We start from the raw sequence: 111,776 nt of genomic DNA, 5'->3' as shown, positions 1-111,776 counted from the left end.
CCTCTCCAGCCTCCCCGCTGCCAACAAACCTCGAAACAGCCCTAGCCAGCCCCCTAGCAGCCGCAGGGTAAGCCCGCTCCCTAACAAACCCACCAACATCATTGACGCCAACAATCCTCTCACGAGAAGTCACAGCAGAAAGCGTGGCAGCCAGCGTACCAACAAACAAGTCCACTCCCGAACGACCAGCCCTAAGCAACTCGAGAGCTCTCTCCTCAGCGGCCACCAAAGCATCCCTATAAACCTCGTCCCACAAAGCCTCACCCTTAACGCCAGGCCTCCAAACAACCACAATCGACGTGTCAAGAGCCGCCTTCCCCCTCGCAGTCACACGCTGAGCAGACTCCGTTGATACAGGAAAAGCTGTAGTTACACGGAAGCCAGCCCTCCACCCAGCAGATATCAGCTCCTCCCAAGCCTCAGGATCCGTATGAGCATAATAGGTAACCAATATGCCATCATCCTTTAGGACACGCCTGATCGACAAAAAGGACTTACTCAAAAGATCAATAAAATAACTACGTGCCTCATCCTCGGAAGCTTCACTGTCCTTAAAATATTTCAGTCTTCCGACGTTAAGCCCAACCTCCCTAGTCGCAAATTCCTCCCACTGAGTCCTGATCTCCCTGTAGGCAACGCCAACACGCTTGAAAAAAGCTTCGCCCATGAATCGTGGCACAAGTCTTCCCTCGCTAATGTCGCTGAGAGCCCGCTTAAGCCATACATAATAGAAGTCACTAAGCTCTACGTAAGGCACATCGTCCCTGTAAGGTGGGTCAGTAACTATAGCATCAAATTTTTCATTCCCGAGACTGCTTAGTATTGCAGAATCATCTATGGAAACAAATACCTTATTAAGTTTGATCGAAATTGATGAAATAATATAGGTTAAACCATTGGTTATCTTATCTATGTTTTTTATCCATGAGCCTTGTACCTGGAAAAATGGTAAACTTTTAGCGAATAAATTCGTTTCACCAAAATTCCATTGCATAGCTATCCCACGCATTGCCAAGCTATGTGCTATTTTCACCCCCCAGGGGTTTGCCGAGTCAACAACTGTCACAGCGCTGTTATAGCTAGCACACCTTGCTAGAGCTATCGATAGATATACCGTTACCACTTCCGCGTACTTGAACGCGTCCTCCTCACTCCACCCCTCTCTCAGCTTCTCCTCTTCAATCTTTTTGCCAGCCTCCCTGATCAGCTTAACCAGCTTGACGAGGGTCAAGAGCTGGCGCGGGTTGAAAAGTTTGAACCATTTATCGAAACCCCAAAGTGTTATTCGGAAAGCCCCGGCAGTTCCCATTTGGTAAGGCGCGAATAATTCTATCGGTATATCTGGGTCACCCCACATCCTCCTTAGTTTCTCTAGGGCTTTCCACAGCTTCTCCGTGTCCTGCTTGGTCGCAGGCTCGAACTCGAGGTCTCCCTCTCTCACCTTCACTTTTACGAGGAGGGTTGGCCTGGCGGGGCTTTCGATGAGCTTCTCGAGCTCGATTCTCCCGCTTAGGTACTCCTCGAGCAGCCGGTTCCACTCTCTGATCGCGTGCTTGACGTACCACTCTGTTTCTTCGCCTTTTGGCTTCTCGATGCTGTGTTTCCCGGTTTTCAGTGAGATGTATCTAATCTGGTTTCCGCAGTGGAGGCATGTACCTGTTTCGCGTCTCGCGTATATATTTGGCTTCCTGACCGTCCTCTTGGTGCCGTTGACCTCGACGTAGCCCTGCTTGCTGTTGACCTTGGCCTCGATCTCGCTTGTTTTTAGCTCCTTGTTGAGGTCTACTATCTTTATTGCCCCGTTTTCCCAGTCCATCCATGCAAGCCTGCTAAAGATCTTCTTTTTGGCTCCCTCCTCTTCTCCCTCCTCTGTCTCCTCTGATGAGCCCTTGGATACTCTTGCTAGCCACCAGTTGCCTATGAGGGGCGTGTATTTGCCGCAGTGGGGGCACTTTACTTCCCATGTGCCTATGTAGACAGCAACGTCGGGGTCGTATAGCTCCTTGATGTCTGGGTCGCCGGCGAGCTGTTCTGTTATCCATTTTCCCCACTTCTCAACGTCTCTGACTAGCTGTTCTCCTAGGCCTCTCTCTGCGGCCCACTTTGGATACTCGAGTACAGCCTTAAGGAAAACATAAGTTGTCGGGAGCAGTTCTACCGCAACTACTTCGCCGAAGCCGAGCCTCATCGCCTCTAGTGGTATAGAGCCGAAGCCCGCGAAGGGGTCTAGCACTTTCATCTTGGCGAAGCGCTCCCTCCACTCGGGTGGCGGCGACGGGTTCTCCCTGTGCGGGACGTTTTCGACTTGCCCCTTAAGGTTTACTTTTGCCTTGAGGACCTGCGTGACAAAAGTGTGTACATCTATGTCTGGGGGGAGTGCGGCCGCCGCGAGCACTGCGCGGGCGCTTGCTAGGGGTTTTCTCGTCCACCAGAAGACCATTTCCCAGTGTTCTGGGCGTCCTCCGCCCTTTTTCTCTTTTTCTGCGGCCTGGTTTACAATGTCTACGGGGAATTTGGGGGATTCGAGGAATGAAGACATCACAATATAGAGCGGTATATGAATAAATCTTTTTTCATTATCTTTTTAAAGTAGAAATTATAGAAGTAAGAATAACATTAAAAACTATCCATAAAGATAATCTGAATCTTGATGGGCTTCAAGGTAAGGATCCGCAGGGAGAAGGATGTATATTCTGTAGTAATAGATAATGGTTCATCATTTACTGTAGATGAAGTGAAATTGGACGGAACTTCTTTAGACGATATTGAGAGCATTTTTGATTTGGAACAACTCAAGGAGTGTCTTCTTGAAGTTAAAGAAATTTATCTTTCTGAAAAGTCACACAAGAAAAAGACGATTCTCTTCTTATATCGGGAAGAAATAAGCTAATTTTTCCTTTTTTATTAAGAAAAAATGTTTTGAAAAAGTTCTAAAAAATAAAAATAAATAGATGTCCAACGTGAAAACTTTGAAGTTGTATGAATTACTGGACTCTTGTCGGTACGCTTGACAACTGGATGATTGGAATCGAGAGGGGCGTCTGGGGCGTCAGGGAGAGGGCTAGGCCGCTCTGGGGCAAGGTACAGCCGGGCGACAAGGTCGTCTTCTACGCCGTCAAGACAGGCGTCCTTGGCTATGGGACCGTGGAGGGCAAGTTCGAGAGCAGGGAGCCTCTCTGGCCCAAGGAAAAGGAGAGAGGCGAGCCCATCTGGCCCCTAAGGCTCAAAATAAGGGTCGAAAAGGTCTTTGGGGAGCCAAAAAAGAAGCCAGCCAAGATGCTGGTAGGCTTCGCAATAAACAAGCTGGACCCAGAAACATTTAGAGAGATAGCGCGCTAGGTTTATTGGAGCAAATTTGCAAACTCTAGGATGACCGCTTATGGCTGTTGGCAGAATAGAGGATGCCCGAGCGAGGCTTTACGCAGCAGAGAACCATCTCAAAGAGCATGATTACTCCGGTGCAATGCTCGAAGCCCAAATGTGCATGGAGCTCTCGATTAAGGCTCTTCTCGACAAGCTGGGCATAAGCTATAAGACTAGGGAGGGGAGGATACCACACGATGTCAGTGATAAAATCCCCGAAGCTTATGAGAAGCTGAAGCAATGCCCGCAGGACTTGAAGGAATACGAAGTTAAGTCGATAAGAGTGGAGTTAGCTAGATCCGCTGTGCTCTTGCGGCTCTTAACTTCGATCAGAGAGTATCTGGAGTATGGCGTGAATGGGTTAGCGGGTTCTAAGGAAGTATTCGAATTCACATTCGCTGAGAAGCTAGCAGCTACTATTGTTGAACAGGTGAGGAACTCCTATTGGAGAATCTATGATTTGATTAACAGACTAGAGAAAGGCGCAACGATAGCCTAAGCTTTGCTGTTAGCGCGCTATCTGAAGATTATGACATGATGCTAGATGTCAGTTATTGTGGCGAACTGGTTCTCGGCGTGCTCGTTAGCTTGGCGCACGCCCAAAAGTTTCTTAGAATCTGTTTTCCCTAATCTAGCAGGCTCCTTTCTGAGTGCTCTTCGATTTCTTCAGAGAATATAGTACGCTATCATCACTACGCTAGCAACCTGTGGCTTCTCAGGAAGAATGTAGAGCTCCGCCTCAGCAACGTGTACGAGAAAGAATTAATTTTTAGGAGATGCTAAGCAATCTACGCGCCCATTGGGAGTATATATTCGTTCTTCAACAACGTCTAGTCAAGCTCGAGACCTGAGTAATAACACTTCAGCTGCTAGTAATCCCGCTCCACCCCCCAACACCTTTCCCACTTCTTTTAGCGAAGGTCGCACTTTCACCTGCATTCAGCTCGCGTAATAGGTTCCCCGCCTACCACCCCGTAATCCCTTTTACTAGCGAGGAGATTCTCAGCTCGCTCGCTACGTCGTCAAGCACACGTAGCGTCTTGCTATAAATGTCTAGGATGAAGAACTTGACTTCCTACCCCCAGCTCCGCGCTTCTGCGGCTGAATTTTTCGACTAAGCCGGCGGGAGGGGGCCAGAGTGAAACTGCGAAAGCGCACTACGCTCAACTCCCAACTCAGCTTAACGAGGTAAGTTATCGAGCACTTGGAGCGCGCTTTCTAGCTTTCACTGCAAATACGGCTACTGCTACAACGGCTAACAGTAGCCCGAGCAACAGGTAGGCGCGCGTGTAGTCCTCCCTCCAAACGGCAACCAGGCTCCTAGGCCGGTTTACAAGCACCCTCACGGTGCCGCGCTCCACAACCACGTCTCCTGCCTCTAAGCCCTCCCACCTTTCGAAGCGGTACGTCACGAGCCCTGCATCAACGTCAGTCGCGGTAAGCTTCACCGTAGCGTAGCTCCCATCGTCGTACCAACCTTCCCCCTCCGCTGAGCCGCGGTCTGTAATCACCCCAACGTAGTGCTGAATCCTCCACCTCGCCTCCAGCTTCACCGACTCGTTCACGGGTAGAATGACGATTGATGGGTTGTTCGAAAACAGTTTGCCGTCCTTGTACCAACCTTCGAACGAAGCTCTGCTGCAGCCCCAGGTGCAGTATCCTTGCGTCACGTTACCGGAGAAGTACACTTCGGCATTCCTGATGCTCAGCGTAGCCATTGTGCTTTCATCGTACCAGCCCTCCCCGCGCACCAGGTTGCGCAAGAGCATGTTAGGCGATACAACCTCGACCATATACTGCCTCGTGTACACAGCTGTTAAGTTGACTGGCGCATCGACGATAAGCTCGAGCGAGGGGTTCGCCTGTGATGCGCTCCCAGTAGGCTTTTCGACCTTCCACATTCTAAACACGTAGCGAACACCGGGAAGCTCTTCGACCGTTAGAGGTGCGGTAATCCTAACAGTCTCCCTAGGCGAGTACCATCCAGCTCCAGCCAGCTGCGTAGGCGCGTTTGACGTCACGTTTACAGGGAAAGCTGGGCGCAACGCGTAAACCACCCACCGGCAATCGTACTTGGCCCCCTCTCTCCCTTGCTTAGCGCAATCGCTGCCGGCAACGTACAAGTTGAGACCGTCGGTCACCGCTAGGCCGGTAGGGAACTCGTAATCTCTTTCGGCTTCCCCTCCCAACGTGAAACTGAATATGTTTTTAAGATTTTCATCATAAACATATAATGCATGGTTAGAACGGTTATCAACGAGCTCCCCGCTGAAGAGGTAAAAGTACCCTTGAAGCGTTATCCCGCATCCAAGGGGGAAATCTGCACGGTTAGTAAAATTGTATAGGTCATCATCATTGAAGAAAGAGTAAGAAACCTCTGCGAGATTCCTGAAGAGGATATAGTTGAAAAAGCGCTCAGGTTGCAGAAGCCAGCCTGGGCGAAGTCCTTCGCTGCTGGCTACCTGCACCTCTCCAGCTTTGCTCAGTTTCAATATGTCACCGGCAGTTAGAATGTACGCTGAACCATTTTCGTCGAACGCTACGGCTAACGCTGCCTCACCACCTATTTTTAGCTCCCTTTGGAGCTCAAGCTCGCGGTTTAGGATCAGCGCGCGCCCCTCACGAGTTGCAAGCCGTTTCGACGACGCATTATAGAGCTCCCCGACAACCCAAAGCTCCCCCGTAGCAGGGTTCACACCCACACCCCAAGCCCACTCGTCCCCGATTGAGGGGTTGTAGAGGTACCTTTTCACTAGCTTCAGGGCGGGATCCCTCTTCTCGATAACCCAAGCGGTATCGTTTCCCCGTAAACGCTTCCACCCAGCTATGTAGAGGTACTCGCCGTCCGTCGCCACCTGCATGACAGCGTAGTCCAGCTTAACCCGCCCTTTCTCGTACAATTCAAGGCTGAAAGTTGCTAGCACGTTGCCTCCGCCAACGTAAAGCGTACCACCAGTAACGGTGCAAGTGTAAAACTCTCCTTTACCCCTCCAAACTTTAATTAGATTTCCAGTATTTTTGTCTCTAACTTCAATCCTACCAGTCGAACCGTTTTCAACACCAATTACATAGACGTTGTCACCGGAAAGACAAGTGCACAAAGCCTTATCAATGCTGGGCGAAGGATCACTAAAAACCCTCCAAACAACCGGCTGGGCTTGAACCAAAAAGCTGGAAGCGAGAACGATCGTCGCCAGTGCAACTAGCCAATGTAGCTTCACATGCTAAATAAAGACTTCTTCGGTATATTAACGTTTAGCCGTCTATTCAACGTTCACCCCCTTTGCGATCCCGCTTTTTTCTTGGCTGCTAATGTTCTCATCAAACCCTCCCCGGCTATTATTGCCGCGATGATCATGATCGCTATTAAACCCGTTGCTCGCCACGCGGTAAGCTTGCTCTCAAGCCACTAGTAGGAGCTCTGCAGGTCAGAGTAATTGGTTTGGAGCTCCTCGTAGTTACCCCTCAGTTGATTGTCATTGGTTTCAGTTGCTTGTAGTTGCTCTCTAGGCATGTGAAGTTTTCCAACGCTTCGTTGTAATTCTGTTGGCACGCGCTCGTTTTTAAATAAGCGAAACATGTTTTCTCTCTCCCTAGTCCTTTTTATTTATTGCTTTGAAAAATATATTACTGGATTTATGATGCATTCTTTTTTCATAGGCAACACAGTAAACTTAATCTATTAGTGATACGTTGAAACTTGAAAACTATTAATACCATCTCCTTTAAGGGGTACGTATTGATGCCTTCCCATAAGGTTCATCAGAAATGCGGGAGCATGATTGGCCTGCCCATAGATGTTGTGAGATACGTAGATGTTTTGATCGATACTGGCAAGTGTGGCAAGCATGACATCGGCTTGGAGATTTATACTGAGAAGCTGAGCGAGGAGCTTAACTTGGAGGTTGCTCTGGAGCTTGGAGTTAGGAGGCTATTTGAGTGCCTTGGCGCTGGGGGGAGACTCGGCGAGGATTATTTGAGGGCCGCAGCTCTGCACTTCTTGCTTGACTGCGTGGACCGGAGGATGAAGAGCCTGGGGACGTTGGTTTTCGAGGGGAAGGCGAGGAAGGCTCTTGAGAACTGTGTCGAGTGGATCGATGCGAAGCTTAGGACTCAGAGCTATAGGTATTTCTTTGGCGAGGGTCTAGAGGAGATAAAGGTGCTTGTGGGCTATATGCGGCGCTTATTAGACGAGCATGGCGCTGTGCTGGAGCGCTGTGTAGACTACATTGTGGAAGAAAACAAGTCTAAGCAGACTCCGGAGATTGGTTCGGGAACAATTGCAGGGCTACTCTCGGAGGTCTGTAGAAGGTATGGGATAAAGTGCCTCTTTTATGTGAACGGGAAACTCTTACCTCCAGCCTCTGCGGCAAGGAAAGCATTGAGTCTTCTCGAGAGGGGCGAAAAAGTAGAACTTGTAAGCATAGATGGGAAAATCCGGATAACTGCTAATAACAGCGAAGAGTTTTTCACTAAAATAATGGAGGTTCTTGGCCAATGAACGAGAAGCATTTTTAGCACGGCTTCGAGAGGAAAAATTAATATTGCTATTCTTGTATAATTTTGCGATGAGTTTAGAGAACTTTGTTTCCGAGCTTGAGTCGATGGGTTTTTCTGAAGAAGTCATACAAGAGGTCTTGCAGGCTTTATCAGATTTGTATATAGGAGTCCGAATACCCTATAAGATTATACCAAAGGGATCTGGTGGCATTTACTATTCTCCGATTAGAACGAAGTATTGGCCTTACAGCGATATAATTGAGAAGATCTTGTTACAGAGCGGCTTCGTTGATACAAGTAGTGCTTTTACCGTTTATATGCCTGAAGCCAATTGGTATTTCTTAGCCTTAACAGAGAAAGGTGTAGCAGTTGCCCAGGAAGCTTATATGAGTAAACTCGAAAAAAGCCTCGACTTTGTTAAAGATCACTTGCAGAGATACAAAAGATTGGCGCCGATACTTTACTATGGGGCTATTTATGATGAGAGTCTTGGAAGAATTTATTTTAATAGTAAGCCTATAGAGAGCATTGACCGGGTTCTAGGATTTGAAACAACTTCGATCATTGATGCTAAAATTGGTAAGGCTCCTGAGCCGCCCCAGAAGAGAAGGACGTATCATACCGCGGAGGAGCTGTGGGGTAAGGTTAAGGACATATATGGGATGCAACCTCTAGACATGGTTAGGGTAGCATTTCAGGCTACCGCGCAGACACAGACTGTTACAAATGTTGTCAACGAGTTCTTTTCGCCACTATATGAGAGACGCCTAGTACTTCTTATTCCATCTTATAGCAAAAGAAACGTATATACAGACTGGGAGAAGTGGTATGTTACAAGCGAATTTATGGATGTAGTCAAGGAATCCAATGTTGGGATCGGCCAAGAAAAGCTTAAAGAGTTCGTAACAGAATTTGTCTCCCTCTTTTTGCTTTATCTAGGCTCAAAGCATTACACAAAGGGCGAAATCCTAAAGGCCTTAGAGGTTATTCTAGACGAGAACAAAGAGCTCGGCCTCTCATACGATGAAGTTCTCGAGCGTCTACGAGACCTTATACAAGAAATTAGCTCGTCTACTGGTAGTATCTCCGGCTTCAACGAGTACGGTGAACCAGAGAGCCCACCTTTCATGGTGATGGATTGGGAGAGGCTGGACAAAGCAATGATGGAGTATCTCGAGCTTCTTGGCTCTAGGGCATTTTCATTGGTCTAGACTACGGCAACTCTAACCATTTCCTAGGGCTAGTTAAGGAGTATTTTCGCCTAAGAATACGAGTTCTTTTACTAGATCTTCTTCTCTTAGGGGATCTTGTTGGAGTCTCCACTTGTAGTTTTTGATGAGGTCGCTCACGGAGACTTTTTTAACTTTTATATCGTCAAAAAGCCATTTGATTCTTGATGTCCCCCTTGTAATTATCCACACTTGTTTTGTACATCTAGAGATATTTTTCGTGAGATTTAGATTATCTCTTTGATAGTCTATATAATCCTTTCTTAGCATATTGACGTAATTCTCGATCTGTTGATTTTTAGTTTATTCAAATTTTGTGTCAAGTGTTGCGTCATATATAACGGCGAGATTGTTGACTATGAAAAATCCGTCTGGGCGACCTTTTTGTTCCGTTTTATCATACCTAAATATCTCATTGATTCCTATCAATTTCAACAGATAGGATACCCCGTCTTCAAACTCCTCCCAGTTATTAGTTGCTAGTAGCTCGGAAAAGAATGGTGGAACGAGAGAACTAGCGTGAGATGTTTCAATGGGTAATACTTTTTCTTTAAGATACCATCCAGATTTTCGTAGTGCTTGAATTTCCGGTGGAAGTTGATGCAGAGGAATTTCTCTCTCAATTTTGACTTTAAAATAAATCTTGTTTTTCTCCCTCTTTGTATCATAACCATATACTAGACCTATCCACGCTTTTTCAGCTGTTGCGTGCTCATCAGAAAGCTTAATGAAGAGGGTTTTCGCATATTCTATAAGCTCATTGGGTTGCACACCTTTTAGAAGCCTCCTAGTGTAAGATGTTTCGTTGTTTGGTAAGTTATTCCAGTGATTTGGATAGTATGTTACCATGATGTATTTTATATCTTTCATGAAATCTTCGGACACGTTTTTAAATTAACTTAAAAGTTACTAAAATTTTTCTGTATAAAACTTTTGCACAGCGCTTATCAGTCTTTTATGTCTTCGCATTGGTCTTTGCATGGGGCCATGACTCGTGGTGTGGAGTTTTGGCTTTTTATGAATGCGATGTAGCCGTCTTGGGACTGGAGTAGTTCTGTTATTTTTTGTGGTTGGACTGCCTTGATGGTCTTGGTGCTTGTTATCTCGATGAGTTCGTACCATTGGACGTCCCACTCTGGTGGGAGGGATGTCTTGTATTCTACGAGTTTGAGGGTGAAGTCTCTTATCCTTTTTGGGATTCTTTCGATAAGATAGACGTTTCCAAGAATTGGGTCGACATATTCGATGAAGGTCCAGTCGTCGACGTAGCCTAGTGTAGCTTTGTCTTCTGATGATGAGAGCCAGTATAGGTTTTGGAAGGGGCGTAGTTCTATGAAGTCTTTGCGTGTGCCCTCGTAGCCGAGGTAGACGTCGCCCTTCTCGTCTGTTTTGGTGAACCACTTGTTGCCGGTGCCTGTGAGAAAGATGAGTTTTTCTTCGTCGTACTCGATCTTGGCTTTCTGGGTGTTGTCTTCCTTGAGGGCGAGCTTGAATTCTCCCTGTATGAGGTCGAACAGGTCCTTTATGCCAGATTTAAAGACTACTCTCATGTTTTGTGACCCTCTCTCTGGGCAACAATAGGTGTGCGGGGCCTGCATAAAAATCCAGCTTGTGTCCTATTCATCTGGAAAAAGAAGCCCTTCATACAGTACAACCGTCAATACGGGTATTTATTCCAGAGATTAGCGCGCGACGATCAGCATTAAGGCGTACCGCATGTCTTTACTTACCAAGAGTATCGGGTGTATCTTCACGCGTCCAAACTGGTTTGGCGAAGTAACATCCCTAAGCAGTGCCGGCAATACGTTGTCATAGCTCAACGTGGGGTCGATCATCACGTTTTTGGTGTTGTCTTTTTTTTCTGTGGCTGGGCCGAGTGTTGTGCTGTTGGTTTTCTGCCTCTTCTTTTTTCGCCTCGTAATATGCGTATGCGCCGGCGAAGTATGCCTCTGTGAGGGGGTCTAGGCTTTTCCACATGTCCTTGAAGGCTTGTCTGCCTTGGGTGGTTACGAGGTATTTGTCTCCGCTTTTCTGGATGTAGCCTTGAGAGATGAACACCTCTAGGATCCTTTTTATTGAGTCTAATTTTACGGATACATGTTTCTTTTCGTCCATCAATTTGTATGCGTTCTCTATGATGCCTCTTATGGTTTCGGCGTCGAAGTCGTCCCTGTCTTCTGTGTACAGGGCAATTACGGCCCCGACGGTTTCCGGCTTAAGCATTCTGTGTAGTCACCTCGATGCGGGCTGTGTCTTGGATATTGGTTGATAGCATTAGAACCATTTATCTTTAGCGCTCGTTGCCTATAAATTTTTTGAATTGTATGCTTCGGTCTTTTTAAAGAATCTGTTGCTTTCAACTATGTAATAGTCACAAGGGATCTTCTCGTGATGGGGGGCCAGCTCTCTTGTAATGCTAGGTCTCCCTTCTCTTAAGGAATAGTAGCTTTATGGGAATATTCCTGCCAGAAGAAATGCTTCACTATAAAAGAGCCTTCGCGATACCTTAAAGTGTACCTTGGGAGGGTTATAAAAGAGCAGTTCGGCTACAGGGATGCTTTGGGAGTGGGATGTTTTCTCTAAGACACATATATTTGAGACATAAAAAATGGACAAATGTCTTTGAGAAAGCATGGGCGTGAGAGGCTAGCTCGTATCTGGTTTGGAGGGGAATGCTTTTATCCAGTTTTTTCCAGGTTATACCTGGTTGTGGCTGGTGGCCCGGATTGTTGTGAGGGTGGGTAGGAACTACGCGGTATACCTCCCCAGAAGAGTAGTGGAGGAGCTGAAGCTCAAGGAAGGGGAGAAGCTGGTTCTGACAGTGGAGGGTGAGAGCATAGTGTTGCGTAGGCCTCTTGATTTCTTCGAGGAGGCTAGGAGGAGTCCTAAGAGGTTGCGCCTGGCGCCTGAGGAGTTCGAGAAAACTAGCGTGGAGGCTCAGGAAGAGTTACTGGGTGTCCGCGATGCTCATGGTGTTACTTGACACGTCTTTCCTCCTCCCAGCCTTCGGCACGCGCTATTCTCAAATCTTTTTCATCTCCCTTTACAAGGGACTTAGCTATGCCGAAGAATGTCTAAAACCGCTCAGAGTTGTTAAGCAAAGCGTAGCGGCCGAGGTCTAGTTAGCCGGCTGGCGTAGGTGTGGAGGAGGAATTTGGTGACAAGATTTGTATTGGTAAAGTCTGCATAACTTTGTTATTATTTGTAATAACTTTGTTATTCTTGTTATTTTGAACAGAGAAATCCAAAAATAACTATATTATGCTTAATAATAACAATGTTATTATTGAATGTTTTAGCGAGGCTACCATCGGGATTGAGGGTTAGATGAGCCCTTTTTCTCTTAGCTCCTGCAACATTCCTTCCTTTATTTTTTCTCCTAGTTCTAGAGCCTCTTTCTCGGTTAGTCTGCTTTTTGTTGCCAATGCTTCTAGTACGAGTCTCTGGATTGTCTTTGAGCGGAGGCATCTTTGCCTCAGGATTTTTAGGTTAATGAGTTTTAGTACGACGTGGGCTAGCATCTTTTTTGCTGTTTCCATGATGTTCATGGCTAGCCTTTGAGTTTTTCCATAAATTTTTAGCTATAGCTTGCCTGGAATCGGTTAAGCTAAGATTTTTATAGAACTGGAGGAGGGACAACTTTGGTTTTTGTGGAGTATATTAGGGTTTTGGATAGGAAGGGTAGGCTACTGTTGCCCAAGGAGTGGAGAGAGAAGTATGCGAGGTACAGGCTTGTCCGTGTGAGGATCGAGGGGGAGAGGATCATTATTGAGCCTATTAGGCTGGAGGACTTTTCTGATGAGACTGTTTTCATGGATTCACGATTAAAAAGCGACGGTAAGGGAGAGACGCGGCCTAGGCTTGTTGGGGGCGATTTTTAGGCTAGGTTATCCAGACTCTTGCTTTTCTTAGGGTTTCGATGAAGTCTTCTAGGTCTAGGCCTGAGAGTTTTTGGCTTAGTCTTAGGTCGCCCTTTTCTATGAATAGGATTACTGCCGCCTTTACTCTGGGCGGGAGCCTGTTTATGTAGTTCCAGTCTGCGTTTTGTCTCCTCATTTCGACTACTTCTTTTTCCCGCTCTTCGAGCTCACGTAATATGTCGCTCATAGGCCCAGCCTTTCGAGGTCTTTTGCCGGGAACCTAGCGCGCGCTTTAGTTGACATGTGGGATCCTCGCTTTTATGCGTTGCTCGTTGAATTCTTCCACTGTTATGCCGGCAATCTTTGCAGAGACGTAGAGGTCGCCTGTCTCGATGTAGTGGACGAGTGCTAGCTTTAGCTTGGTTGGCTGGTTGTTGATATAGTTCCAGTCTGCTTGTTTTCTCCTGATTTGTCTAGCTTCTTCCCTCTTTTTGAGCTCTTCTATAATGTTGTTTTCTCCACTGCTCTGTATCCCAATGTCCCTACTTATAAAACGGCACAGGTATGCTTAAATTTTTGTGTCAAGGCGGCGCAGACAGGATTAAGGTTAGTGGAGCCACGTGTTACGATGTTGAGAGGTACTTGTTTCTGATTTCTCTTAGGATATCTTTGTTTGTGTGGAGCTTTTCTGCTAGCTTTATGAGTGTCTGGGCTGTTTCCTCGTCTTGTAGGAGTTTTGCTAGGAGTTTTTGGATCTGGTCGAGGTCTGGGTAGAACATTTTTGTTGTTACTCCTCCGTCTATTGTGATGTTTGTCCCTGTCATCCACTGTGCGTCGTCTGATGCCAGGAATGCTACTAGGGCGGCTATGTCTTCTGGCTTTCCTACGCGTCCGGCGGGGTGCCACTCGTGGTCTAGGGGTGTTAGCTGTGGCTGTCTGGGTGGTACTTGCCAGTGGCTCGTGTCTACCCATCCGGGGGATATCGATATGACTCTTATGTGGTACTTTGCTAGGGAGACTGCTAGTGCGTGGCTAAGCGCTATTATTCCTCCCTTTGACGCTGAGTAGGGCTCTGTGTTTGGCTCCGATTGGAAGGCCCTTGTCGACGCGATGTTTATTATGACTCCGCCGGTCTTCTTCATATATGTGACGACGTGTTTTGTGCAGAGCCATGTGCCTGTCAGGTTTGTGTCTATGATTCTTCTCCATTCTTCTAGGGTCTGCTCCTCGATGCTTTTGCCGGAGAACCCTATGCCGGCGTTGTTTACGAGTATATCTATTCTCCCGTGCTTGGCATAGAAGTCTTCAACTGCTTGTCTAACCATTTCTTCGCTTGCTACGTCTACCTTGTAGAAGACTGCCTTTATGTCGTTTTTCTCGAGTTCGCGTTGCCTGTATTTTCCTGCTTGCTCGTCTATGTCGAATATTGCAACGGTGCACCCCTCGGTGCCAAGCCTAGTGGCTATGGCGGCTCCTATGCCGCGGGCTCCGCCTGTAACTATGCATGTCTTTTCCCGAAATCTATCCATGAGAAAAAAGGTTTGTTTGATAATTATATTCCTGTTGTTTATAAAAGGGGAATGAGTCTTTCTTTATCCGTAGGGATATGATTCTAAGGACAGCTTGCTTTATACATTCTTGTTTTTCGCCAAGCTTTTCTTATTGTTTCAAATATCCTATTGATTTTTTCTTCTTCCGTATCTTTCCAGATGCCTGCAAACTCCGAAAATTCTAACTTCTTCTTGAGCCTTTGCCGCATCATCCCAAAAATCGTTTAGTGGTTTATATATTTCAAAGGTAAACCTGCTTCTAGGAACTAGCTGTAAGAATTGCCTAGGGCTCCTACATCTTGCTTAGAAGTGTTAAAGCTAGGTGTTTTACTTTGTTTTCTTCGCTTTTTCTCAGGAAGTATTCCTCGTTAAAGTCTCCCCTCGCCTTTGAGTATGCGACTATGTCTTTTGCCTTTACAAGGTCTTTGACCCCTCTGTCGAGGGACGAGACTAGGTAAAGCACGGCTAGGTCTTCTGGGGAGAGGATGGCTACTTCACCAATTTGGCCGATTTTTACGTGTCTTCTCCTTGCTACTACCTCTGGGTCGTAGTTGTAGCCCTTGGGCTTTACGAGGTCGAATCGGAAGCTCTTTATGTAGAGCTTGTACTGCCAGTGTCCAATATCCATAGGCGATACTTGAAAGCGGGCGGACGCATATTCGAGGAACTCTGCTAGTCTCTCATGGTCGTCTAGGTTTACCAGGAAGTCTACGTCTAGTGTTGTTTCGGGAGGGGCGTAAAAGTTTCTTGCGAACCTGCCTATCAGGGCGTATTCTGGAAACCACTTCTTGACTAGCCTGACCGCTAGCCTTAGCGCGCTGTAGAATCTGTACTCTGTTGCCATGCCTTAGCGCCCAGTACAAGTGCGAGTACGACGAGATCTGTCCTCGTGAGACGGGTAGCCGGGTCCATTTGTCTTTCAAGGTAGTCTCTTATCTCTTCTGGGTCGACACGTAGCTGTTCGGCTGCATTGAGGAGTTCTGCGAGCTTGTTGTTGGTGGATTTTCCCAGGTAGAATCTCCTTGGTCTTTTGTACTGTTTGTCCCATAGCGTCACGTAGAGGTAGTCATTGACCCTTTGAAACTTCACAGTATATACTATGAAACCATAGTATATAAAAATTACCGTCCCTAGGGTACCGTGTCATTTGTGCAAAGCTCATGTAGGCTCTCTTCAATAGGAAAATGATATATGTATGTGAATATACACCTTATTTGTGTCTAGGCAAGGTTCTAGTTTGAGTGGTTGCAGAGAGCAACTTGTCTGGGTGCCTAGCGCTGGTGTGGGTCTTTCGGGTGTCCTCCATCTTCCCGCTGGTGTCTCTAGGCCGGTGCTTTTTCTGCATGGGTTTACTGGCAACAAGACTGAGAGTGGTAGGCTTTATACGGACATGGCTCGGGTTCTCTGTAGCGTTGGCTATGCGGCTCTAAGGTTTGACTTCAGGTGCCACGGAGACAGCCCGTTGCCGTTTGAGGAGTTCAGGATATCTCTTGCCGTGGAGGATGCGCGCAACGCTGCTGGATTCTTGAAGAATGTTCCTGAGGTGGACGGGACCAGGTTTGGCGTTGTGGGGCTAAGCATGGGCGGAGGAGTCGCTGTTAGCCTGGCGGCTGGGCGTGAAGATGTAGGCGCCCTGGTTCTTCTTTCCCCTGCATTGGACTGGCCCGAGCTTTTCCAGCGTGCACGGGGCTTTTTCAGGGCTGAGGAGGGATATGTTTACTGGGGACCCAACAGGATGAGGGACGTCTATGCCATGGAGACGATGAATTTCTCTGTTATGGGGCTTGCCGAGGAAATCAAGGCACCCACTCTAATCATCCACTCTGTAGACGACATGGTGGTCCCAATTAGCCAGGCGAAGAGGTTCTATGAGAAGCTGAAGGTAGAGAAAAAGTTCATAGAGATAGAGCACGGCGGCCACGTCTTCGATGACTACAACGTTAGACGCAGAATCGAGCAGGAAGTCCTAGAATGGGTAAAAAGGCACCTTTAAGAAGACACTGAACACTCTATTAAGTATCCTGTGTTAAAGGTTTGTAAGGTGCTTGAACTCTTATGTGATTTTAAAGAAATACGAGAACTGTCTCTGCCTCTTCTATTTCTGCTAGAGTAGTATCAGAGGTTACAATTTTTGCTCTTAGTTGTTTTGCTAGGGCGACTAAATACGCGTCCGCAAGAGAAAGCTTGTTCCAGTATTTGTGCTTTAGGCGGGCAGATTCTAGTGTGAGTTCCTCGTCCAGTGTTACAATTTTAATTGGACTATTACGGAGGACGGAGTGCCTTATGATAGCAGTTTCCCAACCAAGAACCTTAGCCGTGTTGTAGAGGAATTCGGCAACGTTAATTTCACACATGTAGAGCTGGTTTCTACCTCTGTAGGCATCTTCTATGAAGCGTTCAACCTCTTTCCTTCCAGCAAAATATAGTGAGACCGCGCTAGAGTCGAGCACGAATCTCGGTGTCACGTTCTCTCTTCCTCTCCTCCAATATAAGTCTAGTAACCTCAAGTGCCTTTTCGCCATCAGCTCCAAATAGGCTTTTGAGATCCTTAGGAACAACAATGCGGATAGAGTCCTCTTCTATGTAAAGCTGAAGTTTTGAGCCAGGCGTTATGCCAAACTTCTTTCTGACCTCTGCAGGTATGACTATTAATCCTTTCCCGTGAACTTTTACCGTGTATTTTTCGGTCACAAATTAATATGTTAAACTTTTCCTAATAAGTTTAACGTTAAACAAGTATTATTGTAGCTAAAGTCAGCCGCAAATCGCATGAAACCTTGAGCTTTTCTCAGTGACCAGAAACCTCATCACCAGTTCATACGGGGAGTTCAATCATCATCGCTGTGAGTAACTACATAAAAGGGGGCAATATAACTTTTTTCTCGTAGAGACAAGTTAAACTATTTCTTTGTATTCCTTTATGAGTTGTTTGAATATTTCTGCGTCTTTCTTGGTTAGTACGTGGATCTCTATTCTTGTGTTTGGTGCAAGCTTTCTGGCCTCGTGTAGCACGCTGAGTCTGTCGAGGTTGTCTGGTATCTCGATGAGAACGTCTATATCGCTTGCGGCTATGTTTTCTCCCCGAAGGTAGGAGCCGAAGATGTATGCTTTGCCGCCATGTTTCTCTGCAAGGCTTTTGAGGTCTGAGAGATATTTCTCGAGGTTTTCTTCTAGGTCTTTTCTTGTCTTCTTCAAATACTCGATATGCCTATACATTGAAAGACTCCCTCTACGAACCTTTTCGCCTCTACGTATTCTTTCTCGCCATAACTACGTAAAAAGTACCTTGCCCCTGTGTACGCGTCTTCAAGTATGTCGATGATGTACCATTTCTCGTCGGAAAGATTCGTTTCCGCTCAGCTCAACTAAGTCTTTTATCGAGTGAGTCCTTGGAAAGTCTCCTATTGTTCTTAGAAGGTATGCCTTTAATGCTAGCTGGACAGCCTGCTCGAGGTGGAAAAGCGCGATGTCGTATCGTCCTGTAGACGCGTCGTTGTCGCTAATCCGGTAGAAGTGTTTTGCTCTCTCCACCATCTCGTTGTAGAACCTAATGCTCAGCGCGACCATCTGTCCTTGAAAAGATAATCCTTTGCTATGTTAATAAATCCTTTGTATTCTAGAGGTCTATAAGCGAAAGCACTGATACATACTCATATCTTCTTTGCTCTTTTCCAATCGTTTTCTTTTACATATATTCTCGAGGGAAAACTCCTAAGGAGCCTTTCTAAAGGCTGGGTCTCTGAGCCCTCCGGCCTAGATTTGAGGAAATCTACAACGTCGTCGAGGATTTGGGGGTCTCCTGGGACGAATTTTTGCTTGACAGTGTAGTACCCGTCTTGCTCTGAGAAATAGACAAGGAATAGGGGTCCAAGAAGAGAGAATACCCCCGCCTGTACCTGGACGTGTTTCTTCGGCTCTTTTTCTATGTCGAAGCTTTTTACCTCGTAGAACTGTCCTACGTTGTCTTCGAAGTCTGGCTGTGCGTATAGTGCTCCGATGAAGTCACCGCTCCTCATTATTATTACGTGGGTCTTGGGCCTGAGGTATCTCACGTAGGGGCTCTTGTACCACGCGGCCAGCATGCGCCACATCTTCCTAGCCTGTTCTTTTAGCTCTTCTCCTGAAACTTCTACTTCCATGTTTTTTAGCTCGTTCCTAAGCACTGCCATTGCGCATCTCTGGGCTTTCCCGAGTAGCGACCTGGTTGTATGCATGGAATAGTAGTTGTACTTTGAGATTGCCCTGTCAAGTGCTTTTCCAAATGCAAGTCTTATGGGTGGATCGTTTTCTGGGGCCCGGCTCCTTACGTAGAGGTATGTTGGGGCAACGACAACGTTTATAGCCATGAGTCATCCTTTCGGCTTAAGAAAACCGTTTTAATTTAAGTGTTGCTTTACGAGGCAACGTCCCTAGTGGTAAGCATGTCTCCAATTATGTCGGCTCCGATAAAGTAGATGATGAGTGAGATGGGGAGGCTCACAGCAGTCAAGAGAATTAGCTGGCTGGGATAGCTGGACACCATCTGGAAAAGGGCGACGCTTAGGCTTGAAAGAGACATAGAAATAGCCAGGGTGATGAGGGCAAGCACGTCTTCAACTAGGTAGAAGCCCCTAGAAGAGAACCTGACAATTCTCCTCCTAGTCATGACTAGTGCTACCGAGCCAAGTGTGAAAACCGCGTTGAGAACGGTCATTGGGAGCGAGAACAATGGCAAAAATAGTGACACATATTCGCCAGTTACGCTGAAGAGGAAGAGCCCGCCTGCAAGGAAAGATACTAGTGTGTAGAGGGAGATCTTTGCTACAGCCACCCTTGCCAGCGGCTTGAGGTTTGGCATGCTTACCCTGTAGAGCCATATGGGGGAGAGGTCTTCCTGTATAGATAGCTGGAGCTCGATAATGATAACCATTAAAATGAATATTACAGCAAAAGTTACGAGTGAGTACGGGTCAAGCAGGGGGAAAAGCCTCTTCACAACTATCCCAGCAACATAAGAAACAATGAGTCCCGCAAACAGTATGAGCCCCTGGATACCGAGGAGGGGTCTAAGCAGGGACACTTTCAAGATGCTTACCTCGGGTCTTTCAGAGTAAAAGCCTAGGTCTAGTAGCCGTATCCCTAAACGGATAGTAAGTGTCCTCGCTGAGAATGGTTTTACTTTTTCTGGATAAATGTAGGAGGACACGAGGTACTGGAGAGTTATTAGAGTTAGGACAAAAATTCCGAGAAGCATGGTCTCAAGCAAGACTAGGCTTGCAGGCTCTTTGATGGTGAAGCAGTGGACAAGCGGCTGTACAGCTAGCAGTGTTGGGGCCTTTAAAAGTATAGGAGTCTTCCCTGTGAACAAATATTCGGCTCCCGCTGTTAATAAATACAGAAGTGCAAAGAGCCTAATTTCTTTCTCTCTTTGCGTCGCAACTTTGACGTAGCTGATTAGGCCTTCGAACGCCTCTGAGAAAGTGATCCAGAGGACAAGCGCTAGAGGGAAAAGTAAAACTTTGACTGTGTTTCCAGCCGAAAAAGCCGCCGCATAGAAGGCTCCCGGCACTAGGAACACTGACTGTACAAGGACTGACTGTGTGATTAGGTGGAGTGAGCGCCCGAGCATGTATTCCTGCATGGTTACAGGCATTGTTAGTAGGACCTCGTACTCGGCCTGCTCTGAGACTGTTATGTCACGCCTGGGGAGCATGGCTATAGCAATGAATGTGAGGGTCTGGAAGACTGCAAGGGTCTCTGTAACGTTTTCCTTGTTGAGTCCAGGAAGGGCTACGCTTTTTCTCGCGTTTTGCCAGACGTAGGGGTTGACAATTGTGAGGGAAACAACGAAAAGGTATAAAGAGATTATCAAGGCTCCTAAAAATATTAGCGCTATTTTAGCTTTACCGGCCCGCAGAATGCTCAGAGTATTTAGGGTGAGATACTTGGATATTGCTAGAGCTTTTATCACTCTAGACCCCCTTAAGGACTCTCAAGAATACCTGTTCAAGTGTAATGTCCCCGCGGGCCTCCACTTTCCGTTTCAGCTCTTCTAGTGTCCCTTCTGCAATTATCTTGCCATCAGCTATGATGCCGACCCTAGTTGCAAATCTTTCCACAGTGTCTAGCATGTGGCTGGATATGAGGACTGTACCACCCTTAACCGCATGCTCCCTCAAGACCTCCTTAAATGCTATTTGGGACTCTGGGTCCATGCCTGACATAGGTTCATCGAGGACTAGAACTTTGGGCTCATGTAGAAGGGCTGATACAACTAGGACTTTTTGGAGATTTCCCTTGGAAAGCTCTCCCATAAAGGAGTCTTCAAACTTTTCAAGCTGGAAAAGCTGGAGATACTTTTCTGTCCTCTCACTCAAAACGTCTCTGGGTATACCTCTCAAGGATGCCACAAACTCGAAGAACTCTCGGACCCTGAGGTAGTCGAAGCCAACGGGGTTTTCGGGGACATATCCAATGTTGCGTAGAGCCCTGGCCCGGTCAGCGTGGACATTTACCCCGTCGATAAGGACGTAGCCAGAGTCGGGTCTAAGTAAACCCACTATGGTCTTCAGTGTCGTTGTCTTGCCGGCCCCGTTAGGGCCTAGAAGCGCATATATTTCTCCTGGTTCCACTCTCAGAGAAACACCATTGATCGCTGTCTTGCCGCCATACCTTTTTACTAGTCCCTCGACAATTATCCCAGTTGTAGACACACGGATAGGGACATACAAAGAATAAATAGTTTGCTTGGTACCTGGCGAAGAGTTTTCCTGAGCCACTGGAGAAAAAAGGGCCTAAATGCCTTCGGCCAGCTTTTTCAACCTATTTAGCCCTTCCAATATTTTTTCGCGTGGAAGCGAGAATGAGAACCTTAAGTAATATGCTCCTAAACTTTCTGAGTAGGCGTCCCCAGGCAATGCAATCACTCCTGCACGTTCCAGTAACATAATGGCCAGCTCCCGGGAATTCCTCGCCCCCAGCCGCTTTGCCAGCTCTCTTATGCGTGGAAAAACGTAAAAGGCTCCCCCAGGCCTATACGCTTCGACGCCTGGAATCCTAGACAAGCCCTCAACTAGGAGATCCCTATTAGCCTTATACATTTCTCTCACCTTTTCAAACCATCCAAGACCGTAATCCAGGGCCTTCAGTGCAAGTAGCTGTGAATAGGTCGGTGGCGAACCATACATGCTTATTGCAACGTTTTCAAGCTTTTCTATGAGCTCTGCGCTAGCAACCATGTAGCCTAGCCTGTATCCGGCGAGACCCCACGTCTTAGAGAAGCTTCCAATATATACGGCTCCTTCTAGCAACTCAGGAAACTCCAGCACTGAAAAGTGTCTATTCTCATATACGAAGTCCTCGTAAACCTCGTCACTTACAATGAAGAATCTTTTCCTGCGGGACGCCTCAGACAAGCATTCCAACATTTCCCTCGATGCAGCTGTCCCAGTTGGATTATTTGGAAAATTAATGACAACGACTCCGCCTTCGCTATTAATAGCCTCCAGTTGGCAATCCCACTTGAAGTCATCATTGAAGTTTGCCCTCCAATATGTAACTCTTCCCCCAAAGAATGAGGCTACGTCCCTATACATCGGGAATCCCGGGTCTGGAATGTAAACATTGGTCTCGTCCTTGACCAATAGAAGCATAGACATGAATAGGGCAGATGTGGCCCCAACAGTTACAGCCACGTTTCCAGCCTTCAAGTCTGCCTTGTATTTTTGGCCTAGAAAATCAGCTATTCTTTCTCGGAGCTCCGGAAGGCCCAGGGCAGGAGAGTAGCTTGACACATCTTTCTGGGACGGTTTTATGCCAGAGAATATCTCTCCTGGTGGAAGATGGAATGGCTGGCCGATGCCGAAACTCACAGTATCCTTGTACCTGTTTGCCAGGTTGAGGAACTCGTATGATGGATCCTTCCTGAAGGCTTCGGTCTTATCCATATAAGTCCAAGTCACAAAACACAGTGAGACACAGAAATATATAAATAATTCAGAAGTTCAGATTTAAATAAAATTAGATAGGGTTGGCTTTTACCCTTTATAATGCTTTAAGATTTCTTGTAGAGCCTCTTCAACTGTCAGAGCGTTTATATCTACGCCCTTCTTTCTCAGCTCGCTTGCTAGCTGGACTATTTGGGGCGGCTTTATCGCCGCCTTCTTAAGTATGTCAAAGGCATTTAGGACTTCTCTTGTAGATCCATCCATGAGTATCTCGCCGTTAGAGACGAGGACTACTCTGTTTACAGTCTCAGCTACGAACCTCATGTCGTGGGTTATTATCACGACCGTGAAGCCTTCTCTGTTCAGCTTTTTTGAGAGGTTGGATAGCAGGTGGCGTCCAGCATGGTCCTGTCCAGTTGTGGGCTCGTCTAGTATGAGTACCTGTGGCTTCATTGCGAGGACTGATGCAACTGTTAGTAGCTTCATTTTTCCATAGTCTAGGTCGTATGGGTTGTATTGCTCGTATCCCTGCAGTCCCACTTCGCTTATAGCCCACTCCACCCTCTGCTTTACCTCTTCCTGTGATAGCCCGAGGTTTGTAGGTCCATAGGCTACTTCTTTCCACACAGTGCTCTCAAATATCTGGTGAGAGGGGTTTTGAAACACGTATCCAACTCTCTTGACAATCTCGTAGGTTGGTGTGGTCTTTGTGTCTAGCCCATCAACCATGACTCTGCCCTTTGTGGGCTTTAAGAGACCGTTTAGGTTCTTGGCGAGTGTGGTTTTTCCGCCGCCGTTCTGGCCGATTATTGCGAGTAATTCTCCTTTCTTTATTGTTAGAGATACTCCCTTTAGGGCCCAGAAGTCTGCCCCTTCATATCTGAACCATACGTCTTCTACACGTATTATTTCACTCATTTCTTTCACCTCAAAAGCTCGGAGTATATCTTTACAGCTTCCTCCAATGTGACGGGGAGAGCCACATCGACACCTGTCTTCTCTTTCAAGAGGCTTGTCAGCTCTGTGACGGACGGCGGGTCTACGCCGCGCCTCTTAAGCTCCTCAACCATGGTAACAACTTTTCTGGTGTCCCCGTAGGCTACGGCTTCACCCTTGTCTAGCAGAAGCATCTTGTCTGCAAAGTATACGACTTCCTCTATTTCGTGCTCTGCAAGGACAATAGTTGAGCCAGACTCGGTCAGCTTCTCGATTACGCTTAAAACCTCGTATTTGCCAAGTGGGTCGAGCTGGGCGGTAGGCTCATCCATCACTATGACTTCTGGGCGAAGGGCTAGGACAGTCGCAATTGCTAGTCTCTGCATCTGTCCTCCTGAAAGCTCAAATGGAGACCTCTTCTCGAGACCAGTAAGTCCAACGTAGTCTATTGCTTCTTTAACCCTCTTGTCTATTTCTTCTCGTGGGTATCCAAGCATCATCAATCCAAAGGCGACCTCTTCCCAAACGGTTAGCGCGAGTCCAGAGATCTGGTCTTCTGGGTCCTGGAAGACAAAGCCGACCTTTGTCGACATCTTTGAGATAGGTGTGTTTAAAACCTCGAAACCTGATACGATAACCCTGCCGCCGTATTTTCCACCGTAAAAGTGTGGCACGAGGCCGTTTAGAGCCTTTAGTAGAGTGGATTTTCCAGCCCCGTTTGGACCGATGACCGCGAGTACTTCTCCCTTGTTGACTGTGAAAGAGATATTTTTGAGAACAAAGTCTTTGCTTGTTGGATATGCATATGTTAAGTTTTCGACCTTAATTATTGGTTCCATGTTCTTCACCCAGACCATATCCATGGGAGATGGGCCAAGGGGGAGAAGCCTATATACACATAGACCCAGGCAAGGAAAACTGTGACGAGGAGCATTGTCATGAGGAAGGCATAGTCGAGCTTTGTGAAGCTCGCCTCGTAGAGGAGGGTCTTCTTAACGGGGGCACTGAAGCCTCTCGACTCAAGGGCTATTGCTCTTATCTGTACCTTGTTCAGTGCGCTGAGCGTTAGCGGAATAACGACTGCCAGGTAATTTTTTATTTTCTGCACGAAGCCGACGTCTGTCCTCAGCCCCCTCGCGATCTGCGCCTGCATTATAGTGTTGGCTTCCGAAGCTAGGAGAGGAATAAACTGGAAAGTAGCTATCACCATGTAGATGAGCTTGAAGGGAAACTTCATTTTGAACATTGTGGCGACAAGTTTGGCCTGGTTAGTTGTCAAGAAGAACAATAACGCAGTAGAAATTGCTACTGAGACGCGGAGGGGCCAGGTGACGCCCCACCCCAAGCCCTCAAGGTAGACAGGGTAGTTCTTTCCAAGTATGTTGATGTAGCCTATTATTGTTTTGTTCCATGGGAATCCAAGCGGCAAAGCCAATATTGGAACCGCGAATAGTATCCATGGTACTACGATAATGAGTAGTGTCAGAGCGATGGGTTTCCAGCATTTTGCGTAGACTGCTAGAGCCATTGTGACGGCTAGGAATATCAGGTTGAGTATGGGGTCGAAGAAAATATAGACTATTATAGTTGCCCAGAGGAAATACAAGAATTTGACGCGCCCGTCAAGCCTCTGGACAAAGGTTTCTGCCTCTACTGCGGTCTTCTTTAGAAGTGATACTCCTACCGACATTGAAGTCTAGCACCCATACATACATTTATAGTTTTAGACTACAAAAAAGAACCATTTTAATGAAGTGTCCCCTATTGTTTATTTGGCAAGGACGAATCTCTTCGGTATGCGTTGCGCGATAATCACAGAGATTATGAAGCTGATGGGCTTGTCAATTATTTCGGTGAATGCATTCTGGACATAGTTTGCCAGCCAGAAGTTTCCAGTCGAGGACAGCACACCAGCATAGACAGCTGCTGCTAGTGGCTTATAAAGGGGTCCCCCGCCAAAGACAAGGATGCTTATAGCTGTCGTGAATAGGGGATATACAAGCCCGTAGAGGATAATCATCATGACCCATGTCATCGGCTTCTTTAAATCGGTCCATCCCATCTTCATCATGAACCAAGCGATTGCTGCTATAGCTACGTTTGCAAAGCCCCATACCCAGCTTGGAAGACCCCAAACCGTGAGAGCCATTATTATGTTGTAGAGGAATCCTCCAGCCGCTCCTACCCAGAAGCCACCTATAAATGTGCCAAGTATTGTTGCCCAGGTATCTCCCCATATTGGAGCCTTTAGGGCTTCAACAATGACTCCGCCCACGTAATTTAGGGCAGCAATTGTGGGTATAAGGACGACGGCGATTATTGCTTTTCCTGTTGGAGAAACTTCTTTTATTTCTTGGCTCATGGTTTGTCGAAATATGTTTCGACAAAGCTCTATTTATAATTTTTTGTGTACAGTTTTTAACGGGTTATTAATAGTCTAAATGCTGTGAGCCTGCAATACCACATTAGATGCAAACCGGGAGACGTTGCAAAGTATGTAATCCTGCCAGGCGACCCCGGAAGGGTGCCTCTCATAGCTAGCTACCTAGACAGCGCTAGGAAGATAGCCGAGAACAGGGAATACGTCACATATACTGGGACATGGAAAGGCATCGGTATATCTGTGACATCGACGGGTATCGGTTGCCCCGCGGCAACCATAGCTGTCGAGGAGCTCGCAAATATTGGTGCAGAGGTCTTTATTAGGCTGGGAACATGTGGGGGAATAGACCCATCGGTGCATGCAGGCGATATCATCGTTGCCGAAGCGGCGGTGAGGGGTGACGGCGCTACAAAAGAGTATTTGCCTGTCGAGTATCCAGCTATGGGAGACCACTACGTTATACGTGCACTGTTGGACTCTGCAAGGTCGCTCGGCATAGGCGTTAAGAGAGGGATAGTGTGGACCCATGACGCGTATTATAGGGGGACATGGATAGGAGAAATGCCCCCCTCAAAACGAAGCGTATATGACCCGTGGCTTGAGGGGGGCGTCCTATGTGTAGAAAACGAGGTGAGCGGAATATACATAGTCAGCAGGGTGAGGAGGAAAAGGGCGGGAGCCATCCTTCTCTGTATGGGAAACAACCTCGTGGCTGAGCCTGAAGCTTTTTCACAGGAAGACTACATAAAGGGCGTCGAGAAAATGGTTAAAATTGTCTTGAATGCCGTAAAGTTGATGGAGGAGAACAAGGATGAATATACTCATTGAAAATGCAGGCATAGTCTTCACACAGAACGATAAAAGAGAGGTACTCAGAGACACTTCTATCTACATATCTGGAGGTATTATAAAGGAAATAGGTAAGTCTTCTCTCTTGAAAGAAAAGTATACGCCGGACCTTGTTCTAGACGCTAGTAAAATGGCGGTTCTACCGGGCCTAGTTAACCTCCACACGCACTCTGTGCAGGTACTCCTACGTGGGCGATTCGATGAGCCGCTGATGAATTGGCTACGCCTAGTTGACTTGGAATACGAGAAGCTGGACGATGTGGACGTAAGGGCGGCGGCTAGGCTTACATTTATCGAGGGACTTCTCTGCGGGACGACTACCTTCCTTGACATGGAGGGAAACGTTGAGCCAATCGTCAGCGCCGCGAGGGAAGTTGGGATAAGGCTCTACGAAGCCATTGCACTTGTGGACACAGCTGAAACAGGGGTTAGTGGGTTTACACGGGTGGCAGACCCAGAAGAAGAGGTTAAAAAAGCCTCAAAGGTGGCTAGGGAGAAAATGGCAACGGGGCAATTAAATTTTCTTTTGGGGCCAGTAGGGTTCCCAAGTAGTAGCCCTGAATTGCTAAGGATAGCCTCCGAGGAGGCGAGAAAAAATGGGCTAAAGCTACACGCCCACCTATCTGAGAGCATGGTAAACGAGGAGCTTTCTAGGAAGATGTTTGGCGTAAGTGAGACGGGCATGCTTGAGAAGATAGGCTTTCTGGGGCCCGACGTTATCGTTGCCCACGGCGTAAACCTCGACCCCATCGATATACAGGTCTTAGCAAAACATGGCGTGAACGTGGCTCATTGTCCCACGAGCAACGCCAAGCTTGGAAATGGCATAGCGCCTGCCTTGAAAATGATTAATCAGGGCTTGAATGTTGGGCTGGGAACCGATGGAGCGGCGAGCAATGATTCTCTAGATCTTTTTTCCGAGATGAAGACCTTTATCCTAATGCAGAGGGCCAGAGAGGGCTTCGACAGGCGTGTAAATGCACAGCTCGCCCTTGACATGGCTACCAGGAACGGCGGCCTGGCTCTCGATTCAAGCGGCAAGCTTGGAGTAATATCTCCAGGGGCATACGCGGATCTCGTCTTAGTTGACTTGACCCTTCCCTCTATGTTGCCTTCGGAAAATGTTCTCGATAACCTTGTTTTCTCTGGTGGGTGTAGAGCTGTTAGACACGTGATAGTAAATGGTGAACTCTTGGTCTACGATGGTAGGCTAAGAAACGAGGAACTTTATATTAGGGCTCTGGAAGAGTTCAATGAGGTTGCTAAAAGGGTGAGCTATAAATGAACGGGAAAATGATCCTGTATCTTTCCTCCTTCATTTTTATGCTGGGGGTTGGAAGCGTTGTTGGAACAATTCCGGCACTAGCAGAATCGATCGGCCTTGGACAGCATACAGGGCTAATTATTAGTGCATGGGGCTTCACCTACCTATTATGCAATATCCCGGGTGGCGCAATTGTAGACAGGTTTGGCTTCAAGAGAATTGTGCCACTAGCCATGTTGCTGAATGTTTTTCCTGGTTTGCTCTTCCTAGTGGGTCGAAGCATAGGCCTGCTAGTCCTTGGAAGGATAATTGAGGGAATACTCGAAGCTTTCATTTGGTCTGGCATAATCGGCGAGGTTTCCAGGTCTTCGGGTGAAAGGAGAATTGTAGACATAGGCCGTCTTTTCATAGCTACTTCCCTAGGCTTCACAATTGGCCCCTTCATAGCTTCCCTCCTCCAAAAGCTTGCTGTTGCTCTTCCATTCCTATTCTATATGTTAGCGTCTGTTTTTGGTGGTGGCCTGCTTCTCCTAACGGGTGACAATTATTTGAGACAGCCATCTCCTGGTCCAAGAAGGGAAGTTCTCCGCTTTAAGTTTTCTCCAGAGTTGTTTCTAGCCCTAACCGTGGGGCTAGTTGAGAGTGCATTGCCAGCTCTGTCAGTCCCCATAGCTTTTGAGGTGGGGCTTTCAGCCACGGATTCAGGGCTTCTGTTGACTCTCTACTATTTTTTCAGGCTTTATTGGACTGTATACTCTTAAGTATGCTTCACGAGAGGTCGAGGGGAGCCTTTACCCATATGTAGCACTATTCCTGGGGCTTGTTCTATTCTTTTCTCTGGGAGGCTTCCTCGAGTTGATTGGAGTATTTGCTTTAGGAGTAATTAACGCTACACTCATTAGTAGGGCTCAAAGCCTCGTTACGAGGACATATGAGGGCAACGAGTCTCTAGGATCGGGGACAGTTAATTTCTCTTGGTCTCTTGGCTATTCGCTGGGAGGATTAATTGTAGAAGCTATTAGCGCCCCAGCTAGCGCAAGGATCGCTATGATTCTAGCCCTAGGGCTGCTACTTTATCTCGTGGGGAAGAATCTTAATTGGGAAAAGTTAAACTAGCCGAAGCATAAGCATTAAGCATAGAGACATCATTTTATCCTTAAGCGTTCTATGCCAAATATAAGGGAAGCCAGGAGAGTGGCTATCAAGACTGCTATTCTGTCGGGATTTATCGATTGAGACTGTATGACAAGTATTGCCTCACCGATGGCAAAGCCTAGGAAGAACAAAGAATAAAGGGTAAATCTATGGATGACCCTGCTACCAATAACAATGTAGTCTCTCAGCTTTAGCCGCTGTGCAACTTTGTAGCCGTCTGTGGTTTTCTCAACGTAGCCCAGCTCTTCTAGACGCTTTAGATGGTAGTGAACCGTGCTTACCGGGAGGCCTAGATCTCGGGCTATTTCTCTTACCCCTGCATCTTCGTTAGACTCTAGGAGGTAGATGTATATTTTGAGAGCTGTGCCTTCTAGTTCGCCCTTTACACTCATCTATTCATTAGACAATTGTTCCATTATATTAATCAATGGGTTGTTCAAATGTTGAACGAAAGTGTTCAAGACATACAGTGATAAGCACCCTGCGCAAATACTTCTTGATGCAAATGGAAAGAAAATATATGGCACTTGCTGTCCTGCTACTCGTTCTAGGCGTAGCCACGCCCATAATGCTAAATCTTTTCTGGTCGACAAGTCCAGCAAGCCTCCAAAGCCCCAAAATCCAAACTAAAACTGCCACTACGCATTCTCTCTTAGAGTTCTACCCGATAGGCATGAACAGCTTCCAGTCTATAGAGGAGATTCTTAGATTCGTTGAGGAGAGAACCTCAAGCAAAGGCTACATGGGTCCCCCCTCCTACCTGGTTAGAGGCGAGACACAAACAGTACCTGCAACAACATCGCCCGTTACGCCCGAAAGAACTTCCCAAAGCCCGAGCACTCCCTCAAAAACAAATGTGCAAGTGGTAGGTATTGATGAGCCAGACATTGTCAAGGCCGATCGCGATATTCTTGCAGTGGCAAGCTGCTCAAAGGTAAACATCCTAAGCATGCGGGAAAAGAAAGCGTTAAGCGTTATAGACCTAGCGGAAAGCAACGTTTACGGCTTATACCTCCAAGGAGACAAACTAGTCATTATTTCTGTCTATTACACGGCCAGCCCGATAAGCATCCAGGGCTCAATGGGACCAGAAGTCCCCATATCAGCTGGCACATCCAACACGTCTATCTACGTATACTCCCTTACTACACCGGCCAAACCCGAGTTGCTTTACTCAACATACATTTATGGGATGCCCATGGGATCTAGGCTTCTAAACAATACCATATATCTAGTCGCCACGCTTCCACTAGAAGTCAAGCTTCCAGTAATAGATGGGCAGCCCCTCCCGCCAAGCTCCATAGCAAAAATAGACCCATACGCCAATAGCTACATAGTCATAGTTGCAATGGACATAGACACCGGTAAGAGAACAGCATTCGCCTTTACCTCTAGCCCCTCAACATGGATGTATATGAGCAGGGAAAGGCTTTACCTCGCAGTGCAGAGAAACATTGGTGAAGATTCCTATCGCTACTTCCTAAACGTCTCTCTAAACTATCTACCCTCTGAAGTAAAAGCCAACATATCAAGTCTCATAAGCAAGGGACAATACATGCAGGCCCTAACCGAGCTACAAAAGTATCTGGCAACATTGAGCTACGAGAAGGCAGAGGAAATAGTGAAACAAGTCATGGAACAGCTAAAGCCAATGACCGACAAGACGTATTTCTATGTCTTCGGCATAGACGGGCTCCGTTTATCCAGCCTTGGAAAATTCGAAGTAGACGGCAACGTGCTGGACCAGTTCTCGATGGAAGAAGTAGGAGATAGCTTTATTGTAGCTACAACAATATCTAGGTGGCAGGTCTACGCCCAGATGGGACGGGTAATCGAGATTGTTTACAGGCCATACAATACGACCATGGAAATAGAGATACAGACAGATGGTCAGACTAAAATACAAGTCATCAGGTTCAACGAGACCCAAGTCACACCTGCACCGTCTACACACCTCGTTGTATACACTGTCAGGATAGGTGAGCCAGAAAACGCCTTATTCATTGTAGATGTCAAAAACCTCAGGATAAGAAGCTCGTTGACTGGCATCGCTAAGGGGGAAAGAATTTACTCAGCTAGACTCGTGGGCAAAACATTCTACCTTGTAACGTATAGACAAGTGGATCCCCTTTTCGCTATAGACGTTTCAGACCCCTCTAAGCCTAGGGTTCTTGGCTACGTTAAGGCTCCCGGCTTCAGTGAGTACCTGCATCCCATAGACGATAAGACTCTTCTAGGAGTAGGCCTCATAGACGACAGGAAACTGAAAATCTCACTATTTGACGTGAGCGACCCCACAAGCATAAAGGAAAAGTCGACTGTAACACTCGATGCATGGTCCAACATACTATCAGACCACCACGCATTTACATTCGACCCGTCAACTGGGGAAGTATTCATACCGATACAATCTTGGAAGGCAAATTCGGGCGGAGTCCTAGTTTTAAAGATAAAGGGCGACAGCCTGGAATACGTCAAACTCCTAGAACACAACCAGGCACTTAGAACAGTATACACGGAGACAGAGCTATACACGGTCTCCACAAGCCAAGTCAGAGCATACGAAAGACAAGCCTACACTTTGACAGCAAAAATAGACCTGTCTGCCGGATAGAGTTCAAGGGTCACATTAAATCTTAACTATTTCTCCTGGATCAATGAATCTGAGATACCATCTTTCAAACATTTTTCTGTCCGTAACATGTAGCTCGATAGGAGCATCGAGCCTCTGATACACGGCTACTATCATGTCATATTTGTGTTCGAGCCGCTGTGTTACAACGAGGATGTCTATATCGCTGGAGGCCGTCATTTTCCCCTTTACTACCGAGCCGAATAAATAAACCTCGGCCTCGGGGTCGAAGCCCTGAACTATCTCCTTGACCTGTCTAGCGAGGTCGAGGTATTTGCCGATACTTGAAAGACTAAGGCTATATTGGCTCGACAAGCGGCTTAAACACCTCCTCTATAAACTTATAAACATCCTTAGCTTCCTCGACCTCATACTGAATAGGCGCGTAGCGGGAGGATATATAGGCTTCCTCTAGTTTTGCAATATAATGTAGGTTCTTGACGTCGTTTACGAGTTTAAGAACCTCTGGACGAACTTCTCCAAGTGTCCTTATTAGGCGCCGGAGTGAGTGTGTTTTTGGGTAAAAACCCCTGAGTAACAACAATTTATATTTAAGGATTAGCTGGCAGTACTGCTCCATGCTAAACATTGCTAGATCTGCTTCTCCCTCTTCCAGCAATCTTTTAGAATTTCTGAGAAAAGCCTCTGCTCTTCTCCGCAATATGTCCAATTCCTCATAACTCATATCTCTCATGATGTAACTGGAAGTTATACCTATTTAAGGTTTCCAAGCATTGCATAACCACTGAGGCTTTTGAACAAGCATGCTTTAAAGGGAAATCCCAAAGGCGATAGCTATTTCTTTTATTTTCTTGTATTCCTGGAGAAAAGACAAACCCTTGCTAGTGGGTTTTATTTTTACTTCTAAACTTTGTCTCTCGATGACAACTAGGTTATTTGCCTCCAGTTCGCTCAGATATTTTGATAGCCTGTCATAGGAGAGGTTTGCAGCTGTAAGTAGCTGGCTTATGTTCATTTCTCCGCTTTGTGCCAGTGCCTCTAATATGTCTGCAAGTATCTGTAGCTTTGACCGTCGCTCCTTCATGGGGTTTTTCCCACCTTTAACGCTAACCAGAGGAACACGTAGAGGCCGGCAATGTATACTAGCCGCGAGAACAGAACGATTAGCTCGTCCCTTAGTAAGAATGCCAAAATGCTCAGAATGTTTGAGAGTAGAAAGAGGATGAAAGCTAATAGTGGTGCAAGGGTCAAGCTCTGTTTGTTCTTGGTGTATATGGCAAAGGCGTTCAGGCTTATATATACCAGGATTGAGGCTGAAAAAATGTTAACCATGGGAAATGTCAAGGGTAATCTTCTCACCTGGAAAACTATTATCGATGCCAGAGCTTTCTCTTTCCCAAAAAGCTCCATAGTGTATCCCAGTGCGATAACTAGGAAGCCAAGTATTTCCAGGACTTGGGACAGAAGGGCTACAGAGTGGTTTAGAAAGAAGAAGAAAAAGCTAGGTCTCGGCGTAAAAATTATTGTCAAGAATAGGAAAAAGCGTCCAAACTCTCCTAGGCCCAGAATAGTAAAACCCGTGAAAAAATATAGGAAGAGGCTATTCCCCGAGATCCTGTAGGCTCGATAAAGCAGAACGCTGAGCGCCGCCAAGGAAAGGATCCCCACGAAATCAAGTATTGGCAAGGCTAGGTGGAATGGCTCGAACGGCATCACTTTTCACTGTCGAGCTAATAATCAACTTCAAGATAAGTCTTTCCAAAGTTGTAGCCAAGCTTCATATCGAAAAGTTAATGTGTACATAGACAATCTCAATATGTGTGTGACACTCTTGTTGCCTTAAAAGGCTATACAAAAGGAAACGTCACCATTTTTGCTAAGAACAGCGATCGAGAACCCAACGAGGCACAGGTCCTAGAGTACATTCCCCCCGCACAGCACACAGAGGAAAAAGTCATAACAACCTACCTATACGTCGAACAAGTAGACAAAACCTATGGCGTCCTTATTTCACGCCCCTTCTGGATGTGGGGGGCAGAAATGGGCGTAAACGAGCATGGGGTAGCAATAGGGAACGAGGCTGTTTTTACTCGCGAGAAATATGCCGATAAGGGTCTAACTGGTATGGATCTGCTTAGGCTGGCGCTCGAAAGATCCAGGACTGCAAAAGAAGCGCTGGAATGGATTACAGGATTGCTCGAGGAATATGGTCAGGGAGGCAACTGTAGCTATTTTGGCAAGATGTTTTACCACAACTCTTTCATTATAGCTGACCCAAGGGAAGCATGGGTTCTGGAAACAGTCGGCAAGCACTGGGTAGCAGAGAGGGTTAAAGATGTTAGAACAATTTCCAACGCTCTCTCCATAGGTGAAAAATGGGACCTGTCCTCTGACGGCCTAGAAGAATACATGAAGCAGAAAAACTGCGGAAAAAGCTTCAAAGACTGTTTCTCAGACAGGGTCTACACGTGGGTTTCCAAGGGTAGGGAAAGACAACAATACACACAAAAACAGCTAGAAAACAATCTTGGAAAAATAGACTTTTTCCTCGTAGCAAAAATTATGAGGAGCCACAGCCACGAACCCTACGATCCCTCTAGAGGCTCAAACAGGGACATATGTATGCATGCTGGCGGCTTTACGAGGCCCTCCCAGACAGCCTCCTCAATGATAGCTTTGCTATTTGAGGACGCTCCACTCGTATTTGCTACTGGAACCAGCCTCCCATGCATAAGCATGTACAAGCCAGTATTCCTAAATGCAGGGCTCCCAGATCTTGGTCCTAAGCCCGCAAGTGCCTACGATGAGGGACAAAGTATATGGTGGAGGCACGAGATGCTTGCAAGAAAACTTGTCTATAATTATCCCAGATATGCCCCAAGGATAGCTAGTGAGTTGCAGAGCTTGGAGAGAGATTACTACGAAAAAGCACTAGAGGCGCGCGAGGGATACCTACAGGGAAAAATCGACGCTGAGGCATTAAAGAAACTTACAGCTGAAGCATTTGAAAAGGCGTCTACCATTGAGGAAAAATACATAAGGGAAATAGACAAGGGAAGAAGCTTTAACGTACCCTACATGCTGTACTGGAGAAAAACAAACAAAAAAGCCAATATTTGAAAAAAATTATTTGTTTTCTTGTCTACGTACGAAGAACATGTAGGACAATACAACGAAGACTACAATGTATATTGTGGGAACCAGTATCGCGGTCCAGTTCTGAGCTATTACAGCACCTATATCTAAGTTGCTTTGTTGCCTCTGGACAGTAAAGATTGCGTTGGCTAATGTATTAAACTGTGCGTTGGGCGATATAAGCTGGACTGTTCCCGTTATCTGTCTATAGTTTCGCTCGTACTGCTGGAGCCGGGGTGGAAGCTGTGCTGGTCTTGTAGCATTTATGCCGGTTGGGAGGGCGGGCGGCTAGCCGAGTATGCTACTGGCTACGAATGCAGAGATTAAGGGCATTACGAATGTGAAAAATATCCAGACTACTACCGCCACTACGAGTGCATAGCCTGACCGGTTTGTGTTTACCGAGACAAAGAGTGAAATTGCGTAATATGTAAGTGCTAGTAGAATTGCCGGCACCAATAGGAAAAGCAGTCTAGCTAGGCCGTCTCCCGTCAAATTAGCTTTTTGTAGGACTAGGGTTATGGGGATTCCAATTACGAATGATATGCCGATAGCCAAAAGTATGAGTATTGTCCCAGCCAATATCTTGCCATTTAACAAGTCGTCCCGATAGATTGGCCTAGAAAGTATGAGTCTCAATGTTCCTTTTCTTGCGCGCTAAGCCCACGTCTTCGGGCCTTGGCCCCTTGTTGGTATTTGTGAATGGGAAGCTTATGTAGGTCAAGATTGGTATAGTTATGTTCCTCACGGGCAGGGAGTACTGGACAGCGTAGTCGAGGGTTATGTTTCCAAGGAAGACCGGGTAGCCTGTCTTGCCGTAAGTGAACTGTATTGTCTTGTCCACGTAGCCAGCCTTGGAGACCCTAAGCGTATATGTGCCCGGCAGCAAGGCTACCTGGAAGAACCCATTGGGACCAGTAGTTGTCATAGCTACAACGCCGCTGTTAGAGTCTAGCACTGTGACCACTTCGCCTCCAACAGGATTGCCATTGGGATCAACAATATAGCCATAGGCTCCTGAGTCTGCGTAGAGCATGGGAGCAAACAGCATTAACATGGCCAAAGTTAGTGCCATTAGTAGTGTGTATTTCGTCATAGCAGGTGTGTTAACTGGGCATATATTTTAAGTAGTATGTACGAAAAATCCATTCATAGATATTCTTGTTTCTTAAAACAAAGATTTATGCCTTTGCTTGTTACTGGCTGAGGGAATATTATGCCTAATACTTGTTTAAAAAAGTAACCCAGCAACTACCAAGGAGAAAAACATGGATAGGCATATATAGATTAGCCGTTTCTCATATACATGATGAATCTGCCAGATGCCTTATTATTAGCCGTGCTGGGCTTTATAACGGCTGTATGGGGCTACAAGCTTGCACGTCTATGGGTATCACTCTTGTCTGGAATAGCGCTTGGATATGTTTTTTACCAGTACTCTTCCCACGAGCTCCAAGCTGTTTTAACACCGCTTGTTCTCTTCGTTATAGGCTTAATAGTGGGCGCGATGATAGGCTTCGCGATTTTTAGGCTTGCCATTTCCCTTGTAGCAGGCTTCGCTATAGCCCAGTCATTGATAAGTGCGGGCCTCTTTGTGGCGAACGAGACAGTTCTGATTGTCCTCACAATAGTATTTGCAATGATCCTCTATGCAATAGTTGACAAGCTCCTAGCCTTAGTGTTCATAATTGGGGGAGCTGCACTCTTCTTCATAGGTCTCCTAGCAGTACATCTACCCATGATAATTGTTGCTATACTCACATTGCTAATAATCGTTCTAGGCATCTACAAAAACATTAGTAGATAGCTCTTCTTTTTCTCATAAAACAAATAGTGAACCTGAGGACGGTAAAGCTTAATAGCTACTAGAGTCTAGACTAGCACATGCCGGTAGACACGGGTTTTCCAGCTCCAGACTTCGAGGCAGAAAGCACGAAGGGTAAGATAAAGTTATCTAGTCTGAGAGGAAAAAGAGTCGTCTTATACTTCTATCCCAAGGCCTTCACACCGGGATGCTCGAGAGAGACGCAGAGATTCTCGGAGATGTATGAAAAATTCAGAGAGCTAAACGCGGAAGTGATAGGGGTAAGCGCCGACAAGCTCCCCACACAGGAAAAATTCGCCCAAAAGTACAATGTGAGCTTTCCACTCGTGGCCGACCCAGAGCTAAACATCATTCGTGCCTACGGCGTCCTCTGCGAGTCTGGCAAAAGCGCCTCAAGGGTTACCTTTATCATAGACGAGAACGGAGTGATAAAAGCCGTAATAAAAGGACTCAAGAAGCCAGAGGAACATGCCGACAAAGCTCTTAATCTATTAACGGCTTTTTAAAGTGAGATGAGATTTCAAATAATTCAATTGGAAAATTAGATAATGTCATCAGCTAGTATCATTAGTTTCAAAGCTGAATATGGAAATATTTAAATACATGGATATAGAATATGATGTAGTGTAAATTGATGTACACTAGAGTTGTTTTAGGCATATTGTTAACTATAGTGATTTTTGGCATATTTTCAAGTGTAAAGCTGGTATCTGCTGACGGAAATATTCAGAGCGAAATTGAGGAAGGAAAGAAATTAGTAGAGAGTGGGATTAGTTGTGATAAATTAAGCGATGAGCAACTCGAAGCAATTGGAGAATATATAATGGAGCTAATGCATCCAGGTGGAGCCCACGAAATCGTGCATAAAATGATGGGCATTGAAGAAGGGACAGAATATCATAAACAATTTCACATAAATTTGGCAAGAAGGATGTATTGCGGCGAAGTAGCAACGATGGGACCTGGATATATGATGGTATGGAGGTCTCCTCCACGAGGAATAAACGAAAATTGGTGTCCTGGATGTGGATGGAATTGGTGGTATCCTGGATTGGGATGGATCGTTTGGATCATGTTCTCCATTGTGTTGATTGTTGCTCTTATAATTCTAATTTATTTAGGATTCATAAAACATGAGAAAGTGGATCCAGGAAAAAAGGGTAATATTCTAGTGATTGTTTTAGTTTTACTAATCCTGCCATTTCTTTTTACTTTTGGCTGGGGATTTGGATTCATGAGTGGTATGATGTTTTTTGCTCTCATCTTCATGGTACTTGTATTTGTTCTTATAGTCTGGTTAATAGTATCTTTAACTCAAGCCATTGGAGGAGCTAGAAATCAATGAAAGATAAGCTCTACAAAAATTTATTTATCCCCTCGGTATAACCTTATTACTGATGGCTTTAATTACTTTTTTTGGTCACGCGGCTTTCGAACTGGTGCTTAAAGGACTAGATGGACAAGAAAAGAGGGTTCTCGTAGACCCTTGGCTCGAAAACTCACTAAGCCCCGTAAAGCCCTCCGCATATAGGGGTACAAGAGTCGACTATATCATTGTTACGCATGACCATGGGGACCACCTGGGGAACAGCTTTGAGATCGCAAAAATGACGGGCGCCAAGTTTGTAGCCATATATGAGCTGGCAGAGGAAGCATCCAGCCAGGGCATAGAGGCTATAGGCGCCAACATTGGCGGCCCCCTCAGCGTGCAAGACCTTAAGATTATATTTACGCCCGCGGTGCACAGCTCCTCTAAAGGCACCCCGACAGGGGTCGTAGTTTCTGGTAAAGATGCAACGATATATCATGCCGGCGACACGGGTCTCTTCGGGGACATGGCTCTCATAGGGGAGCTCTACAAGCCAGACGTGGCCTTTCTACCAATAGGCGGGCACTTCACTATGGGCATCAACGAGGCAGCGAAGGCCGTCCAGCTGATAAAGCCAAGGATAGCTATCCCGATGCACTACAATACTTTCCCAGTTATAAGGGCGGATCCAGAAGAATTCAAGCAGTTGGTCGAGAAAACCACCAGCACAAGAGTTGTTGTCTTGAAGCCTGGAGAAAAATATTCGCTCTAAGGGAAGCATTTTTTATGAGTTTACACAAAATTTAGGCACATCCTTAAGCTACTATATAATTGCGATTTTTCTAGGAAAATATAGCAACTAGATATAAAGCATATCTGTAGCATTAAAGGAGGCGTATTTTTCGGATAACCTACACGGTTGTCTTTTGTCAAGCCTTCAGCAATCGATCCCCCTCTTCTCTAGTTCTTCAACAACCTTGGTTGCGAGGCGCGCAACTTCCCTATATTTCTTATTGGTTATAATGTCCAAAACAATGCTAGAGTCAACATCACTATATTCGTGTACAACCACGTTCCGGAAACCTACTATTCGGCGATAGAGATCCAAATCCATGTCAGTAATTATGTCTTTAGCCCTCAACTTAAGTCCAGCATCAATATATCCGTCCACCCCAAGGCCTAGAGTAGAAGAGGCTCTAGCAAATATATCCATCAAAACTTGGGCCTGGGTCTGCAACAAGTGTAGAGCCGCATAATACTTATACTCATCTTCTAGGTCTTCAGGCTTGAGCCCGTCGAGCAAGCTTGTGTAGTATAGCAAATTATCGAGCAAGCGCTTTAGGACTCCCAACGCTTGGTCACCGCTTCGACCTGTACCTCTAACAGTCTCAGTTTTTTGGCGTCTATCATAAAGTCAAAGCAGGGAAACAAAATCCTCATCTGCAATTCGAGAAAGCTCTCGAAGTCTTTGACGTAGATAGGTTTACCCTTCCCGAGTATCTCAATGAGTAGCGTGCACGGCAACTTCTCGTATCGGTTTAACACGACGATGTCAACGGCTTCCTCGGGCACGCCTAGCCGCTTGGACAGCGAGTACTGGAGGTCGGCGACTCTGGCAAACAGCTCGTCAAAGCCTTTTAACTCCTCTAGCCAAACAGCGATATCCCAATCGCCTCTGAAAACTTTGCCACTCACTCTAGAGCCAAAGAGAACCGCGAAAGCAACTCCAAAGTCCTTCCAGTTGAAACTTTTCAGCGTATCTAAAGATTGTTCCATAAAAATAATGATCAAGGCTGGGAATTTAAACCTACTCTAAAATAAGGTCACTGGCCATGAGCAACATCTCTGCCAGTATTACATCCTTTATTGGAAAAGCTACGCGCTTAAAACAAACATGTTTTATTGAACTTCTACCCAGCCGTCTGCGTGGACTCTCACATTTTCCCCAGTAAAATTTTTTCTGGGACTTCTTCTCCAAGCCACTCGACAAGGACTATTCTTGCGTTGAACCAGTTATTTGCCAGTAAAACTCCGCTTAACGTAAGGGTATCAACGGTATGGGGCAGCGCGCGGGAGAACAGGATAGAAAGTGAAACGTGTCTATTTTTTGCCCATGTTTAATATTTCTCTGATTCCCTCCTCTAGGCTTACTGAAGGATTATAGCCCAGTTCCTTTTTTGCGCGGTTTATGTTTGCCTGTGAGTGCTTTATGTCCCCTGGCCGGGGAGGTCCATGTACTGGCTCGACGTTTTCCTTTCCTGCGAGTTTTAGAATCAAGTGTGCAAGATCGTTTATGGTTACAGCTACGCCACTCCCAACATTGTATATCCCGGATGCATTGTCTGATTCGAGCGCCTTGATTATGGCTTCTGCGACGTCTTTTACGTGGACAAAGTCTCTCGTCTGCTTCCCGTCCCCAAATATTATGGGCGGCTCGCCACTTGCAGCCCTCTTGACGAATTCTGTGATTACTCCAGCATAAGCCTTGGACTGCCGTGGCCCATACACGTTGAAGAACCTAAGGATGACCGGCCTGTAGCCGTAGAGGTTTCCATATGCCTGTACAAATGCCTCGCCAGCTATCTTTGTGGCGGCGTAGGGAGACTTGGGGCTTAAGGGGTGGTCTTCCCCAATGGGGATCCTGACGGGTTCACCATATACTGCGCACGTGGATGCAAATATGAATGCCGAGACTTTTCTAGAGGCTCTTGTCACGTTAAATGTCCCGTTTACATTGACGTCGAGGTATAGCTCAGGCTTTTCTACAGATTCTGCCACGTCTATTAGGGCGGCTAGGTGAACCACAGCATCTACCCCTTTGAGAGCCCCCTCCATGACATTTTTGTCCCTTATGTCTCCCTTAATGAACTCTATAGAGCCGAGGACCTCTCTGATATTTTCTAGGGATCCGTTTGACAGGTTATCAAGTACCCGTACGCTGTATCCCGACTTGACGAGTTCTTTTACGAGGTGGCTCCCGATGAAGCCAGCGCCTCCAGTTACCAGTATCGTTTCTGGCATTTATCTTCTCAAGGCTAAACAAATTTAAAATTTTTAAAAATAGTGTTGCCTGTATATGCGTGTCTAGCGAGGTACGCAGGCTTGCCTACCCCATGCTTGTGGGCGTTATAGCAGACTCTATCCTCAGCCTTATATCGCTACTCGCAGTCTCCAGGCTCTCCAAGACAGCTGTAGCCGCAACAGGCCTAGCGTCGTACCTCTTCCTCATAATCAATGCTGGTTCGATGATCTTTACAGGCGGAGTGATGGTTGTATGCTCCCAGGCTATAGGGAGTGGTCGACGCGACATACTTGAAAAGGCAGTGGGAGAGACACTTACAATAGCCCTGATAGTTACATTTGTCGTTTTCGCGAGCCTGCCTCTTTGGCTAAAAGGCTATCTATATCTTGTATCTCAGGGTAACCCCGAAGTTGTTGAGGCCGGCTATGAATACACGTATGCAAGACTGCTTGGCTTGCCAGCTATACTCATCAATTCGGTTCTTGGCGCCGTGTATAGGAGCCTTGACAGGCCATGGCCGCCAAGCATCTATTCGTTAGTAAGCCTAGTTGTGGGAGCAATACTTATACCGTCCCTAACTCTCGGGCTTTTTGGTCTACAGCCCCTCGGAGTGTATGGGGCGGGCCTAGCATCCGGCGTTGCAAGTCTATCTGGTCTCTTTGCGTACCTGTTTTTCCCTCTTAATGTCTCTCTGAGGCCCCGCCTCCCATCAACTACTGGGTTGCGCGTCCTATATGTTGGGTTGCCAATCGCGTCTGAGAGGATTGTCGCTAGCCTAGCCCAGAACATATACATAAATGCTGTAGCCAGGAGTGGGACAAACGCCCTCGCTGCTCACAACATTGGGATAACTATTGAGAACCTAATTATTCAGCCTAGCTTTGCAGTCAGCACGGCGACTCTGATAAAAACAGGTCAAGGCACGGGAAGGCTCGACGAAAATATGACAAACAACGTGTTGCGGGAAGGTGTGAAGCTAGCTACCACTTGGATGGGAATAGCTACCATGATCCTCATAGCTATATCGCCTTTTGCTGGAAACTTTTTCACAGCCGACGCCGACGTGGCCCGTCTAACCACTATCTACCTGGTGCTCGCAGCGATAAGCGAGATAGGTTTCGGGATAAGCCAGGCATACTTTGGGGCGATCAGGGGGATGGGAAGCGTGTGGATACCATTCATACTTAGTAGCTTCTCGGTAATCTTCCTGCGTGCTTTGCCTGCACAGCTTCTGTCCATCTATTTTGGAGCTGTCGGTGCATGGGTCACACAGAACACGGACATGTATGGGAGAGCCTTTTTGTCCTATGTTGTCTGGAAGAAGCTTGGCGCCAAAAAACTGATGAAAAGAGTTTACTAAAGCTTTTTAGGGCTCAGCGGGAGTTTTGCCCTGGGTTTTTATTATTGGCTTTGCCCATTTTCCTAGGCTAACCCAGACAAGCATGATAAGACCACCAACGACATTGCTAAGCATTATGCCTATCCACAGGCCCCTGGGACCCATACCCATTAGGAATGCAAGTAGATATGAAAGAGCTATTCTGAGAGCCCACAGCCTAAACATCCCGAGGACTGTGGGGATAAGCGTGCTGCCAGAGCCCCTCCCAATATTCATCCCGGCAATAAACATTGCGAAGAAGGGAAGCCCAACAAGTATAGTGTCTAGAAACTCCATCGAAAGCGATTGTACCTGTGGGTTGGAGGTGAATACACTTATTATGGAGAGCCTGAAGGGGTAGATAACTGTCACTCCTAGGGCAACAATAGACGCTACGAAGAGTGTTCCCTTAATTGCCGCCTCCCTTGCACGTTTTATGTTTCCGGCTCCAAGGCTTTGTCCAACGATTATGGCTATTGACCCCAGCAGGCCCCACATTATCCCGTCGGCCAAGTCTAGAACTATCATGCCTATAGAATATGCCGTGGTCACTAGGACACCGAACTCATTCACCATTCTCTGCTGGATGATAAATGCAAGGCTATTTGTAGACATTGAAAGCGTGACGGGCCCCCCGATCCGGAGAACTTTTACAAGCCATTCCCTTGGAAAATCAAGAACCAGCGAAGGCATAGCCTCGGGTATCCTCCTTTTAATCAATGTGTAAAGGCCGATTATCGACAAGGATAAGCCGATAGTGTCAGTAAGAGCGGCTCCCATTGCCCCGAATCTAGGAACAAAGCCAATACCAAGGATAAAAACGGGGTCCAGAACCGTGTTCACAGTTACAGAGGCGATGTTAATCAAGGAGGGAAGCCTAGTTTCACCAATACTGTTTATAACAAGGCTGAGAGACATTGAGATGCTAGATAAAATAATGTTAAACCCTGAGACAAGCGTGTAGCGCATAACTTCATCCCTTATCTCGGGCGGGGTAGCCACGATATAAGTGAAAATGTAGTCCCGCAAAGCCAAGAATAACGTAGCAACTGAGACCCCAATTATTAATGACGCTGTCAAAATCCTAGAGGATTCCCTCTTCACTTCACGATACATGCCTGCACCCATATACTGCGAGACAAAAGCCGCCCCAGCAGTTGAAACAAGAGAGTTCAATGCTCCGAAAAGCATCTGAACAGGAAAAACCTGCCTTGGAACAGCTACAGTCAACTGGTCATAGAGAACAAGCCAAAAAGAATTCAAGACACTATACATGACGTTAACCAGCTGTGCAACCATCGGGCCAGCTCCTAGGCTCAGCAAAGTAACTATGACAGACCCTTCAAGCACTTTTTCCCTGTAATTCTCGAGATTGTGACGGCTCATATGCTATACCCTTTAGGTTAGGAATTCTTCTTCCCTCGAAGACAATTCAGCTAAAGGAATTAACGGTGGAATTAAAACTTTTTTATCTATACTTGAGAGCTATCTTTAGACTGCTATATAGATAGGTCAAAATCTATTGGAATAAAAACTTATTTGTAAATATGGTAATTGACTTCACAAATCCAAATGTGTCTAAGAGCCTTTGCTAGATACTTTTTTGAACCTGTAGCGAAAGCAAAGAATAGCCGTCATCTCCGACCCTGTATGCAGCCATAGTGAGGCTCGAGGGGGAGTAGCCCACTATGAGCCATACTTCTCCTGGACACTCGAGCATCCTGTGCCTGTCGGACGGCGAGGGAAGGGGCTCCGCGTCTGGGTGGCTGTGGTACAGGCCGATGTATTCTAGGCCCTGTTTCTGTGCTTCGAGTATTTTTCCTATCCATTCTTTTTCGTCTATCCAGAACTCTGTCCTTGATTCTTTTATGTTTCTGAGGGGGAGTATCCTCGTAACTATCGCTATACCGTTTTCTATTCTTCCAAGGAGTATTCCGCAAGCCTCTAGTGGGTACTTTTCTGATATGTGGTGGTATAGGTCCAGGTATGCTTCTCTAGAGAGCCTCAGAACGTATATCTTAACGATTGGGACGACTGAGTGATCTATTTGCAAGTTCATCCCCGTGTCTCGTCTTGAGTGAGATATATTCTCTTTGCAGGAGGATAAGGCGGTAGGGAGTCATTTTTGTCCCTAGTAGATCTTCACGTAGTCTACTTCTATACATGTTGTGTTCCTGTTTTCCTGTGTAAGGTGCCTATAGACTCTTCCAGCGTCCCTCGGGTTATAGCCAAATACAGCATTGTCTATCCAGATGTCTGCTCTGGCTTTTGTCCCCTGGGCTGGCGGAGGTAGCCTTGCAACTTGGTTGCCGTCTATGTGGAAGTTTACGCCTGTTTTTCTCCACTCAACCTTGTAGATGTGCCACTCAGTGAGGTCGAGCGTCTGGAGTGACGGTTTAGCGGAGTGTATGAGGACACCTAGCTTTCCAAGTGTCAAGCGTGATGCATAGCTGAGAAGTGCAATGTTGCCCCTATAGACCTTTATGGGATAGAGGTGTTTTCCTACCTGTGCAAAGAAGCCCTGAAACATGTATGGGCCCCTGCTCTGCAGGTGGATAAACCACATACACATGTTTTTGTCGAACTGCATCGTGTGGTTCCAGAAGCCCCAGCCAGCGCTACCATAATGGTTCCCAGTCATCCTTAGCTTTGCCTCAAATGTTTTCTCGACCCAGGGAAGGTCATCGAATAGCCCGTCCGAGAGCTCTGCGTTTGAATAGTAAAGTGCCTCTGTAGGGCCACTGCAGAGTCTTAGGATGCTTTTTTCCTGGCTAATCGATGCATAGTTATCTGTCCTATAGTTCCAGTGGTCACTTTCTCCATTAAAATCGTCAAAAAATTCGACAGGGCTTGTTTCTCCCATCAGGATATAGAGTCACGGGAACATTTTAATTTTTTGTCTAAGCTTTATGGCTTCCTATAGGATAGGTATAGCCTTTGCCTTTCCAAGATAATCCCATATCGCTCAATGTTAAGATTTTTTAATAGGTTCTTGATATAGGTAAATGTGAGATTCCCAGGTTTAATTGAGAAGGAGTCCCTAGAGGATCCTCTACGTCTACTTGCAACGTTCTGCAGTGAGGAGCACCTAGATAGGCTCAAAGAGATCAAGAACCCGAGGCTCTGGAGAGACATAGCAGAGGTGGCGCTGGTAGCTAGGCCTGCAAGCATATATGTAAATACGGGGAGCGACGAGGACAAGGACTATATCCGTAAGAGGGCACTTGAGAACAGGGAGGAATATCCTACAGTGCATCCCATGCATACAGTGCACTTTGATGGGCCAAAGGATCTTGCACGTGACAAGGGGAATACGAGGATACTTTATCCTGGAGGCAGGCAGGTCCCCCTCATCAACACCTTTGACCGTGACGCTGGGCTAACCGAGATAGGAAAGCTGTTTAGGGGAGTAATGAGTGGAAAAGAAATGTTTGTGTCCTTCTACCTCTATGGTCCTAGATACTCCAAGCTGTCTCTTTACGGTGTCCAGATAACTGACTCTGCCTATGTGGCTCACAGCGAGGAAATTCTCTACAGGAACGGCTACAGGGACTTTGTAGAGAAAGGTGAAGAACTGGAATATATGCTCTTTATCCATTCTGCCGGCGAGCGAGACGAGAACGGCTGGAGCAAGAACGTTGAAAACAGGAGGATATTCATTGACTTAGAGGGAAACTCTGTATACAGTGTCAACACGCAGTACGCCGGCAACACTGTTGGCCTGAAAAAGCTTGCGCTTAGGCTTGCTGTCTACAAGGGCTATAGGGAAGTCTGGCTTGCAGAGCACATGTTCATTGTTGGCGTGAAGGGGAGGGGTGGAAGAATCTCTTACTTCACGGGAGCCTATCCCGCAGGATGCGGTAAAACCTCTACAGCTATGATTGCCGACACTGTCGTTGGAGACGACCTGGCAATAATACATGCGGTGAATGGTGAGGCTAGGGCTGTAAACCCAGAAGTTGGCATGTTCGGAATCATAGATGATGTGAATCCGCGGGACGACCCAGAAATTTACAGCATACTTGTAAACCCCTCTGCAGAAGTAATATTTAGCAACGTCCTGCTGATGGAGGACGGCAATGTCTGGTGGCGCGGGAAACCAGGAGAGCCGAAAAAAGGCATCAACTATGCTGGGGAATGGTGGCCGGGAAAAAAGGACGAAAACGGAAAAGAAATACTTCCCTCCCATCCAAACGCGAGGTTCACTGTCAGCATAAGGCACTTGTCGAAGCTTGACCCAAGGATAGACGACCCGGAAGGCGTCCCCGTGTCTGGCTTCATTTTTGGAGGCAGAGACCCCTCGACTCTGCCGCCCGTCCTGGAGGCCTTCGACTGGAAGCACGGAATAGTAACAATGGGCGCATCGCTTGAAAGCGAAAGGACAGCCGCTGTCCTTGGCCAGGTAGGTGTAATGGAGCTAAACCCCTACGCCATTCTTGACTTCTTGCCAATCTCTGTTGGAGCCTTTACAGCTCTTCACTTTGAATTTGAGAAGAAGCTTGCTAGGTCTCCGAAGATATTCAGCGTGAACTATTTCCTACGTGAAGATGGAAAGTTCCTAGCCGAGAAAAGGGACAAGATTGTCTGGCTAAAATGGATGGAGCAGAGAGTCCACGGCGAGGCTCAGGCCATAGAGACGCCTGTAGGCTATATCCCGACATACGAGGATCTAAGGGAAATCTTCGCAAGGGAGCTGGGGAAAGAATTCAAAGAAGACCTCTACGAGAAAATGTTCACAATACGTGTCAAAGGCTTCCTCGAAAAAATCGAGAGAGTTACAAAGATATATTCCACTATCCCAGACACTCCCAGAGAATTTTTTGAGATAATGGACAAGCAAACCCAGGGGCTCAAAGCTCTAGAGGCAATGCACGGGCAAAAGGTCAGTCCTTTCAAGTTTGACAAAAAATAGCATCCCTTTTATTTGTACAAAGCAGAAAGCCCAAACGTTTTCCTGTCTAGCCTAGTGCATGCTTTATAACGTAGTCTGTTATCCTGTCTATTTCCGCCTTAACAGATGGAGGTATGCCTTTTACCTCGAGGGTGAGGTATCCCCTTAGGAGTATGCTCCTGGCCTCTTCCTCGGTAAAGCCCCTAGCCATAAGATACTCGAGCTTCTCGCCTGACAACATTCCAATAGCGGCCTCATGCGTGAGTTCAACCTCCTGAACGCTGGTCTTAAGTATCGGTATAGTCTCTGTCGTCGACCTGTCATCGAGCATTACTCCGAGGCACTCTATGTGCCCCTTTGTGCCGCCTGCGAGGGCCTCAATGCTACTCCTAGAAATTATGCGGGATCCCTTGCTGGAAATTGTTCTAGAGACCAGCTCTGCCGAGCTACCCTCGCCTTCAAGGATTGCTCCTCCTCCAATGTCATATACTCCTGGGCCAGAGCCAGCAATGACTGAGACCAGTTTTGCGCTGGCTTTCTTCTCAAGGTGAACCATTGGGTACGTCTGTATAGATGCGACGGGGCTATAGACAGAATAATAGCTGACATATTCTCCCCCCTCCTTTACTCTCACAACTGTTCTAGGCCTGACGTGGGTCCCTTCGCCCCACGAATGAATCATTGTATATATGAGCCTCGCCTTTTCAGCGACGTAGAACTCGCTTAGCCCCACATGTAGCCCGCCTTTGACGCCATGCGGGACTAGGCATCCCGTAGTAATTATGGCTTCCGAGCCCTCGTCAAGGTAGACAATGTTGTGTGTTGTCTGGACCTGGTTCTCGGTAAAAAGGCTTAGACAAGTATATATCGGTAAGGGAACCTTGGTTCCTGGCGGCACATAGACGTAGTAGCCTGCTTCTTTCCCGTACAGGTAAGCGTACGCGGTGTACTTGTCTTGGTCGGGCCTCAAGAGGGTCCACGCAAGTTTCTCTGCGAGCTTGTCTTCCTTAAGGGCTTTAAAGAGGGGCTTGACTACCACATTGTATTCTTTGAAAAGCTTTTCCGCCATAGCCCTTGCAAAAACGGTTTCTCCCACTTGCAGATAAGTTGCCTGCTCAACGCTGATGCCTACCTTCTCTCTTGCAGACTCAGTAATCTCCTGTGAAGGCTCCCTGTAAATTATACCTCCCTCGTCTATCTTGTACCTAGACAAGTCAATGTCTGGACCATAAGGTGAGGGCTTCTCTAAAGCCCTTTTAACCTCCTCTAAATCAATCATTTTCCTCACCCTCGCCGCAGAGACCCTTATACCCTGTCTTTTCTACCACTTCCAGCACTCTACGCGGTGACGACGCTAAAACAATCCCCCCATTGCAGAGAACATGTGCCTTCTGGGCTTCCACTTTCTCCATGAGTAGCCTCGTGTGTGTAACGATGAGAATAGAGGACCCGAACTCCTTATTAATGAATCTGATCGCCTCTGCAATTAGGTTTAGGCTGTCGATGTCTACACCGCTGTCTGGCTCGTCTAGGAGGGCGAGCCTGGGACGCATGAGAGATATGAGGAAGAGCTCGGCCCTTTTGCGCTCCCCGCCACTAAACCCCCTGAAGGATTCCCTGTCGAGCAAGCGTTCTAGGTCAAGCATTTTTGCTAGCTTCTCGACATATTCGGCTGTATTGAATCTATCTGAGAGTAGTCTAGCTAGGCTTCGGAGCGATACGCCTACAAGCTCTGGAGGCAACTGGTATGCAAGAGCTATTCCTAGCCTTGCCCTCTCGTCGAGAGGCGTGAATGTCACATCTTTCCCGTCGAACAATATTTTTCCCCTTCTTATAGAGACCCTCGGGACACCCGCTATAGCTGAAAGCAGGGTAGTTTTGCCAGCGGCGTTTGGCCCCAGCAAGAAATGTATCTCCGATTCTCCCATTGAAAGATTGACGCCTCTAAGCACCTCGCGGCCGCCAACATCTACCTCTAGATCCCTTACATCTAGCAACATCACGCTCAACTCTACATAGAAAACCCAGAGCATATTAATTATTATGTGTAGCTCTCCTTAAAACAGAGACCTATTTTTCCAGCAACAAGTTAGCCGCTACGGTGCCAGCTACAGCCGCCAAGGCCGAGAGGAGGAAAAGGGTCCTAGGCGCAAACTGGTCAGCCAAGTAGCCCGCAAAGATGCCAACAAGAGAACCAAATATCGTGGAAAGGGTTCCCTCAAATGCATAGAACGTTGCACGCTCAGACTCGTCGCTAAGATCCATGAGCGCCTTCGAATAGGCGAGCCAGAAGGCCGGCCACACGGGTATAACGAAGAACACAGAGAACCACAAATAGTTAGGAGACAGGTAGTAGCCGAGATAGAGCAGGGTCCAACCAAGCCCAGCCATCGTAAACATTTTCCTCGTAGACAGCCTGTCTGCCAGCTTACCGTAGGGTATAGAAGCTAGCCCAAAAAGGGTAGTTACGGCTATCAAGACGGACCATGCCTCTGGCGGACCAGCGAGAAACTTTACAAAGTAGATTGCAAATATGCCGCCGCTGAAGGCGCCTGGGAGCGTTAGAATTATCCTGGCTAGGTAAAGCTTCCAGAATCTTCTGGGTATTCTTGGAAGTCTCAAGAAGCCTTTTAGGCTAGCCTTGTTGTTGCCGTTCTGGTCCTCATCGATAAGTCCAATCAAGAAAAGGGGGATGATGCTTAGTAGAGCATTTAGCCTCAGAAGCCACCTGAATCCAAGAGTGTTATACAGTAAACCTGAGACAAGGCTCCCCGTGAAGCCTCCAATTACGCCTGCCGCGTTGTATATTCCGAGCCTCGCTCCGCGTTGGTCGCGGAGCTTCTCGGCCATAAGGGCAGAAAAGGCTGCACCACTAGCACTGCCAGTGAACGCTCCCAATACTTGGACAAGTATAGCAGTCTCAATGTTGTCTACAAAGCTCAGTGCAATAGACGAGAGAATGCCAGTCAATATGCCGAGCTGTATATACCTCTTCCTATGGCCCTTAACGTCTGAAAGCCTTGCCCAGAATAGGCCCATTACCACTGAGATTATTACTGACGACTGGCTCGCGATGCTCGTCTGGAAAAACTTGTTTCCGGCCAGCTGGTAGAAAAAGATAGAAAGGAACGGTGCCACAAGGTTTCCAGCAAAACTACTAGTCAAATTGTACCATGACAGCAGGGCAATAGTTCTTTTATCACTGCTACTCGACACAACGAGTAGAAGAAGCCCTCAAGCTATAAATATTTCCTATCAAAGGCAATTGTTAAAAGCTAAAGATTTTAGTCAAAAATGCTCCTAATAGCTAGGCGATCGACCTGGTTGAAGAATTGCAAAAAAGGGTTATAGAGCTTTATGAAAAGGTAAAAGACAGCGTTGTAAGCATAACCGCTGTCAAAATCCTAGATTTCCTGTTTATAAGGGAGCCTGTTTCAGGTCTCGGCTCGGGATTCATAGTAGACGAAAGAGGCATAGTGGTTACAAACGCCCACGTGGTCGAGGGCTATGAACATATAACCGTGACACTTTCAAGCGGAGAAAACGTAGAAGCAACAATTATAGACATAGACCCCCACTACGACATAGCTTTCCTCAAAATCCCACGCGACAACCTTAAACCCCTACCGCTGGGAGACTCTGACGAGCTAAAGGTTGGACAATTCGTTATAGCCATCGGCAACCCATTTGGACAAGTATTGGGAGGCCCCAGCCTGACATTCGGCGTGATAAGCGGGCTTGGAAGAAACCTGAGGACAGAGGGAAAAATCTACGAGAACCTCATACAGACAGACGCGCCAGTAAACCCTGGAAACAGTGGGGGACCCTTAATAGACCTAGAGGGAAAAGCTATAGGAATAACAACGGCAATGATTCCGTTCGCGCAGGGCATAGGCTTCGCTATTCCCATAAACGAGGTAAAATACTCCCTGAGCCAGATAGAAAAATATGGCAGAATACTCAGACCCTGGATAGGAATATACGGGCTAGACGTAAACCCAGTAATAGCATACCAGCTTGGCCTATCAAAACCAGCCGGCGTACTAATAATAAGAGTGGTTCCGGGAAGCCCCGCAGCCAGAGCAGGCATTCGGCCCGGACACGTAGTCATAGGCACAGACGGAAAAGAAATACAGGGAATAGGCGACCTGGTAGCGAAGCTCAGAGAAAAGGGAATAGGACAGGAAATAACCCTAAACCTATACGCCCAAGGAGGAATACGGAACGTAAGGGTCAGGATAGAAGAGGCACCATAACAACCGTAAAGAAGTTTCATTCCTTCAAAAGTTTCCCCTAGATTTTAATTTCTCAAATGAATGAGCAAGGTAACCCTTAAATATAGTTTTCCAAATATATGATTAGGGATATTTAGTGGCCGAGAATCCCTTCCTCGTCGAAGTTGCAAGCCTAATACTGACTGTTGGAGCATCTGCTCTCTCCCTTGCATACTGGCTAGGAAGAAAATTCGCAAGAATAGAGGCAAGGTTCACACTAATCGACGAGAAATTTGCCCAAGTAGACAAGCGATTTGACCAAGTCGAGAATAGGTTTGTCCAAATCGAGAAGCATCTAGCCCAGCATGACGAAAAGTTTCACAAAATTGAAGAAAAAATGACACTTATGGACGAGAAGCTTACACAAATGGAAACAAGTCTCACCTACGTGAAAGAAAAAATAACCCAGCACGATGCTAAACTCCACCAAATCGAGACAAGCCTTGCCCAAGCTAACCAGAAACTGGCGCAGTTCGATGAACAATTTCGCACGGTCAAAGGCATTCTCGCTCAGATGGACGAGAAGTTCAGCAACATAGATAAACAGTTTGCCCAGAGCAACGAAAGGCTAAACCGAATAGAGGAACGCATAAACCTCATAGCCAGAAACATGAACGAGATAGCCGTCTCGACAAGAAACCAGACAGAATTCTTCGCAGAGTTCCTGGGATTCAAAAAGATACTCGAACCAAGAGACGTCGCATTCATCAAAAACGAGTTACTAAGGCTCTCCGCCAGAACCTTCACCAACCCCCTCACAAAGGAGGAAGCCGAAAGAATGAAAGAGCTAATCCAAAAGGAAAAACTAACACTCGAAGAAGCAGACGAGCTCAGAGAAATCGCAAGAAAACTTGTAAGCGAATACGGAGCCACAGTCCCAGAAGTATGGAAACTACTAATCTACGCCTCCATCATGCGTGGCATAGCAATGAGCGAGCTAAAAGAAGAAAACCAGCAAACCTAGCAAAAAGTTACTCCTTCGGCGCCACAGTAATTTTCCCAATAATAACCTCGACTCCGTTTTCCCTAGCAACCCTCCTAATCTCCCTTGCCACCTTCCTGGGAGCCGTCAATACAACCAACACCTTTCGCGAAGCCTTACCATACTTCTCCTCTACGAGCCTCGCTCTCCTAAGCAACTTAAACACCTCATCAACGCCCCCAGCATAGCTAGTTATCTCACCCACAATCAAGGGCTCGTCAAGAAACATGTCAATCTCCTCACCATCTATCCTCGCACTTACCAGCATTTTTCCTTTCCCAATGATCCCCCTCCGTCTAAGATCCCGGTAAAAAGCTTCCTAACAAACTCCTCAAAACTTATACCAGCAAACTTAGCCACATGGCTAAACCCATACAGCATGCCACCCCACACGGAACCCAACTTTTCCCGCAGTTTCTCCTAGCACTCATTTAGCCTCTTGCGCACGCTAAAATAAAATGAAGAAGGAGAAAATACTTTGCAAAAACTATATTTTAACTAGCCTCTACAGGCAACACATGTAGCATTGTCTTGGCGAGTGTGAAGTGTAGATGTGAGGCTCAAGGAGCTTGCTGGGGCACTCCCTGCAACGTCTAGGGATGGATCCTGGCTTGCAGAAATGCAGTCAAAGTACGCGACCACGTATACTTCGTCTATGTATAGCCAGCTCCTGTAATATTGGTCGCTATACGTGTGCAGTAAGAAACTGAGAGTTATCGTGGAGCCTGCAACCCCACTGAAAAACGTGCTATTCCTCTGCCAGCCAGTGTCCCTGAATGGGCCATAATTGTTTCCCGAGTTGGGGTTGTATCCGTTCTTCCAGTAGAAGGTTGTTGTGCCCTTGCTAAGAGAAAGAGTAATATAGTCGTAGTTTGCAGAGTCCCACGTCAAGAAGCGCCACCAGAAAGTCGCATTTACATATTTCACTTCGACGCCGTCAATGCTCGACGGCACACTAATGGAACGCCTGAGATAATCGTCCCTCGCTGGAACTGGTTCACAGGTCACCTGGTTCCCGAAGCCTATCCATGCCAGCCATGACCCCGCCACGGGTCTAGTTGTATCTGTAATCGTTCGGGGAGTTGGTGTTCTTGTGTAGCATGTCTCAGTGACTGTTACATCATAGTTTTTCTGTTCTACATATGCATAGGTTGTACTTGTCCAGCCCGCCAATGTTCCACTTTCGAACCCGTCGTAGAAGAGGACTACTCTGGGCGGAGTGGGGAGGGTCTTGACTATCCATACTATTTTTTGGCGTGCCTTTGCCGTGGAGTAGTTGAAGTATAGCCACGTATATATCCGGGCCACCTCGACGCCTAGCGGTGCTCCAGAGCCGACAGCCACCTGTAGGCTTAGGCTTGTTTGTCCGCTTATGGTGACGGGTGTCCCTGTCTGCTGGGTTATTGTGCCCCTGGACACTACTACCTGTAGGTTGGCTCCGAGGGTTATAGAGGCATTTAGCTGGCCAGCATAGCTACCGGAAACACTCTCAGCGAAAAGCTTAGCAGAAACACCAGAACCACTAACGTTAAGCACAGGGCTAAAAGTTGCCCTGTGACACCTTGGAACTGACACCTCAACGTATGTAACATTTAAGCCGTCCTCGATACTCGAATATACTCTACCAGACTTAACGCCGTAGGCTGGGTTCCCAAGGTCCCTACCGGCAATTTTCTTTACGGGCGGCTGGGTCGCCTGGACGTGCCACTCATTTACATTCGTTATAGTGATTGCCGCTAAAGCGCCTACACATAAAAGCACAGCAAGCAGGAGCGCCTCAATCCTCCTCACGCCTAGCCACCCGGGAAGCTCGAAAAGCTCGCGGCCATGCTCCTTATTTCTGCTAGTGGAGCCTTGACTAGCGCGATATGGAAGTAGCCGTACCGTGCGCCTCCAGGCGTAAAGAAGTCCCGGCAAAGCTGGACCCTTGTCTCGTTGCCCGGCAACACCTTTACTGGAAGCGAGCTACACGTGGTTCCACAGTCGAAGCTCATTGTCCAGCCCTTGCCCATGTATATTATTGGCGAGACCCACTCCAAAACAATGCCCCTAAAGTCGACACTGGGCCAGACATACATCTGTGTAGCGTTTACCCCCCTACCCCAGAAGGCTACCGCGGACTCTATCCTGTAGTCTGAGAAGCCAGAAGTATTAAACCAGGAAATAGTCCGGACAGGCCCACTAACCAGCTGTCTCCACGTGCCAGCGTCGCTGTACCCTATACGCCTGGCCTGGTACGGGTAGACAATGTAGCCCGAGAGGTTGACACCCCAGCCCTCGCTGAAAAAGCCCCACTCGTTAAGCGTGGCGCGCTCAGAGCCGAAGACAACTGTGTCGCCCCTAACCTCTACGCCTCCAGTAAAGTTTGCTGTCAGGCGTCCTCCAAGATAGATCTCTATGCGTGAACCATTTGTTAGGTACGCGGAGAAGACGAGCCTATCATATCCCCACATCTGCTCACGTCCACTCTTAATTCTGGCCGGATATAGGACGCCGTCAGGTCTTTTTGCCCAAGACTCGACCTGGAATGGGACAAGGTAACGGGCCCCACCGCTCTTCAAGACAACAGCCAGCCCATTAGCCTCGACACCCTCCAGGCTCGAAACCTTCCTCACAGGCTTCCCGTTCACGTACACGGTGCCATCCGCAGTAATCTCGAAGAGTGCCAAGCCTTCCCTAGAAACAGTAGGGGCCAGAGTTATCCGCCTCGTGAAAGAGTTGTTCCACCAGTCGACAAGAACATAGGAAAAAGTGACCACGCTCATCGTAGCACGCTCATACCTCGGGTCCACAAATGTCAGCATGAAGGAGCCTTGCCTGCCGGCCCTTAGACATAGATCTAGCTTTACACTGGACCCCGGATCAAGCCTCAGACTACCAGAATAGTTTAGGCCAGGGCCAAAACCTAGCACCATGCTACCATTAGCCCTAACCTCGAGAAACTCGAGGCCGGAACTTGGCCTAAGAGACACGCCTAGCGTGTAGGGCAGGCCAGCTATGCCGCTATTCCTCAGCTCGACAATTCCGGGAAAACAGTAAACAGTCTCATTAGAAGCGTAGACCTGGACAGCCCCGCTAACCGGCTTCCCGTCGGAGTATGCCCAGACGTCTTTTGTGCCTCCAAGGATGACAGCCTGGATGCCGAGAGGATAAACTGCTAGAAGCGTGAGGAAGCTAGCCAAAACGATAACAGCTATTATTGCTAGAACCCTGCTTTTCCTGAACCTGGCAGGCTGGCTATCCACAAAGCAACACCTAAAAATTATAGAAAAAAATATTATTTAAAGATTTTAGTTCAATTGCCCTACTCAGCTTATCCAGTAGAGACTACGTCGACTTCTATGGTTATCAAGTCCGTGTTCCACTGAGATGAAGGAGTATTCGCGTGGACTAGTACTTCGGCTGGAACAGAGACGCATTGTCCCGGATTCAGTGTGACCGAACCAAGAGTTGTACCCACGCTTGTTGAGCTGTCAATAGTGAGTGGGCCAAGCGTGCCAAGCCAGAGCTTCAAGTACTTTACGTATGTCCAGTTTCCACTTAGTACTCCATTGTATTTTAGACTTACTGTGAATGAGCTTGTTCCATACGTGTTGCATATCTTGATGGCTTCGCTGTAGTATGTGGGGTCTCCCGTGTAGCCCTTGATTGTTATTACCGTCCTGTTGGTTCCATCACTAGCAGTATACGTAGAAACGCTGAGGAGGCTTCCCGTCGCGTCTGCGCCTTTCACCTTGACGACTGGCGGTGTTCCAGGGGTCTGTACGTGCCACTCGGTTATGTTGGTGAGTGTTATTGCTGCGGTGGCGAAGGAGAGCGTTGCTAGTACTATCAGTAGAGCTGTTAGTGTTGTCCTTTTCAGTTGCATTTTTTCACCTTTTGGTAAGTTGTCAAACTGGGGTTTATAAATTTTTTAGTTCAGTTATTCCTCTGGTTGCAGGGGTAAACTTTCAAGTTTGATAATTTCCTAGCAAGATGATTTGCTTCTCAAACTTTTTATTTGGAGATTGCTTCCCTAATTAGGCTCGTCGGTATCGTGCCTGTTGATAGGTATGGCTCTAGCCTGGCCGCTAGGGTGGCGGCTGTTTGTGGCGTGATTTTTTCGCCTAGCTCGTCCGATATGAAGTTTTCAAGCCATTTCTCTGCTGGGGTGCCTGTTGGGTAGTAGACTGTCCATTTTCCTATCCTTGCTCTTCGTACGTATCCCAGCCTTTCGAGGATCGAGAGGTGCCACTGGACCTCGCCGAAGCTTATGCCTGTGTCGCGTGATATGCGCCGCATGCTTGCGCCGGGCTCTTTTTTGAGGTATTCTAGTATTTCGACCCTCTTTTTGATTCTGAGGACGTCTTCGTGGCGTGCGACGTAGTAGCCTACTGGTATGGATATTGCCTTGAAGAGTTTGTCTCTCCCGCTCTCTGTCTGGGTCAGGTAGCTTGCCGCCGCTATGCCTGCTATTGCCCCTATTAGGAGTATTGGTGGCTCGCCTTTTTCCTGTGAAGGTATTGTGGCGGCGACGAGCACTGTTGCCTCGGCTTCTCGTATGGAGGGGTTGTCGATTGTGAAAAAGATACATGCAGAGTCTGGGTTTTTCTCGAGAGTTGCTTTTCCAGCCGACGTGTTGAGTGCCGTGACTTTGGCGCCGTATATGCAGGCAATCTTTTCGGCTTGGAGGCTTGATAGGGGGTTAACGTGAACCTGCAGGGTATAGATGTGCGTGTTGTTCCTTGTCTCAGTTTTTATCAGGCTTGTCGTGGGGCTTGTAACGATGAGGCCTGTCGGTGTAGCTGTTGCTTTTTGGGTGAGGGTCTGGAGGCTGAGAAGTGTGGCCGTGGTTGCCAAAGCGAGGAGGAGTATGGCTGTAATGTATTCTTTCATCCTAACTGTGAGTTTTTCGGTCTTTTAAATAAACTTTGCGTCTATAAGGGTGGGTTTTGAACTAAATAATTTAAATACCCGTTTTAGCAAAAATTTATCTATGATTGTCCAGACGCTTGTGGGACTGGTCTTGGTGTTTGCTTCTGCGACGCTTAGGCTTTTCCAGGGCAGGCCTAAGGGCGAGGATGAGTGGAGCGCGTTCGCGGTTGGCATTGTTCTTTCCTTTATAGATGGCTTCACTGTGGCGTATCTTGTCCAGTTTTTCCCAGTGTTTGTTGGGAAGTTCCTATTCCACTTATTCCTCTATACCCTGCTTGCTAGCATATCCATAGTGTTCTACGCGATGTATAGAAACATTACAGACATAAGGGTGTTCGCGGTCGCCTCTACGCCATGGTTTCTCATAATAGTAATTATCATAATTGCAAGGATGCTTGGGCTTCCTAGCGTCTTTATTTTCTAGCTGGGTTGAAACATGGGATGTTAATGTTTTTGTTGCTTATTGTTCTTCATGTTGTGTATTTATTTTTTAAGTCTTTGCCACCACAACAAAGATTGATGAGTGGCATGTCCAGGCAACTAAGTCGCCGGTAAAGAAAATAGCTGGTAGAGACTGATTTTCGTGCTGTAAATACGCCAACCTATATACCGCTGTGAAAGACAGCTTAAACGTTACATCTGTAGAACTCTCGGTTCCTCCTAGCCGTTTCCTATACATTTTTTGCGCGTGCCAAGGCACAGCTAACCGATAACAAGGTGGTAAGGAAAAAATCTCTATTCTCGGAGGATTCTATGGAATAAAGTAGAAATGTTTTTATAGAAGTAATTTTTAAAGAGTTACTGTGAAGAGAAGTAAAATAACGAGGAGTTTTCAAGTAACGATTCCAAAAGAGATACGTGAAGCATTGGGACTGCAGATCGGCGACTACCTGGACATGTATGTGGATGAAAAGGGGAGAATCATTATGGAGAAAAAAGTTCTGAAGAGGAAGACTTTTAGAGCTGGAAGACCCCTTACTCCGGAAGAAATTGATGGGATAATCGCTAAAGGGCTGGGTGAAAACATTGCCGGAGGCGGTGATTGACACAAATATCCTTGTCTACGATACCTTTGAGGATTCTCTCTACCACAAGGAGGCTTCCCATATACTTGACAGTTTAAACCGGTGGATAATCCCCCTAATAGTCATCTACGAGTATGCTTGGTTCCTGAAGGGGTTAAAAATGAGTACAGCTGATGCTCGGGACAAGGTACTCGAGTATATTACCTCCGAGAAGTCCGTATTGGTGAGGGAGGGCTTAGATGAGATCCGCTGGGCTATCTCTACACTTGTAGATGAGGGCCTGTCTCTCTCATGCTTCAACGACAAAATCTTTCTTTCAGTAGCTCTGCGAAGAAATGTTCCACTAGCGACCTTCGATGAAAAGCTGAGGAGGCAAGCATCCAATATAGGTGTGGCATTAGTTCCCGAGACATTGTAGGGGAGTAAAAGATCTAAGCAAAGAGAAATACACATAGCGAGCTAGCACTAAAGCTTTCTGATAGCCTCCTCGCTTTTAAGTCGTGCTCTCGTTTATTGGCATTTCTTGTCTACATGAGATTCTGCGCGCGTCATGTAAAAGGAACGGTTATCGAAATGACGAAATTAAAAATACTATCTGTAGTGTTTTTTCATTTCTTCGTTTCCGGGGATGGAGAGTATTTCTTGCCATGCTTGTTCGGCTTGTTTCTCGCTTTTTGTTCTTGGGTCGAGCATTAGCCAGTCGACTAGGACCTGGAATCCGCCCTCTAGGAAGCCCTCTATGGCCATTTCTGCCCTGAGCATTCTTGGCCAGAGTACGAGCTTCATTATTCTTCCCGGTAGCCTTAGCCCCTGTGGGCGCTTCACCCCTTTCCCGTCTACGGTAGCTGGTATCTCTACGGCGATGTTGTCTGGCAACCCCTCGATTGCCCCCATGTTTAGCACATTAACCTGGTATGTACCTGGCTCGTCGTGTATGAGTGAATTTATGAGGGGAACTATTGTTTCGCCCGTCAATCCCTTGGGGAACATCGGCGCCAATGGGCTGTTGTTTTTGAGAGCCTCTTCTAGCTCTTCTAGCCAGGCCTCGCCGTGGGTCAGGTATATTTCCCAGCCTATCTCGCTGTCTGGGCCGCCGGTCGGCCCAAACCACTGCTTCTTTGTCTCTAGGTTCCAGTGGTACATCCACGTGCCTCCCCTCACAGTGTCTCCAACTGGGAACAAGCCGTACCGCCTATACATGTCTACTGCCGCCGGCGACATCTGGATGTCGAAGGGGTTTACCTGTGTCTTTCTCCACTCCTGCCAGTACTCTTCAGCCTTCTCCTCTATCCACTTGTCTATGAGTGGGTAAGCGTCCTCCCCGTTGTACCTGAACCTAGTAAGCCATATGACGTGGTTGAACCCTATGGCCTCGAAGTCCACCTTGTCTGGGTCCAGGCCAATAGTGTGGGCTATCTCCCTGTATCCCATGTGTCCGTGGCACAGCCCTATCACCCTAGCCTTTGTTTCACGGGCAATTAGGGTCGTCAGCTCGAATACTGGGTTCGCTAGCTGTATTAGCCAGGCGTTTGGCGCGTATTCCTCTGTCTCCCCCGCTATGTCCATTGCTAGCTTCCACTGGTAGTAGCCCCAGATAGTGTGGTAGTCGCTGACCATGTTCCACTCTGTACTGTTTACTCCACGATAATAGCCGTGCTTCTCGCTTATCCTGCGCATCTCCTCATAATACTGGTGGCCGCCATACATCGCAGTGTTTATTACTATGTCCGCGTCCCTAATAGCCTCCAATCTGTCTGTGGTAGTTATGAACTCGTAGTTTCCACCTATCTCGGACATATATCTCTCGGCGAAGCCCTTTAGAAGCCTGAGCCTCTCCTCGTTTATGTCCATCAGGTATACCTTGCTCCCGTAAAGAGTAGGCATGTGTAGAAGGTCGTGTATCAGTTTTGAGCTCCAGGCAACGCTTCCCGCGCCTATTACTCCTATTTTTATCCTTGCCACGTGTATCTTTTGTGGCTACTTTAATAAATCTTTATTTGATTAATGTTTTATACTCTTTCTATTGAGCTTCTAAGCCTGAGAGCTGTCTCTATTAGTTCTCTAAGCTTCCTTGCATGTATCCTGTCCTCTGGCGACGGTGGGCTTTTCTCTATCTCGCTGAAGACCCTGAGAAGGTTGAGGTATAGTTGCTCGTCGAAAGCTATCCTCTGCCTCGGCCTTGTTACCAGGGTGTCGTGGATTTTCCAGGCTACGTCTGGCATGAATCTCTGTAGGACCCTAGTGAATACGCCTGAAATAAAGAAGGAATAGTTGACCCTGTATGTCCACGTGCCAACTGTTTCCTCTGCTCTCTTGGCGCACTCTTCCCTAGAAAGTGTTTCAGAACACTTGTCTACATAGTCTTTGACTGCTTTTACGCACCACTGGACTGCCATTATACAATAAATATATGAATTGATTTTAATAAATGTGACGTTGTATATGAAAAGTTTTTTCAAATGATTTGCTCCCCTAAAAATACACATTTTTCTATGAGTATTTGAAAAACATAAGTATATATCTGCGCACATTGGAATTCCCATGTGTCAAACCAGGTAGACACTCCACTAAAAAGAGAGCTCGGTCTCATAGACGCTCTTTCGGTAGGGCTAGGCGCAATTATTGGTGCAGGGATCTTCGTACTCATAGGTATCGCTGCTGGCCTAGCAGGCCCAGCCGTCGTCCTGTCAGTCGTAATTGCCGGCATAAGCGCGTCCTTTACTGCTTTGAGCTTCTGTGAACTGGGCTCTGCCCTCCCGAAGTCTGGCGGCGTCTACGAGTATGGCCACACCTTGATACATCCACTGGTCGGCTTCCTTATGGGCTGGATGTGGGTAGCAGGAAACATTGTGCTTGGCGCCACGGCGAGCCAGGGCTTCGCTTTCTACTTGTCTTTTTTCATACATGGACTTGACTTCCACATTGTTGCAGCTTTGCTAGTCGTCTTTGTTACTCTGATCAATATTTTAGGGGCAAAGCTATCTGCATGGGTAAACAATGTCTTTGTAGCTATCAAGGTCTTGGTCTTGATCCTGCTTGTCGCAGTAGGCTTGCTCGCTGTTCAGGCAGAAAACTTCACTCCATTTATGCCGAGAGGCTTTATGCCCGTCTTAGAGGCTGCGTCCCTATTCTACTTTGCCTATATAGGTTTCCCTAGGATCGCGACAATGGCAGAAGAAGTGAGGGATCCCGAGAAAAATATCCCGCGAGCAATCCTCTTAGCTCTAGGCATTTCTGCCCTCCTTTACGCGCTAGTCTCATTCACAGCCGTAGGTGTTGCTGGCTGGCAGAGGCTCGCATCAAGCAGTGCCCCCCTCGCAGAGGTAGCAGAGATGCTTGGCTTAGGCTGGGTTATTGGCGTCGGAGGCCTTGTTGCGACATTCAGTGTTGTCTTGACCTCAGTCATGGGCCAGTCGAGGGTCTTCTTTGCTATGGCAAGGAACAACGAGATACCTCAAAAGCTATCAGAGGTTAGCGAGAGGTTTGGGACACCAGTCTACTCTATTCTCCTTTCAGGAGGAATCATGCTTGTCCTAGTATTGTTTATGGACATCTCAGGCTTAGCGATGCTTACTAGCTTCCTTGTCCTTCTCTCTCATGTATTGACCAACTATGCCTCTCTGCGACTCTACAGGGACAAAAAGTTCAATCCAGCGTTCAAGGCGCCCCTACGACCGCTACACGCCTTTATAGGCATGGCTCTAAGCCTGGCGCTTGCCCTCAGCGTGGAGGTGACAGCCATTAAGATAGGTGTGATACTCATTGTTGTGGGCATTGTGTGGTTTTACATATACAAGACCTACGTAAAAAGTAAAATATAAATCATGAAAAATGTTTTTAGACTTATGGCTGAACAAGAGGTTTACCGACGTGGTTTCAAGTTACTGAAGGGATACTCAGAGCTCTCTTTAGCCTCCCAGATACTTGGAATCATATCGCTCATACTTATATTTCCTATGCTCTTTGCTATCTTTACTCAGCTTAGTCGTGAACCCTGGAGCTCTCTCCCTGAACCTGGTCTCCGCCAGCACTTCATGAACTTTGCTGGGCTTTTGGTTGTAGAGGTACTATTAATCCTAGCTTCAATCATATTATCTCTTATAGCTATTTATGGGCGCCTAGTCCCAGCTGGAGAAACGCTCGCAAAGTGGCGATCCACTTTTTCATCTTCTGCCAAGCTAATGAAATATGGCTACTGGGGCTTCCTAGGGCTCATAATCCTCGCCATAATAATTCTCGTGGCAGGTATAGCTCCCCACATTGGCAACCTGCACGGATTGATTTCTTCAAGTAGAAGTGAAACTAACGGTATGATTATCTCACTGGTTTTCACCTTTCTGGGTGCCGTCCTCGTTGCGATTGTTGCCTCTATAGCTTACCTCATCGGCTGGATAGGCGAAATAATGTTTCTCTTTGAGCTGTCAACACAGACAAGTTTACAGGGCTTTAGGACGGCTGGTATACTCTATCTTCTAGCTTTCCTAGTAAGCTTTGTGTCATTGGTCCCCCACCTGATACTAGTCATATCTTTTGTTGCTCCCGCCCTACAGATAGCTGCCTTAATAATCCTACGCGAAAGCGCAATCAAGGCCCTCAAAGAGGCCGGCCAGGCGCCAGCAACTAATGCTCCCCCAGTTCCACAATAAAGATTCTTCCCTGGCTGGGAGAATTCAACGTACACACTTTTTTAAATGGGCAATTCTCACATGTGGAGCCACAGCTGACTTCCTCCGTTTTCAGTCTTCCCATGTCTCTGAGCATGAGCAATGCTAGCCTAACTTTTTCCTCTGGTATTCCCGTCTCCCGGCTAATCTCCAGAGTGTTTATGAGCTTTTTCTTCTGTGCCGTCTCAATGATCTTGCTGTATATTTGCTCCAGTTCCCCCGTATCTAACAGCCCCTGCCTTTCTTTATATCATACGAATAGCGACCTTGAACTGTTCACGTTCCAGTGCCTTCTCGAAAGCCTCAGGGATACTTTCAACGCCTACAAACACGCTGGTAATCTTCGGCTTAACGGCGCCACTTTTCAGTAGCTTTATTGCCTCCTCGAAGTCCCTAAAGTCGCCACACCTACTCGTAGCAATCTTGACTTCCTTTACAACTGCCCTCGTCAAGTTGACGTTGCTCCTGGAGCCGGGAGTAGACTTCAAGTGAACTGTTCCACGGGGCCTAGCAATGTCTATGGCAAATTCTACAGCTGATGGGTCCCCAGAAACATCGAACACAACGTCAAATCCTAGACCCATCCAAGTCTCCTCGAGCAACTTGCTAGTGTCCTCAACGTATGCAACGCGGAAGCCTTCAAGCACTAGGAGGCTGGCCTTGGGGCTCCCCTTCCTCGCGATGATCACAGGCTTTGCACCCCTAAGCTTTAGGAGCTGGTACAATAGGTATGCAAGGTTCCCCGTGCCAATTATCGCCACAGTGTCCTCTGGCCCCACAGGGGTAACCCTGAGCCCATGTATCAACGCGGCGAGAGGCTCAACCTCTGTTGCTACCACTGTATCCAGGCCTTCGGCCAGGTGAAGGGCAGACTCGGGCGCGACAAAGTACTCGGCCATCCCTCCGTCAAAGTCTATGCCCAGAGTCTTCTTGTACGGGCAATGCGTGTACATACCAGACCTGCACGCCTCACAGCTCCAGCACGGGAAGTTAATCTCTGAGACAACCGTCCTGCCAACTAGGCTTCTAGACCCCTCGACAACTATCCCTACAACCTCGTGTCCAGGTATAAGGGGCTTCTTGAACAAGGGGTAAGACCCAGTATAGAACGCCTTATCTGTCCCACATATTCCCACCGCGAGAGTCTTCACGAGAGCCCAGCCCTGCGGTCTAGAGGGAATGGGAACATCCGTAACCCGAAGCAAGCGTGGACCAGACAATAAGGCGGCCTTCACAGTGATACCCTCACATGAGTTGCTTAAATAATTTCTTACTTGGCTATCCCCGAGCTCTTTGTTAGGAGAAAGACAAATTAAGCTCTGGCTGTTCCAGTCTCATTCAAGGGGAATATTGAATTTTTCCGAGTTCGAGTGGTTCTTTTAGTCGTCTAACGCCGCGAAAATCTTCGATGGCAATGCTCTTGACAATAACCCTCATTATTAAGATAAAATTAGTTAGGCTGTATAAAAACTATGCTCTTAGAATTGTTGGTCAATGCAAAAGTTCCCAATGTAGACCTTTGAGCCCTCGATCCTGAATATGGTTTTTCCGTAAACTTTCTCGCTGATGTCGCTCGCCAAGTCTACACATGAAGCTACGGGATTTTTCATACATTTTTCAAGTTGTTCTTTGTATTCTGCAGGCGTAATTGGAGCTAGCTCGTGTAGCAGGGCTTTAAAAACGCTACTCTTAGCGATGTATGATCGGGTCTGTGTCTTTGAATCTCTAAACATTTGTGACAGTATTGCGCATATGAGCCTAATTCTGTTGTCTTCAAGGACAGGCTGTGGCTTAGGCACCTGGGTTATGTCGGGAAGTATAGAAGTGACGATTGTTTGTGCAAGGATGCCTAGTACTCCTTCATAAGTCTTCTTGTCTTCCGCTTTAAGAGCCTGAAGTGCGGAAACAATCTGTGCTACGTCTGCTTTTCTGTGTATTACGCGGGCTCCCTGGATATTTTGGGATTCAGGAGCAACTATTATGTATAGCTTCTTGGGACATTCAGCATGTTGTAGCGGGTTTATGTCTAGAGTTGAAAATCTAACTTTTACCTCGATACATGTCCCGTCGACAAGGACAAGGTCTGGTCTGCTTGAAATGTTGGCTTTGCCCTGTGGTAGTTTCTTTTCCAGCTCACCTACCAGGGCGTGATGCAAGTCTCTTTCTAGGTCGACCGAGGCTTCTCTGCGCCTTGCCCCGTCAATCAGCCTAATGACGTGGCGAAAGACAAAGCCTCGCTTTAACATTTCTACTGCAGTATCGACAAGGTAGGGATCCAGCAGAAAGCCTTGAGCAAGTTTCTTGACGAAATCTCTCGCTTCATCCTCGAATCCAGGAGCCAACTCAACCTTATTAAATGTTCGGATTCTATTGTATCTTTGAAGCCCTCCCCTTTCCCTTAGCTTCTCAAAAAATTTTTCCTGTAAGTCAGCAGATATAGCATGGGAGGTCAGCACAACATGGATCTTGAATCCTGCAAGTTCATCTGCTTTCCTAAGAAAAGTCTCCATATATTGAATATTTTCCTCTAGCTTTGACTCTTCCCTCTCCAGTGGAACTTCGTCAAGAAGGAACAAGAGAGGTATGTGGACACCTGTGGCTTCCGCAATTGCACAGGCAACGGTTAGAAGTTCTGGGTTGTTCCCTCCGATTGTCTTCCCCGTCACCGTATGAACCCAGTTAGCAATGGATTGGGCTAGTCGAACTTCGAGAGTATTTACGAAGCTTTTAAATTTCTCTGAACTGTTGCTGAATGATTCAAATAAAACTGGGCCTTTAGCCGTGAATTCATCAAGCAACTGGAAGAGTATGAAGGATTTCCCGCTCCCCGGAGGCATCAACAACAAATACAGTCCTCTGTTTTCCGACTCTATGTGGCCTACGATATCGTTGAAGGTCTTTGTAGGAAGCTTGCCGTAAGTTTTAACGTAGCGCCTATATTCTTCCACACTTTTTATGGACAATGGTAGACTTTTAGGAGAAAACATTTCTTTAACACCATGGAGGATCTTGGAGGACATACCTATCTCCAAACTTCCAGACGAGTTTATAGAACTGGCTAGAAACCTTGCTGGCGTCCGGGTCGTCAGGTGGTAGCTCAAAGTTGTTTGCCTTTAGCCAGGCCCCAAGGTATGCATCAGCTATCTCTTTGTCTCCTAAAACTTTCCCAAGCGCTCTCTTATAAACCTCCTCCTTTACCTTTGTGTTATGCCGATAAGAGGTCTTAACATATTCGTCAAGCTTCTTGAAATCAGCCTTTTTACAGATGTCGGGGATCTCGAGTAAGAGTAGGCTAAGGGCGTCACTGGAGAGGCTTAAACTGACCGCCTCGGTTTTTCCACCGGCAAGCCACTTCTTTCTTTTCCTCGACTTGGAAATTATTTTGTCGACCTCTTTTTTGTTGATGATAAGGCTAAAGGGTCGCACACCCAAAAGTGTTGGAAGATAAACGACGGCCTTTACTTGTCGGGGCTTTAAGTAGAAGACCGATGAGATGCTTCTCTTTCTCACGTGATAAAAACAATATGACGCAATTTATATTTTTTCATGGAATAAAAGTAATAACATGCAAATTTTCTAATTGCTACGTTTCCCATCAAAAAAGCTTTCTCATCAAGGAAAGAGAATAATGACTACTCTATGAGTTAGTCTTTGTTGATTCCGCCTTAGCCCTAGCAACTCGTGTAATAAATGTTTTGAGAGTTTCCCGTTTCATGTAGCCAAGTAGAACCAAGAATATGAGGATCAGGGCCACGAAGACCAGGTTAGAGATAGGTTTAGGCGGATTTACATGGATTGAGTTGCGAATGTATTGATCAAGGTTTCTGTTTTCCTGTGTCCAGGACACCCTGAAGTCTACGGGCAGCTCGCCTATAGGTGCTGTCTGATCTATGTCTACCTCGAAGGTTACAAGCTTGCGCTCGTGTCCAGATAGAGTCCCGATATAAACGCTGGTTGTGCCTGTGACAAAGGGTGAAAACATCTCGACACGGACGTCGTCGGCAGTCATGTTTGACGTGTTCTCAACTTCATATACGAGTCGATATCCTCTACCACCTCTTGTCACTTCAAGACTTGTCACGTTTCGTATATTGAAAGTCGCCTTCTCGAGTACTGTTAACGTAAAATATATGGTACGCCCGCTTGCATTCACAGCAAGTCTATGATTGCCTATTGGTGCATCGCTACGTATATCGGCCAGAAAGTTAATTGTCACAGTCTGTCCTACAGGCAAGTATGGAATAAAGGCCTCTGCGCTACTTGCCGAGCTGGGCTTCACCCATTGGTCTCCTAGGAAGTCAACCTGTACATTTTTCGCCATATAGTCCCCCGAGTTTACGAAAGTAACCCGAAGCATTACCTGGTTGTCTCCTGGAAAGATTGCCGTAGGGACTGTGGTGACAGAGGAGACACTTAGTTCCCAGTCTCCATGCACTTCAAAGCCGAGAGTATACACATCTCTGGCAAACCTCCCGTCTGTTAAAGTATAAGAAACGGCTGCAAGGAGCTGTAAGGCGCCGTATACTTTTGGCTGTACAAATACATTGAATGTAACTAGGGTTGAATTTCCATGTGGTAGCGAACCAAGGTGTATATTTGAGGGCCCAATAACGGATCCTATGTCTGGGCTCTGAGAAGTCAGTGTCAAGGTGAGATTCTTTACGTCTATTGATCCCGTGTTGTTTATCAGGAGAAGAACTCTGTTAACTTGGTTTGGATGAAGTGTTTCATTAAGCAGGATCAACTTTATCTCTGCGCCGCTACGGCTAACATTAAACGAAACTTGGATTATGTCGTCATAGGCATTGCCGTAATCGTCATAGTAGTGTATTCGAAAACTCAGAGTCCCCGACCCCTCCAATGAGGTAGATCTGACCATTAAAGTAATCAAGGAGCTTGCTCCTGGGCTTAGTTGCTTAATCCGTGAACGTGAAGTTCCCAAAACATACACGCCTGGTCCCGGACTAGCGTCAACTGTTATGTCTTGTGCTGTTGCATCTCCGATATTGATAATCGATGCTGCGAGTTTGGAGTTCAAGCCATATGGAAGTGTCCCGTTCAGTAAGCTAATAGATAGAATTGGTGTGGGAGACCTTGCAACTTCGAAGCCAACATTCAACATACTCGTATGGGGATTCCCACTCTCATCGAAAAAGGAAAAGGATAATTGAAGCTGGGCTACACCGACAGCGGTTCTGTCAGCCCTTATAACAAGCGGTAGAACTTTTGTTTCTCCTGGAGCAAAGTCGCCCAGTGACGCCGATGAACCAGAGAGCACTGCTAGGCCAGGCGAAAGACCAGAGACTGAGACTCTAACATCTTTTGCAGGGCTAGGACCAGTATTGGTAATGTACAGGTATGCCTGTGTCCTCTGACCTGATGAAATAATATTTGGAGTTAGTGTGAGGGTAAAGAATGGTAGACCTCGAGTTCTCACAACCTGAAAGCCAATGGTTACAGTTTGAGTAGTTAGTGTCCTGGTAAAATCTTCAGAGGAAATTGTGACGGTTAGAGCAACGCTGTCTCCCGCGGAGCTATCAACCATTACGTTGATTGGCAGGGTAAGGGTCTCTCCTACATTTACAAGACCTTTTCGGCTTAGAGACTCTCCAAGAACAGTAACAAAGGCGCTTGCAGGAGTAACGCGTACTTCAACATTTCTTGCGGGAGCACCCATCACCTTGACTGTGATTGTTACTGAGTTGTTTTCTCCTTTTGACAAAACCTGTTTATCAGATGTTACAGTAAATGAGGGGCCGCCAGAGAAGCCGACGTTGAAATTGATAATAGTAGATGTATTGTTACACTGAATTAGAAGCTGGGCCGGATAATATGAAGCTAGGTCCCCGCTGGGAATATTTACCTGGAATTTTAGGGGAAGGAGCGCTCCTTGACCGAGATACCCAACATAGCTTGCATTCGCAGTGAGGTTTGATCGGGCGACTCCCTGTATTGTTAGAGTTGCATTTAGAGATACATTTTCGCCAAGGCTCTCATGCTCTAGGATAACGTACAGCGTATCATTGACGCCGCTCATTGGAGGAGCCTGCCAGTAGGAATCATTCAGCGAGAAAACTGGCTGAGCATGCGCTATAAGCATGCGGAGTACTATTAAGATCACTATTCCTATAATAATTGTTTTCCATCTCATATTATTCCACCTTTAATCTTAAAACTCTAACAGCAGCTAACAAGAAGATAAACGTGAATAATCCGAGTGTTAGACAGTCCCAAGATACGTCAAAAAGCGACCATCCTCTAAGCTGGATATTCCTGAAAGCCCTGAAGAAATAGTAAAGAGGCAACAATCTGCTGACTAGTTGAACGTCCGGAGACAGCAATTCTACAGGCCTAAAGAATCCAGAAAAGAGCATTGAGGGGATAAAGACGAAAATGGCTGCCTGATATGCTTGAAGCTGGTTGCGGGATGCCGCAGAAATAAGTAGCCCCATGGCTAGGGAGCAGAGCAACATAAGCAAAGAGACTATTAGAAGCGAGAAGAGGTCACCTTTTACTCTTACTCCTAGAAGATAAACAGCAAAGGCGAGGGTAACGGCTAGGTCAGCTACTGTCACCAATGCGTATGCGAGAAACTTCCCAAAAACAACGTGCCAGCTCGAAATGGGAGCCATAATAAGTTGTTCAAATGTTTTACGTTCTCTCTCACGGCTAATTGAAACAGCTATAAGGCTCATTGGAACGAGGTGAAGGAGAATACCCATTATTGTCGAAGTGAAGCTATCCACAGCGCTAACTTTTGGGCCATAAACTGTTTCTTCCTGTACTTCTATATAGAAGGTGCCGTAAAGCTCTGACGCTTTTTTCATAAAGCTCTGCGTAGAGACAACGGTCCACTGCCACACTAGCTCTGAGACAGTTGCATAGGCTGCATCGAGAATTGTAATGATCCGCGTGCTACGTCCCCTAGAAACATCATATGTGAAGTTTTCTGGGATAACTACAGCAGCGTAAGCTACTCCTCTCTGTACAAGGCTTTTACCGGCCTCAATAGATGAGGCATAAGCAACAATAGAGAAGGTACTACTCGTCCTCAAAGCCTCAATCAGTTGCCATGAGGCAGTGCCCCTATCCAAGTTAACTATGACTATAGGGATTGTGCTTTTTTCTTCGCCGTAACCTGCAACGAACATTGCCATTACAGCTAGAGGCATGAGGAGAATCATGGTTAAAGACCTTGGGTCTCTAAGAAGCTGCTTGACATCCTTTATAACCAGCGCAGTGAGAGCTCCCATAGATAATCACCTACTTGTGAGCCTAATGAAGGCGTCTTCCAAGCTAACATACACGGCGTAAGCTCGAACCACCTTGATACCTTCCTTTTCGAAATTCTTCGTCAAAAGGACAAGCTTCTCGGAGGCATCAGACACAAGTAGTCTTAGCCTGCTATAGGATCCGTCCTTTTCAAATTCTAAAATCTGGGCATCAAGGTTGATTAGCTTTGGACGGGGGTCTCCTTCTACAACCAACTCTACAAGGTCTCCTCCAAAAGCAAGTCTCTTGATCTGGAGAGGTGTACCCTCAGCGGCTACGCGTCCCCTACTCATTAGGGCGATCCTGTCACAGTTTTCTGCCTCATCCATGTAGTGGGTAGTCACGAGGATAGTTACTCCTCGGCGTTTCAGCTCTCTAAACTTCTCCCAGAAATACCTTCTTAGAGGCGGATCTACACCCGCGGTTGGTTCATCTACGACCAGTAATTTGGGATTATGTATGAGGGCCACTGCCAACGCTAATCTCTGCTTCATCCCTCCACTCAGTTTACCTGCAAGCCTATTCCTAATTTCTCTTAAATTAAATTCGTCCATGAGTTGCTGTATCCTCTCGTTGGCTTCTTTACTTTTAATACCATACATTGATGCATAGAGACGCATATTTTCCTCTACTGTCAAGTCTTCATACAAGCTAAATTGCTGAGGCATGTAACCTGTTATCTTTAGAACTTCTTTGCGGTTCTTTTCAACGCTTATTCCAAAGACTTTCACATAGCCAGAAGTAGGCTTGAGAAGGCCTAGAATGAGCCTGATTGTTGTAGATTTGCCAGCTCCGTTTGGTCCGAGTAGACCAAAAATCGTTCCTTCTTCTACTTTGAGGTTTACACCATCAACTGCCCTAAATCCCCCAAAGACTTTGACGAGATTGACAGCCTCGATTGCTATGGTCATCGCTTCTGATCAAATTTTCAGAATCTTTATATACTTTTTTCACGGTAAAAAGTTAATATGAGTGAATTCAGAGATGCTGTCGAGGTTCTAAGGAAGTTAGGTTTCTCAGACTACGAGGCAAAGGCCTATGCTGCCCTTCTAGCTATGGGCGAACTTACACCCAGAGAAATAAGCAGTGCAACTAATATCCCATACACAAAGGTCTACGATGCTCTAAAAAAGCTAGAAGCCCGAGGGTGGGCAATGGTGGTTTCACGGTCCCCTTTAGTTTATGCTCCAAAGAAGGTCGAAGAAGCCATTGCAATAGAGAAAAGAAAGATAGAGGAAAGGCTTAAAGAGGCCGAAGAGAAACTAAAGACTCTCGAAAAAGCTGGATCTGTAGCGACGGGAATCTATGTTATTAGAAATTTCACAGCTCTCATAAAGGCTATACGAAACCTTTTAGCCGACTCAAGCGAAGTATACATGGTCATATCCTCTGAGAGGCTATTTGAGAATATAAAAAGCCTGGTCTCCAAGGGGAAAATAAAAGGAGTCATAGACATAGATATGCAGGCTCCGCGCTACGGGGAATGGAGAAAAGCCCAACTCAACTCCCCCTTAGATATTATCATTGCTGACAGCTCGAAGCTTATACTCCACTTCTCATTGCTTAGCTTACATGAAAAAACGAGCGGCGTACTCGTGCTTGACAGAGAAATTGCAAGCGCTGCTACTGAATACTTTATGAGAATATGGAAAAACGCCGAGAATCCAGGAATGGCAGAGTCGATTTAAAAATAATAAAAAATAATAAATGTCAAACATTGAGAATTCTGGAAAGACATCAATATTAGTTCTGAACCTTATTTTTCTCCAGAGTCTCGATATATGTTTCTTCATACATTCTTCCAATATTTCTTATCGAGTATTTTTCTTCGGCTTTTTTCCTCGCATTATACGAGAGGCGGCTCCACAGCTCCTCGTCGTCTAGGAGAAGCTTTATTGCTTTTGCAAGGTCTCTTGCATCCCCGGGTCTGGTCAGTAAGCCGTTGACATAGTGGTCGACGATTTCTGGTATGCCTCCCACTCTAGAGGCTACGACCGGTGTCCCGGAGGCAAATGACTCTATTAGCACCACGCCAAAGCTTTCGCCTCCAAGGCTAGGCAACACGAAGACCTTCGACTCCTGGTATAGCTTGATTTTTCTTTGTTCATCTACCTCGCCAAGGAAAAGAACCCTTTCGTCATTGGGTGCTATTGCTTGAAGGTAGGGCTTCATGTAGCCGTCGCCGGCAATGATAATTTTGGTGTCTCTACTCGTCTCGCTTAGTATGCTTGATGCCTCTACCAGCACATGTACCCCTTTTCGCCAAACGAGCCTACCCACATACAACACAATGTTTTCCCTTTTCCTGTCGCCTGGCCTGTACTTCTCGCAGTCAACAGCATTAGGTATCACTTTTACGTTTCTCCACCCGAGAAATCTCTTTAAGAAATCTGCCGCCGCATTGCTCACAGCAGTCGCAATGGTTGGTTTCAGGATCCACCTATACAGAGAGACGTAAGAGAGAGGTGCCCACTTGTCAGGCGAGCCTACAGGTGGGAGGGAGTGGTTAGTGAATATGCATGGAACCTCGAGCCTCTTGCAGATGGCCCCAGTTGCAAGAGAGAGCGGCGTGAAGACGTGGTGGACATGGATAACGTCGGGCTTAAGCCTCCGTACTGTTTCTTCGATAAAGCTGGGCGAAGGAATCGCGAAGTAATGGTCTAGTGGCAGGAGGCTTGAAGCCTCTACATGGCCAGAACCCTTGCAGCAGCCATGGTTGCATAGCACGCTTACCTGGTAGCTCCTCTGCTTGAGCCAGTTTTCGAGGAGGGAAACCTGGGAAGCCACGCCTCCATGCCTACATGGGCCCCACTCAGACACTAGAAGCACGTGCATAGCCTAGCCACCACTTGAAGGCTGAGCGAGACAGCGACAAAGGAATCGACAAGCCTCTCCCAGCCATACTTCCAGCCAAAGATTACAGCAACAGGTAGGGCCACAGCAAGGCTTACGGGCAAAACATATACTGAACCAAGAAGGGACAAAGCCGCTGTAGAATAGAGGAGCAGAGCCGAAAAATTTGGGTACCTTACAAAGAGCGTCTTGTCTCCAATTAGCCCGTCGAACTCCCTGTCGTCCCTCAGGTTGCGCAACTGCAAAAACGCAGAGTAAACACCTATAACTAGGGCTATTGCAACGGTTTGCTGGCTAAACTGAACATGAGAAAGCAACGCGCCAAACAAAAATAGGAGTATCCCGAAATACAGCATGTGGGATACCAGCTCTAGCCCGGTTCTTGCCTTTAGCCTAAAAGGCGGAGAACTATAAGCCACACCTAGAACAACAGTGGAGAGATAAACTAGGAAGCTGGAAAGAGGGGTCAACAAGGCTACCAAGGCTAGGGCAACAGCCTGGTTAAGTAGGACAACATAGAGAGCCCTCCTGTCGCAGTGCCCAATAAACGGGTTGTACTTTTTCGGGTTAAGCATGTCCGACCCCACGTCGAAATAGTTGTTCACAGCGAAGGCGGTGGCAAGGAAAGACACAAGCGAATACAGCCCCACCAAAGCTATTTGGGGCTCGGGCTTGCCCTGGAGAATTCCTAGCAACCCCATCCAGAGGTAAGCCCTCCACCCCCTTGGCCTAGAGACAAGCAGGGCACACTTCAATAACATGGGCATAGCGGGACACCTACATGACAAGCGAAAGCAACCTGTCTACCTCTACTGTTACCAGTTTTTTCAGAAACTCTTTTGCGACGGGGTCCCGTACACTGGAGGCAACCTCCATGTAGCTCCTGATAAGCCTTTCCGCTTCCTTGACCACGTCCCGGCCCTTATCATTGATTGGTTCTATAAGGAATCTCTGTGCAAGGGCCTGGATGTCTTCCCTGAGAAAAAGCATGATCCTCTGTTTGTGCCTGGGGTCCCTCACAGTCCTAATGAGGCCAAGGTCGCTTAGCCTCTTGATAAGCGATATGAGCTTTACCTTCGAGATTTTCCCGCTTAGGCTCTGATAAAGCTTATTTACATTGATGCTTGGATATAAGAGTACCTCGTAGAGCACTTCGAACTCTTCATCGAGCATATACCGGTTTAAAATTGAACCAGTTTAAATTTATTCCGGTTCCAAAAAGGAGTATGAAGACTGTAACCTATCTTGCCGCCATGCGTCCCCCGAAAAAGCTTTTCCACATTTAAATGTCTAGGATAAACGTATTGGCGTCGAAAACCATAAAGCCTTGGTGAGCAAGCAACTGAATCTTTCCAACTCTTGCCTTTGTTTACTCTAGCTATCATCCTTCTATTTTTTCTTCTACTTCCCGTTCTCTATCCGTATGTCTTCTTCTTGGTTTTTAGAACTCCATAGAGAAACACATTCGTGTCCATACCTCACGGAGCTCACTTCTCAGCTCGTGATAATCCTCAAAATTTGTCACCTCAACCTCTACGCTGTCAAAGTATTTAGTTAGGTCTGCATCTCTTCCCCTTTTATCTATCTTTTTCATAGTAACTTTATTCTTTTTCACAATGATCATTACCAGATAAATAACTTGCTGAACCTCATAAAAAGAATAACATAAACAACAATAGTCGAAGCATTATTATTCTCAGTTCTCGTGTTCGCCCGCTATAATTATCTTGACTGACGTCACTTAGATACTAATTAGACATGTTTGGCTAGCTTCTCTAGGAAGCTTCCAAGGTTGGAGCACGGTATCCTTGCACCGGCCGCTTGTCGGTGTCCTCCGCCGTGGCCTCCAAGCTCTACAGCTATTTTTCTGAGCAAAGTGTTGAGGTCTACCTGGCTTGTTGACCTAAGGCTCATGACGCAGAGGTCTTTCCTCTTTTCTACTGCGACGCCGACCTTCACGTTTTTCTCGACCCTTGCATAGAAAGCAGCTGTGCCGAGGCTTCCCCCAGGGTCTATTATGTAAGCAACGTTTCCCAGGACGATGGCCTCTTTCGCTACGCGTAGCCTAAGCTCCTCGTTTAGCCTGCTCTGTAGGGCTGCCTTTTCAACTAGTTGTGGGTCTTGTGATGGGAGCTTGTTTTCTGCTAGATACTGGACAAGTTTTCTTTTCTCTTCGTAGTTTCTCCCTATTGCCTCTAGAGCCAAAACAAGTGTACCAGCTTCGAAGAAGAGTGTCTTGACGTCCCAGGTTTCGAGCATTTCAAGGTACCATGGGGTAGACATCATGTGGTCGCCTATCGCGCCGTAGACTGCTACCCTGCTCATTTCACGTGGAGGATTAAGAAACCTATAGGACAGCTCCGCCGCAGAAGCCCCCTCCTCGTGTACAACTGTCACTCCTGTGCTTTTAAGCCTGTCCACCGCACCATTGTCTGGGTGGTGATCAATATAGATTATCCTGGAATCAATGGAGCCTAATAGCTGTAGCAACTCTTCTAGGTTCCGCTCGTCGATAGCTATGTCCTGGATTATTACGAGCTCTTTGCCGAGGGCGAACTCCCTCAGGTCTCCGAGCAGACCGACGGGATGTGTGAAGTAGACCTCTGCATCCCTATAGATGCTCTTCGCTATAGCGGCAGAAGTTACGCCATCAGCGTCCCCATGCGCCAGGATGACAGTATCCACGGGTTACTTGTATGTCATCTACTAAAAATATGTTTGGATGGAGAGAGGAAAACCCTAAATATTTTTGGCACACTCTAGAAGTGTATGAGCCAAGGAGAAACCTTTAGCAGGTTATATACAGTTTCCCGCGAACACATTGCAAAACATGTCTCCCTAGAGGGGACAGGAATACTTTCTACGCCAAGCATGATAGCATTCATGGAGGAGGCTAGCAGGATATTTCTCGACGGCAAGCTACCCGAGAGCCAGACCACCGTAGGAGTACACATCGATGTCTACCACGTTGCCCCAGCCCTACTCGGCTCGCAGGTCGAGATACGTGGCAGGGTCCTGCGTGACACCGGGAAAAGAGTGGTCTTGTGGCTGGAGGCGTGGTGCGGAGAAACGCTTATAGGCTATGCTGTCCATGAGAGGGCGGTAATAGACAAGAAAGAATATGCAAGCAGGATTATCTCGATGATAGCTACAAAGATGGGCGGATAGCAAGGTAGAAAACATGTTTAAGCGCTATACTGAACTATTGTATCTTTCTCTACCTATATTCCTCTGGCCACTTGTCTTCGTAGTTTTACGTGAAGTCTTCATAACAGCAATGCTTCTCGCTACTCTTCTCCTGGGAACCTTAACTCTCCTATTCTACAGGGAAAAAGTACACAGGAATCTGAGACCCACGTGGAAGAGTGCCCTGGCAGGACTAATTCTCTCGTTCCCCCTCTACGGTATATTTGTCTTTGGAAAAATCTTCCTTACAGCCTTAAACCTACAACACTCTGTCTCAAACGTTTATACAAGCATCTATTTGTCTAGCGACGCCACGCTTCTGCCATTTTTCCTAACAATAATAGGGGCAATGGAGGAGCTATACTGGAGGGGCGGCCAATTAGCAGTCTTAGAAGAAAGGCTTAAGAGGATACATGCCTATATGCTCAGCATATCGTACTACACCCTTGTCCACATATGGACCCTCAACATATCACTTCTACTGGGAGCCCTTACGATAGGCATCTACATGGCCATCACAGCTAAAAAACTGGGCCTGTCAGCTTCGATGATTTGCCACGTGGCTTGGCTGTTAGAAACAATTGTACTCTTCCCTCTGGGACCATAGAAAATTCTTTAAGCCGTCACAGGAAATCTTTATATTTTATACCTCTTCCTTCTGCACAAGTCTATGTCTGCTGAGTGTAGGATCAACGTTTTAGAATACCTCGGAGCAGTCCTAGGACTCTCTGTTTTCATGGGGGTTGGCTGGCTATACCTGTTGTCACTCACAGGTATGTCTTCCCTACAGTCTATAAACTATCCTTTTGTCCCATTGGTTCTAGCGGTAGTTCTAACAGTTGTTGTACACGAGGGGACACATGCAGTCATTGCGAAGATCCTCGGCGCAAAGAAGATAAAGGCCGGAATATTCAAGTACGGTGCATACGTGGCTGTAGAGGATCCCCTGCCAAGAGACAAATGGGTAATAGTTGCATTGGCACCGCTAATAATTTCCCCCATAACATTGCTCCTAGCATATCTCTCGGGTGGAATATTCAGAGACACATTGATACAAGCTAGCATAATCAACTTTGTGGGCTCTAGCGGGGACATAGTTCTTGTTCTCTTCTCTTTGACTACTTCTAGGGATACGTTAATCAGGGACGAGGGCGCTGCAATAGTCTATAGGGGAAAATGTCCAGATATGAGCCGAGCCCGCAAGATAAGAGCACTGGCACCAGCAGGACTAGCTCTCTTCCTAATGCTAACCATCGTGTTGCCGATCCTCATGTTCGCAGCCCAGTTCAGCCTGCAGCGGGCCGACAGGGCTAAGGAAATCCTGCAAGACAAGGGAACAATGACAGTAGACTTATTTGGCCTTGTAGAGGCGAGGGCATCCTTGGTAGACACACCCTCGGGAAAAGTCATATCCTATACTGCGGAGCCAAAGCCCCTATACTTTGCCTTGGCCCTCCTAGTCAGTCTTATAGCTGGCTATATCGGCTGGTTGGCTGAGAAACGTCGAGTCAGGGAGCAAAAATAGCTATTAATGAAATTCCAAGGCTCTACAGTTTTACTAGCCGAATGTCTTCTTCAGTAACTGCAAAACCATTCTAGCAGCTCTAAGCACGCTTGGGGACACAGGCTGGTCTATCTCTGTATTCTCGACCTGTATGCCCAGCACGTGAAACTCCAATTTAAGTACTTCACTTAAAATGCTCAAGGGAAGACTATGTGTTGAAGCCAAAAAGTTCTCGTCTACTTCGCCTTGCCCAGCAAATATTATCGTTCCGGGAGCCAGGCTGGCATAGACGGCATCTACAATGAGGAGGCTTCCCCTGTTCATCTGCTTAATCTTGGAGGTGCAGTTTTCTATACCCTTCCAACATATAACTAGGTAGGGATACCTGGAAACTCTAATGAATCTCCTACCTATTAGCAGGCCAACCTTGTCGTCGCCCCTCAGAGGGTTTCCGAGAAAAACCAGGACAGGCTTCTTTAAGTATAGCTGTCTAAGCTGTTCCTCTATCTCATCCAGCCTGTGTCTATCGCTTGACAACACTATTTTCCTCCCAGGCTTATCGCTCTATATCTAAGAGCACTACCGGCATAGTTAAAAGTATATGCAAGCCTCTCGAGTAGCCTCTGCATCTCTGCAGAATACCTTCTCCTTAATTCCTCACAAGCAAAATAGTGCTCTACAAGCTCTTCCCTTAGCCACCTTGCCCCCTTGTCGTCCCTAACAGCCTGGAAAACATAGAAGTAGTGCCTAAACAGGTCGTGCCTTGGATTATAGCTGTCCCTAGAAGACCTATACTTCTCAAGCATCGCCTCTAGCTCGCTAGAGTATAGAGCCCCCCTAGATTCCACAGTCCTAGCTAGGTGATCAACGACCGCGTCATATATCTCTTCGTAAAGCCTACGAGTCTTCGAGCCCGCTGGGAAACCCGCCATGACCTCTAGTAGTAGCTGGATAAATACGCCAGACATCTTATACTTGACTCTTCCACGCGTAGCCCTCGCCAGCGTGGCCCAGACACCGAATCCCTTGTCTGTGTATGGGTTGCTACCGCTACCGCTATGAATAGAGAGGTAGACATTCATGCTTGAGACAATGCTGTGCAGGGTTGAAACAGCTTCGTAGAGCTGGTCAAGCCGGCCGGAGTAGTCTTCCCGCTTCTTGAAACCAATGTTTGGGGCAATGAAGTCTACCCTCACGCCACGGGATAAAAGCTCAGAGAGGTAAAAATAAACCTCCAACGGGTTGCTCTCGAAAGGCGTCTCGTCAAAGGCCACCTCTATGCCTGGGGCATAGCCGTTCTCATTTAAAATCAAGCTGTAAACCCGAGAAGCGTATTCCAAGCTCCTCCAGAACTTTACAGCTAGACGCAAAACATCTTGCCTCGTAAAGTTGAGACATACATGCCTGTCATCTCCCAGGAAACAATGAGTACCAACATATCTTTCTTCAAGCTTTTTCCTCTCGTCTGCACCAAAAAGCTCCTCGTACCTAGCCTCCACGTCACTTAAAGGCGCCTTGTCCACAGAGAAATCAATCAAGTCGCATGTATCGATAGTCGCGAAGTCTACCCCGCCTGCCTCCCTGGCTTCCCGTAGTTCTTCCCGAATGTACCTAATCGACTCTTCAGCCTCACCGTCAGTTATAGGCTCCTCAACCTTAACACCTGCTATCTTTTTTAGTGCCCTCTCGACAGAACCCATTATCGTTACGTGGTCAGCCTCTACCTCCAATGGGACGCCAAGCCTCCCAGAATAATCTCTAGCCATGGACACATAGCTAGAAATACTTGTCCCCGTGTGGCCAAAATAAAAGAACCTTGGATCCCTAGACTCGATGTAATTCTTGGGCGCGGTCTCCCTGTTAAAGGAAAGCATAACCGTAGAAAACATTGCTAGCCGCCGAGAAGCCTCTACGACCTCAGGCAAAACAATCTCAGGAATCCTTATGCCAATCCCAGGCCTAGGAATTTTCCCTAAATACATCATTATTGCTTCGGCTTGCCCCCAGATAAAGATTTGCTAAGCCTCTGGAATACTCAGTTTTAAAGGAACATTTAATTGGCTGGTTTATTTCTCTAACCGAAAAATTAAAAATAATGAATAATATGTTTTAATATGCAAGGGGGAATCGAATGAACCTCCTAGAACAATATTTTAGCTATCCAGCGGCTCCAGAAAGAATTATTTCAATCATCGGCATCGAGCTCCACTGGATCCTGCTCCAATACACACTAGGACTGCCCTTTGCCATACTTGTCCTACTACTCCTGTATAAGAAAACCGGGAACCAGAACTGGCTAAAACTTGCTAGGACGGCCACAAAGGCTCTTGGAATAAACTTTGCCCTCGGCGCCGCATCCGGCACACTAGTTGAGTTTGGGCTAGTCGTTGTGTGGCCAAACGTTCTTGAGGCGGCTGGACGATACATCTATTACCCACTATACCTCGAGATCTTCGCTTTCCTAACAGAGATCGTCTTCGTATACCTCCTAGTGTTCGGCTGGAACAAGCTCTCGACGAACGCAAAGATAATAGTAGCCTTCCTTGCAATGTTTGGGGCATGGTTCAGCGCAGCAATGATCGTCAGCGTAAACAGCTACATGGTGGCCCCAACGGGAATCGTCTCAGCATATAACCCGCAGACGGGATGGACGTATAGCCAGGGCTATCCCAAGGTGCTCCTCGTAGTCCCAAGCGACCTTGTCGGGGCACTAGACGTCGCAAAGCTACAGTCTTTAGGCATGGAGGTAGTCGGGCAAATGGGCAACGGGGTAGCAGTATACATGCCCTCAAAGATAGTAGCTAGGCTTGCGTATGAGGCTTGGAGCATGAAGACAGTTGGAGACAGCGTCCTAGCCCTTGTCGTGAAGCCCGAAGCACTCCCTGCAATTAAGGGTCTCCTCGTGAAGGACGTCGTGGACAAGATACTTGTAGAGACAGTCAGGACTGTCGGCTACACAACGGTGACTTTCCAGTCCCCAGTCTACCTTGGAAGCATCCTGCACTCGATAGGTGCAGCCCTAACAGTCACTGGCTTCACGTTCGCCGGGGCCTTTGCCCTCCTTATGCTCCTCACAAAGAAAAAGACCGCATACTACATGGACGACCTCAAGTTTGGCGTTTACTTCTCTCTTGTAGCTATACTCCTCCAGGGCGCCGTCTTCGGGCACACAATGGGAGAGGAGATAGCACAATACAACCCAGAGAAACTAGCAGCCATGGAGGGCACAAGCAACCAGATACTAAGCATTCCTAGGACTTTCGGGATAGAGGGGCTAATGAAACTAATAATCTACGGGAACCCCAACGCCCAGCTACCAGGCTACGACCAGATACCAGTGGACTATTGTAGCCTCATGGGCGTCCCCAACATTCCTGACTGCAGGCCTCCGCTCATCTTACACTACCTCTACTATACCAAAACAGGACTAGCAATTCTCCTTGGACTCCTCTCACTAGCTGTGGCTGTAATGCTTTGGATGAAGAAGGAACCTGGAAATATCTGGCTCTGGAGCCTCGCCGCCTCGCCAGTAATTGCCCATTTGGTATCTTTCCTTGGCTGGGGTGTCAGGGAAATGGGCAGAAAGCCTTGGACAATATACGGGGTAATGACCGTTGACGTTGCGAGGACAGCTAACCCCGTCGATCCACTAACCTATGCAGTAGTAGGCCTATTGTTCATCGCAGTCTTGGCTCTGCAGGTATACGCGGCTTGGAGACTCCTATTCGTTCCAAGTCTGAGAGGTGAGGAAGAATGAATCCGCCAGCACTCTTCCTGGGACTGGTCTTCGGGATACACATAGTAGCAGTCAACGTCGGAATAGCCCTAGCCACAGTGATCCCGTTCCTAAAGCGTAGAGCCGCCAAAACCGGAGACAAAGCACTAGAGGAGGCCGCGCGTGGGCTCTTCAAGATTTACGCTGTTACCTATGGACTTGCAGGCGTTATGGGGACAGCATTCACGGTCTTCCTTGTCAGCTTCTACCCAGAATTCGTAGGGATAGCAGGCAACATAACGATGATACCCTTCGGTATATCCATTGTCTCGATCCTCTTCCACTTCTTCGCCATAGTCTCCTACTGGTACGGGTGGGGCAGGTTCACTGAGAGCCTCCACGACATGGTAGGCTGGCTACTAACGATAACCGCATACACCATACCACTCGGATTCAGGGCTGTCTTCGCTTTCCTAAACACTCCAGCAGGCCTTATCCTCGAGCCCAAGCCAAGCCTAAACGTCGTAGATGCTTTGCTCAACCCCACCTTCCTGCCACTATACCTCAAAAGCGTCACGGGCGCGCTTACCTTCGGCTTCCTATTTATAGCTGGTGTGCTTGCATGGAAAGGCTTGAGACAGGAGCTGAGCCAGGTCGAGAAGGGCCTATATATGGACAGCATAAAAATAGCACTCATGGGACTAATAGCAATGATGTTCCTGGGTCCGTGGTACGCCCTCGCCCTCGTAAACGTCCCGGTAAAGTTCAACAACATCTTCGCAGGTCTAGGAGCCGCCCTAAACGCTCCAACGTTTTCTAGCTACGCATGGCTATTCATAGTAAAAATGATACTAGTCCTGATACAGGCAGTAGTCCTACTCTACCTTCTGGCCCCAATAAAAGGCACGGATATCCTCTTCTCTCAAAATGGATACAAAGCGACAATAATTGGAGCCGTAGCCGCAGGTCTTACGGTGCTTACAGGGGAGTACCTCAACGCATTCAGCCAGTACCCATTCTTCGTCGCGAACGCCCCACTAATTGCCGACAAGTTGCCAGAGCCATATAAGACCATCCTCACAAGGGCGTTGAACCTAGAAAACGTGAGCCCACTTGCACAAGACCCCTCACTCTACCTGGTAACAGTAATAGGCGTCACTATACTCCTGGCAGCCACAGGATACCTACTATACGTTGTATTCTTCAAGGCAAACAACCACTAAAACACCTTAGGGAACATGAAGATCTTTTTCTTTTTCTCGTCTATTTCCACTGTGGAAAACTGCCCTGCATCCTAGATGATAGGTTTAAAAACTCCTTCATTGTCCTTTTCTGTGGTGCTCCTTGCCCAAGAAGATGACGCTTAGACGCCTCATGGGCTACCTCGAGAAGTGCCAAAACCTAACAGACGAAGAACTCGCCGAGATAGAGGAACGCCTCACAAGGGGCGAAGACGTCCTAGAGCTCGGCATAAAGTACCTAAAGTTCGACGAGGACAAGGACGACCACATAGTAGAAGTAGACGACCTCGAAGCCCTCCTAGCAGACAACGGCTACGACCCAGAATACGACAGATACAAAACAGAAGAAATCTAGACCTCCTCGTTCCCCCTCCCAGACAAGACAAGGAGCAAAACAAACAGGACAAACGCTACAAGCATAAGGATAACTCCGAGAAACATCAAAAACGTTACGACGCCCGGCTCTCCCACACCAACACAGAAGACAGGAACAAAGAATACAAATATGCACGCCCCCGTTCCTCCTGTCACGTTGCTCCCCCAAGCAAGACCCAAAAGCACCAGTAAAATGACGGCTAGAAACACCAAAGCAAATCCCGCGAAAACAAGTTTTAGCCCCGTCTCGAAGCTGTCCCTCATATCCCCGTAGACACCCCAACCAGCCTCAACGCCAATACAAAAAAGAAAAACAGGAGCATCAACAGGAGTGCAAGCAGGGAAGCCTTCTTCGCCGCCTCAGGGCTAGAGCCAAAGATAATGGGCAACGGGCCAATCATCAATACGCCCCCAGCCTCGGCCTCGCCGCCTCTCCTCAGGCCCGAGAAGGCCATAACTAGGAAGCCCACCAGTATCAAAAGCATGCCCGCTACAAGCAATGCGTAAAACAGCCATATGAGTGGCTCCATAGCCCCCAAGATAAATATTCGCCTGAAAATAAATTCTTTACCACGGCTAACCCTTAAAGATCGCGGGTGTGAGTATCCATCTTTACTGGATTGGATGGTTGCTAATCTCAAGGATTTGCTACTTGCTCTTCTCCCTCCTTTATCCGTGACATTGGCTTAACAATGGAGCTTAGCCGAGTCTGGTCGAATTCAATACATCTCTTCACTCCTTGTTGGTATCACTTAACCTCGAAGCTGAGCCCAGCACGCGGCATAGGTGCGTTTAGGTATATGAGGAGGCTAGCGTCAGCAAAGATCTTCATTGAACTCTTCCTCGAGGTCTAGTTCCGCGAGCTCTCCTAGCTTGGCTTGTTTCGCCCTAAGCTTTTCTCTCCTCTGCCTGATCCATTCAAGGGTCTCCTCGATGCCCGGTGCCCTCACTATAGCGAGCTCGTTCTCCCTAGCCTCCACTAGGACGTAGCCGTTTTCCCTAATGCCGTACTTCTCCCGCAAGACCTTTGGGATAACTACCTGACCCTTTGGACCCACCTTCAGCCTAAGTTTAACCATTGGTTATACACATTAATTTACCCTTAGCCACAAAACTATCACTTAAGCTACAACTTGATGGTAGAGAAGGATCTCTCTTACAGCACCATCCATCTTCACATTCTATGTCTTTGTGTATATCTCTATTCCTAATTTTTTAGCTATTTCTAGGGCTTTTTCGTCGGCGTAGGGGGTGACGATTATTAGTCTGTCTGGCTTTTTGCCAGTTGTTTTCTCGTAGAGTTGGGCTTTTCTCTTGAAGGTTGGTATGTCGGATGGCTTTATGTGGGAAGATATCTCTATTAGGATGGTTTTGCCGTCCTTTATGGCTATGTCTATTTCTACCTCGCTTGGGTAATCGTAGACTATACCTTCGTTGTCCTCTGTGATCCATCTCTCTAACTTTACGCCGAATTCTTTCTCTAGTATTCCCTTTAGTGCCTCTCTGAATGCTTCCCCTGTCTGAATTCCCCATCTTGCCCCAAGAGCAGATATCCTTCTTTCGATGAGTTCAAATCCCCTATTCATGTCTTCTCTTAGTTTATTGAAATCTTCTCTTAGCTTGACAAGTTGTTCCTCATGTTTGTCCAGCCTTTTTAGTATTTCTTCTAGGCCGAGGAGGCCGGCTACGGCGTATCTGAACTCTTCGTCCTCCTTTAGGAGCCTTAGGAATCTCTGCTTGAGCTGGGAGCTCATGGATCGCCTTCGCCTTCATAATTTGAATAGTTATTGCCCCTAAAAAAGATTGTTAATGCTTTCTATCTTTACATATGACTATATTTTTGGGGTTCCTTAATTCCCCGTCACTGCTAACATGTAAATTGATAGCTTAATGCTGACACACACCAGTTTGGAAGACCTTGACAGCACTGGTGGTTCCGTATTTGTTTATCTTTGACCCGGGTCTACATTCACATGACGTTTTTAGGGTGTCAATCGTTGACAATTTTTATAGCAATGGTCCTAGTTCCAGTAAAACATATCATCTTGTTTACTTAATTGTTTACGAGACAGAATGAGGCCATTATGAGTGGGGGATCCCTACGGACGTTAAGGAGGTTCCGAAAAACGGTGTCTCTTTTCGTAGATGGATCAGAGTCTTCTTGATGGAGCTTGCTTGGAAAATAAGGATTCGTAGAATGGTTGAAAAGTGGAATGGGCTTCTCGCTGATGTAACACCAAGCCGTGAGGGCTTTGCTGTTGAAAGTGTGAGAGAGGACCGTGAGAGCCATTGATTCTTCTGCCCTGGTTAAGTATTTTTGAGAGCTAGGACGGGGGAGGGTCAAACAGGTAATGGTGGAAGGCTACTTAAGCTTGATCTCTCTGTGAATAATGTTGCGTCGAAATGAAATAAAAGATGGAGTTGTGCGCCGTTTTCAAACGTTAGAGACTTCGGCCGTCCGCTGTTGTAGTGCTAGTTTTTCTTCGCGTATCAGCCTTTGGGCGTATTCTTCGAACTGGTAGATCCTGGTGGATACTGCTAGCCTGAACCCGCTTGGCTGGCTGATTACTACTGCTTCTCCCCTGTCTAGTGTCTTTATTTCTGCCTCTGCGTCGTCTAGGTATGGGCTGTGGTTTATTATGGTAGAGTAGTCGGGCCTCGTTGGGAGGGAGAGGATTATCTTTGTTAGGGACTGTCTCACGACCGTCTCCATGAGCTCGCTTGGCATCTGTGTGATGTAGAGGCCTCCAACCTTGTACTTTCTTCCACGCTTGGCTATTATCGAGAAGATGTTTTCCCTTATCTCGCCCTTCCCGCCCAGGACGTGGGAGCCTAGGTACCTGTGGGCCTCCTCTACCATTATCAAGACTGGGGGGAGCTGGCTCCACTTGTCTGGGAGCTCTTTCCTCATTTTCTCGTATGCCCGGAATATCCTCTCCGCAACCACGGTTGCCAGGAGCTTTTCTTCGCCCTCCGTGGCGAAGGGGGTCTCTATGAGGACCACGCGTCCCTTTGCAATCATCGACAGCACGGTGCCCGCAAGGTCGTAGCCGCAGTCCCTGCAGAATATGTCTCCCTCACCGGTGAGGTACTTTACCTTTCTCTTTGCCACGTTTATAGTGTTTACTCCAGACATTCTCCCAAGCCTTGAGTAGAGCGCCCTTCCCTCTCCAGACAAGAGGTAGTGGACCCACTCTTCCCCGAACTGTTTGTATGCCATCCAGAGGAGCTCTTCCTGCGGCCCAGAGAACTCTCCCGTGAGGGTGAAGTCGCTTGGCCTTAGACGCGTTATGTCCATCTTGAGTGGGTAGGCCGGTATGCTCCTCTCTTCTCCCAGCTCAGGAAGCTCTATCCTGATTCTGCCTGGCCTCTGAACCCTGTCTGAGACGAGGAAGAGGTACTCCTCTGAGAAGGGGAGGTGCGCGAGCCCCATTTCGCCGGGCTTTGAACCTAGTAGGTACTCGCTTTCACAGTCAAATATGACGAGGCTGTATTTGCCAGCAGTGTGGAGAATCGAGCCCGCTAGTACTCTTCCAAAGTTGCTTTTGCCTGCCCCCGTTCCTCCCACTACTAGTACGTGGTGGGGTATCGTCTTTGAGCCGTCGAGGGTGACGTCTACGTCTATAACGTTGTGGCCGAAGCGTATCTTGCCTATGGGTATGTCCCCCGTGTGTAGCCTCAGAGCCTTTAGGTCTTCTTCCTCCAGCTCTTCTACGACGGCAAACAGCGAGGGGACACTGCTTGGCCCGTGGACTTCCCCGTCCATGTCTATCTGTGCAACGATTGTTGAGATGGCTGTGTCGTATAGCCTAAGGTCCCTCTCGCGGAGCTGTACGGCTTCGCCCTTGTCTGCCTTGCTACTTATGATCGCTATTTCTGCCGGAGTAAGCAGGCTTTCTGGCTTGAAGTCTACAACCTTGAGTATGTATGTTCTCCCCTTGTCTTCGACTTTTACCAGCATGCCCCTCTCGACAACGGCTTCCTGCGCTATCCTAAACTTTACCGTCACCCCCTCGGTCCACACTACTATTCCGAGCTTCAAGGTATACCACCCCAGAGATACTTGGCCTTGAACTCTGAGCCACCGCTGTCCTCAAGCAGCTTCGAGGCAATAGACGCCTTGCTGGATATGCCTAGCTCCTCAAGTAGTAGCTCCCTGTCCATAGACAGCTCATCGTCGCTTATCCTGGAAAGGTTGTGGACAATCTTGAGCGGCAACGGGTAGCCCGGCGACGTGAAGTCCTGGAGGTAAGCAAGCATCCCTGACAGGTACTCGAAGTCGGCCCTCAGCGAGAGCTCCCAAGCAACATCGAGCCTAAAGACCGGCCCGCTCGGCGAAAGCTTCACGGCACCTATTCCTATGCCCAGCTTCTCGTCCTCTACGAGGGGATAATAGCTCCACGCCATGTCCCTAAACATCCTGCTACCAAGCCTCGACACATAGCCCAAGGCGCTCTCCCCGCTGGAAAGCCTTATACTGCTACTCTTAGGCATCCCGACCACCCTCCAGTCCCTCTCTACCAGACGCCTGTAGGCCTTAGCGGACATTGTGCCACTCCTAAACACAAGGGGCCTGTCAAGTAGGACGAGCGCACCAGGATAGCTCTTGACGAGGCCAGCCACTGCCTCGAGTTCTACTTCTGCCAGCCAGTCAGCAGCCTCGTCTAGGCTCTCGACCACCTTCACTCTTTTGATTGTATCCATGAGTTTTACACGCTCTACCCCCCTCCATACTCCCCCTGCGACCTTTGCAGACACTATCTTGAAGCTCCCCGCGTCGAAGAGTATTCGGGCCGCCGCGTCCACAGAGACCACGGTCTCCTTGTGTGGAACCTCCTCGACAGCCCTAAACCTTGTCTCCGAGATGGGTGGGCCCTTGATAATCTTCCCGTCAAACCTGAAGTAGGGGTAGGGCTTCACAGGTTCGCCCGTCAGCGTCAGCTGGACGAAGCCCCCCTTCTGCCTATATATCTGGTTGACCTTCTCGACAAGCATTTTCACATCGACATCTAGGTAGCCAGCCCTAGTCAAGGACGCCATACATGATCATATTCTACCCGTGCCACGTCTCTTATAAAAGGCGCGAGAATAACATGGACAATTCTACAGAAAACAATTAGTATCCCCGTATTATATCCGTATTATAGTAGCATTTTTTAGTTACCAGGATAGATGGGAAGATCTGGGAAAATAGTTGCAATAAAATGTTACCATAAACACTTCCCGACAACAATAACACTAGGTATATATACTGGTAACGCGAATTCGTTATAGAGGCAGAAGTGGCGTACCAATGGTAGTAACACTGCACTACGTAGGCTTCCACCCAAACCTGATACTTCAGGGCTTCGAGCAGGTCAGGCTAAAGTATCCAGTTGAACGTGTCTACCTTTTTTACGATGAGAAGCCTGACCGGTACGGGGCGGTGTCGCGGTACAACGTTAAGAGGCTTGCCGAGAAGCTCTCGTTTTTCCAGCCGGTGACTGTCAAGGTTAATCCGCTGAACCAGCAGAGTGTGTATAGCAAGTTTTACCAGGTATTATGGGTTGAGAGGGAAAAGGAGACCCTGATAGATATCACGGATATGCCTCCATTGATGGTTGCGTGTGTTACTAATGTTTCTATGATGTTTCCCGGGAGCAGGCTCTACGCGGTTCAGCCTGAACAGGTGGGCGAATTTATACCTGATCCTGATACGCCGGAGTTTGCGAGGTTTATAGCTAAGAAGGATAGTCTTAGGGCTTCTAGTGGCCCTGGAGCTGTCCAGCAGATAGAGAAGCCTGGCGTAGACTTGTTGCTTGACGAGAACAAGAGGATTAAAAAGAGGGGGCAAAGGAAGGAGGGGGGTTCCGAGGAGGATGAAAAGCTTGAAAAGGAGGTGAGGATTCTGCAGGTGCTCTATCTCAAGAATGGGTCTGCGAGTAGCCTTACCCAGCTTATTCAGTGGATGGGCGAGAACTGGAGGGATCAGGTTGTTAAGGCTACGTATAGCCGCTTGATAAAGGAAATGGAGGAGAAGGGTCTGCTGGTGAGGGAGCTGAACGGAAAGTCGAGGGTAGTAAAGTTGACAAGGCTTGGGGAGGCTATTGCCGAGGCGTACATCAATCTAAATGGTGTTCAGGAGCAGAGGCCTCCTGCACTGCAAATGAAGGAGTTGGCACCAGTTAACGAGATCTAGCTCACTTTTGTGGAGTATGGGTTCTGGTTCGCCGGTTAGTATCTTCTTGGTCACAAGCTTTTAGGTCTTATTATTTGAGCATTGTTTTCTCCATGTAGGTGAAAAATTTTCAGCTGTGCCTATATATTCTGGGCTATAAAAGACAAGATACTTGGCTTTTAGCAGGAATGTATCGACAATCGTTTGAATTGGAATTGGAGTCGTATTTTTATACTACCTTTTTAGGTAATAAGAATGTGGGCTACGTTACTGTGTCTACTAAGGTGAAAAGGGAATTGTTGGAGAAGGCTAGGAGATACAATGTGAACGTTAGTCAGGTTTTGCGGAGGGCTCTCGAGGAAGAGGTTAGGCGCAGAGAGCTGGAATGGGCTGTCAGTGTCATGGATGATATTTCTCGTAGGGCTAAATTGGAGAAGCCCTCTGATGAAGTGATAAGAGAGTTTAGGGAGTCTCGGAGAAGGGTGGCTTAATGAGGGTCGTGCTTGATGCGAGTGCATTGGCGAAGTGGTTTCTTGTAGAGGAGGAATCAAGGGAAATGAAGCTCCTTCGCGACAAAATTATTGGAAGCGAGATTGAGGCCCATGTTCCTAGTCTTGTATTTGTTGAGCTTGCAAACCTGCTTAGGTATTCGCGGGGCTTAACGCCTGGAGATGTCGCGGATGGTGTTGCGGCAACGATGAGTATTGGACTTGTTGTTCACGACTTTGTGGAAGTTCTTGGTGAAACTGTCAGTATAGCTTTTGAAAAAGGGTTAACTGTCTATGACTCGATTTATGTTGCTTTGGCCGAGAAGCTTGACGCTGTTCTTGTCACGTATGATAAGGTGTTGCTGAGAGAGGTAAAGAGGAGCAAGAAGGCCAGCCAGCTCCTTGAGGCTTATTCGTAATTACTGCAACAGACATCTTTGGTTCAAAGGTATAAGCGTAGCCTCCCCCCTCGCCGCAGACCCATAGATAACGACAGATACTAGGTCGTCTCCAGGCTTCTCATGTAGGGCCTTAACTAGTTCGTCAAGCAGGCTTTGGTAGGGCTCCTTTAGGCGTCGTTTGTTCAAGCTCTCTCAAGAATGAATCTCTACCTCGTATAGTTATGAGCTTTTGGCTCTTCCGCAGAGTTAAACCGTGCGAGTAACGCTGTTCGCTTGGTTGTAGTAACATTTAAATTGTTACAATCTAGATTGTAACAATTATGATTGTAAGATTTGTTGATAGGAGAGAGGAGTTAGAGCAACTAGGGGAGCTGTGCTCAAGTGGAAAGTCCCAGCTTGTCATTGTTTATGGGAGGCGAAGAGTGGGCAAGACTAGGCTACTACTGGAACTCCTTCGCAAGAGGAGGGGGCTGTACTTCTATGTCCCCAGGGGAGGCTCTGAGACTATACTTGAAGAGTTTTCCCGCAGTGTAGAGGGCGAGTTCTTTAAGGGGTTTAGGTTTCCAAGCTTTCACTCTTTCCTCGAATATCTCGCTACCAAGATGGAGCAGGGCTACCTTGTCGTTATTGATGAGTTTCAGAGGCTTGGAGAGGTTGAGGGGGCGCTTTCCCTTCTGCAGAGGTACTGGGACGAGAAGCTGTCTCGGACAGGTTCAGTCCTTGTACTTTCGGGCTCGGCTATAGGCACAATTGTCCGCGTTGCTCTGCGTGGGGATGCCCCGCTCTATGGCAGGAGGACGGCTGTCATCAAGCTTGAGCCCCTGGGATTCGGAGGGGTTCTAGAGTGGTTTGACAGGCTGAGCCCGGTAGATGCCGTGAAGATATACGGCGTTTTTGGCGGGACCCCGGCATACCTCGAGCTTGTCGACGAGAATGAGAGCCCAGAGGAGAATGCTGTTAAGCTAGTCCTCAGCAAGCGTGGTGCCCTACACGAAGAGCCTGTATACCTCCTGATGGAGGAGCTTAGGGCTCCAGCAAGGTACATGGATATTCTAGGCGCAATTGCCCAGGGGAGGACAACTCTCAGCGAGATAGCCAGCGCCACAGGGCTAAAGAGGGAAAACGCTACAACGTACCTATCCTACCTGGAGCTCCTGGGCCTAATCGAGAGGGAAAAGCCTCTGGTGGGGAAAGGCCGTTCTCGGTACACGATACGGGACCCCTTCTTCTCGTTCTGGTTCAAGTTTGTATGGCCGAACATGCGTTCTCTCGAGGCTGGGCTTGAACATGAAGTCTGGGAAAGGGAGCAGGAAAACTTCAACACTTATCTAGGATGGGTATTTGAACGCATAGCACGCGAATTCGTTGTACAGGCAACGAGGCGAGGCGAGCTACCTGTGAGGCCCGAAGCTGTTGGGGGCTGGTGGAGCAGAGACAAGGAAATAGATATCGTGGCTGTGTCTAAAAGTGAAGGTGCTGCACTGCTCTTTGAGGTTAAGTGGAGTGATTTGGACATGCGGGAAGCAGAAAGTCTCGTTGCGAGTCTTGAACGGAAAGCCGTAGAGCTGGAGGTAGGGGAGAAGATATATGGAATCATAGCCAGAAACATAGAAGACAAAAGTGAACTTAGAAAAAAGGGCTATCTGGCTTATGACCTTAGCGACATCTATGGCCTTCTTAAAAGCCAGTAACAAGTTGTCCTAAGTTGAATTATCATATGGGCAAATGATTCATGTGAAACTCTTTTGATAATAAACCTGGAGTAAAAACCCTACACTAACTTGTCTGCTTATAAAAGATTCATATGATTTATAACATTGTTGAACTTTTCTCTGCAAATATATTTAAAAGAGCAAACTTGAGAAGATTAAAGCACTAGAAAAATTTCCACGAATGGAGAGGGTGACTCGTGGCTCTTTACCGTAACAGAACATTGCTTGCTCTAGCCTTTTTCCAGGTATGCGCCGGCCTTATCGAGGTTGAGAGTATTCTCTTTGGAGCCTTTATGTCTTCGCTCGGGGCCACACCTGATACTTTGGGCTTTGTTCTTGGGGCAGGATACGCTGTGGGTGTTTTAGGCTCAATTCTTGGTGGGCGGCTGGTGGACATAGTGGGGGCGCGTATAGTTTTCCTTGGAAGCATAGCCCTAAGTATAGTTGGCCTAGTTGTGGAGGCATTTTCTCCTACCTGGATTGTTGCAGCCGTGGGTTTCTTCATGATTCAGTTTTCACAGATGTCGCTTCGGCCCTCTGCTCTCAGAATCATAGCCGAGGCTTTTCCGGACTCGATGGGCGCGGCCCTGGGATTTCTCTACACGGCATATTCTGGGGTTGCCGTGGCTGGCCCACTGCTTGCAGGGTGGCTGGCACAGCACTACGGATGGAATGCAGTCTTCATGGGAAAGGCCGGGCTCTACCTGCTTGCCTTTTTTGTCTTGGCAATGTTTATACCGACCGGAGGAAAGCTAGCTTCATTAACGCAGGGAGAGAATCTTAGGGGCTGGATGTCTGTTTTCAGGAGGATGCCACTCGTAATGTTGTATGTTGCCGCATTTATAGGAGCATTTTTTAGCTATGCTTCCTCTTTTCTTTCCTATGATCCCCGTCTTTCTGCTAGTCCCCTAGCTCTTGCAGTTTTCCCATCCATATTTAACTTGTCCCAGCTTGTTAGCAGTTGGCCTTCTGGAGTTCTTGGCGACAAGGCTGGTTACTGGAAGATTGTATTAGGGGGAGCTGTGATAATGGGTTGTGCATGGCTTCTTTTCCCAATTCCCAGCGAGACCGTATTCTTGTACATTCTCTACTTGGTGTTTTCTATTGGAAGCATCATGTCTAACTACATCGAGGTCTTAGCCGTGAAACTTTCACCAACCACTGGGCAGGGGCTATCAGTGGGTTTTCTTGATGCCGCGAGGTTTATGGGCTTCTCGTTGGGCGAGATTTTTGGCGGAATGCTGTGGCAGTATGCTGGGCCAAGCGTCTCCTATTTGCTGGCCGGGCTGGGCTATATACTTGCATATGTTTTCCTGCTTCTAAGCTACAGATCCTCGAAAGAAAGCTGAAACTATATGATGGTCTCTACTTCTTCTTTATGTTGCTAACCTTTTCCTCTATTTTTGCCGGGAATCGTTGTGTAAAAAGATAAATGCGTTTTCTATGAAATTGTCCAGGTGTCCAGATGACTAACAAGAAGTTAACTATCATTTCGATTATCTTGATCTTGCTGTTCTTGTCCCTATCCCTTTACAATTCCGGCGTCCTAATGCATGGGATCAAAGTAGAAGAGGGATATGTCTCGTCACAAGGGGCCACCCTTAGGTATCTTGCATGGATCCCAGAAGATACGCCTGTAAAGGGTACAGCTGTGCTTTTCCACGGCTACGGCGGGAGCTCTGAGATGATGAGCTGGATAGGTGTAGAGCTTGCACGACAAGGCTATGTTGCTGTGGCTTTTGACTCAAGGGGCCACGGGAAAAGCTCTTCAACGGTTAGCTACAACGTTTCCACTTTGTTGCGTGATTATTACAGTGTAGTAGGTGCAGTAGATCGCGTCACGGGAGAAGTTGTCCTCGCAGGCCACAGCATGGGTGGAAGGGCTGTTCAAGAAGTCGGCTCGAGGATAAATGCTTCAAGGGTAATAGTGATAGCCTCCTCGCCCCTCAATACTACTAGTGTCGAGAAAAAGCTACTTGTCTTAGCCATGCAGGACGAAATCTTCACCTTTAGCAACATACCTATAAACAGGCTCAATGGATGGGAAATCTATGTCTCTCCAACCGACGACCACCTCACAATCCTCTACAACCCAGCCGTAGTAGACAAAATTGTGTCCTGGACAGTTGGAAAAGCCACATACACATATGCCTGGTCTAGGCTTATAGTGACGCTCTTATTAAGCGTGTTAGCGGTACTACTCATGATCATTGTCCCACTACCCTTTATCGACACCGATGCGGCTAGCTACCGAGAGGCAAAGACGGCCCCGAGACTCTCATGGGAAAATATAGCCGTGTCGGCACTTGTAGCCCCCCTAGCATTCCTTTTCTTCAACGCGTTTACAGGCATTACGAGGGCTCCCATTGGAAGCTTTATCCTAGGAGTATTCTATAGCCAAGCACTAGGTATCCTCTTTCTTTACAGGAGACAGCTGTCCCAGATCAAACCATTTATAGGGAAATTTAGCCCCGCTGCGTTACTTTCGGGGATAACGCTAGCAGCCTATTCATACCTAATGATGCATTCCGCCCTCCAACCTTTCCTTAATGTTGAGCCAAGCATCTACAGGCTCGTAATCCTACTAGTTCTCTACGTGCTGTTTCTACCCCCAGTTTTTGTTCTCGAGGCTTTTAGCCCCCGCGGCGGCACGTCGAAAGTCTTTCTCGTGAGGCTTGCATCAAAAGCGGCTTGCTTTGCTGTTGCTTGGCTTGTCCTCAAGATCGCCATTGGAGGCGGGTTTGCAGGCTATTTCCTAATAGTTGTCTTCATTAGCCTCGTCCTATTGATACCTCTAGACCTACTAGCTTCAGTCATTGCCTCTAGGAAAATTGAACAGGCGAATGTGGTCTGGCTCCCAATACTACTCAGCATTTTACTGGGCTCGGTTACGCCTGTAACTTAGCCTAGGTCCCGAATGCCCTGTCTCCCGCGTCTCCGAGGCCGGGAACGATGTATCCCTTGCTGTTTAGCTCTGGGTCGACCGCAACCGTGTAGAGCTTCAGGTCTATCCCCGCGTCTTGGGCGAACTTTCTGAGCTTCTCGATGGCTATCGGAGTGGATATCACAGATGCGATATAGTATTTCTTTGCGCGTCCCCTCTTCAAAAGCTCTCTCAGCACAGCGATCAGAGTTGAGCCGGTAGCAACCATCACGTCGCTAATTATTACAATGTCGTCGCCGCCAAACTTGGGGATCTTTACATAGTTTATCTCGATGTCAAATTCCGTGCCGTGCATTCCCTTCTCTTCTACTCTCCGCGCCGCGACGACGCCTTGCCTTGCAGAGTAAAATATCTTTACGAGTCCCTCGGTTAGGGGCCACGCGGCTCTGAGAACAGTGACTATGCAAACGTTTTCGAAGCCCTTGATCTTTATGCCTCTATAGGTGACCCCCAGTGGGGTCTCTACGGGGTTTTCCTCGGTTTCAAAGTCCTCGACTATTTCTAGTCCGAGTACCCGTCCGAGGCGTACAAGCCCCTTTCTAAACTCTACTTGGCTTGTGTTTTTGCTACGGATCTGTGTTAGAATTGCCTGTGCATATTTCTTTTCTATGACCTTGTAGTCGAACAATGAACCCTTCTCGGCAAACACGGGAAACAGATATAAATCTTTCTAGTTTTGAGTGCCAGGAAAAGGATGCTCCAGGTTTAGTTGTTTTCACTTTCGGTTTACTTTCTACAATAATTTATTAGTTGTAGACGCGTTTATTATCCTAGGCCATATATGGAGCATGCATTGCTACATGTATCAGAGGAGCTTCTAAGGGGAGTAGAGAAAGAGCTTGCAGAAGAGGCAGAGCCTATTAGTGGAAAACCTTTTACGAGTACGGGATACGTTGATGGAAGCAACGTCGTTGAGCCGAGGAGGAGTATACACGTTGCAGTATTCTCTGTTGCATCCATTCTCCTAAAAAATGGAAAATATTCTGCTCTAGCTAGGGGGGCAGAGGAGCCAATCGTCTCTGTTATTGTGCCCAAGAGCTATGGCGAGCAGAGGGCAAACCTCTTGATGTCCATCATCGAGCTCCTAGCTGCACGAAAAGCTTTGACTAGTAGCCTTGAGGCTATCTTACTAGACGGGAGCTTCATATCCGAAATGATGACAGTTTTCAGCCACCCAAAGGACGCCGCAGAGGCTCTGGGCGAAGACTATAAAAAGATTCTCGATAATTTGCCGGACGCGGAGCATCTTGGAATAGAGCTAGAGGATAGAGACATATCCCCAAATTCTGTAATGGGGCTGTTTAAGGAGATTTCTGACAAGGCCTGGCAAATATACAAGGAAAGAAACACAATGTTTGAGAAAACCTCTTCGAAGAAGAGCTTTCTTGACTTTGTATGCGTCTACGTCGAGACAACAGTATACCTTAAAGCCCTGAGAGACTTGTTGACAGCTAGCCGGGAGCTACAGGTGCCGCTCTTCTGGGTAGCAAAAGACTCAGAGACAAACCTGCTTGTCGAAAAAGTTGGGCTCGAGGGCTGGCTCAACGATGTAACCCTGCTTGACTATGCATGGAGAAACCTCGAAGACGCATACACAACTCTTAGGGGGAAAGAGTTTGGACGACTAAAGCCATGCGCGGCCGACAGGAAACTTGTCTCGGAGATCTTGGGAACCTGGGGCGACTACTCTGTCTTGTATTTTAAGCTGAGAAAACTTGGACCAGTTCTACAGATGACCTATCCAAGCTATGTGGACGAAGATGAGGCTCTAAGTGCCCTTGCGACCCTGAAGGAGCTCTCGGACAGTAGGGGCTACCCGAAGCCTCTCAGCTATGTCCACCACATGGCCGTGCTGAACCCAGAGATTGCGCGCCTTGTCGCTGACGAGATTTATAAGCGTAAGGCAGACTCTATTGTTAGGGCCGCTTACGCTCCAAGTGGAAGGGTGAAGGCTGGTCTGAGGTGAAGAGTTGTGGAGATAGGTAGGGTTACAAATGTCTATGGTCAGAGCCTCGTCAGGTTTGGTGTCCAGGAAGAAAAACTGGAACATATTGCTAAGCCAGGGGTATACGTAAAGATGGAGATAACGCGTGGATGGGCCTACGCAATGGTCGTGAGCTTTAATCTTCTAGACGAGCTGTACAGGAAAAGTAGGATTATAGAGGAGCTTGAAGGATACCCGGAGATACGCCCGACACGTAACGAGCTTGTAGCCATGCTTGTAGGCTTCCATGACGGGAAGAGCTTTATAAGGGGCGTGCCTGAGCTACCGAAGCCTGGGCAAAAGGTTTACCTTGCAACAGCAGAAGAATTATCCAGCTTGACCTCAAATGGAGAGATAAAAATTGGCAAGCTCTCGCAGAACCCCGAAGTGCCATACACTTTATCACTCAACATGCTATGCTCTAGGCACTTCGCTGTCCTCGCGATGACTGGCGCGGGAAAATCAAATACCGTGGCAGTTATTCTTGGCGAGATATCTGAAAAGTTCCCCTACGCAAGGGTTCTCGTAATAGACACACACAACGAATACATACCAATGGCTGAAGCCTCGAGCAACATCAGGGTCATAAGCCCCGCAGGCAGAATTGCGAAGCTGTTAGAGGCAAGGTACGGGATAAAGCCCCAGCCTCTAGAGGTCCCCCTCTGGAGCCTCGGCCTAGAAGAGGTTGCAGGCATACTAAAACTAGACCCGTCCCGCGCAACAAAACAGATAATGTATCTCCGGAACGCTGTACAGGAGGCTAGGAGGCAGAGATACAGCCACGCGTCGACAGACGACCCAATATACTATACGCCCGAGGAGCTACTCGAGATCCTAGAGAAAACATCTGTGAGGAACAAGTATGACCGGTCCCTCGACGACCTGATACTCAAGCTAGAGATGCTCCTAGAGAACACGGAGCTCTTCTACATTACGCGTCCAAGGACAAGCGACAAGCTCTACAGCTCCCTGAGCATGGAAGAGCCCAGGAAAAGCCTAGAAACATACATGGGGATATACAGCTCCCTACTGTCGCCTGGAATAACACTGCTATCGCTGGGCGGGCTCTCCAGCGACATACAGACATCCACAGTGGCTACCGTGCTGAAGTCTTTCTGGCGCATAACAACTGCGAGCGTCCTCGCCGGGAAGCCGCAGCCAACACTGATAATAATCGAGGAGGCACACAACTATGTCCCGCAGGGCAGGTGGAGCCCCGCGAAGGAAATTATCGAGAAGATAGCCAAAGAGGGCAGAAAGTTCGGGATAGGCCTTGGGATAGTAAGCCAGAGGCCTAGAGAGCTCTCACAGACAGTTCTCGCCCAGTGCGGCACGCTGATAGCACTTAGAACCGCGAACCCCAAGGACCAAGAATACATCCTCGGAAGCATGGAGGACGTCATGCAGGAAATGGTTCAAGGGCTTTCTGGGCTAATGACGGGAGAAGCACTTATCTCTGGCTCAGCCGCCACCATACCAGGAATAGTCAAGGTAGACAACTTTACAGAGCGATTCGGATACACGCTTGGAGGAAAAGACATAGACTGGAACAAGGCATGGACAACACCCCCAGAAAAACTCGACCTAGCAGACTACCTCCTTAGCACCGAGGAACAAGAGGAACAGCAAAAAACCACAACAATAGAAGACTTCCTGGGCAAGCAATAAGTTTCAAGCGACCGCGAGATCTGCCTCCTTAATCTTTTTATATATTTCATCACTTTTGTTAATAAGGAAGGTGTCCGTCGGGAGACAATTACTTGAAGAGCTCCGCCGCGATGAGGAACTGAGGAGGATGCTCGCTGAAGAACTCATTCCGGAGGCACTTAGATACAGAGAACTAAGAAGAACAATGCTGGTTGCTCTCTCCAGAGAGATGGCAACGAAAGACGATATAGGGAGCGTTAAAGAGGAAATAGATAATCTGCGAAAAGAAATAAACAGTAGGTTGTGTCTCTTGAAAATAGAGTCTCTATGCTTGAGATGAGAATGTCTAGAATAGAGGGGCAACTATCCCTCCTAGTCAAGATATTCCTCGTTTTCAATGCCTCAATACTCATAGGAATAATAGGAATACTGCTAAAATCGTATGTACCCTGGGACTATAAGCTGTCTCCTCTCAACCCAGAATACTGCTTACTTCGTATTGCAATCACTAAGTAAAGAACTACTCCAACAATAAAAGAAGCCACACATAATTCATAAATCGGTCCACTAAGCCAAGGAGCATACAGAGGGTTAGCCTCCAGCGGGAAAAACGGCCTAATATCTGAGTATAAGGGAGAATCCAGCAATACATGAGAAAACGTCCCCAAGACTCCGCCACCAATAAAGGAGGCTCTAGCTAAAAGATCTTCCTCTAAATGAGGCGTGCGCCATAGCTCGCCTAAATATTTCTCCAGCAGAAACATGGTGTATCCAATCAGGACTCCGAAGGGCAAAGCCAATAGAAAGGTATGAAGATAGCCGTGCAGGGGATAGTTCAGCCCAAGCACCAAGACAAGGAAAGGCTCGATGTCTACAGCTACACTGGCAACAAGAAGAGTTGGTAAATGTAGTTTTTTCCGCAGGGGCAAACCGAAAACAAGGGAAGGTCCCAAATGAAGAGGCGTAAAGGGCATAAAATCAAAATGTGAATACACAATATATTTTTTATGGAACATCGTGCCGGTTTAAGCCCTTGAATTTTCGTCCCAGCCTATCTATCCTCGGCTCTTTGTTACTAGATTTAGCTTTCTCGTAAGAGTGTGTAGAAAAGCTGACTGTGTGGTTTAAAGGGTAATAATGGGGGTTGCATAGTCTGGCAAGCGTTCCCAGTCTCTGTCAAGAGTTATTATGCCTAGCTTTCTTTTTTTGGCTGTTATAGCGTTGAGTGCATCTCCAGGATCTACCCCTCTCTGTATAACCAAGCCTGTAGCCTCCCTAAGCTCAGTAACCGTAAACTTCTGCTCTAGAACCTCTATTCCGAGCTCTAGGAGTAATGAGGGGAGCAGCTCGATCAATCGCTCGTAGCCCCTGGCCCTCTTGTTATCTCCTTTAGCCCGCCAAATATTTCTCGACTCGAGCGCCCAGTTGAGGTATTCAAGCAGGACAATTGGGGTCACGTACAGCTTCGTGTTGAGGGTCTTTAGGGCCTCCAGTTTCCTGGAGACCAGGACGCACGTGTCTATTATTGCCCCTCTACGCTCCTCCAAGCTCTTCGCCTCGCTAGTTCCTCGATCTCTTTCGGTGTTGGTTCTCCTAGTTCCTCTAGAAGGGCGAGGTACTCCTTTATGGCGGTACCTGGAGACAATTGCTCGAGGGCTGACAGGATGCGTTCTCTCGAGGCTGAGAGCAGAATCACGTCATCGGCCTCGGCCATGTAGAGCTCTGACCTCCTCAGCTTCCTCGAGAGGTAAACCCTGCCCTTTGCGTCAACCTTTCTAACGCTTATCTCTTCCATAGTCCCACTTACAGTTTTAATTTTGCCCCACTTTATTAAATTTTTTGTCCCACATCTGAAATAGCTTTGAGCAAGGTCTAAAGTCTCTTAGAAATCCTTTTCTTTTGTGTAGGGATGATTGATCGAATGGAAATATAGTGCGCGCTATGTTTCTTTAGTTTTATGAATTTAGTGAGATTTCTAGCCTCTAAAAGGCACGCCTAGCACACAAATTTTTAACAACATATGTCTAAAGCAATGAGAAAGTTGACGAGATATATTTTTCCCGCATACCATTCCCTGCGTGTCCGCCTAGGCCTTTTTAGGTCTCGACTCAGTCTCGTACAAGCTCGGCCACATCGCTACCTTTTTATAAAAATTCTCTCCATTTTATATATGGATGGCAAAGAGATCCACCAGGCTAAAAGAGGAAATGCTCGAACTCCTGGAAAGGGATAAGGAATTCAGATACGCGGTAGCTGGCTATCTAGGAATCTCCGAAATAATGAAAAGGCTTGACTCCCACGAGGAAAAAATGGCTCAAATACTTGATGAAGTGAAAAAGCTATGGGAAGAAGTAAAAGGGTTGAGAGAAAGCCAAGAAAAGATATGGGAAGAAGTCAGAGCTCTACGTAAAGGACAAGAAAAACTATGGAGAGAGGTAAAGCACATCCATGTCACAACAGACAGGCTAGCCCTGAGCCTAGAGGAAGAGGCTCGGAGCTTCATAGCCCACAGGCTTAAACAAGAGCTAGGAATAGACGTGGAGCTGGACCGCGTCTTCGTTGACTCCGAGGAAATAGACATCTATGGCGCAACAGGGGACATCTGCATAATCGGCGAGGCAACAACGAGGCTTGGACCAAAACGCGTCCAAAGACTCATAAGGAGAATAGAGCTTATCAAACAGGGGAGACTGGAGCTCCTCAGAAAGAAAATTATCAAAGCCATCTACACCTATGTAGCTGTCCCGCAGGCCTTGGAAGTCGCCATAAACAACAAAGTCTGGGTGCTCGACTGGCAGAGAAACCTTACACCCATAGCCATAGAGGAGACAAGCTGAGGACTCCACTAATCCTACACACGAAGACCTCTATTAATTATACTTCCAGGCACAATAAATCCTTTCAAACAACAAATAGGAACCTTAGTGAGCCAATCTCAACGAGCATCCCAGAGGTTGTTATCCCAGCCCTCCTGAAGGCCTCCTCGCTCTCCTTATCGCAGGCAACCAGGGGTATTTCCCTCGTTCTCCTCAAAAGCGCGAGGACATTAGCGTTTGGCCTCGGAGTGCACATCACCAGCATTCTACCAAAAAAATCCCATAGACAATTGACGAAAAACCATCTCGGATGCAAGTATCCTCGGTGTTTCCTCATATACGCGCTAAACGTGGTAAAACAATTGTGCACACTACGAATGATAGTACATGGCTGGCCTGGTTCTACTGGGGTCTGGAAACTCTGCTTAACCAATCTCCTCGATAGATAGCGGTGTGAGTTCTTTTTCCCATCTTAGTATCCAGACTTTGCTCTTCGCGGCGGCTTCTATCGCTTCTGGGGTCGCATAGTCCGTGTATATGACCTTGATTAGCTTTCTTCTGAGGAGGTCAGGTCTCTTGTCCCTTATCATCTTTACTTTGCCTAGTAGCTCGTTTACCAGGCTGGGTCCAAGCCTCACCGTAGCCTCGCCGACCACGCAGATGTCTCCCATGGCGCCGTACATGTCCACCTCCGTTGCGTCTATGAAGACCCTGTCTAGCTCTATGTCGATGTTTAGCTTCTCCTTCAGCTTGTGCTTCACCACGCTTCTAGCCTCTTCCTCGGCTGTCAGAGTTAACCTTTCCAGGGTTGTGCGGATATGCCTTACGTCTTCCCTCAGAGTCCCAGTATCGCTCTTTAGTATGCTGAAGTCTGCTTTCAGCGAACCGACATCGTCCTTCAGCGTGCCTACATTGCTTTTAAGTATGTTTACGTCGCTCTTTAGAATGTTTACATCGCTTTTAAGCATGTTCACATCGCTCTTCAACGTGCCCACGCCGTCTTTTAATGTGTTTACATCTCCTCTGAGCGCTTTAACCTCCTCCCAAAGCTTCTTCATACTTTCCTCTAGACTGTCAAGCCTCTTAAGCGTCTCAGAGAGCCCCAAGTACCCTGCCACCGCGTACCTAAACTCCCTGTCCTCCTCGAGGGCCCTCAGGAACCTCTTCTTCTCACTAGCAGACAGAGACATCTATCTATAAAAGTCTCGCAGGCGCTATTAAAAATTTACGAGCTACTTAGTTTGAGCCAAACGTCCCACCTAACCACCACTGCTAGTTCGACTCAACGTGCGACACAGAGAAAAATATATATTTACCTATGGTTCCTATTTAAATTATGAAATCGCAAACTAGTGCTTCATCCTCCCGTCCTACAAGACCAGATGGCATAACTATAATTGCAGGTCTAGCAGTTATTGGAGGTGCGACATTTACATTAAATGGCCTTTTTCTTAGTCTTTTTCATATTCGTTTTCCTTATACCGGTCTTTTTCTTATTTCTGATTACATTGGCGATGGCATATTCTACCTAGTCTTGGGAATATTTTTATTGCTTATAGGCTGGGGTCTCTGGGAAGGTAAGCGCTGGGCTTGGATAATTTTACCTTTGCTGTTACTAATTCGCTTTAATGATTCCAAATTCTAGACGGAGAAGCGGCTCGGTATAAATAGGGGGACCTATGGAAGAGACAATATATATAGCGATATGTGGGGTTGTTTGTCTTGTTTTAAGTTATGCTCTCTTGGTTGCATGGTTTGTTGCAGATTTCCTGCAGGTTTACTAGTTTCACGTCTTCTTCTGGTGTGAACGTGAACCCGCTTCTTGAATATATGTAGTAGACTTCTTTTCTCTCGTTTTTCTTCCAGTCGAATTCTTGGGCTTTGGCTTCTAGCTGTCTTAGGACTTGTTTGTCTACTGGCTTGTTTGTCCATTTTGCCTCCATGAAGTATGCTGTCTTGGTTTTCTCGTCTATTGCTACGCCGTCTATTTCTGTTTCGCCTTTCCACCATTTTCCAATCCTTATTGCTGGGACAGCGTGGGAGAAGTGTTCAAGGGCGATTTCCTCGAATACTTGGGATACGTATTGGTCTAGGTTTTCTTTTACCCTCTGGGCTACCCTTTCTACTTCTCCTAGTTCGAGTATGTAGAGGTTGGGCCTTACAAACTTGAACCAGAAGCGTATAAAATTGTCCTTCATGATGTATATTGCTCTTCCACGTCTCCCCTCCTCTAGGAGTGGATATCTCTTCTCAACAAGGTCTAGTAGTGCCTCGAGGGTCCTGATGTATCTTGGCAACTCGTTTGTAGAGATACCGCTCTTAGAGGCTATTTCGCCGAGGGTCGTGGCACCCGACGCAATCGCCTCGAGTATGGCCATGTATCGTAGCGGCTCTCGTGTCTCAGTGGAGAGTAGGAAGTATGGTTCCTCGTGGAGTGGGCCGCTTGGCTCCAGTATGTTGCGTTTTATGTTGTCGATTAGTGTCTTTGATGTGTCTATATGTGATAGATAGGCAGGTGTGCCACCATAGACGGCGTAAGCCCGGATCTTGTCCTCGCAGGGCCAGCTCTTCATAAACTCTTTTGCACACTTGAAAATGAATGGTTTTAATTTGAGTTGTCCCGTTCGGCGACCAAAAATGGGAGAAGATGATGATAGCGCTATTTTCTCGATTACCCCTATAGAGGAGCCGCTCAAGACAAGAAAAATGTTGGAGTTTCTGAGAAAGTTGTCCCAGGCAGACTGTAGCTCCATCAAGAAGGATGAGTCGCTCTCGGCGAGTCTCTGGAACTCGTCAACAATGAAAATTGTTCTTTCCCTGCTACTTTCCTGAGCCATGTACCTGAACAAGTCTTTGTAACTGAGGAACATGGGAGGATACACGCCTAGCTGGTCTGCTATGGCTCCTGAGAAATCTTGGAGGATGTTTCCGAGCCTTGAAACCACGAAGTATACTCCTTTTTTGCCTTCGAGGAATTTCCTCAATAGGAAGGTTTTGCCAACTCTTCTACGTCCGTAGATTATTATTAGTTCAGCCCGGTTAGAGAGGTACCTCTCTTCTAGGAATTGTAGTTCTCTTTCCCTATTTATGAATATATTCATCATGTTTATGATCATTATGAACGTGTTCATATAGTTTTCTGATGACACGAACGCTTGGGAAAAAATCTCCACAGACTGAATCATACAAAAGGTAGGTTGTCTCAGGGTGGCTGGGGGTTTACTACACTTTAGGCTTGGAACGTGTATTTGAAGCAGGTTGAGCTTCGGAGGTTAGGTGGTACGTGGTTAACTTTATTACCATAATTATAGTTAGACTATTTATGGTTAGTATAATCCGTTTTAGTGATGTAGAAAGGTTTAGAAACACAGGTAGGTGGGTTCTTGTTTATGGCAGGAGGAAGGTGGGGAAGAGCTTTTTTGTTAGGAGCTCCGTAGAGTATGATAGGTACTATTTTGTTGGCAGGGGCGGGCTCATATACGAGGAAGACTCTGTTTTGAGCTATGAGACCTTCAAGCGGGAGGTTGCTCAGAGCTTAGAGAGAGACGAGGCTGTGGTTGTTGATGAAGTCCAGCGATTGCCGGGCGAATTTTTTGACTTGCTTCACAGGCTGGGGGTGAGGGGGAGGCTTGTCGCTGTCTCTTCGACACTGTGGTTGGCTAGGGAGCTAATTGGGAAGCACTCGCCTGTTCTTGGCCTTTTCTCGGACTTTAGAATGGGCTTAATAGATGAGGTAGACATTTTGTTGAACTTGAGGGACAAGATAGGCGACAAGAAAAAGTTGGTAGAGTATTCTATCTTTTTGAGAGAGCCGTGGCTTGTCCCCGTTTGGGAGAGCGCTGGAGATTTTTTTAGAGCCCTTCCAGGAACGGTGAGGCTTACTGTTCCCTCGCTTATTGGGGAGATTTTTACGGAGGAAGAGAGGATGTATACCCGTGTATACGACGGCATACTAAAAGCTGTAGCCGATGGAAGGCAGGTGTCGACCGAGATAGCTTCACAGCTATACTCGCACAGGTTGATCCCGGCACAGGACCCGAGCTTGGTGCATCCTTACCTAAAGATCCTCGCGGATATAGGGTTGCTTGAGAAAGTTAAGATTTATGGGAAAAACAAGTATTATTATAGGCATGCTTCCCCGGTGATAGACTACTATTATTATCTCGATGCGAAGTATGGTGTAAGTGAGAGAGATATCCAGGAGGCCCAGGCCTTAAAGGTGCTGGCCGAGAGGATACCTCTCTATGCTGAACAGTTCGTCGCAAGATTGTTGTCGAGAAAGATGGGGCTTTGGCCCGAGAAGATTGTCGAAAAGGACTATGAAGTAGATATAGCGCTTACGGATTTCCAGAAACTAGTAGCCGTAGTCGAGGTGAAGTGGAAAGAGAACATCCCAAGAAGCGAGTTGAGAAACATAGAGGAGAAGCTATCAAGATTTCCATGCAAAAGAATTGTCTTCGTACCAGACAGGGAGGATCTGCCCCGGGAGCCAGAAAGAGTCGAGGTATGGGACGTTGAAAGTGTCATCTCGACTGATACCCAGAAGTAAAAAGTTCCTCAGATCGAAAATTCAAAAGCCTTGTCTCCACTTGCTGTGATGTCTCAAAGTACCTCTTAAGGTAAGCGCCTAAAAATCGTGTGATAAGACAACTCATAGTATTGATTTAACTTAGCTTGTCCCGAAGCTATGAGGTATTTTAAAACTAGGCTTGGTCTGTAAGTTTTTCAGGCTCAAATCCTTGTGCTACGATTAATCCCTTTAAAGACTTCTTGGCACACGGCTCGGCGTGGAACACTGAGCTGGCATAAGTCCTTCATTGTAGTCAGCCTTAGAGTCTTCAAGATCCTCCTACGGCAAAGAAATCCAGTCCAGCGCCTTTCTGTTCACATGAATTGAACACTACCAGTCTTTTAAGCAAAACCAAATTTAAGGTAGTAATAAACATTTAGCAACTATTATTGTGCTAGGACGGGGGTAGTAAGCTTGTCTGCCGGCTGTGCAAAAATATTCTTTATTATTATCTCGATTTTTGTTTTAGACTCTTGGCAATTTGAGGGGTAACGTTTTTGTGACTAGCGGGGGGAGTTAGTTACTAACCGGGGGAGGTAGTAAAATGCAGTCCGATATTATTCCGAAGGAGAGAAGGGAGGATCTTTTCTATAGAGAAAGGGAGTTTGCAGAAATTATAGAGGCAGATTGAGAAGACGAGTATGATCAGAGCTTCCTCGAGAGGATTTCCTGCTCGACCTGAGGCAAAGGTGTTTTTGTGAAAACGATGTGTTGATGCCATTTTTAGTCAGATACATTTAGCGCGCACTTTCGCCTGAAGGCAAGATTTATTTTTATATCTCTAAATTTGATTATATCTTTTCGAGGTGATACGGCGTGAAGAAGTATAAGTGTGCGATCTGCGGGAAAGAAGTTGAGACACTGCTTTTTGCCGAGCACAAGGAGCTAGGTGGCGTGTGGGTTTGTAGAGACTGCTGGGAGAAGCTGTACGAGAAGAACAAGCTCGTGAGTGGGGCTGGGGAGTCTTCTAGCTGTTGTGGCGGCTAGCTATACTTATATATTTTTATGGGTTTCTTGTGGTATGCTTTTGGAGAAGCTTGAAGCTGTTTCGAGGCTTATTGGCAATACGCCTGTCGTTGGGTTAGATGTGGGCCCTGGAAAAGTCTATGTTAAGCTTGAATACATGAATCCCACGGGTAGCCACAAGGACAGGATCGCGTATTACATGTTGCGTGAAGCTGTTTCCCGAGACCTACTAAAGGACAACGACAAGGTTGTGGAGGCTTCGAGCGGCAACACGGCTATAAGTGTTAGCTGGGTCTGCAACCTTCTCGGCCTAAAGCCCGTGATATTTACTGAAGACACTGTTTCCAGGGGCAAGCTTGCCCTACTGCGGGGGCTCGGTGCAGAGATCCACTTGGTTCCCCGTAGGCCCTACGGGGATCCTGGGCACTACGTTAATGTGGCTAGAAGGTTTGCCGAGGAAAATGGCCTTGTCTTCCTAAACCAGTACGACAACGACGCAAACTGGCGTGCACACTACGAGACTACTGGCCCTGAAATACGTAGGCAGGTCGAGAGCTTCGACGCATTTATTATGGGCGTAGGAACTGGCGGTACTATTGTTGGGGTCGGTAAATATCTCTGCGAAAATTTGCCAGGCGTGAGGATAATAGGCGTGGCGCCGAGCGGGTCTCCTCTGCTTGGCGGCAGCTTGGGCGACAATATTGAGGGTCTTGCCTCCACACTTGTCTCGGGGATTTTTTCGAGGTATGGCTCGGTTGTCGACGAGTTGGTGGGTGTCTCGCTTGAAGAGGCGATTAGCGGCGTTAGGGAACTAATGTCTAGGGGTATTCTGGCCGGGCCCTCGAGCGGTGCAAACTTCTATGTTGCTACTAGGTATGCGATGCGTGGGCTTAGAGTAGTGACTTTGGCTGCTGACTCTATTATGCGGTATCCAGAGGTAATAGAGAAACTATAGGAGGTATTTTCTTTGTTTTAGTATGCCCCCAGTTGTCCAGTTGCTTTAAGATTTTTCTCTACTAGGTACAGTGCAAGTAGTCCCAGCGACAAGTATACGGAGATTTCTAGAACGTATAGGGCCCACTCTATACCTGGAGGGAAAATTGTTGGAGTGCCTAGGGCATAGTGTCTTAGTAGGTCTGCTGTGTAGGTAAACGGCAGTGGGTAAGCTATTAGCCTTAGTGGTTCTGGAAGCGTGGTTACTGGGAAAAATATTCCGCATATCCCGAGAATCAGGAATTGAAGTATGTTTGTGAGGGGTCCCACGTTTTTGTATTTGAATACGGCTGCCCCGTATAGGAGGCCGAAGCCGAGGGATGCAACGAGTCCAGACAGTAGTGTGACGAGGGTTAAGATTGGATTTAGGAGGATTATGTTTATGCCGAAGAGAAAAACAAAGAATACAAACGAATATATGACTGATAGGGTGAGCGAGAAGAGCCTCGTAAATATGTTTCTCGAGAAGAGGATTGCCCTATTGGCATTTGTTAGGAGGAGGAACTCTAGGGTGCCTGTCTGTTGCTCCCTCCTAATAGCCATGCCGAAGGTCCAGAGGCCCGACGATACGATGTCCCAGAGTACCATCGCCCAAAGGAAAGAGTTCAGTATTAAGGGGTCGCGCCACTGTTCCTGTGGCAGGAATAGAAGCATGGGGACAATTATCATGATTAGCCATGCAGGGGTCGTAATTATGTCTGAGATTAGCCATGCAATGTATCTAAAGTAGGTCTTAAACCCAATGGTTGCCGCTGCTTCTATTTCGAGTAGTAGCGCTTGTATGGATCTGGCCTTAATATTTTGAGAGCTCCCCTCTTTTCCTTGCCTCATTCTCCCACCTCTGGTAAATAGTCTTGCCGAAGGTTAGGTAGAGGAAGGCCAGCAGAACCATTACGAGTATCCTATCGCCTACTGAGAGTTGGCCTGAACTTGCGCCTATTAGTGTCTTGGTGATTATTGATACGTGGGTGGTTGGCAATAGTTGTGCTACTGCCTGGACAATCCTGGGAAAAATCTCTAATGGGTAGTAGAAGCCCGAGAGCATCGATATGAAGGCGTTAATGGTGCTTGACACGGCGTATACCTCTTTAAACCTTATAGTTAGTGCCGCTATTACCAGCCCGAGGCCGGCTAGGGGGATCAGCCCTATAAAGACTACAACGAAAATCAAGACAACGGTCAAATAGTCGTAGCCCACGATGGCTGTTGCAAGTACTATAGATATGTCGACTGCGAAGACTATGACCATCAAGATGCTCCAGGCGAAGGCATGAAGCATCCATGTCAAGACAGGGCTGTTCGGAGTCAAGTAGTGCAGTTCAAATGTTCCGATGAGCTGTTCCTCCCTTATAATAGAAGAGGCGTTTTCAATCATCACCATGCTTGCAATCATTAGGACTCCCCCCACGACAAAATATGCTAGTGGCGTGGCTACACCCGTGTTTGCCTGGAAGTTCGAAAATGATTTTTCTCCTGCCAACGCGTAGCCGACACCAAGGTATAGGCCACTCATACCGAAAGGCATGAAGAGCACTAGTAGCAAGCTCCCAATGTATCTAGACATTATTTTTAGCTCCTTGGCGAGTATTCCCAGCGCGAGGGAGAAGATAGGGAACCTAGCTTTTTTCTGCAAGTCTCTCACCCGTATAGTACACAAACACATCCTCGAGCGTTGGTTCAAGGTTTCTAAGGCTCCTGATCTTTACGTCGCTATTTGCTAGCATGGCTATGATCCTGTCTAGAACCTCATCACCGCTGTAAATAATCCGTATAAGCGAAGTGTAGCCTGAACCATTATTTTCCTGCAAGGACACTGCTTCGACCCCACCAATACCTTTCAGCCCCGCCTCGAGCTTTCTGTAGTTTCCGGAGACCTCTAGCTCCACTACCCGTTTGCCTGAGACCTTTTCTTTTAGCTCTCTCGGAGTCCCAATAGCGATGATCCTCCCCTTGTTTATTATTGCGACCCTGTCTGAGAGGTATTCAGCCTCAAACATGTTATGCGTGGTCAACAGAATAGTTTTTCCCTGTTTCTTTAGCTCGAGAACAACCTCTCTTACCTTCCTGGCAGAATTCGGGTCGAGCCCAATGGTAGGCTCGTCCAAGAACAGGATGGGAGGGTCGTGGAGAAGGGCACGTGCAATGTTAAGCTTTGACTTCATCCCTGTACTATATTCCTCAACAAGCCTGTCGGCATCGCCTGCAAGATCCAGCATGTTAAATAGCTCGTTGATTCTTCTCTCTGCATAGTCACGCTGGAGGTGGTAGAGCCTCGCAAAGTACATGAGGTTCTCTCTCCCCGTAAGCTTCCAGTAAAACCCCCTGTCACTGTACAAGCTGACTCCTATGCTCTCCCTAACCATCTTTGCCTCGGTGACAACGTTAAACCCGTTGACCCAGGCTTCGCCAGAGTCAGGTAAAAGTAGCGTGCTCAGTATCTTTATTGTTGTAGTTTTTCCCGCCCCATTTGGGCCTAGAAGCCCAAAGATCTCTCCGAAATTGATGTAGAAACTTACATCGTTTACTGCAACTATCTCCCTCTGTTTTCCGCGGAAAAGTATCCCACCTTCACGTGTCCTGAAGATTTTCCTAAGGTTGCGGGCCTCTACAGCATAGCTACCCATACAGACTCTAAAAATCTCGAGTGTGGCGATATATAAATTTTACTTTATACATTGGACCCTAAGCGAAATAATGCTCAAAAAAAGGAAACTCAAAGGGGTAACCTTTAAGAGTTTCCAGCAAGAAGTCTCTCCCCAAGATATCGATGGCAAAGATCATCCTAGAGCCCGAGGGAAAAAGAATTCCAGCCCATAGGGGCCAGACACTACTCCAAGTCCTCAGAGACACCGGCGTCATTCTCGAATCCCTCTGCGGAGGCTTCGGGGCATGCGGCAAAGACAAGGTATTGATAGTAAGGGGACAAGAATCTCTGAATCCTCTCACGAGGAGCGAGGAAAAGTTTCTAACCTTAGACGAAGCCAGGAAGGGATACAGGCTGGCCTGCCAGGCAAGGATTATCGAAGACGGGGACATCGTCGTTTTTGTCCCCCCGGAAAGCAGGGCCAAACCTACACAGAGAAAGATTGTCAGTGAAGGATACATGAGAAACGTTACGTTAGACCCATTAGTCAAAAGGATAAAGGTTGTTCTCAGAGCTCCCAGCCTAGAGGACCCTAGAAGCGACTACGAGAGACTAGCAGACACACTAAGAAAAGTGCTAGAGACAAACGACGTGAAGGCTTCCCTGGACGTCTTAAGAGATTTACCCAACAAAGCAAGAAACAGCAACTGGAGCCTATCCCTCGTGCTTTGGGGCAACGAGATAGTTTCGATAGAAGAGACAACAAGCCAGCGACCCGTTTACGGGCTGGCCGTAGACATAGGCACCTCGAAGATTGTTGTTCACCTCGTAAACCTTGAAAATGGCAAGATTGAGAGAGTAGCCTTCGCAGAGAACCCCCAGCTTAGCTATGGAGAAGACATAATGTCGAGGATGTCCTATGCAAACATCGGCCCCGAGAATTTGCAACGGCTACACTGGCTTTTGATAGACGCAATAAATAGCCTAATCGAGAAAGTTGTCTCAGAGGCAGGTGTTTCCAGCGAGGACATATACGAGGCAGTAATCGTTGGCAACACGGCTATGCACCACTTTTTCCTGGGCCTGCCCACCCGCTACCTGTCCTCCTCTCCGTTTACACCCGTAATCACTAGGAGCTATAGTCTTGAAGCTCGAGAAGTCGGCCTGAAGATAAACAGGCGTGGAAAGGTAACTGTACTGCCAGTGATAGCAGGCTATGTTGGTGCAGACGCAGTTGCAGACGCCCTCGCAATAGGTCTCGTCGAAAAAAGCGAAGACATTCTCCTGGTGGACATAGGTACAAACACTGATATATTTGCAGGAAACGCTGAGGACTATGTAA

General features: G+C 47.3%; 127 protein-coding genes and 1 pseudogene (2 of these 128 running past the window's edge). 49 read left to right on the top strand and 79 right to left on the bottom strand.

What is annotated here, in order from left to right:
- Positions 1-2,539, bottom strand: the 5' portion of a protein-coding gene (locus N186_RS08885) for a DUF1156 domain-containing protein (protein ID WP_020963484.1). Its footprint begins 515 nt before the window's first position; the window shows 2,539 of its 3,054 coding nt (coding positions 1-2,539); its start codon is at positions 2,537-2,539; the stop codon falls past the left edge of the window.
- 111 nt (positions 2,540-2,650) lie between these two features.
- Here N186_RS08885 and N186_RS08880 point away from each other — a divergent pair, with 111 nt between their 5' ends.
- From N186_RS08880 to N186_RS08870, 3 genes are all read left to right on the top strand, one after another.
- Positions 2,651-2,890, top strand: coding sequence for a hypothetical protein (locus N186_RS08880; RefSeq protein ID WP_020963483.1), 240 nt, complete (start codon positions 2,651-2,653; stop codon positions 2,888-2,890).
- An 89-nt stretch (positions 2,891-2,979) separates the two neighbouring features.
- Positions 2,980-3,339, top strand: a complete 360-nt coding sequence (locus tag N186_RS08875) for an EVE domain-containing protein (RefSeq protein WP_020963482.1) — start codon at positions 2,980-2,982, stop codon at positions 3,337-3,339.
- A 40-nt stretch (positions 3,340-3,379) separates the two neighbouring features.
- Positions 3,380-3,862 (top strand): HEPN domain-containing protein, encoded by a 483-nt coding sequence (locus N186_RS08870; RefSeq protein WP_020963481.1) that lies wholly within the window; start codon positions 3,380-3,382, stop codon positions 3,860-3,862.
- Between the two features lie 694 nt (positions 3,863-4,556).
- Here N186_RS08870 and N186_RS08865 read toward each other — a convergent pair.
- Positions 4,557-6,584, bottom strand: coding sequence for an NHL repeat-containing protein (locus tag N186_RS08865; protein ID WP_020963480.1), 2,028 nt, complete (start codon positions 6,582-6,584; stop codon positions 4,557-4,559).
- Positions 6,585-7,105: 521 nt separating this feature from the next.
- Here N186_RS08865 and N186_RS08860 point away from each other — a divergent pair.
- Complete coding sequence (locus N186_RS08860) at positions 7,106-7,864, top strand: hypothetical protein (RefSeq protein ID WP_148682193.1); 759 nt, start codon at positions 7,106-7,108, stop codon at positions 7,862-7,864.
- 67 nt (positions 7,865-7,931) lie between these two features.
- Positions 7,932-9,074 (top strand): hypothetical protein, encoded by a 1,143-nt coding sequence (locus tag N186_RS08855; protein WP_020963478.1) that lies wholly within the window; start codon positions 7,932-7,934, stop codon positions 9,072-9,074.
- 33 nt (positions 9,075-9,107) lie between these two features.
- Here the strand turns inward: N186_RS08855 and N186_RS09795 are convergent, their stop codons facing one another.
- From N186_RS09795 to N186_RS08835, 5 genes are all read right to left on the bottom strand, one after another.
- Complete coding sequence (locus N186_RS09795; RefSeq protein WP_187147024.1) at positions 9,108-9,284, bottom strand: hypothetical protein; 177 nt, start codon at positions 9,282-9,284, stop codon at positions 9,108-9,110.
- Between the two features lie 111 nt (positions 9,285-9,395).
- Entirely contained in the window at positions 9,396-9,977 is a 582-nt protein-coding gene (locus tag N186_RS08845) for a hypothetical protein (protein WP_020963476.1), read from the bottom strand.
- 62 nt (positions 9,978-10,039) lie between these two features.
- On the bottom strand, positions 10,040-10,642 hold the full coding sequence (locus N186_RS08840) for a hypothetical protein (RefSeq protein WP_052885585.1): 603 nt from the start codon (positions 10,640-10,642) through the stop codon (positions 10,040-10,042).
- A 132-nt stretch (positions 10,643-10,774) separates the two neighbouring features.
- Complete coding sequence (locus N186_RS09790; RefSeq protein ID WP_187147023.1) at positions 10,775-10,912, bottom strand: hypothetical protein; 138 nt, start codon at positions 10,910-10,912, stop codon at positions 10,775-10,777.
- The gene (locus tag N186_RS08835; protein WP_020963474.1) at positions 10,902-11,315 is read right to left on the bottom strand and encodes a hypothetical protein; all 414 of its coding nucleotides are present in this window, start codon (positions 11,313-11,315) and stop codon (positions 10,902-10,904) included. The genes N186_RS09790 and N186_RS08835 overlap by 11 nt, the downstream gene beginning before the upstream one ends.
- 493 nt (positions 11,316-11,808) lie before the next feature.
- On the opposite strand from N186_RS08835, the gene N186_RS08830 reads away from it, so the two are divergent.
- Entirely contained in the window at positions 11,809-12,075 is a 267-nt protein-coding gene (locus N186_RS08830; RefSeq protein ID WP_020963473.1) for an AbrB/MazE/SpoVT family DNA-binding domain-containing protein, read from the top strand.
- Positions 12,056-12,214, top strand: a complete 159-nt coding sequence (locus tag N186_RS09785; RefSeq protein ID WP_187147022.1) for a hypothetical protein — start codon at positions 12,056-12,058, stop codon at positions 12,212-12,214. Before N186_RS08830 ends, N186_RS09785 begins: the two co-directional genes overlap by 20 nt.
- A gap of 201 nt (positions 12,215-12,415) precedes the next feature.
- On the opposite strand, the gene N186_RS08825 is transcribed toward N186_RS09785, so the two are convergent.
- Positions 12,416-12,631 carry a hypothetical protein gene (locus N186_RS08825; RefSeq protein WP_020963472.1) on the bottom strand — a complete coding sequence of 72 codons (216 nt, stop codon included), beginning with the start codon at positions 12,629-12,631 and terminating at the stop codon, positions 12,416-12,418.
- Positions 12,632-12,742: 111 nt separating this feature from the next.
- On the opposite strand from N186_RS08825, the gene N186_RS08820 reads away from it, so the two are divergent.
- A complete protein-coding gene (locus N186_RS08820; RefSeq protein ID WP_020963471.1) occupies positions 12,743-12,973 on the top strand; it encodes an AbrB/MazE/SpoVT family DNA-binding domain-containing protein in 231 nt (76 codons plus the stop codon).
- A 1-nt stretch (position 12,974) separates the two neighbouring features.
- On the opposite strand, the gene N186_RS08815 is transcribed toward N186_RS08820, so the two are convergent.
- From N186_RS08815 to N186_RS08800, 5 genes are all read right to left on the bottom strand, one after another.
- Positions 12,975-13,199 carry a hypothetical protein gene (locus tag N186_RS08815; protein WP_020963470.1) on the bottom strand — a complete coding sequence of 75 codons (225 nt, stop codon included), beginning with the start codon at positions 13,197-13,199 and terminating at the stop codon, positions 12,975-12,977.
- 45 nt (positions 13,200-13,244) lie between these two features.
- Positions 13,245-13,457, bottom strand: a complete 213-nt coding sequence (locus N186_RS09935) for a hypothetical protein (protein WP_420804550.1) — start codon at positions 13,455-13,457, stop codon at positions 13,245-13,247.
- Positions 13,458-13,575: 118 nt separating this feature from the next.
- Positions 13,576-14,481 carry an SDR family oxidoreductase gene (locus tag N186_RS08810; RefSeq protein ID WP_020963469.1) on the bottom strand — a complete coding sequence of 302 codons (906 nt, stop codon included), beginning with the start codon at positions 14,479-14,481 and terminating at the stop codon, positions 13,576-13,578.
- A gap of 313 nt (positions 14,482-14,794) precedes the next feature.
- Positions 14,795-15,346 carry a nucleotidyltransferase family protein gene (locus tag N186_RS08805; protein ID WP_020963467.1) on the bottom strand — a complete coding sequence of 184 codons (552 nt, stop codon included), beginning with the start codon at positions 15,344-15,346 and terminating at the stop codon, positions 14,795-14,797.
- Entirely contained in the window at positions 15,313-15,591 is a 279-nt protein-coding gene (locus tag N186_RS08800) for a hypothetical protein (protein ID WP_020963466.1), read from the bottom strand. Before N186_RS08800 ends, N186_RS08805 begins: the two co-directional genes overlap by 34 nt.
- A gap of 127 nt (positions 15,592-15,718) precedes the next feature.
- Between N186_RS08800 and N186_RS08795 the strand changes: the two genes are divergently transcribed.
- Positions 15,719-16,495, top strand: coding sequence for an alpha/beta hydrolase (locus tag N186_RS08795; protein ID WP_187147021.1), 777 nt, complete (start codon positions 15,719-15,721; stop codon positions 16,493-16,495).
- 70 nt (positions 16,496-16,565) lie between these two features.
- On the opposite strand, the gene N186_RS08790 is transcribed toward N186_RS08795, so the two are convergent.
- The 12 genes from N186_RS08790 to N186_RS08735 form a co-directional block, all read right to left on the bottom strand.
- The gene (locus N186_RS08790) at positions 16,566-16,967 is read right to left on the bottom strand and encodes a type II toxin-antitoxin system VapC family toxin (protein ID WP_052885582.1); all 402 of its coding nucleotides are present in this window, start codon (positions 16,965-16,967) and stop codon (positions 16,566-16,568) included.
- The gene (locus N186_RS08785; RefSeq protein WP_020963463.1) at positions 16,939-17,193 is read right to left on the bottom strand and encodes an AbrB/MazE/SpoVT family DNA-binding domain-containing protein; all 255 of its coding nucleotides are present in this window, start codon (positions 17,191-17,193) and stop codon (positions 16,939-16,941) included. The genes N186_RS08790 and N186_RS08785 overlap by 29 nt, the downstream gene beginning before the upstream one ends.
- 204 nt (positions 17,194-17,397) lie before the next feature.
- On the bottom strand, positions 17,398-17,718 hold the full coding sequence (locus N186_RS08780) for a nucleotidyltransferase domain-containing protein (RefSeq protein WP_052885581.1): 321 nt from the start codon (positions 17,716-17,718) through the stop codon (positions 17,398-17,400).
- A gap of 90 nt (positions 17,719-17,808) precedes the next feature.
- Positions 17,809-18,069 carry a HEPN domain-containing protein gene (locus tag N186_RS08775; protein ID WP_020963461.1) on the bottom strand — a complete coding sequence of 87 codons (261 nt, stop codon included), beginning with the start codon at positions 18,067-18,069 and terminating at the stop codon, positions 17,809-17,811.
- An 83-nt stretch (positions 18,070-18,152) separates the two neighbouring features.
- Positions 18,153-18,848, bottom strand: coding sequence for a hypothetical protein (locus N186_RS08770; protein WP_020963460.1), 696 nt, complete (start codon positions 18,846-18,848; stop codon positions 18,153-18,155).
- Positions 18,849-18,895: 47 nt separating this feature from the next.
- Positions 18,896-20,452 carry a hypothetical protein gene (locus N186_RS08765; protein ID WP_020963459.1) on the bottom strand — a complete coding sequence of 519 codons (1,557 nt, stop codon included), beginning with the start codon at positions 20,450-20,452 and terminating at the stop codon, positions 18,896-18,898.
- A 1-nt stretch (position 20,453) separates the two neighbouring features.
- Positions 20,454-21,194: an ABC transporter ATP-binding protein gene (locus N186_RS08760; protein ID WP_020963458.1), complete on the bottom strand. Its 741-nt coding sequence runs from the start codon at positions 21,192-21,194 to the stop codon at positions 20,454-20,456.
- An 81-nt stretch (positions 21,195-21,275) separates the two neighbouring features.
- A complete protein-coding gene (locus N186_RS08755) occupies positions 21,276-22,442 on the bottom strand; it encodes a pyridoxal phosphate-dependent aminotransferase (RefSeq protein WP_148682189.1) in 1,167 nt (388 codons plus the stop codon).
- Positions 22,443-22,517: 75 nt separating this feature from the next.
- A complete protein-coding gene (locus N186_RS08750; protein WP_052885713.1) occupies positions 22,518-23,345 on the bottom strand; it encodes an energy-coupling factor ABC transporter ATP-binding protein in 828 nt (275 codons plus the stop codon).
- A 5-nt stretch (positions 23,346-23,350) separates the two neighbouring features.
- On the bottom strand, positions 23,351-24,202 hold the full coding sequence (locus N186_RS08745; protein ID WP_052885712.1) for an energy-coupling factor ABC transporter ATP-binding protein: 852 nt from the start codon (positions 24,200-24,202) through the stop codon (positions 23,351-23,353).
- Positions 24,203-24,207: 5 nt separating this feature from the next.
- Entirely contained in the window at positions 24,208-25,053 is an 846-nt protein-coding gene (locus tag N186_RS08740) for an energy-coupling factor transporter transmembrane component T family protein (protein ID WP_020963454.1), read from the bottom strand.
- Positions 25,054-25,131: 78 nt separating this feature from the next.
- Positions 25,132-25,725, bottom strand: coding sequence for a hypothetical protein (locus tag N186_RS08735; RefSeq protein WP_020963453.1), 594 nt, complete (start codon positions 25,723-25,725; stop codon positions 25,132-25,134).
- A gap of 84 nt (positions 25,726-25,809) precedes the next feature.
- Between N186_RS08735 and N186_RS08730 the strand changes: the two genes are divergently transcribed.
- The 4 genes from N186_RS08730 to N186_RS08715 all read left to right on the top strand — a co-directional run bounded on the left by N186_RS08730 (position 25,810) and on the right by N186_RS08715 (position 28,975).
- Positions 25,810-26,574 (top strand): nucleoside phosphorylase, encoded by a 765-nt coding sequence (locus N186_RS08730; protein ID WP_020963452.1) that lies wholly within the window; start codon positions 25,810-25,812, stop codon positions 26,572-26,574.
- The gene (locus tag N186_RS08725) at positions 26,558-27,880 is read left to right on the top strand and encodes an amidohydrolase family protein (protein ID WP_020963451.1); all 1,323 of its coding nucleotides are present in this window, start codon (positions 26,558-26,560) and stop codon (positions 27,878-27,880) included. Before N186_RS08730 ends, N186_RS08725 begins: the two co-directional genes overlap by 17 nt.
- Positions 27,877-28,620, top strand: coding sequence for an MFS transporter (locus tag N186_RS08720; protein WP_020963450.1), 744 nt, complete (start codon positions 27,877-27,879; stop codon positions 28,618-28,620). The genes N186_RS08725 and N186_RS08720 overlap by 4 nt, the downstream gene beginning before the upstream one ends.
- Positions 28,621-28,714: 94 nt before the next feature.
- Positions 28,715-28,975 carry a hypothetical protein gene (locus N186_RS08715; protein WP_020963449.1) on the top strand — a complete coding sequence of 87 codons (261 nt, stop codon included), beginning with the start codon at positions 28,715-28,717 and terminating at the stop codon, positions 28,973-28,975.
- Between the two features lie 29 nt (positions 28,976-29,004).
- Here the strand turns inward: N186_RS08715 and N186_RS08710 are convergent, their stop codons facing one another.
- Positions 29,005-29,406 carry a winged helix-turn-helix domain-containing protein gene (locus tag N186_RS08710; RefSeq protein ID WP_020963448.1) on the bottom strand — a complete coding sequence of 134 codons (402 nt, stop codon included), beginning with the start codon at positions 29,404-29,406 and terminating at the stop codon, positions 29,005-29,007.
- A gap of 128 nt (positions 29,407-29,534) precedes the next feature.
- Between N186_RS08710 and N186_RS08705 the strand changes: the two genes are divergently transcribed.
- A complete protein-coding gene (locus N186_RS08705) occupies positions 29,535-31,628 on the top strand; it encodes a beta-propeller domain-containing protein (protein ID WP_187147020.1) in 2,094 nt (697 codons plus the stop codon).
- A 15-nt stretch (positions 31,629-31,643) separates the two neighbouring features.
- Here the strand turns inward: N186_RS08705 and N186_RS08700 are convergent, their stop codons facing one another.
- From N186_RS08700 to N186_RS08685, 4 genes are all read right to left on the bottom strand, one after another.
- Positions 31,644-31,961, bottom strand: coding sequence for a nucleotidyltransferase domain-containing protein (locus tag N186_RS08700; protein ID WP_020963446.1), 318 nt, complete (start codon positions 31,959-31,961; stop codon positions 31,644-31,646).
- Positions 31,945-32,331 (bottom strand): HEPN domain-containing protein, encoded by a 387-nt coding sequence (locus N186_RS08695; RefSeq protein WP_020963445.1) that lies wholly within the window; start codon positions 32,329-32,331, stop codon positions 31,945-31,947. The genes N186_RS08700 and N186_RS08695 overlap by 17 nt, the downstream gene beginning before the upstream one ends.
- A gap of 84 nt (positions 32,332-32,415) precedes the next feature.
- Entirely contained in the window at positions 32,416-32,691 is a 276-nt protein-coding gene (locus tag N186_RS08690) for a winged helix-turn-helix domain-containing protein (protein WP_020963444.1), read from the bottom strand.
- On the bottom strand, positions 32,688-33,320 hold the full coding sequence (locus tag N186_RS08685; protein ID WP_020963443.1) for a hypothetical protein: 633 nt from the start codon (positions 33,318-33,320) through the stop codon (positions 32,688-32,690). The genes N186_RS08690 and N186_RS08685 overlap by 4 nt, the downstream gene beginning before the upstream one ends.
- 105 nt (positions 33,321-33,425) lie before the next feature.
- On the opposite strand from N186_RS08685, the gene N186_RS08680 reads away from it, so the two are divergent.
- Positions 33,426-34,727, top strand: a complete 1,302-nt coding sequence (locus N186_RS08680; protein WP_020963442.1) for a C69 family dipeptidase — start codon at positions 33,426-33,428, stop codon at positions 34,725-34,727.
- A gap of 6 nt (positions 34,728-34,733) precedes the next feature.
- Here N186_RS08680 and N186_RS09840 read toward each other — a convergent pair.
- Both N186_RS09840 and N186_RS08670 read right to left on the bottom strand, forming a co-directional pair.
- Positions 34,734-35,342: pseudogene (locus tag N186_RS09840) on the bottom strand (ABC transporter permease).
- A 19-nt stretch (positions 35,343-35,361) separates the two neighbouring features.
- Positions 35,362-35,838 (bottom strand): carboxypeptidase-like regulatory domain-containing protein, encoded by a 477-nt coding sequence (locus tag N186_RS08670; RefSeq protein ID WP_020963440.1) that lies wholly within the window; start codon positions 35,836-35,838, stop codon positions 35,362-35,364.
- Between the two features lie 210 nt (positions 35,839-36,048).
- Here N186_RS08670 and N186_RS08665 point away from each other — a divergent pair, with 210 nt between their 5' ends.
- The 4 genes from N186_RS08665 (at position 36,049) to N186_RS08650 (ending at position 38,648) form a co-directional block, all read left to right on the top strand.
- Entirely contained in the window at positions 36,049-36,549 is a 501-nt protein-coding gene (locus N186_RS08665; RefSeq protein ID WP_148682184.1) for a hypothetical protein, read from the top strand.
- Between the two features lie 77 nt (positions 36,550-36,626).
- Complete coding sequence (locus N186_RS08660) at positions 36,627-37,073, top strand: peroxiredoxin (RefSeq protein ID WP_020963438.1); 447 nt, start codon at positions 36,627-36,629, stop codon at positions 37,071-37,073.
- Between the two features lie 128 nt (positions 37,074-37,201).
- Positions 37,202-37,912: a hypothetical protein gene (locus N186_RS08655; protein ID WP_052886812.1), complete on the top strand. Its 711-nt coding sequence runs from the start codon at positions 37,202-37,204 to the stop codon at positions 37,910-37,912.
- 52 nt (positions 37,913-37,964) lie between these two features.
- A complete protein-coding gene (locus N186_RS08650) occupies positions 37,965-38,648 on the top strand; it encodes a metal-dependent hydrolase (RefSeq protein WP_020963436.1) in 684 nt (227 codons plus the stop codon).
- 165 nt (positions 38,649-38,813) lie between these two features.
- Here the strand turns inward: N186_RS08650 and N186_RS08645 are convergent, their stop codons facing one another.
- The 3 genes from N186_RS08645 to N186_RS08635 all read right to left on the bottom strand — a co-directional run bounded on the left by N186_RS08645 (position 38,814) and on the right by N186_RS08635 (position 40,897).
- Positions 38,814-39,227, bottom strand: coding sequence for a DUF86 domain-containing protein (locus tag N186_RS08645; RefSeq protein ID WP_020963435.1), 414 nt, complete (start codon positions 39,225-39,227; stop codon positions 38,814-38,816).
- Positions 39,215-39,652 carry a nucleotidyltransferase domain-containing protein gene (locus N186_RS08640; protein ID WP_052885711.1) on the bottom strand — a complete coding sequence of 146 codons (438 nt, stop codon included), beginning with the start codon at positions 39,650-39,652 and terminating at the stop codon, positions 39,215-39,217. Before N186_RS08640 ends, N186_RS08645 begins: the two co-directional genes overlap by 13 nt.
- 324 nt (positions 39,653-39,976) lie before the next feature.
- The gene (locus N186_RS08635; RefSeq protein WP_020963433.1) at positions 39,977-40,897 is read right to left on the bottom strand and encodes an SDR family oxidoreductase; all 921 of its coding nucleotides are present in this window, start codon (positions 40,895-40,897) and stop codon (positions 39,977-39,979) included.
- A 59-nt stretch (positions 40,898-40,956) separates the two neighbouring features.
- On the opposite strand from N186_RS08635, the gene N186_RS08630 reads away from it, so the two are divergent.
- The gene (locus tag N186_RS08630; protein WP_020963432.1) at positions 40,957-42,258 is read left to right on the top strand and encodes an MATE family efflux transporter; all 1,302 of its coding nucleotides are present in this window, start codon (positions 40,957-40,959) and stop codon (positions 42,256-42,258) included.
- A gap of 6 nt (positions 42,259-42,264) precedes the next feature.
- Here the strand turns inward: N186_RS08630 and N186_RS08625 are convergent, their stop codons facing one another.
- From N186_RS08625 to N186_RS08615, 3 genes are all read right to left on the bottom strand, one after another.
- Positions 42,265-43,662, bottom strand: coding sequence for an MATE family efflux transporter (locus tag N186_RS08625; RefSeq protein ID WP_020963431.1), 1,398 nt, complete (start codon positions 43,660-43,662; stop codon positions 42,265-42,267).
- A 205-nt stretch (positions 43,663-43,867) separates the two neighbouring features.
- Positions 43,868-44,335, bottom strand: a complete 468-nt coding sequence (locus N186_RS08620) for a M67 family metallopeptidase (protein ID WP_020963430.1) — start codon at positions 44,333-44,335, stop codon at positions 43,868-43,870.
- 72 nt (positions 44,336-44,407) lie between these two features.
- Positions 44,408-45,139: a LamG domain-containing protein gene (locus N186_RS08615; protein WP_020963429.1), complete on the bottom strand. Its 732-nt coding sequence runs from the start codon at positions 45,137-45,139 to the stop codon at positions 44,408-44,410.
- Positions 45,140-45,283: 144 nt separating this feature from the next.
- On the opposite strand from N186_RS08615, the gene N186_RS08610 reads away from it, so the two are divergent.
- Positions 45,284-47,188 (top strand): phosphoenolpyruvate carboxykinase (GTP), encoded by a 1,905-nt coding sequence (locus N186_RS08610; RefSeq protein ID WP_020963428.1) that lies wholly within the window; start codon positions 45,284-45,286, stop codon positions 47,186-47,188.
- A 46-nt stretch (positions 47,189-47,234) separates the two neighbouring features.
- Here N186_RS08610 and N186_RS08605 read toward each other — a convergent pair whose 3' ends face one another.
- The 3 genes from N186_RS08605 to N186_RS08595 all read right to left on the bottom strand — a co-directional run bounded on the left by N186_RS08605 (position 47,235) and on the right by N186_RS08595 (position 50,383).
- Entirely contained in the window at positions 47,235-48,446 is a 1,212-nt protein-coding gene (locus N186_RS08605) for a SufB/SufD family protein (RefSeq protein WP_020963427.1), read from the bottom strand.
- Positions 48,439-49,167, bottom strand: a complete 729-nt coding sequence (locus N186_RS08600; protein ID WP_240366760.1) for an ATP-binding cassette domain-containing protein — start codon at positions 49,165-49,167, stop codon at positions 48,439-48,441. Before N186_RS08600 ends, N186_RS08605 begins: the two co-directional genes overlap by 8 nt.
- 70 nt (positions 49,168-49,237) lie before the next feature.
- A complete protein-coding gene (locus N186_RS08595) occupies positions 49,238-50,383 on the bottom strand; it encodes an MFS transporter (protein ID WP_020963425.1) in 1,146 nt (381 codons plus the stop codon).
- A 116-nt stretch (positions 50,384-50,499) separates the two neighbouring features.
- Here N186_RS08595 and N186_RS08590 point away from each other — a divergent pair, with 116 nt between their 5' ends.
- Together N186_RS08590 and N186_RS08585 are read left to right on the top strand one after the other, a co-directional pair.
- Positions 50,500-51,423 carry a S1C family serine protease gene (locus tag N186_RS08590; protein WP_020963424.1) on the top strand — a complete coding sequence of 308 codons (924 nt, stop codon included), beginning with the start codon at positions 50,500-50,502 and terminating at the stop codon, positions 51,421-51,423.
- Positions 51,424-51,538: 115 nt separating this feature from the next.
- Positions 51,539-52,405, top strand: coding sequence for a coiled-coil domain-containing protein (locus tag N186_RS08585; RefSeq protein WP_020963423.1), 867 nt, complete (start codon positions 51,539-51,541; stop codon positions 52,403-52,405).
- A 7-nt stretch (positions 52,406-52,412) separates the two neighbouring features.
- Here N186_RS08585 and N186_RS08580 read toward each other — a convergent pair whose 3' ends face one another.
- The 6 genes from N186_RS08580 to N186_RS08560 form a co-directional block, all read right to left on the bottom strand.
- Positions 52,413-52,691, bottom strand: coding sequence for a hypothetical protein (locus tag N186_RS08580; protein ID WP_020963422.1), 279 nt, complete (start codon positions 52,689-52,691; stop codon positions 52,413-52,415).
- Positions 52,682-52,804, bottom strand: coding sequence for a hypothetical protein (locus tag N186_RS09880; RefSeq protein ID WP_276114205.1), 123 nt, complete (start codon positions 52,802-52,804; stop codon positions 52,682-52,684). The genes N186_RS08580 and N186_RS09880 overlap by 10 nt, the downstream gene beginning before the upstream one ends.
- 117 nt (positions 52,805-52,921) lie before the next feature.
- Positions 52,922-54,214 (bottom strand): hypothetical protein, encoded by a 1,293-nt coding sequence (locus N186_RS08575; protein WP_020963421.1) that lies wholly within the window; start codon positions 54,212-54,214, stop codon positions 52,922-52,924.
- 2 nt (positions 54,215-54,216) lie between these two features.
- A complete protein-coding gene (locus tag N186_RS08570; protein WP_020963420.1) occupies positions 54,217-55,668 on the bottom strand; it encodes a hypothetical protein in 1,452 nt (483 codons plus the stop codon).
- Positions 55,669-55,736: 68 nt separating this feature from the next.
- The gene (locus N186_RS08565; protein ID WP_020963419.1) at positions 55,737-56,291 is read right to left on the bottom strand and encodes a hypothetical protein; all 555 of its coding nucleotides are present in this window, start codon (positions 56,289-56,291) and stop codon (positions 55,737-55,739) included.
- Positions 56,292-56,419: 128 nt separating this feature from the next.
- Positions 56,420-57,298 (bottom strand): helix-turn-helix domain-containing protein, encoded by an 879-nt coding sequence (locus N186_RS08560; RefSeq protein ID WP_020963418.1) that lies wholly within the window; start codon positions 57,296-57,298, stop codon positions 56,420-56,422.
- A gap of 100 nt (positions 57,299-57,398) precedes the next feature.
- Here N186_RS08560 and N186_RS08555 point away from each other — a divergent pair, with 100 nt between their 5' ends.
- From N186_RS08555 to N186_RS08545, 3 genes are all read left to right on the top strand, one after another.
- On the top strand, positions 57,399-57,761 hold the full coding sequence (locus N186_RS08555) for a hypothetical protein (protein ID WP_020963417.1): 363 nt from the start codon (positions 57,399-57,401) through the stop codon (positions 57,759-57,761).
- A 379-nt stretch (positions 57,762-58,140) separates the two neighbouring features.
- Complete coding sequence (locus tag N186_RS08550; RefSeq protein ID WP_020963416.1) at positions 58,141-58,383, top strand: AbrB/MazE/SpoVT family DNA-binding domain-containing protein; 243 nt, start codon at positions 58,141-58,143, stop codon at positions 58,381-58,383.
- The gene (locus N186_RS08545; RefSeq protein ID WP_052885580.1) at positions 58,364-58,780 is read left to right on the top strand and encodes a PIN domain-containing protein; all 417 of its coding nucleotides are present in this window, start codon (positions 58,364-58,366) and stop codon (positions 58,778-58,780) included. Before N186_RS08550 ends, N186_RS08545 begins: the two co-directional genes overlap by 20 nt.
- A 173-nt stretch (positions 58,781-58,953) precedes the next feature.
- On the opposite strand, the gene N186_RS08540 is transcribed toward N186_RS08545, so the two are convergent.
- Both N186_RS08540 and N186_RS08535 read right to left on the bottom strand, forming a co-directional pair.
- Positions 58,954-60,324, bottom strand: a complete 1,371-nt coding sequence (locus N186_RS08540; RefSeq protein WP_020963414.1) for an alpha-glucosidase/alpha-galactosidase — start codon at positions 60,322-60,324, stop codon at positions 58,954-58,956.
- Between the two features lie 47 nt (positions 60,325-60,371).
- On the bottom strand, positions 60,372-60,758 hold the full coding sequence (locus N186_RS08535; RefSeq protein WP_020963413.1) for a hypothetical protein: 387 nt from the start codon (positions 60,756-60,758) through the stop codon (positions 60,372-60,374).
- A 147-nt stretch (positions 60,759-60,905) separates the two neighbouring features.
- Between N186_RS08535 and N186_RS08530 the strand changes: the two genes are divergently transcribed.
- Both N186_RS08530 and N186_RS08525 read left to right on the top strand, forming a co-directional pair.
- Positions 60,906-62,183, top strand: coding sequence for an APC family permease (locus N186_RS08530; protein ID WP_020963412.1), 1,278 nt, complete (start codon positions 60,906-60,908; stop codon positions 62,181-62,183).
- A gap of 24 nt (positions 62,184-62,207) precedes the next feature.
- A complete protein-coding gene (locus tag N186_RS08525; RefSeq protein ID WP_020963411.1) occupies positions 62,208-63,008 on the top strand; it encodes a hypothetical protein in 801 nt (266 codons plus the stop codon).
- A 263-nt stretch (positions 63,009-63,271) separates the two neighbouring features.
- Here N186_RS08525 and N186_RS08520 read toward each other — a convergent pair whose 3' ends face one another.
- The 6 genes from N186_RS08520 to N186_RS08495 all read right to left on the bottom strand — a co-directional run bounded on the left by N186_RS08520 (position 63,272) and on the right by N186_RS08495 (position 71,209).
- Complete coding sequence (locus N186_RS08520) at positions 63,272-64,261, bottom strand: alcohol dehydrogenase catalytic domain-containing protein (protein ID WP_020963410.1); 990 nt, start codon at positions 64,259-64,261, stop codon at positions 63,272-63,274.
- Positions 64,262-64,504: 243 nt separating this feature from the next.
- A complete protein-coding gene (locus N186_RS08515; protein ID WP_148682181.1) occupies positions 64,505-66,013 on the bottom strand; it encodes a P-loop NTPase family protein in 1,509 nt (502 codons plus the stop codon).
- A gap of 4 nt (positions 66,014-66,017) precedes the next feature.
- On the bottom strand, positions 66,018-66,536 hold the full coding sequence (locus N186_RS08510; protein ID WP_020963407.1) for a hypothetical protein: 519 nt from the start codon (positions 66,534-66,536) through the stop codon (positions 66,018-66,020).
- Positions 66,537-66,663: 127 nt separating this feature from the next.
- On the bottom strand, positions 66,664-69,177 hold the full coding sequence (locus N186_RS08505) for a COG1361 S-layer family protein (RefSeq protein ID WP_020963406.1): 2,514 nt from the start codon (positions 69,175-69,177) through the stop codon (positions 66,664-66,666).
- Position 69,178: 1 nt separating this feature from the next.
- Positions 69,179-70,279, bottom strand: coding sequence for an ABC transporter permease (locus tag N186_RS08500; protein ID WP_020963405.1), 1,101 nt, complete (start codon positions 70,277-70,279; stop codon positions 69,179-69,181).
- 6 nt (positions 70,280-70,285) lie between these two features.
- Positions 70,286-71,209, bottom strand: coding sequence for an ABC transporter ATP-binding protein (locus N186_RS08495; RefSeq protein ID WP_020963404.1), 924 nt, complete (start codon positions 71,207-71,209; stop codon positions 70,286-70,288).
- Positions 71,210-71,266: 57 nt separating this feature from the next.
- On the opposite strand from N186_RS08495, the gene N186_RS08490 reads away from it, so the two are divergent.
- Positions 71,267-71,986, top strand: coding sequence for a TrmB family transcriptional regulator (locus N186_RS08490; RefSeq protein WP_020963403.1), 720 nt, complete (start codon positions 71,267-71,269; stop codon positions 71,984-71,986).
- 55 nt (positions 71,987-72,041) lie between these two features.
- Here N186_RS08490 and N186_RS08485 read toward each other — a convergent pair whose 3' ends face one another.
- The 4 genes from N186_RS08485 to N186_RS08465 all read right to left on the bottom strand — a co-directional run bounded on the left by N186_RS08485 (position 72,042) and on the right by N186_RS08465 (position 75,836).
- Positions 72,042-73,133, bottom strand: coding sequence for a glycosyltransferase family 4 protein (locus tag N186_RS08485; protein WP_020963402.1), 1,092 nt, complete (start codon positions 73,131-73,133; stop codon positions 72,042-72,044).
- On the bottom strand, positions 73,118-73,918 hold the full coding sequence (locus tag N186_RS08480; protein WP_020963401.1) for a UbiA family prenyltransferase: 801 nt from the start codon (positions 73,916-73,918) through the stop codon (positions 73,118-73,120). Before N186_RS08480 ends, N186_RS08485 begins: the two co-directional genes overlap by 16 nt.
- 10 nt (positions 73,919-73,928) lie before the next feature.
- Positions 73,929-74,324: a MarR family transcriptional regulator gene (locus N186_RS08475; RefSeq protein ID WP_020963400.1), complete on the bottom strand. Its 396-nt coding sequence runs from the start codon at positions 74,322-74,324 to the stop codon at positions 73,929-73,931.
- A 579-nt stretch (positions 74,325-74,903) separates the two neighbouring features.
- Positions 74,904-75,836, bottom strand: coding sequence for a DHHA1 domain-containing protein (locus N186_RS08465; protein WP_020963398.1), 933 nt, complete (start codon positions 75,834-75,836; stop codon positions 74,904-74,906).
- A gap of 84 nt (positions 75,837-75,920) precedes the next feature.
- Here N186_RS08465 and N186_RS08460 point away from each other — a divergent pair, with 84 nt between their 5' ends.
- The 3 genes from N186_RS08460 to N186_RS08450 all read left to right on the top strand — a co-directional run bounded on the left by N186_RS08460 (position 75,921) and on the right by N186_RS08450 (position 77,862).
- Positions 75,921-76,319, top strand: coding sequence for a thioesterase family protein (locus N186_RS08460; protein WP_020963397.1), 399 nt, complete (start codon positions 75,921-75,923; stop codon positions 76,317-76,319).
- A 13-nt stretch (positions 76,320-76,332) separates the two neighbouring features.
- A complete protein-coding gene (locus tag N186_RS08455) occupies positions 76,333-76,944 on the top strand; it encodes a CPBP family glutamic-type intramembrane protease (RefSeq protein ID WP_148682180.1) in 612 nt (203 codons plus the stop codon).
- Between the two features lie 63 nt (positions 76,945-77,007).
- Positions 77,008-77,862 (top strand): DUF3267 domain-containing protein, encoded by an 855-nt coding sequence (locus N186_RS08450; protein ID WP_020963395.1) that lies wholly within the window; start codon positions 77,008-77,010, stop codon positions 77,860-77,862.
- Positions 77,863-77,895: 33 nt separating this feature from the next.
- Here the strand turns inward: N186_RS08450 and N186_RS08445 are convergent, their stop codons facing one another.
- Both N186_RS08445 and N186_RS08440 read right to left on the bottom strand, forming a co-directional pair.
- Entirely contained in the window at positions 77,896-78,381 is a 486-nt protein-coding gene (locus N186_RS08445; protein ID WP_020963394.1) for a hydrogenase maturation protease, read from the bottom strand.
- The gene (locus tag N186_RS08440; protein WP_148682178.1) at positions 78,381-79,826 is read right to left on the bottom strand and encodes a tagaturonate epimerase family protein; all 1,446 of its coding nucleotides are present in this window, start codon (positions 79,824-79,826) and stop codon (positions 78,381-78,383) included. The genes N186_RS08445 and N186_RS08440 overlap by 1 nt, the downstream gene beginning before the upstream one ends.
- A gap of 146 nt (positions 79,827-79,972) precedes the next feature.
- Between N186_RS08440 and N186_RS08435 the strand changes: the two genes are divergently transcribed.
- From N186_RS08435 to N186_RS08425, 3 genes are all read left to right on the top strand, one after another.
- Complete coding sequence (locus N186_RS08435) at positions 79,973-81,598, top strand: cytochrome ubiquinol oxidase subunit I (protein WP_020963392.1); 1,626 nt, start codon at positions 79,973-79,975, stop codon at positions 81,596-81,598.
- The gene (locus N186_RS08430) at positions 81,595-82,779 is read left to right on the top strand and encodes a cytochrome ubiquinol oxidase subunit I (protein WP_020963391.1); all 1,185 of its coding nucleotides are present in this window, start codon (positions 81,595-81,597) and stop codon (positions 82,777-82,779) included. The genes N186_RS08435 and N186_RS08430 overlap by 4 nt, the downstream gene beginning before the upstream one ends.
- 121 nt (positions 82,780-82,900) lie before the next feature.
- Complete coding sequence (locus N186_RS08425) at positions 82,901-83,152, top strand: hypothetical protein (RefSeq protein WP_052886774.1); 252 nt, start codon at positions 82,901-82,903, stop codon at positions 83,150-83,152.
- Here N186_RS08425 and N186_RS08420 read toward each other — a convergent pair.
- The 6 genes from N186_RS08420 to N186_RS08395 form a co-directional block, all read right to left on the bottom strand.
- Positions 83,149-83,436, bottom strand: coding sequence for a hypothetical protein (locus N186_RS08420; RefSeq protein WP_020963389.1), 288 nt, complete (start codon positions 83,434-83,436; stop codon positions 83,149-83,151). The genes N186_RS08425 and N186_RS08420 overlap by 4 nt on opposite strands.
- Positions 83,433-83,702 (bottom strand): TIGR00304 family membrane protein, encoded by a 270-nt coding sequence (locus N186_RS08415; protein WP_020963388.1) that lies wholly within the window; start codon positions 83,700-83,702, stop codon positions 83,433-83,435. Before N186_RS08415 ends, N186_RS08420 begins: the two co-directional genes overlap by 4 nt.
- 285 nt (positions 83,703-83,987) lie before the next feature.
- Positions 83,988-84,251 (bottom strand): AbrB/MazE/SpoVT family DNA-binding domain-containing protein, encoded by a 264-nt coding sequence (locus tag N186_RS08410; protein WP_020963387.1) that lies wholly within the window; start codon positions 84,249-84,251, stop codon positions 83,988-83,990.
- Between the two features lie 102 nt (positions 84,252-84,353).
- Entirely contained in the window at positions 84,354-84,926 is a 573-nt protein-coding gene (locus tag N186_RS08405) for a PD-(D/E)XK nuclease family protein (RefSeq protein ID WP_020963386.1), read from the bottom strand.
- Between the two features lie 680 nt (positions 84,927-85,606).
- A complete protein-coding gene (locus tag N186_RS08400; protein WP_020963384.1) occupies positions 85,607-87,214 on the bottom strand; it encodes an ATP-binding protein in 1,608 nt (535 codons plus the stop codon).
- Positions 87,211-88,212 carry a DNA double-strand break repair nuclease NurA gene (locus N186_RS08395; protein WP_020963383.1) on the bottom strand — a complete coding sequence of 334 codons (1,002 nt, stop codon included), beginning with the start codon at positions 88,210-88,212 and terminating at the stop codon, positions 87,211-87,213. The genes N186_RS08400 and N186_RS08395 overlap by 4 nt, the downstream gene beginning before the upstream one ends.
- 253 nt (positions 88,213-88,465) lie before the next feature.
- Here N186_RS08395 and N186_RS08390 point away from each other — a divergent pair, with 253 nt between their 5' ends.
- The 3 genes from N186_RS08390 (at position 88,466) to N186_RS08380 (ending at position 90,236) form a co-directional block, all read left to right on the top strand.
- Entirely contained in the window at positions 88,466-89,350 is an 885-nt protein-coding gene (locus N186_RS08390; protein WP_020963382.1) for a hypothetical protein, read from the top strand.
- Positions 89,351-89,586: 236 nt separating this feature from the next.
- The gene (locus N186_RS08385; RefSeq protein ID WP_240366736.1) at positions 89,587-89,820 is read left to right on the top strand and encodes a type II toxin-antitoxin system CcdA family antitoxin; all 234 of its coding nucleotides are present in this window, start codon (positions 89,587-89,589) and stop codon (positions 89,818-89,820) included.
- Positions 89,820-90,236 carry a type II toxin-antitoxin system VapC family toxin gene (locus tag N186_RS08380; RefSeq protein WP_020963380.1) on the top strand — a complete coding sequence of 139 codons (417 nt, stop codon included), beginning with the start codon at positions 89,820-89,822 and terminating at the stop codon, positions 90,234-90,236. The genes N186_RS08385 and N186_RS08380 overlap by 1 nt, the downstream gene beginning before the upstream one ends.
- Here the strand turns inward: N186_RS08380 and N186_RS09780 are convergent, their stop codons facing one another.
- Positions 90,237-90,404 (bottom strand): nucleotidyltransferase family protein, encoded by a 168-nt coding sequence (locus N186_RS09780; protein ID WP_020963379.1) that lies wholly within the window; start codon positions 90,402-90,404, stop codon positions 90,237-90,239.
- Between the two features lie 134 nt (positions 90,405-90,538).
- On the opposite strand from N186_RS09780, the gene N186_RS08375 reads away from it, so the two are divergent.
- The 3 genes from N186_RS08375 to N186_RS08365 all read left to right on the top strand — a co-directional run bounded on the left by N186_RS08375 (position 90,539) and on the right by N186_RS08365 (position 94,835).
- On the top strand, positions 90,539-91,909 hold the full coding sequence (locus N186_RS08375; RefSeq protein WP_020963378.1) for an ATP-binding protein: 1,371 nt from the start codon (positions 90,539-90,541) through the stop codon (positions 91,907-91,909).
- A 218-nt stretch (positions 91,910-92,127) separates the two neighbouring features.
- A complete protein-coding gene (locus tag N186_RS08370) occupies positions 92,128-93,279 on the top strand; it encodes an MFS transporter (RefSeq protein ID WP_020963377.1) in 1,152 nt (383 codons plus the stop codon).
- Positions 93,280-93,395: 116 nt separating this feature from the next.
- Positions 93,396-94,835 carry an alpha/beta hydrolase gene (locus N186_RS08365; RefSeq protein ID WP_020963376.1) on the top strand — a complete coding sequence of 480 codons (1,440 nt, stop codon included), beginning with the start codon at positions 93,396-93,398 and terminating at the stop codon, positions 94,833-94,835.
- Position 94,836: 1 nt separating this feature from the next.
- On the opposite strand, the gene upp is transcribed toward N186_RS08365, so the two are convergent.
- On the bottom strand, positions 94,837-95,502 hold the full coding sequence (upp, locus tag N186_RS08360) for a uracil phosphoribosyltransferase (protein ID WP_052885707.1): 666 nt from the start codon (positions 95,500-95,502) through the stop codon (positions 94,837-94,839).
- A 153-nt stretch (positions 95,503-95,655) separates the two neighbouring features.
- On the opposite strand from upp, the gene N186_RS08355 reads away from it, so the two are divergent.
- The 3 genes from N186_RS08355 (at position 95,656) to N186_RS08345 (ending at position 98,845) form a co-directional block, all read left to right on the top strand.
- Entirely contained in the window at positions 95,656-96,840 is a 1,185-nt protein-coding gene (locus N186_RS08355; RefSeq protein WP_020963374.1) for a DNA double-strand break repair nuclease NurA, read from the top strand.
- Between the two features lie 6 nt (positions 96,841-96,846).
- Entirely contained in the window at positions 96,847-98,526 is a 1,680-nt protein-coding gene (locus tag N186_RS08350; protein ID WP_020963373.1) for an ATP-binding protein, read from the top strand.
- Between the two features lie 70 nt (positions 98,527-98,596).
- Entirely contained in the window at positions 98,597-98,845 is a 249-nt protein-coding gene (locus tag N186_RS08345; RefSeq protein ID WP_020963372.1) for a hypothetical protein, read from the top strand.
- Between the two features lie 115 nt (positions 98,846-98,960).
- On the opposite strand, the gene N186_RS08340 is transcribed toward N186_RS08345, so the two are convergent.
- The 3 genes from N186_RS08340 to N186_RS09775 all read right to left on the bottom strand — a co-directional run bounded on the left by N186_RS08340 (position 98,961) and on the right by N186_RS09775 (position 100,300).
- Complete coding sequence (locus tag N186_RS08340; RefSeq protein WP_240366735.1) at positions 98,961-99,434, bottom strand: metal-dependent hydrolase; 474 nt, start codon at positions 99,432-99,434, stop codon at positions 98,961-98,963.
- 195 nt (positions 99,435-99,629) lie between these two features.
- A complete protein-coding gene (locus tag N186_RS08335; RefSeq protein ID WP_020963370.1) occupies positions 99,630-100,052 on the bottom strand; it encodes a type II toxin-antitoxin system VapC family toxin in 423 nt (140 codons plus the stop codon).
- Positions 100,028-100,300 carry a hypothetical protein gene (locus N186_RS09775; protein WP_020963369.1) on the bottom strand — a complete coding sequence of 91 codons (273 nt, stop codon included), beginning with the start codon at positions 100,298-100,300 and terminating at the stop codon, positions 100,028-100,030. The genes N186_RS08335 and N186_RS09775 overlap by 25 nt, the downstream gene beginning before the upstream one ends.
- 379 nt (positions 100,301-100,679) lie before the next feature.
- Between N186_RS09775 and N186_RS08325 the strand changes: the two genes are divergently transcribed.
- Positions 100,680-101,342, top strand: coding sequence for a DUF8196 domain-containing protein (locus N186_RS08325; RefSeq protein WP_020963368.1), 663 nt, complete (start codon positions 100,680-100,682; stop codon positions 101,340-101,342).
- A 64-nt stretch (positions 101,343-101,406) separates the two neighbouring features.
- Here the strand turns inward: N186_RS08325 and N186_RS09770 are convergent, their stop codons facing one another.
- The 3 genes from N186_RS09770 to N186_RS08305 form a co-directional block, all read right to left on the bottom strand.
- Positions 101,407-101,580 (bottom strand): hypothetical protein, encoded by a 174-nt coding sequence (locus N186_RS09770; RefSeq protein ID WP_187147018.1) that lies wholly within the window; start codon positions 101,578-101,580, stop codon positions 101,407-101,409.
- Between the two features lie 166 nt (positions 101,581-101,746).
- Positions 101,747-102,511, bottom strand: a complete 765-nt coding sequence (locus tag N186_RS08315) for a DUF8196 domain-containing protein (RefSeq protein WP_020963366.1) — start codon at positions 102,509-102,511, stop codon at positions 101,747-101,749.
- Between the two features lie 537 nt (positions 102,512-103,048).
- A complete protein-coding gene (locus N186_RS08305) occupies positions 103,049-104,425 on the bottom strand; it encodes an ATP-binding protein (protein WP_187147017.1) in 1,377 nt (458 codons plus the stop codon).
- A gap of 218 nt (positions 104,426-104,643) precedes the next feature.
- On the opposite strand from N186_RS08305, the gene N186_RS08300 reads away from it, so the two are divergent.
- Complete coding sequence (locus N186_RS08300; RefSeq protein ID WP_020963363.1) at positions 104,644-105,870, top strand: ATP-binding protein; 1,227 nt, start codon at positions 104,644-104,646, stop codon at positions 105,868-105,870.
- Between the two features lie 154 nt (positions 105,871-106,024).
- Here N186_RS08300 and N186_RS09930 read toward each other — a convergent pair whose 3' ends face one another.
- A complete protein-coding gene (locus N186_RS09930) occupies positions 106,025-106,117 on the bottom strand; it encodes a hypothetical protein (RefSeq protein ID WP_148682175.1) in 93 nt (30 codons plus the stop codon).
- A gap of 590 nt (positions 106,118-106,707) precedes the next feature.
- Here N186_RS09930 and N186_RS09575 point away from each other — a divergent pair.
- Together N186_RS09575 and N186_RS08295 are read left to right on the top strand one after the other, a co-directional pair.
- Complete coding sequence (locus N186_RS09575; protein WP_020963362.1) at positions 106,708-106,878, top strand: DUF4428 domain-containing protein; 171 nt, start codon at positions 106,708-106,710, stop codon at positions 106,876-106,878.
- A gap of 34 nt (positions 106,879-106,912) precedes the next feature.
- Entirely contained in the window at positions 106,913-107,812 is a 900-nt protein-coding gene (locus N186_RS08295; protein ID WP_020963361.1) for a cysteine synthase family protein, read from the top strand.
- Positions 107,813-107,829: 17 nt separating this feature from the next.
- On the opposite strand, the gene N186_RS08290 is transcribed toward N186_RS08295, so the two are convergent.
- Genes N186_RS08290 through N186_RS08280 form a run of 3 tightly spaced genes read right to left on the bottom strand, consistent with a single transcriptional unit; the run spans position 107,830 to position 110,474 of the window.
- A complete protein-coding gene (locus N186_RS08290; protein ID WP_020963360.1) occupies positions 107,830-108,681 on the bottom strand; it encodes an ABC transporter permease in 852 nt (283 codons plus the stop codon).
- Complete coding sequence (locus N186_RS08285; RefSeq protein ID WP_187147016.1) at positions 108,644-109,483, bottom strand: ABC transporter permease; 840 nt, start codon at positions 109,481-109,483, stop codon at positions 108,644-108,646. The genes N186_RS08290 and N186_RS08285 overlap by 38 nt, the downstream gene beginning before the upstream one ends.
- Entirely contained in the window at positions 109,467-110,474 is a 1,008-nt protein-coding gene (locus N186_RS08280) for an ABC transporter ATP-binding protein (RefSeq protein WP_020963358.1), read from the bottom strand. The genes N186_RS08285 and N186_RS08280 overlap by 17 nt, the downstream gene beginning before the upstream one ends.
- Before the next feature lie 143 nt (positions 110,475-110,617).
- Between N186_RS08280 and N186_RS08275 the strand changes: the two genes are divergently transcribed.
- Positions 110,618-111,776, top strand: the 5' portion of a protein-coding gene (locus N186_RS08275; RefSeq protein WP_020963356.1) for an ASKHA domain-containing protein. It continues 737 nt past the right edge of the window; the window shows 1,159 of its 1,896 coding nt (coding positions 1-1,159); the start codon lies at positions 110,618-110,620; the stop codon falls past the right edge of the window.

It is taken from the genome of Thermofilum adornatum (assembly GCF_000446015.1).
GTDB classification, from domain to species: domain Archaea; phylum Thermoproteota; class Thermoprotei; order Thermofilales; family Thermofilaceae; genus Thermofilum; species Thermofilum adornatum.
The sequence above is the reverse complement of the archived record's forward strand: the minus strand, read 5'-3'. Positions and strand labels throughout refer to the sequence as shown.

What these genes read in the sequence shown, in the direction of transcription:
- N186_RS08615 (WP_020963429.1), bottom strand. Translation starts at nt 45,139, where the DNA reads ATGGGAGAAACAAGCCCTGTCGAATTTTTTGACGATTTTAATGGAGAA.
- N186_RS08665 (WP_148682184.1), top strand. Translation starts at nt 36,049, where the DNA reads ATGATGAATCTGCCAGATGCCTTATTATTAGCCGTGCTGGGCTTTATA.
- N186_RS08280 (WP_020963358.1), bottom strand. Translation starts at nt 110,474, where the DNA reads ATGGGTAGCTATGCTGTAGAGGCCCGCAACCTTAGGAAAATCTTCAGG.
- N186_RS08290 (WP_020963360.1), bottom strand. Translation starts at nt 108,681, where the DNA reads ATGAGGCAAGGAAAAGAGGGGAGCTCTCAAAATATTAAGGCCAGATCC.
- N186_RS08560 (WP_020963418.1), bottom strand. Translation starts at nt 57,298, where the DNA reads ATGAAAGAATACATTACAGCCATACTCCTCCTCGCTTTGGCAACCACG.
- N186_RS08640 (WP_052885711.1), bottom strand. Translation starts at nt 39,652, where the DNA reads ATGGAACAATCTTTAGATACGCTGAAAAGTTTCAACTGGAAGGACTTT.
- N186_RS08660 (WP_020963438.1), top strand. Translation starts at nt 36,627, where the DNA reads ATGCCGGTAGACACGGGTTTTCCAGCTCCAGACTTCGAGGCAGAAAGC.
- N186_RS08815 (WP_020963470.1), bottom strand. Translation starts at nt 13,199, where the DNA reads ATGAGCGACATATTACGTGAGCTCGAAGAGCGGGAAAAAGAAGTAGTC.
- N186_RS08840 (WP_052885585.1), bottom strand. Translation starts at nt 10,642, where the DNA reads ATGAGAGTAGTCTTTAAATCTGGCATAAAGGACCTGTTCGACCTCATA.
- N186_RS09785 (WP_187147022.1), top strand. Translation starts at nt 12,056, where the DNA reads ATGCTCATGGTGTTACTTGACACGTCTTTCCTCCTCCCAGCCTTCGGC.
- N186_RS08720 (WP_020963450.1), top strand. Translation starts at nt 27,877, where the DNA reads ATGAACGGGAAAATGATCCTGTATCTTTCCTCCTTCATTTTTATGCTG.
- N186_RS08505 (WP_020963406.1), bottom strand. Translation starts at nt 69,177, where the DNA reads ATGAGATGGAAAACAATTATTATAGGAATAGTGATCTTAATAGTACTC.
- N186_RS08775 (WP_020963461.1), bottom strand. Translation starts at nt 18,069, where the DNA reads ATGGTCGCGCTGAGCATTAGGTTCTACAACGAGATGGTGGAGAGAGCA.
- N186_RS09880 (WP_276114205.1), bottom strand. Translation starts at nt 52,804, where the DNA reads ATGCTGTATGGGTTTAGCCATGTGGCTAAGTTTGCTGGTATAAGTTTT.
- N186_RS08750 (WP_052885713.1), bottom strand. Translation starts at nt 23,345, where the DNA reads ATGAGTGAAATAATACGTGTAGAAGACGTATGGTTCAGATATGAAGGG.
- N186_RS08535 (WP_020963413.1), bottom strand. Translation starts at nt 60,758, where the DNA reads ATGGCAGTCCAGTGGTGCGTAAAAGCAGTCAAAGACTATGTAGACAAG.
- N186_RS08565 (WP_020963419.1), bottom strand. Translation starts at nt 56,291, where the DNA reads ATGCAACTGAAAAGGACAACACTAACAGCTCTACTGATAGTACTAGCA.
- N186_RS08455 (WP_148682180.1), top strand. Translation starts at nt 76,333, where the DNA reads ATGTTTAAGCGCTATACTGAACTATTGTATCTTTCTCTACCTATATTC.
- N186_RS08495 (WP_020963404.1), bottom strand. Translation starts at nt 71,209, where the DNA reads ATGACCATAGCAATCGAGGCTGTCAATCTCGTCAAAGTCTTTGGGGGA.
- N186_RS08305 (WP_187147017.1), bottom strand. Translation starts at nt 104,425, where the DNA reads ATGATGAATATATTCATAAATAGGGAAAGAGAACTACAATTCCTAGAA.
- N186_RS08500 (WP_020963405.1), bottom strand. Translation starts at nt 70,279, where the DNA reads ATGGGAGCTCTCACTGCGCTGGTTATAAAGGATGTCAAGCAGCTTCTT.
- N186_RS08460 (WP_020963397.1), top strand. Translation starts at nt 75,921, where the DNA reads ATGAGCCAAGGAGAAACCTTTAGCAGGTTATATACAGTTTCCCGCGAA.
- N186_RS08690 (WP_020963444.1), bottom strand. Translation starts at nt 32,691, where the DNA reads ATGAAGGAGCGACGGTCAAAGCTACAGATACTTGCAGACATATTAGAG.
- N186_RS08735 (WP_020963453.1), bottom strand. Translation starts at nt 25,725, where the DNA reads ATGAGCCAAGAAATAAAAGAAGTTTCTCCAACAGGAAAAGCAATAATC.
- N186_RS08880 (WP_020963483.1), top strand. Translation starts at nt 2,651, where the DNA reads ATGGGCTTCAAGGTAAGGATCCGCAGGGAGAAGGATGTATATTCTGTA.
- N186_RS08525 (WP_020963411.1), top strand. Translation starts at nt 62,208, where the DNA reads ATGGCTGAACAAGAGGTTTACCGACGTGGTTTCAAGTTACTGAAGGGA.
- N186_RS08380 (WP_020963380.1), top strand. Translation starts at nt 89,820, where the DNA reads ATGAGGGTCGTGCTTGATGCGAGTGCATTGGCGAAGTGGTTTCTTGTA.
- N186_RS08860 (WP_148682193.1), top strand. Translation starts at nt 7,106, where the DNA reads ATGCCTTCCCATAAGGTTCATCAGAAATGCGGGAGCATGATTGGCCTG.
- N186_RS08435 (WP_020963392.1), top strand. Translation starts at nt 79,973, where the DNA reads ATGAACCTCCTAGAACAATATTTTAGCTATCCAGCGGCTCCAGAAAGA.
- N186_RS08655 (WP_052886812.1), top strand. Translation starts at nt 37,202, where the DNA reads ATGTACACTAGAGTTGTTTTAGGCATATTGTTAACTATAGTGATTTTT.
- N186_RS08300 (WP_020963363.1), top strand. Translation starts at nt 104,644, where the DNA reads ATGGTTAGTATAATCCGTTTTAGTGATGTAGAAAGGTTTAGAAACACA.
- N186_RS08780 (WP_052885581.1), bottom strand. Translation starts at nt 17,718, where the DNA reads ATGTATAGGCATATCGAGTATTTGAAGAAGACAAGAAAAGACCTAGAA.
- N186_RS08365 (WP_020963376.1), top strand. Translation starts at nt 93,396, where the DNA reads ATGACTAACAAGAAGTTAACTATCATTTCGATTATCTTGATCTTGCTG.
- N186_RS08805 (WP_020963467.1), bottom strand. Translation starts at nt 15,346, where the DNA reads ATGGCAACAGAGTACAGATTCTACAGCGCGCTAAGGCTAGCGGTCAGG.
- N186_RS08415 (WP_020963388.1), bottom strand. Translation starts at nt 83,702, where the DNA reads ATGGAGCCACTCATATGGCTGTTTTACGCATTGCTTGTAGCGGGCATG.
- N186_RS08355 (WP_020963374.1), top strand. Translation starts at nt 95,656, where the DNA reads ATGGAGCATGCATTGCTACATGTATCAGAGGAGCTTCTAAGGGGAGTA.
- N186_RS08650 (WP_020963436.1), top strand. Translation starts at nt 37,965, where the DNA reads ATGGCTTTAATTACTTTTTTTGGTCACGCGGCTTTCGAACTGGTGCTT.
- N186_RS08620 (WP_020963430.1), bottom strand. Translation starts at nt 44,335, where the DNA reads ATGAACTTGCAAATAGATCACTCAGTCGTCCCAATCGTTAAGATATAC.
- N186_RS08325 (WP_020963368.1), top strand. Translation starts at nt 100,680, where the DNA reads ATGGCAAAGAGATCCACCAGGCTAAAAGAGGAAATGCTCGAACTCCTG.
- N186_RS08315 (WP_020963366.1), bottom strand. Translation starts at nt 102,511, where the DNA reads ATGTCTCTGTCTGCTAGTGAGAAGAAGAGGTTCCTGAGGGCCCTCGAG.
- N186_RS08725 (WP_020963451.1), top strand. Translation starts at nt 26,558, where the DNA reads ATGAATATACTCATTGAAAATGCAGGCATAGTCTTCACACAGAACGAT.
- N186_RS08875 (WP_020963482.1), top strand. Translation starts at nt 2,980, where the DNA reads ATGAATTACTGGACTCTTGTCGGTACGCTTGACAACTGGATGATTGGA.
- N186_RS08450 (WP_020963395.1), top strand. Translation starts at nt 77,008, where the DNA reads ATGTCTGCTGAGTGTAGGATCAACGTTTTAGAATACCTCGGAGCAGTC.
- N186_RS08475 (WP_020963400.1), bottom strand. Translation starts at nt 74,324, where the DNA reads ATGCTCGATGAAGAGTTCGAAGTGCTCTACGAGGTACTCTTATATCCA.
- N186_RS08480 (WP_020963401.1), bottom strand. Translation starts at nt 73,918, where the DNA reads ATGCCCATGTTATTGAAGTGTGCCCTGCTTGTCTCTAGGCCAAGGGGG.
- N186_RS08390 (WP_020963382.1), top strand. Translation starts at nt 88,466, where the DNA reads ATGGTAGTAACACTGCACTACGTAGGCTTCCACCCAAACCTGATACTT.
- N186_RS08490 (WP_020963403.1), top strand. Translation starts at nt 71,267, where the DNA reads ATGAGTGAATTCAGAGATGCTGTCGAGGTTCTAAGGAAGTTAGGTTTC.
- N186_RS08395 (WP_020963383.1), bottom strand. Translation starts at nt 88,212, where the DNA reads ATGGCGTCCTTGACTAGGGCTGGCTACCTAGATGTCGATGTGAAAATG.
- N186_RS09775 (WP_020963369.1), bottom strand. Translation starts at nt 100,300, where the DNA reads ATGGAAGAGATAAGCGTTAGAAAGGTTGACGCAAAGGGCAGGGTTTAC.
- N186_RS08810 (WP_020963469.1), bottom strand. Translation starts at nt 14,481, where the DNA reads ATGGATAGATTTCGGGAAAAGACATGCATAGTTACAGGCGGAGCCCGC.
- N186_RS08405 (WP_020963386.1), bottom strand. Translation starts at nt 84,926, where the DNA reads ATGAGCTCCCAGCTCAAGCAGAGATTCCTAAGGCTCCTAAAGGAGGAC.
- N186_RS08855 (WP_020963478.1), top strand. Translation starts at nt 7,932, where the DNA reads ATGAGTTTAGAGAACTTTGTTTCCGAGCTTGAGTCGATGGGTTTTTCT.
- N186_RS08410 (WP_020963387.1), bottom strand. Translation starts at nt 84,251, where the DNA reads ATGGTTAAACTTAGGCTGAAGGTGGGTCCAAAGGGTCAGGTAGTTATC.
- N186_RS08695 (WP_020963445.1), bottom strand. Translation starts at nt 32,331, where the DNA reads ATGAGTTATGAGGAATTGGACATATTGCGGAGAAGAGCAGAGGCTTTT.
- N186_RS08685 (WP_020963443.1), bottom strand. Translation starts at nt 33,320, where the DNA reads ATGCCGTTCGAGCCATTCCACCTAGCCTTGCCAATACTTGATTTCGTG.
- N186_RS08375 (WP_020963378.1), top strand. Translation starts at nt 90,539, where the DNA reads ATGATTGTAAGATTTGTTGATAGGAGAGAGGAGTTAGAGCAACTAGGG.
- N186_RS08605 (WP_020963427.1), bottom strand. Translation starts at nt 48,446, where the DNA reads ATGATTGATTTAGAGGAGGTTAAAAGGGCTTTAGAGAAGCCCTCACCT.
- N186_RS08635 (WP_020963433.1), bottom strand. Translation starts at nt 40,897, where the DNA reads ATGCCAGAAACGATACTGGTAACTGGAGGCGCTGGCTTCATCGGGAGC.
- N186_RS08705 (WP_187147020.1), top strand. Translation starts at nt 29,535, where the DNA reads ATGGCACTTGCTGTCCTGCTACTCGTTCTAGGCGTAGCCACGCCCATA.
- N186_RS08770 (WP_020963460.1), bottom strand. Translation starts at nt 18,848, where the DNA reads ATGGCTATAAACGTTGTCGTTGCCCCAACATACCTCTACGTAAGGAGC.
- N186_RS08515 (WP_148682181.1), bottom strand. Translation starts at nt 66,013, where the DNA reads ATGTTTTCTCCTAAAAGTCTACCATTGTCCATAAAAAGTGTGGAAGAA.
- N186_RS08485 (WP_020963402.1), bottom strand. Translation starts at nt 73,133, where the DNA reads ATGCACGTGCTTCTAGTGTCTGAGTGGGGCCCATGTAGGCATGGAGGC.
- N186_RS08580 (WP_020963422.1), bottom strand. Translation starts at nt 52,691, where the DNA reads ATGCTGGTAAGTGCGAGGATAGATGGTGAGGAGATTGACATGTTTCTT.
- N186_RS08825 (WP_020963472.1), bottom strand. Translation starts at nt 12,631, where the DNA reads ATGGAAACAGCAAAAAAGATGCTAGCCCACGTCGTACTAAAACTCATT.
- N186_RS08740 (WP_020963454.1), bottom strand. Translation starts at nt 25,053, where the DNA reads ATGTCGGTAGGAGTATCACTTCTAAAGAAGACCGCAGTAGAGGCAGAA.
- N186_RS08835 (WP_020963474.1), bottom strand. Translation starts at nt 11,315, where the DNA reads ATGCTTAAGCCGGAAACCGTCGGGGCCGTAATTGCCCTGTACACAGAA.
- N186_RS08710 (WP_020963448.1), bottom strand. Translation starts at nt 29,406, where the DNA reads ATGAGTGTAAAGGGCGAACTAGAAGGCACAGCTCTCAAAATATACATC.
- N186_RS08625 (WP_020963431.1), bottom strand. Translation starts at nt 43,662, where the DNA reads ATGAGCCGTCACAATCTCGAGAATTACAGGGAAAAAGTGCTTGAAGGG.
- N186_RS08555 (WP_020963417.1), top strand. Translation starts at nt 57,399, where the DNA reads ATGATTGTCCAGACGCTTGTGGGACTGGTCTTGGTGTTTGCTTCTGCG.
- N186_RS08600 (WP_240366760.1), bottom strand. Translation starts at nt 49,167, where the DNA reads ATGTTGCTAGATGTAAGGGATCTAGAGGTAGATGTTGGCGGCCGCGAG.
- N186_RS08430 (WP_020963391.1), top strand. Translation starts at nt 81,595, where the DNA reads ATGAATCCGCCAGCACTCTTCCTGGGACTGGTCTTCGGGATACACATA.
- N186_RS08440 (WP_148682178.1), bottom strand. Translation starts at nt 79,826, where the DNA reads ATGATGTATTTAGGGAAAATTCCTAGGCCTGGGATTGGCATAAGGATT.
- N186_RS08670 (WP_020963440.1), bottom strand. Translation starts at nt 35,838, where the DNA reads ATGACGAAATACACACTACTAATGGCACTAACTTTGGCCATGTTAATG.
- N186_RS08870 (WP_020963481.1), top strand. Translation starts at nt 3,380, where the DNA reads ATGGCTGTTGGCAGAATAGAGGATGCCCGAGCGAGGCTTTACGCAGCA.
- N186_RS08745 (WP_052885712.1), bottom strand. Translation starts at nt 24,202, where the DNA reads ATGGAACCAATAATTAAGGTCGAAAACTTAACATATGCATATCCAACA.
- N186_RS08295 (WP_020963361.1), top strand. Translation starts at nt 106,913, where the DNA reads ATGCTTTTGGAGAAGCTTGAAGCTGTTTCGAGGCTTATTGGCAATACG.
- N186_RS08420 (WP_020963389.1), bottom strand. Translation starts at nt 83,436, where the DNA reads ATGAGGGACAGCTTCGAGACGGGGCTAAAACTTGTTTTCGCGGGATTT.